The following is a 113133-nucleotide window of genomic DNA, read 5'->3' on the forward strand; positions in this document are numbered from 1 at the left end:
CCGTGACACCCGGAAACCACACCGGAACGCAAGAAAGCGAACCAAGAATTTGGTTTCCATTTGAAAGGGGGTCGGTCGCAATCTTTCCGCATCAGCGGCGGCGACTCGATCTACTTTACACACCCCCAAGACCCCACGCAAATCACCCCCACAGCACCATCCTGCGCTTCAAAACCCGCTACAACACGGCAATTCCGCGCCCAGTGCCACCTGAGTGAAAGCCTTTAGGGCCGCCAGCCAAAAACATGCCGTGCGTCACAGACAACGCGCCGCACCAGCAAACAAAGCGGACTAGTGCGCGGCTGCGCCCTCGGTTTTGCGCATCATGGTGGACAGCACTACGGCAACCACCGCAATCAAAGTGGCCGTCAGGAATGCGGCCTGCATCCCGGCAACAAAGCCGGACGCAGCCGAGACCACCGCGAAGATCGAAACCAGGAGCGCAGTCCCCGCGGCACCCGCCACCTGCTGCAGTGTGCTCATGATGGCCGAGCCGTGCGAATAGAGGTGCGGCGGAAGCGGGTTGAGGCCAGTGGTGAACGCCGGCGTGAACAGCAAAGCCAACCCCAGGCTAAGCACTGCGTAAAGGACCACGACCCACCACAGGGGGCTGCTCGCGTTGAGCATTGAGAACTGCCACAGCGTGAGCACCAGCAGGATGGAACCCGTGACAGTCAGTGGAAGCGGGCCTATCCTGTCGAACAACCTGCCGACCACCGGACCGAGCAGGCCCATCGCCAAGCCGCCCGGAAGGAGCGCCAGGCCGGTCTCCATTGGCTGCAGGTGGAGAACGTTTTGCAGGTAGAGCGGTAGCAGGATCACTCCGCCGAACAGGGCCATCATGGCAACCACCATGAGCAGGACCGAGACCGTGAACATGCGGAAGTTGAATGCCCTGAGGTCCAGCAGGGGCGCGTCGGACTTCTGCAATTTGAGCTGGCGGAAGACGAACGCCACCATGCACAGGACGCCGATCACGAGTGCAGCGATCGGAACGGCGGTTGCTCCGGAGTGGCCGCCGATCTGGCTCAGTCCATAGACCAGCCCACCGAAGGCAGGAACGGTCAGGACTACCGAGACGAAGTCCAACCTGACGTTGCCGCGTTCACCGACGTTGGTCAGGAACTTGGCGCCAATGCCCATCGCCAACAAGGCCACCGGCAGTACGAAGACGAACATGAATCGCCACGAGAAGTGGTCGAGGATGATCCCGGAAACCGTGGGACCCAAGGCCGGCGCAACCGAGATGGCAATGGTCACGTTGCCCATCACGGCACCCCGGCGGGACAGAGGCACCAAGGTCAAGATGGTCGTCATCAGCAGCGGCAGCATAATTGCCGTGCCGCCCGCTTGGACGATGCGCGCCAACAAGAGCACTCCAAAACCCGGGGCCAGTGCCGCGAGCAGGGTACCGCCGCTGAACAGTCCGATGGCCAGGAGGAACGCAGCTCGAGTGGTGAGCCTCTGGAGGATGAAGCCGGTGGTGGGGATGACCACGGCCATGGTCAGCATGAATCCAGTGGAGAGCCACTGGACAGTAGGCGCGTCGACATTGAGGTCCGTCATGAGCCGCTGCAAGGCGACGTTCATGATGGTCTCGTTGAGGATCACTACGAAGGTGGCCACAAGGAGCGTGACGATGACGGTGACAGACTCGCGCGACATCCTGTCGCTGGCTTGCTGTGTCCCTGTTTCCGGCATGGGGTTGCCGTGCGCGTCGGATGTGACGTCGGTAGACATGAGGATCCCTCAGCTTTGGGTGCGATGGTTTCCGGCGCTCGTCACCGGTGAAGATTGCAACAGTCTAAGCCTCAACGGCATTCCCGTCAGCAGCTTAATCCAAACGTTTGCGTACTGGCATCCGGAAGTTAAGAGAGTTCAGGAACCCAGCGGCAGGTTGTCGATCAACCGCACGGGCCCGACCTTCGCCGCAATGATCGCAAGCCCTTCGCCCCGGAAGGGAGTTTCCTTGCAGTTTTCGGCGAGCGGTTCCAGCGTGCGGGGATCGACGACGTCGAAATAGTCCAGCTTCACGAGGGGCTGCGATTCAACGAGCGCGACGGCGGAGTCCAGCTCGAGCGGCTCGTTCGCCAGGGCACGGGACTCGAGCAGGCGGAGGGCGCGGGACAGCACCAAGGCCGCTTCACGCTCTTGTTCGGAAAGGAAACGATTCCTGCTGGAAAGGGCCAGCCCGTCCGCGTTGCGCACCGTAGGTACGGCCACGATGTCCACCGGAAAGCTGAGATCTGCCACCATCCGCTTCACGAGCGCCAACTGCTGGGCATCTTTCTGGCCGAAGTACGCGCGGTACGCGGCAGCACCGCCGTCGGCGGCTGGACCGCCCGGCAGTCCGTAGTGCAACAGTTTGGCGACCACCGTTAGGGCGCCGTCGAAGTGGCCGGGGCGCGAGGCGCCCTCCCATTTCTCGCCCAGCGGTCCCGAAGTCACCCGGACCAGCGGCTCCCCACCGGGGTAAACCTCTTCTACGGAAGGGGCGAAGACGAGATCCACGCCCTCGGCGTCAAGGAGAGCCATGTCGGCATCAAGCGTGCGCGGGTAGCGTTCGAGGTCCGCGGCCTCGCCGAATTGCAGAGGGTTCACGAAGATGGAGGCCACCACTACGTCGTTCTGTTCGACGGCGGTGCGGGCCAGAGCCGCGTGACCCGTGTGCAGCCCTCCCATCGTCGGGACGAGGCCCTGCGAGCTCCCGCGCTTTTCCGCGAGCAACCGCGCGCTTTCTGCCCGCAATTCCGCTGCAGTGGTCACAAGTTTGATGGCCATTCTCAGTTTCCTTCCTGCGTCCCGGCAGCGTCGTTGCCTGGACGGTCTTCACCGTTGTCCGGCGTACCCGAGGCGTCCAAGGCGTTGTTGATGTCGCCAAGCTGGCCCTCTTTGAGCAGTCCGCGATTGACAGCCCGGCGGGCCGTGGCGCGGGCCATGGCCCGGTAGGCGACGAGGACATCGCCGCCGGCACCGCCGTCGTACTCCTTGAGGGCCTCCGCGTGGGCGGCGACGGTCCCCACATCCCCGCGGGCCACGGGCCCGGTCAGTGCCGATTCGCCTGAGGCCAGGGCGTTCTCCAAGGTGGCGCGGAGCAAGGGGCCGAGCATGCGTTCCGGCGCGTCGACGCCGATATCCCGGAGCAATTGGGAGGACTGGGCCACAAGGGTGACCATATGGTTCGAGCTGTGCGCGAGGGCCGCGTGGTAAAGCGTGCGATCGGCCTCGGCAATGGCCACCGGTTCAGCGCCCATCTCCACCACGAGGGCTTGGGCGATGGGCAGCATCGCGGCGTCGGCAGTGACCCCGAACGTGCAGTCCATGAGCCGGGTGAGGTCCAGGCTCATGCCCGTGAACGTCATGGCCGGGTGGAGGGCGAGCGGAATGGCGCCTGCGGCGCGGACCGGTTTCAGTATTCCGACGCCGAAGCGGCCGGACGTGTGCGCCACGAGCTGTCCTGGCTGCCATGCGCCGAGCTTGGCCAGTCCTGACACGAGTTCGCCGAGCGCATCGTCCGGAACGGCAAGGAGCACCAACTCGGACCGCTCCACGATCTCCTGGATTTCGAGGATCGGGACCCCCGGCAGCAGCGACTCGGCCCGCTCCCGGCTCGCCTCCGACACTGCGGAAACCCCGACGACGGCGTGCTCGGCCCCGCGCAGGGCCGCACCCAGTACGGCACCCACCTTGCCGGCGCCAATGATTCCTACGCCGAGTCGTCCTGGCCTAGCCATGGTCGGGTTCCTCCTGGGTTGATGCACGCCGCATGGCAGGCGTGGCGGGCGGGGCCGGCATGGCGGCGGACGGAAGTTGCGCCAACCATTGCTCGGAACTCTGCAGTTTGCGGGCTTTCCGCGCCCGGGCCGCCTGCTGGTCGAACAAGCCGACTGCTTCCTCGGTGGCTGCCTGGATGAGGCGGGGCGCTACCGGTCCCGGAGTCGTATGCAACACGAGGTCGGCGACGCCGAAGAGCCGGGCCAACGGACCTTGGTGGAGGGCGATCGACTGCGTTCGTTGATGCGGGACCATCACCAACTTCCGCCACAAGCGACCGGAGCGCAGCAGCAGGGCCGTGTCCGTTGAAAGGAAGCCGTTGCGTCGCCAGCCCAACGGGGAAAGAATCCAGGCACGCTTGGGGGTAGTGACAAAGCCGGCGCCTGAATCCAGTCCGGTCAACCCGGCGGTGAACACCCGTTCAGGATCGGCGGTACCAGGATCGGGCAAGACGAGCGAGAGCATCATCATCACTTCAGGCTTCCGGCCGACCGGAAGCAACAGGGTCCGGTGCTCGCCTTCGCTGCGGTGGTGTTCACCGTAGCCGGCAACGTTCACGTGGATCCTGTACCAGCCGAGAATCCGCCACAGCGGCGGCTGCGTGACCTTGAGGGCCTGAATGCGGCCGGGAGGCACGGTTTGGGCCCGGGTGTCCAGGAGCCCGTAGCGCACACGGATCCCGTCCGGGGAAATTGCCGCCGTAAAGTTGTAGCCCGTGTTGAACGATCGCCAGTAGGCGGTTCCCAAGCCGAGGATTGCCGGAATCAAGTAGAGGATGAAGGCCCGGGACTCGGTCAGCACTGACACCAACACGGACGCGATGGCGCTGAGCACAATGAAGAGGCTCTGCTCGCTCAGGATCAGCGAACCGACAAGCCGTCCAGGCGGCACGTAGAGCACCACCTGCTCGGGGGCCTCGGGCACCTCGACCGTTTCGCTCCCGTCAGCAATGCCGGCGGCCCGGCCCAGGATCGTGGCACGGAGCTGTTTGGCCTGGGAGAGCCTGAGGTAAGAGAGCCGCACGGCCGAATGGCCGGCGTCGGCCACCTCGAACTTCAGCTCCGCGAGCCCGAAAATACGGGCAAGCAGGGGCTGCACGATGTCGATGGCCTGGACCCGGTCAAGCCGCGCCTGGCGCTGCTGCTTGAACAGGAAGCCGGTGTTGACCCTTACGTAGCCTTCGGCAAGCTGGTACCTGGTGAAGTACCAGCTGAGGACGAAAGAACCCAAAGCCAGTAACAGCACGACGCCGCCCCCGGCCAGGAGCCAGAGCGTCCGTTCGTTGAAGTTGTCGCCTATGGTCCCGCGGCCTTGGAGGGCCCGTTCGAAGGTATCGCGGCCGAAGAAATAGACGATCGCCGCCAGTGCCACCCATCCCCGCACGAAGGGCGACGCCGGGTGGACGCGGTGCCAGTCGCCGTCGACGACGGTGTGTTCATGGGTCACAGCCCGGCCAGCCTCGCTTCGCCGCGGGCCGAAAGCTGCTCGCGCAGCCGTGCGCCTTCAGCGGCGGGAAGTCCGGGAAGGTGGGCGTTGGTTCCGGCTGAAGCGGTGTGGAGTTTGAGGGTGCACAGCCCGAGGACCCGCTCGACAGGTCCAACCGCAACGTCGACGTATTGCATCCGGCCGTAGGGAACCACCATGGTCCGCTGGAAGAAGATGCCGCGGCGGATCAGCAGGTCGTCGTCACGTTCCGCATAGCCGATGGCCCTCACTTGCCTCGGAATCAACACAAGCCGCCACAGGCCAACCAGCAGAAAGGCCGCGGGAACGGCGACGGCGAGCCACAGCGGTGGCCACTTCCACCATCCCAGTTCAACGAAAAGCAAGGGCAAGCTGAACAGGCCGATCGTGATCACGTGGCCAATGGCCCACCCGAAAATCCGCACGGTCACGTATTTCCGCGAAACGCGCAGCCACTGGATGCCAGGAGGATCAATCGCCGCGGTATGCATATTCGCCTTCGCCCTTGGCCTCGCCACGACGTGGATCCCTGACGCCGGGGCCGCCTTCCAGGTCTTCCGGAGGGATTCGGCAGAACCGCTCCACCACGAGGCCCACGATGGCCATGATGAGCCCGCCGCCGCCCATGATGAGCGCGAGCCACAAGATGCCTTGGTCGCTCCGGAAGCTCCAGAGCCGGAGTTGCTCAATCACGATTCCCACATGCCAGCCCAGCAGCACCGCGCCGGCATAGGCGCAGGCCTGGGCCAGGATCAGGGTTCGCGCCGCCAAGATGGGGTTGAGCATGGTCTTTTTCTTGCCGTTGCGCCACCGCAGGACGCGGATGCCCATGATCAAGGTCAGCACGGCGATGAAGCCCATGGTTATCAACGCGGAAGGAGGAAGAACCGGCGTCGCCATGCTGTAGCGCGTAGTGAGCACGGTGGTCAGCCAGCCGATGGCGGCAAGAACGACGGCGATGATCGCCAACAAGAGCGGTCGCATGGCCTTCATGGACTATTCCACCGCTCCCGCGGCAGCGACGCTGCCGGATCCATCGAAACCGTCGAAAGGCCGAAGCCCGGGAAAGTCCTCGGCTTTGGCGGCCAGCTCGGCGACGCTCTCACCGTTGAGCCGCGCAGCAGGGTCCAGGAGGGCCCACGGATAGAGCACGAAGGCCCGCTCCGCAGCCCGCGGATGCGGCAGGGTCAGTGTTTCGTCGTCGCTTCTGAACTCGCCATAGACGATGATGTCCACGTCCAATGTGCGGGGGCCCCAGCGGACCTCGCGGACCCGGTGGTGCATTTGTTCGACGTCGTGGCAGTGTTGCAACAGTTCCAGCGGCGTAAGCGTGGTCTCAATGGCGATCACCATGTTGAGGAAATCCGGTTGCCCCACAGGCCCGCCCACGGCTTTCGTCTGTACCACCGGGGAGACTCCGAGCAGGCGGATTTCCGGGCGGTCAACGAGGTCGGCGACCGCGGTGGAGAGGGTGTCGTTCCGCTCACCCAGGTTGCTGCCCAAGGCCAGGATGGCTTTCGTGAAACGGGAGGTCATGCACGCTCCCTGTGGACACTGACGGTGACGTCACCGAAGGGTACCTCGATGGGGGCCTTGGGTTTGTGGACCGTGACATCGACGGCGGCAACGTTGAAGCCAGCCAGGATCCCCTCGGCGATCCGTACGGCGAGAGCCTCGATCAGGTTGAGGGGTTCGCCCGTAATGAGGGATGTGATGTACTCGGCCACTTCGCCGTAGTGCGCCGTGAACTGCAGGTCATCGGTTTCCGCTGCCTTGCTGAAATCGGTGTACAGCACCGCGTCGACGACGAACGGCTGTCCGTCCCGGCGCTCGAAGTCGAAGACGCCGTGATGCCCGACGGCGGTCACGCCGGTCAGTGTGATCCTGTCCAAACCGGTTCCTCCCCCTTTGTCCACGAAGCTTAGTGTCTGATGCGTGCGGCAACCTTGACGGCGTCAAGGCTGGGGCCGACGTCGTGGACGCGCACGGCCCAGGCGCCGTTCGCGGCACTGATAGCCGTGATGGCAGCGGTTGCATGATCGCGCTCCGCCGGTGCCGCCGCCTTGCCGGCCACCGTCAGGAGCGTCCCGAGGAAACGCTTGCGGGAAGCTCCAATCAGGACCTTGTGGCCAAGTTCATCCAGCTTGCCGATGTACTTGAGGAGTTGCCAGTTCTGGTCCTCGTCCTTGGAGAAGCCCAGGCCTGGATCCACAATGATTTGCTCCGGTGTGACGCCTGCCGCGTAGAGCTTGTCGCGGACGCCCTTGAGCTCTTCGATGACTTCGTCAACCACATTGCCGTAGTCGGCAAGGCTGTTCATGGTCTCGGCGTCGCCCCGGCGATGGGTCAGGACATAGGGCACTTTGGTGCGTGCAACGAGTTCGGCCATCTCAGGTTCGAGGCTCAGCCCTGAGACATCGTTGATGATCGCGGCTCCTGCCTCCACGGCCGCGGCGGCCGTCGACGCATGTGTCGTGTCGATGCTGACGAGCGCTCCCGCCTTCACGAGTGCCTGAATCACCGGCAAGACCCGGCGCTGTTCTTCTTCCGGGGAGACGGGCTCGGCGCCCGGGCGGGTCGATTCGCCGCCGACGTCGATGATGTCCGCTCCCGCGTACAACATGCGCAATGCGTGGGCGATGGCGGTGTCCGCCGTGGGGTGCTTTCCGCCGTCGCTGAATGAATCCGGCGTGACGTTCAAAATTCCCATGACGAGCGTGCGGTCGGCCGGCAGGTCCGCGAAGCGGGCAGCTGGACGGGGTTTGCGGAGAATGGGCAGGGGGCTGGTAGCCGGGCCCGTTCCTGGTGCTGCTGCGAGGGAATCCATGGTCTTTGTTACCTTCCGAGTATGAGGCTCATGGCTTCGGCGCGGGTGGCCGGGTCATGAAGTTGCCCGCGCACTGCGCTGGTGACGGTCTTGGCGCCGGGCTTGCGGATGCCACGCATGGACATGCACATGTGTTCGCATTCGACGACGACGATCGCGCCCCTGGGCTTGAGGTGGGTCACGAGCGCTTCGACGATCTGGGTGGTCAGGCGTTCCTGCACTTGGGGGCGGCGGGCATAAATGTCGACGAGGCGGGCCAGCTTGCTCAGCCCCGTCACTTTGCCGTCGTGGGAAGGGATGTATCCAACGTGCGCGACGCCATGGAACGGCACCAAATGGTGCTCGCACGTGGAATAGAACGGGATGTCCTTGACCAGCACAAGTTCCTCATGGTCGAGGTCGAACGTGGTGGACAGGACATGTTCGGGATCCTGGTGCAGGCCCGCGAACACCTCGGCGTAAGCCTTGGCTACGCGCTTCGGCGTATCCACCAGTCCGCCACGGTCCGGGTCCTCGCCCACCGCAATGAGGATCTCGCGGACGGCCGCCTCGATGCGGGGGCGGTCGACCTTATATGAGTGGTGGCCGTGGCCGTGGCCACCTGATTTTCCCCCGGAGGCGTCGCCAAAGTCGTCACTGGCGGCACCGCTGAAGTCGTCGTCGTCGATGTGAGTCACAGCAGAAAGCTTAGCCTTGATGCGAAACGTCGGTGCCCGCGTCAGGTCCTTGACCAGTGAATGACTCCTGGCTGCCGACTCCCTGCGGGTGCGGGGGCTGGGCGTCCAAAGGCTCTTCGAGACGAGCTGCCTTGGCTTGTTCCTGGGCTTCGCGCTCGGCCTTCTCCGCACGGGATTCCACCGGAGGGATGGTCTGGACCGGACGGGACTCCTTGGAGAGCCATACCTCGCGGAAATCACGCTTGCGGATGTCGCGGAAGATGTGGGCGATCTCGGCCTGGTTCAGCGTTTCGCGCTCAAGCAGCTCAAGGGCCAACTGGTCCAGGACGTCGCGGTTCTCGGTCAGGATGGCATAGGCCTCGTCGTGGGCCTGATCGATCAGGCGGCGCACTTCCTCGTCAACGATGTACGCCACCGAGTCCGAGTAGTTGCGTTCCTGTGCCATGTCCCGGCCGAGGAACGGCTCGCCGCCGCCGGCGCCAAGCTTCACGGCGCCGATGCGCTCGCTCATGCCGAACTGGGTGACCATCTTGCGCGCAGTTCCAGTGGCCTTTTCGATATCGTTCGAGGCGCCCGTGGAGGGGTCGTGGAAGACGATTTCCTCTGCAACGCGGCCACCCATGGCATAGGCCATCTGGTCGAGGAGTTCGTTGCGCGTGATCGAATATTTGTCGTCCTCGGGAACGACCATCGTGTAGCCGAGTGCGCGGCCTCGGGGCAGGATAGTGATCTTCGTGACAGGGGCTGAATTGCGCAATGCCGCTGCCACCAGGGCGTGGCCGCCTTCGTGGTAGGCGGTGATCTTCCGCTCCATTTCCTTCATGACGCGGCTGCGCTTCTGCGGGCCGGCCATGACGCGGTCGATTGCCTCGTCCAGGGCGCGGTCGTCAATCAGGTTGGCATTGGACCTGGCCGTCAGGAGTGCGGCCTCGTTGAGCACGTTGGCAAGGTCGGCACCCGTGTAGCCCGGGGTCTTCTTCGCGACGCCTTTGAGGTCGACGCCGTGGGCCATCGGCTTGCCCTTGGCGTGGACGTTCAGGATCTGTTCACGACCAATCAGGTCCGGTGCCTCAACAGTGATCTGGCGATCGAAGCGGCCCGGACGGAGCAGGGCAGGGTCCAGGACGTCCGGACGGTTGGTTGCCGCGATCAGGATGACGTTGGTCTTGACGTCGAAGCCGTCCATTTCGACGAGGAGCTGGTTAAGGGTCTGCTCGCGCTCGTCGTTGCCGCCGCCGATACCGGCGCCACGGTGACGTCCGACGGCGTCGATCTCGTCAACGAAAATGATGGCGGGCGCATTGGACTTGGCTTGCTCGAAAAGGTCCCGGACGCGCGAAGCACCGACGCCTACGAACATTTCGACGAAGTCCGAGCCCGAGATGGAGAAGAACGGGACGCCGGCCTCGCCTGCGACGGCGCGGGCCAGGAGGGTCTTGCCGGTGCCCGGAGGGCCGTACAACAGCACGCCCTTGGGGATCTTCGCGCCGACGGCCTGGAACTTCGCCGGTTCTGCGAGGAATTCCTTGATCTCCTGGAGCTCTTCGACGGCTTCGTCCGCACCGGCAACGTCAGAGAAGGTAACCTGCGGCATGTCCTTGTTGACCAGCTTGGCCTTCGACTTCCCGAACTGCATCACCTTGGAACCGCCGCCTTGCATGCGGGAGAGCAGGAACCAGAAAAGCACACCCAGCAGGAGGACGGGGATGAGGAGGGAGAACAGTCCGGAGAACCAGTTGTTCTCGACGGGCTGGTCCGTGAAGCCACTGGACGGCTGGGCGTTGGTGACGGCCTTGACGACATCCCCGGCTCGCGCGGTGACGTAGAAGAACTGGACGTTCTTGCCTTTGTCCTGGCCATCGATGACGAGGTTGTCTTTCAGCGTCAGGTCAACGCGGTTCTCGGCATCGTAGATTTTGGCCTGGTCCACCTTGCCGCTCTGCGAGAGGATCGCGAGGCCCTTGTCGGTGTCGATACGGGTGGATCCGCCGGGGGCAAGGGTTGCAAATGCCACCAGGAGCAAGCCGACTACGACAACAATCCAGATGCCCGGGCCCTTGAAGAAACTCTTAGCTTTCATCTGTTCGGGGGCTCCGCCCCGTCCCTCCTGGTAGTGCTGCACGGCGCAGCTTCTGCGCGCGTGTGGTGCTGCGTCAGTTTCTAGCTTTACACCGTTCGGAGTGATTCACGCACAGTGAGAGGCAAAAGTTCCCTCTAGGCGTACATGAACACGGAATTCCGGAAGTTCCCGGGGGAAATCCACCGTTCTTTCAGGATCCCCGCGCAACGGGTCGAACGCAATCGTCGAACGGTTGCAACTACTGCACGGTACAGACCGGGTTGGCGCCCGCCAGTCCCATGGATGCGTTTGCCGTGGCCAAGGAGGAGACCCACCCCGAGCCGTCCTTCGTCTGCAGATAGACACCGTAGGAGCCCCCCAGCAAACCGCCGAGCACGCCCGACTTGAATTGCGTCGTGTACACGCCTCCGACAGGGCCCGTCGTGGAGAGGTTGGTTCCCAGCACCACGCCTGTCAGATTCGGGAGAAGTCCCCCGTTGGCTACGTAGTAGTTCACGTTGGCGGGCGCCGCATACGCGGTTCCCGCCGGGAATCGCCAGTTGACGGTGATCACGGGGCTGGTCCCGGCGACCCCGGGGCTGAGCGTACACGGGCCGATCATGACCGGCGGGGGAATCGTGAGCGCGTTCAATGTACCGGAGCCAACTTCGGAGGCGGACCAGCTCGCGTCCGTGGTCCCCGTTCCGCCCGGGACCACAAACAGTGCGGCCGCGACCCCGGCCACCGTGAGCAGCGATCGCAGGCGATGCGGCTTCGAAGGTGTTGCCATCAGTCCCCACCCGGATCACGGGCGGGCGCGATTCCGTCGGCAGCCGCACGGGCGCCGGCGAGCTTGGACGCGAGAGCCCCGGCCAGGACAGTCCCAAGGCCCAGAAGGGCAAAGATGCCCAGGCGGAAGCCGGTATCCGCGAGAGCGGTGCCGGGAAAGTCGTGTGGCCCGGCTGGCTCGCCGGCGGCGTCCACCCTGGCCGTAATTCTGGTTGAAAGCCCCTGCACGCTGTTACCCGCCGACGGCGAAAGCGTCACCTCAAGCAGCAGTTCGACGCCGGCCGGAATTCCGCCGTCGGGATTTGCAAGACTGGTCGCACCACCCAAGGAGGAAAGCGTCGTTGTCGGGATGACGGTGTTTTCACCGGACCGGCAGACCTCCGCCGCCCAGGCGGTGGTGCAGCTGCGGACACCTACCGTGACGACTCGTGCCGACTCATCCGATGCGGCAAGCTCCATAAGTGGGCCGTCCGCAAGCAGCCGCATCCTCAAATCGTGCAGGGTCACGGCCCTGGCAGTCACCCCGATACTCCATCGGCTCGTAGATCCGGGCGCAAGGACGGCCGGCGGATTGCTCCCCCCGTGTGTCAGGATCAGGTCCGGCCCGTCTGTCGCCGCCGACGCCGGAGCGGAGCAGAGCAGACCCAGCGATACCAAGGCGACCGTCGCCGCGTAACGCCTGAGGCTCCCGTGTCCGATCATCGCCTCGCCTTGATTCGGGCCCGCGGGGCCCTCTCGGGGCGGGGCCACAGCGCCCAGGTCACCAACGCGGACACGGCAACCGTAGTGCCGCCAAGCACCCAGGGGCTCGATGCTCCCGCAACAACGTAGGCAATACCCGGCACCGAATAGAGCACCGTGCGGACTTTGGAGACGGTGTACGGTGCGGGATCCTCCACGGGATTGGCGTCGCCTTTGAGCGTGAGGACGGCCGTGGCGCCGTCGACCATCCGGGAGGATGCGACCCGGTGGGTGACGGGCAATTGTCCCGGCCGGTCCACGGTGACAACGTCGCCTGTCCGCACTTCCGACGCCGGGACCTCGCGGACTATGGCCAAGGATCCAGCAGGGATCCCGGGAGACATCGAGCCGGTCTTGAACATGATGAGCGTGATGTGGAAAAAGACGGCGGCCAACGTCAGGAGGATGCAGATGGCGCCGCCGATCGCCGCGAGGTTAAGCAACGTCTCGCGCACGACGTCGGCGAGGCGCCTGCGGTTGTCGGCCGTCCGTCGTCGGGACCCCACCGGCTCAAGCACCGTCCTCATGAGTCGGACGTTCCCTTGATTTCCCAGGTTGCCGTCACGCTGGCCCCCTGCAGGGAGTTGTCCGCGGAGGCAAGCATCGTGACCTCGAAGCACATCTGGGTGGGGCTCAGCGAGTTCGCAGCCACCGCTGTGGCGGCACCGGCCGTGGTGAGTGGCACCGTCGACGCCGAGGTCCCGACAAGGTAGCTCGCCCCGGCCGTGAACTGGCTCGAGTCGCACGATCCGGACGAGTACCTGACCACGCGATAGGCCAGGGCAGCGGCCAGGGCGGCGTTGTTGTTGCTGGCTCCTTGGAGCGTCAAGGTTCCGGAAAGCGACCCCGCAGTAGTCCGGATCCAGATGGGAGCGTAGTTGACGGTGCTTGGTGACATTCCTGCAGCACTGAATGCCATGGTGGCAGCGGATCCCGACGTGGGATGTGCCAGCCATGCACCTCCTGAGTTGACGGAGGATTCGATCTGGAACGAGCTGGCGGTGAATGTTCCTGCCGCGAACTCGGAATCGTTCCAGGCAGCGAGGGTCAGCGTGCATCCGGCACCGAGGACAAGGCCCCCGGCCAAGATGGCGCGCACACGGAGGAAGCGCTGGCGGCCCCGCTCAGGCCGACGAGTCGCCCTGCGTCCGGTCATCGCGGCTGGTCAGGAGGTGGATGCCGCAGCGAACTGCCACGTGGCCGTGCCGTTTTGCCCTTGGACCAAGCCGGCGGCCGCAGTCACTTTGAAGCAGAGGAAGACCGCGTCACCGGGATCGCTCGCGGGGCTGCCGGGGCTGAGGGTGAACGTGACTCCGCTCAGCGCTCCATTGAGAGCGGTACCCGCCTGCACCAATTCGGTTCCCGTGGTGCTGCTGGAGCATCCGAAGGACGTGGGCTGGACAAGTTCATAACTCAGGTTCGCGACCGACCCGGTGGCGGTGGCTGTATTCACCGTGACAGTGGAGCCTGTAGTGGTGTTGGCCGCCAGCCGCACCGCGAAGGGCGCGTAGACGGTGTCCCCCGGCGCCAGATTGGTCGGGTTGAGGGTGAATGGCAAGGTGGCGCCAGGGGAGGCAGCGTGGTCCGTGTACGACGCGCCGTCTGTGCTTCCTTGAAGATTGAAAGTGCCCGCCGTGAATGTTCCGGTGGCGAACTCGGAATCGTTCCACGCGGCCAACACAACCGCCGCGCCGACCCCCAGGACCAATCCGCCGGCCAAAAGCGCCCGCATCTTTCCGCGCTTTGACATTGAAACTGAACTTGTACTCAAAATGCCCCCCACAGGTCAAGTCAAACGACTAATGAGCTGAACGCTAACACGCAAATCGCCCATTATCGGCAGCCCTCCCCTAATGAGTTAAAAAGAGAAGTCGGCCTCCCAATGGGGCGGCCGACTTCTCTGGCTTTCATTTGCGTCTAGGACGCGAAATGAAAGGCTATTCGTAAACGTGCGGGGCGAGGGTTCCCACAAAGTCCAGGTTGCGGTATTTCTCGGCGTAATCGAGACCGTATCCGACGACGAATTCGTTGGGAATGTCATAGCCGACGTACTTGACGTCGATCTCGACCTTGGCGGCCGTGGGCTTGCGGAAAGCGGTGCAGATTTCCACCGAGGCGGTGCCTCGCGATTCGAGGTTGGTCTTGAGCCAGGAGAGGGTCAGGCCGGAATCGATAATGTCTTCGACAATCAGGACATCCTTGCCCATGAGGTCGGTATCAAGGTCCTTGAGGATGCGCACGACGCCGGAGGACTGGGTACCGGAGCCGTACGAGGACACCGCCATCCAGTCCATGCTGACATGGCTGTGCAGCGCACGCGCGAGGTCTGCCATGACCATGACGGCACCCTTGAGCACGCCGACGATCAGCAGCTCGCGGCCCTCGTAGTCCTTGTCAATCTGTGCAGCAAGTTCGGCGATCCGTTGCTGGATCTGCTCCTTGGTGTAGAGAACGTGTTTGAGGTCTGCCTGGACGTCGTTTGAATCCACCAATGGCTCCTGTGTTGATGCGTGGGTGCGGCTACTGTTGGGGCGATCTTTGATGCCGGAATACTAGCTTCCCACAGCCGCCGCCTTCGCGGGGAACGGCAGTTCCTCCGGCTGCGGCCTCCCGCTCCAATTCGCTCAGGGATACGCGGTACACGCTGACGCTACCGGGAAGCTGCACGGGGCCCGCGGATCCCTGGCGACGCAGCAAGCCTTCGGCGGCCTGAAGCCGCCCGTAGCCGGGCTGTTGGCCCCCGACGTCGGCCGCCGCCTTGGCGATCACGCGGAACCTCAGCGCGGGGGACAATTCCCTCAAGCGGTCTTCCGGGAGCCAGACCCCGTCGTCGCTCCGGTTCACGAGGCCCGCATAGCTCTCAGCGGCAAGGTGCTCCAGGAAGTCGGCATCCTGTTGCAGGATCGCTGCGGTGCGGGCGAGTGATTCGGCCACGCCGGGCCCCAGCTTGTCCTCAAGCAAGGGCATCACCTCAACCCTGGTCCGCGAGCGGGCGAAGGCGGGGTCAGCGTTACTGGGATCGTGCCAGGTTTCGAGTTCCTCTACCTCGCAGATTTCGAGCGTTTCGGCGCGGCGAAGCCCGAGGAAGGGACGAAGGAGCTTGCCGCGGGCGGGCCGCATCCCGGCGAGGGAACGCGTTCCCGAGCCCCGGGCCAGGCCCAGCAGCACCTGTTCGGCTTGGTCGTCCAGCGTGTGCCCGAGCAGGATTGTCCCGCAATCAAGTTCGGTGGCGGCTGCTTCGAGGGCCGCGTGCCGGGCGTCCCGGGCTGCCGCCTCGGGACCGAACCCGGTAGCTGTCACTTCCACGGTCCGCAGCTGGACGGGCGAGAGTCCCAGCCCTTCAAGGATCGCCACGGTCCGTGCCGCGACGTCAGCCGAGCCTTCCTGCAGTTGATGGTCAACCACGACGGCGGCTACGCTCACGGGGCGTCCGTGAACGTGGCCACGCCGGGCAAAATAGGCTGCCACTGAGGCAAGCGCCAAGGAATCCGGCCCCCCGCTGCAAGCCACCAGGATTCGCTCGGGATAGCCCGCGGAGGCCAGCGCGTCCTGCAACATATTCCGTGCTTTGCCGACGACCGGCGCCAAACGCCCGGGACGCCGTCGTCCACTGCTTGGAGCGCTTCCAGTGCTTGGTGGGTTTCTACTGCTTGCGCCCTGGCCCGATGTGGTGCCTGCGGTCACAGCCCCATCCGCTCAAGCCACAGCTTGGAGTCGTGGATCTCGGTCTCCGTAGGCAGTTTGTCGGCCGATTCCCAGACCCGGTTGAGGCCCTCCATGCCCGCCACCGCAACCACTTCGCGGACAAACTTGGCTCCGTCGCTGTACTGGCGCATCTTGGCATCCAGGCCGAGGATGTTGCGGATGAACTTCTCGATCACGCCCCGGTCCTTGCCCCGTGCGTTGAAGCGCTGCCTGATGGTCTTCACTGAAGGGACAAGGGTGGAATCGACGGCGTCCATCACCACGTTGGCGTGGCCTTCAAGCAAGCTCATGACAGCAGTGAGATGCGAGAGCGAGGCCTTTTCCTCAGGGTTCTGGAGCAGGTCCAAGATGGCCCCGCGGCCGGGTGTGGCGCCGGTGGAGCGGTCGCGCAGGGAGCGCGCGGCGGCAGTGGCGCGATCCATGATGGAGTCCACATTGCCGATGAGATTGGCGCTGAGGCGCTCGATTTCCTCGAGCATGTGGGTGCGGAGCCAGGGCGCCGCGGCGAACTGCACCCGGTGGGTCTGCTCGTGAAGGCAGACCCAGAGCCGGAAATCGTCTGGATCGACGTTGAGCTCGCGCTCCACGGAGATGATGTTCGGAGCCACCAGCAGGAGCCGGCCCGCAGGTGGTGCTTTCGAGTCCGGGGCGAGCGCGGCGAAGGGATCGTATTGGCCCAGGACTTTGCTCGACAAGAAGGCAAGCACAGCCCCGAGCTGGCTGCCGGTGATGGCGCCGCTCGCGGCCGCCGCTGCCGGTGTCATCGCCGGACCCCGCCGGGAATCCAGCATTTGTTTAAGGGCCGGTTGGAGCATCACGGCAAAACTCTGGGTATTGGCCTTCGCCCACGACGCCCGGTCAACCACGAGCACATGGGAATCGCGGAGATCGCGTGCGGCTTCCAAACCGGTGATGTCATGCACATGCGGTACCGAGATGTCCGCACTGAAACGCAGGCTGTCCACGGCTTTGCCGATCTGGGCCGGACTCAGTACGGGACCGGGGGGAGCGAGCCGGGCGGCCGTGGAGGCGGCCAGCTCCCAGTTGATGAGGGACTGGGCTTGCTGCTGAGACTCCATACGAACCATCAGAACACAACAGTCTGAATCTGCACCCTTAAGTTCGCTCAGCGGCGAACGCCAGGCAGCGGCAAAGGTCAGCCGGCGCGGCAACCGCATGACGCGAGGGCCGTCGCGGACCTGTCCAGCGCCACTTTGTTCCCCGCCGCGCCCGGCGTCAGCCCGTTGCCGATAAAGGAAAAGACCAGGAGGCGGCCGTTCGCGTCCACCACGTAGCCGCTCAGAGCGATCACCGAATTCAAGGTGCCGGTCTTGGCCCGCACCAATCCAGCCCCTTGGGAGGTGGTGGCGTCTGCGTAGCGGTCGCCGAGCGTCCCGGTCAGCCCGGCAACGGGGAACCCGGCGAGGGCGGCACGGAGGCGAGTGTCCGGTCCGGAGGTAATCGCCCGCACCACATCCGCGAACTGCCGCGCGGACACCTGGTTGCCCAAGGCAAGGCCGGACACGTCCGCCAAGTGCATGGAGTCCGTGGCGATCCCCAGTTCCGCCACCTGGGCGCTCACGGCCGCCGTCGCGCCGTCGTTGGATCCCGGCTTTCCAGCGGACAGCGCGGCCATCCGGCCGAATACCTCGGCGAGGTAGTTGTCCGAGGTTTCCAGCATCAAGTCCACCTGCTCGCGGACGGTCGCAGAAGCCACGCTGGCAAGGACGTCCTGCTTCCCTGCCGGAGCGGCGGCGCGTTCCACACCGGGGACCACCGTGAATCCGGCAGCGGCGCCCGCGGCTTGGAGTTTCCCGGCGAAAGCCTCGGCGGCGGTGAGCGCGGCGTCCTGCGGACGCGGACCGGTGGTTGCTCCCGGGCTTGTCCGGGCCGAGTTCAGGGCGAGCGGAAAGATCGGCGCGGTTTCACCGGCAGCGACGTCGTCGAGGCTCCACGCCGGATTCAAAGCCGGACCGGTGAACAGTCCATCGTCCAACTGGACTGTGACCGGCCCCTTCATGCCGCGGTCCTGAAGCGCTTTCGCCGCATCCGCCGCGAGGGTCTCCAGGCCGGCATGGCCAAGCACTTCGCTTGGCTGGGACGGGCCGTCGCCGAGCAGGACGTCACCCCCGGCGCTCAAGATGATCGTCGACGGCGAAGGTCCCGTCAGGACCCGCGTGTTGAAGCGGGTCTCCGGGCCGATCGCCCGCAGCGCAGCGACTGCCGTCAGCAGCTTCATGTTGGACGCCGGCACCCGGTTCTTGGCGCCGTCGCGATCGTAAAGCGGAAGTCCGGTCAACGCATCCTCAACGACGCCGGTGAAGTCTCCCCCGCCGTCGGGCGTCAGGAGGGCGTTGAGCTGGCTGGTGACATCGGCCGGCAGCGGGACCGGGGCGGAAGCGTCCAAAGGGGCAACGATCTGGGTGCGGCTCAGTTGCTTGGGGACCTGTTGCCAGGCCAGCACCTGGGGCGCGGGCGCAGCGGCTACCCCGAAGAAGCCGGGTGCGACTCCGAGGCCCATCGGCACGGCCAAGGCCGCGATGACCGCGGCCAACAAAACAAGGGGCAGAAAGCCGACGACACCCTTCGGTTCCGGCCTCGCGGGCGTCCCGGGTCTGGGCTTCCGGGGCCTGAGAACGGGATTTTCCTGCTGTTCCGGAGACTGGTTGTCAGCCCCCGCCTCGTCAACGCCCTTCATGCAGCTTTAGTCCTCAAAGTCTTGAATGTCCCCACCGTTTCAAGAAACTTGGGCCTCTCGCTATATCCTCAATAGTAGTCGGCGGCGTCGGCTGCTCTGTTGCCGCGCCCATGCCAATACCGTCAAGGAGCATTCCATGAAGCACGACGTCACGATCGAGATCCCCAAGGGGTCGCGCGTCAAGTACGAAGTTGACCACGAGACCGGCCGCGTCCGCCTGGACCGCGTCCTGTTCACCTCCATGCAGTACCCCACGCACTACGGGTTCTTCGAGAACACCCTTGGCGAGGATGGCGACCCGCTGGACGCACTGGTCCTCCTGCAGGACTTCGACCTTTACCCCGGCGTCATCGTTGAATCCCGCCCCATCGGCGTTTTCAACATGACCGACGATGGCGGCGGAGACGCAAAGGTCCTCTGCGTTCCGGCCGACCCGCGCTTCGACCACATCCAGGAAATCTCCGATGTCAGCGAATTCCTGATCAAGGAAATCGAGCACTTCTTCACCCGTTACAAGGACCTTGAGCCGGGTAAGTGGGTCAAGGCTGAAGGCTGGGCCGACCGCGCCGCCGCCGTCGTTAATGGGTGGGTACCCGACGCGGAACGGATCGGCCCACAATCGCCGGGCACCCGCCGTCGTAACGAGAAGTTGGCTCTGGATTAACCGCTTGAAAGTCAGCTACCTGCCGGTAATGTTTGATCCACAATGTTCACCCTGACCATCAACCAACGCGACAGCCGCGGCGACGGAGACCTCGTACCGCAGCTGCTCAAAGACCTGCGCCACGTCCCGGCGTGCTTGGACTTTGACCGCTCGGTGGAGGACGAAGTCCAGGGCATCGTGGAACTCCCCCATCAGGCCGTGGATTCAGCGCTCATCGCCTTGAGGAGCGGACAGTGGTACGTGGGAATCGGCGTGGGACCGGTCAACGAACCCCTGCCGCAGCAAATCAAAGACGCCTCCGGACACGGCCTGGTCTACGCACGCCGCGCCGTGGACCGCTTGCGGAACGGCAAAGAGCGGGTCCCTGTGGCAGTCGAGGGGCCGATCGCTGCCCTCGCTGCCGAATCGGAGGCCGTGCTGCGGCTCCTGGGGCACATTGTGCAGCATCGGAGCGTTGCCGAGTGGCGCGTCCTGGACCTGCTGACGCCCGGCGTGCGTGGGCAGCAGAAGGCCGTGGCCCAGGAACTGGGGATCAGCACCCAAGCCGTGAGCAAGGCCCTGGCACGCGCCCAATGGGTGGAGGAGCACGCCGCCCGGCCGGCCGCGGCGCGCTTGCTGCAGTTGATCCTCGACGTTTACTGATTGCGTCAGCCCGCGTTCATCCATATTGTCCTCGACACGTCCGTTCTTCCCGGCCTACCTTGAGTCCATGATCTCCAAGCCAAAGCTTGGGCGGCTTCTTCCCGCTCTCAGGCAGGCCGTCACAGGCCACCGACTCCTGTTTGCCGCAAAGACGGCCGTCGCGGCGGGGGTGGCTTGGTACCTCGCGCCGCTCATGCCTGGGACAGCCGCCGCCTATCCCTATTACGCTCCCTTGGGCGTCCTGGTCAGCATGCACCCCACTGTTGCGGCTTCCGCCAAGCATGGGCTGCAAAGCCTGCTGGGACTCGGATTGGGCATTGCCATGGCCTTCGCCGTGACCACGGTCACCACCCCAAACGCACTGGCGGTGGCCGTCGTCGTCGGCCTGGGCGTGGTTATCGGCGGCCTGCCAAGGCTTGGAAGCGCCTCCGAATGGGTTCCCATGGCGGCGCTGTTCGTGCTGGTCCTGGGTTATTCGAATGCGCAGGGATTCTCTTTCGCGTACGTCCTGCAAATGGCTATGGGCGTGGCCGTCGGATTCGCGGTGAACTGGCTGGTCTTCCCTCCCCTTCATCTTGAAGGCATCGATCCCGCCATCGACGGACACCAACGGGCATTGTCCAAGCAACTCAAGGACATGGCCAGCGCCATGACGGAATCCTGGCCACCGGACCATGAGGAATGGGCGAGCCGCAGCGGCGAGCTCGCACGTACCGCGACCGACGTGCGGGCAGCTGTCCAAGCGGCGAAGTTGAGCGCAAAAGCGAACCCGCGGTCCCGCCGTCGAGCCCGCCGGCTGCCCGCCGACCTGGCCGGTTTGCGAACGCTGGAACGGCTGACCTTTCACGTCCAGGACATCACGGACGTCCTGGCAAGCGTCATCTGGGAAGAGGACGCGGGAACGGTCATTCCGGAGGGTGTCCCGCCAAACCTGGCTGAGGCGCTCGACGACGTAGCAACAGCGATCCGGCAATGGAGGCACGGAGATTCCGGAGACTTCCGGGATGCCCTGGACGAAGCCCGGGACAGTGTGGCAGCACTAAGTGACACCGTTACGGAAGCAGCCGCCGGCCAGGAGTCCGTGAACGCCACCGCATCGGTCGCCATGAGCCTCCGCCGGATCATCACTGTGGTCTCCGACGACGCCTGAGCTAGCGATGGGGTGAACTGGCGTAGCCCCGCAGCGCGGGGCTACTTCAGTTGCGCAGGTTCAGTTGAGCAGGGCTATTACAGCAGGCGACGCAGGATGAGGGCCGCACCGTCGTCGTACACCGAAGCGGTGACCTCGTCCGCGACGGCGATGACTTCCTCAGGCGCCTGGCCCATGGCGACACCGCGCCCGGCCCAGCTGAGCATTTCGATATCATTGCGGCCGTCCCCCACTGCCACCGTGTGGCGCGGGTGCGTGCCAAGCCGCCGGCGCAACTGCTCCAAAGCGCTGGCCTTGGTGACCCCGGCGGCGGCGATATCCAGCCAGGCCGTCCAGCCCACCGAATAGGTGACCCCGGACAGCCCGATCTTGCGAATGGCTGTGGAAAATTCTTCGGCCGTGTTTTCGCTGCTGAACACCACGACACGCACCGCAGTGGCATCGAGCATGGTCTGGAAATCGACGCCGATGGCCTCAACGCCGAAGCTGGCGTCCTGGAACCGCTCCGTGGAGAGGAAGTTCCCGTCCTCGTCCTCAAGCGCGTATTTGGCGGACGGAAGCTGCTCGCGAAGAGCCATCAACGCCGGGGCGGGATCGAACGTGGCCTTGTGAATGATCTCGTAGCCTGCGTCCAGCTGGGGGTCGAGCCGCAATGTGACACCGCCGTTGCAGCACACGGCATATCCCCGTTCCAGCCCTATCTGCTCAATGATGGGCAACGTGGCGTTCAACGAACGGCCCGTGGCGATCAGGACGTCGTGGCCGTGGGCTACAACCGCCCTTGCGGCGTCGCGGACACCAGGTGACATGTGGCCATCGTGATCCACGAGGGTTCCGTCGACGTCCAACGCCACCATGAGTTTGTGATTCACATTCCGCTGGTCATCGATGCCAGCGACTGAGGTACCAGTCAATATAGTCATGCCTCCAGTGAAGCAGACCCCACCGCCGCCAGCTAGGACGCAGGCCACAGCAAGGGATTAACACGCGGTGAATACTCCCACGTTGTCCACAGTGTGAATATTAACTTGAGGCCTTGCCGCGAGGCCGTAGTCCGGCGCGCAGAAGCTTCTGCCGAAGACGGCCCGGCTGTACGACTCCCCCACTGATTCGGCCTTCGTGTGGGCCAAGCTCGCGATGCGGAGTGCTCTGTGTTTGGTGGCATCAGCCACGATCCCGTCCAGTGCCCCCGGTTGTGGAGGACCGCTCCACCCCGCCCACTGAGCTACAGAACAGGCAGGACCTCAAGGCCTCCGATGTACTTCTGGAGGGCCTTGGGGACGTTGACCGAGCCATCCGGGTTCTGGTGGTGCTCCAGGATGGCCACGATCCAGCGGGTGGTGGCCAGCGTGCCGTTCAGGGTGGCCACGGCGCGCGTGCCCTTCACTACGCCGTCCTCGTTGACCGCGCGCTCACGGATGTTCAGGCGGCGGGCCTGGAAGGTGGTGCAGTTGGACGTCGACGTGAGTTCGCGGTACGCGTTCTGCGTGGGAACCCAGGCTTCGCAGTCGAACTTCCGGGCCGCGGACATGCCGAGATCGCCCGCCGCGGTGTCGATCACGCGGTACGGGAGCTCAACCTTGGCCAGCATTTCCTCTTCCCAAGCCAGGAGCCGCTCGTGCTCGGCAGCGGCCTCTTCAACCGTGGTGTAGATGAACATCTCCACTTTGTTGAACTGGTGGACGCGGATGATGCCGCGGGTGTCCTTGCCGTGCGAACCCGCTTCGCGGCGGTAGCAGGAACTCTGCCCCGCGTAGCGGATAGGCCCGGCCGACAGGTCCAGGATCTCGTCCGCGTGGTAACCCGCGAGGGCCACTTCCGAGGTTCCCACGAGGTAAAGGTCGTCTTCGGCGAGACGGTAGATCTCGGCGTCGTGCTTTACATCGAACCCGGTGCCCTGCATGGTCTCCGGACGCACCAAAGTCGGGGTGATCATCGGCACGAAGCCGGCCTCGATGGCTTGGTCCATGGCCATCTGCAGCAGGGCCATCTCCAAGCGGGCGCCGACGCCGCGGAGGAAGTAGAAGCGCGCGCCTGAGACCTTGGCGCCGCGTTCCATGTCGATCGCGCCAATGAGTTCGCCGATTTCCAGGTGGTCCTTCGGCTCGAACTCCGGGAATTCGCGCGGGGTGCCGACCGTCTTGACCACGACGAAGTCGTCCTCGCCGCCCTCAGGCACGCCGTCCACAATCAGGTTGGGAATGACCCGCAGCAGCTCTTCCTGCTTGGCCTGGGCTGCGTCGGCTTCGGCGGAGGCAGCCTTGACGGAATTGGCCAGTTCCTTGACCTCGGCCAGCAGCGCCTGTTTTTCGTCGCCCTTGGCCTGTGCCACCTTCTTGCCGAAGGCGTTCTGCTCCGCACGGAGGTTTTCGTAGCGGATCAGGGCCGCGCGGCGGTCCGAATCGGCGGAAATGATCGCGTCCACCACGGACTCGTCGGCGCCGCGGGCGCGCTGGCTGGCACGGAACTTGTCCGGGTTTTCGCTGAGGTCTTTTACGTCGATCACCAGACAAGAGTATCGAATGAGCGCGCAGCTCCGCGGCCAATGCCCGACGGCGGCCGGCACCCCCTTCCGCCGTGCACCGCCGCGCCTGCAGCGGGATAGGGTTGAAGCACCATGAGCAACTGGATCCTGTACGTGATTCTGGCTGGGGGCGTGGTCTTCGCCGTCTCCAGTTGGTGGGGCGTGCGCCGGCTCAGGGCCAGGCATACCCGCAGCGCTGTGCATGAAGACGCACACAAGCCGGAAGCCGGCCTGCAAAGGGTGGCCGTGGTCCTTAACCCGGTCAAGGCGAAAGCCGAGGACGCGCGGAGGATCATCCGGGAAGCCTGCCATCTTGCGGGCTGGGACGAACCCCGTTTCTTCGAAACCACCGCAGACGATCCCGGCCATTCGCAAACCAAGGCGGCACTCGCGTATAAGCCCGACGTCATACTCGTCGGCGGCGGCGACGGCACCGTGCGCGTCGTGGCTGAGGCCCTCGCGCACACCAACGTCGCGATGGGCTTGATTCCCCTGGGAACCGGAAACCTGCTGGCACGCAACGTGAACCTGGATGTCAACGATCTGCGGGGCAGCGTCCGCACAGCGCTCTTCGGCCACCAGCGCTACATCGACACCGCCCGAATGGCGATCCACAACGAGCTGACAGGCGCCTCTTCCGAGCATGCATTCCTGGTGATCGCCGGCATGGGACTCGATGCCGAGGTTGTGGGCGATACCAACGACGGGCTCAAGAAGGCAGTCGGCTGGCTGGCCTACACCGAGGCGGGTGTCCGCCACCTGCCCGGCCGGCGCAAAAAGGTCACCATTGCCATGGACGACGAGCCCGAGCAATCCCGGAAAATCCGAAGCGTCTTGTTCGCCAACTGCGGCCTGATTCCGGGCGGCATCGACTTCATCCCCGGTGCGATGATCGACGACGGCGTGCTGGACGTTGTGGTCATGAGCCCCCGTAGTGCCATCGGCTGGCTCGCGGTGTACGCCAAGATCCTGTTCAAGCACAACCGGAACCTGCCGGTCATGAATTACTACCGTTCGGGCAAAGTGGTCATCAGCAGCAGCGAACCGATGGCCACGCAACTTGACGGTGATCCCTCGGGCGAGGCGACGAAGGTCACCGTCAAGGTGGAGCCGCGTTCTCTCCTCGTGCGCGTCCAATAACCGGTACTCGTGCAACTACCGGTGCGCGCGCGACGGCGCAACGCGCTATTTGGCGTTCTTCGCCGCTTCCGTTGCTTTGTGTTCTGCCAAGGCTTTGGCGGCTGCGCGCGCTTCCGATTGCTCGCGAATCATCGCCTGTTCTTCCTCAAAGCGCAGCCGATCGGCCCGGTCGGCGTCGTCGCCGTCCCAGTCCTGGTTGTCCGCCTTGGGCTTGGGATTGACGATCATTCCCTGGCCGCTGGTGTCATTGCTATTTCCTGACATGGCCCGCTCCCTCCGTTAGGGGCATGCGTCCATCAATTGTGGATCAAGCAAGCATACGCACAGTTTTATCCACGCGATAGGGGTTGAAGAGTCAATTATCCAACGCTTTGCGAAGCGGATTCGGGCCGGTCAAGCGCCCGGTTCCCCACCCAAAATGGCCCGAACCCAGGCATGCGCGGATGCGAACGCGGCGTCGGAGGTATGCGGAGCCACGAAGGCTTTCTGCTCGTCCGCCCGCGCATAAGACCCCAGGAAGCGGGTGGCCGGGCTGATCCGGTGCAGGCCTGCCAAGGCGTCGGCTACCCGGGCGTCCGACGCGTGGCCGTCGGCGTCGATACTGAAGAAATAGTGACCCAAATACTGGCCTGTGGGCCGGGACTCGATACGGCTGAGGTTGACTCCGCGGGTGGCAAACTGGTCCAGGATTTCCATCAGGGCGCCCGGGCGGTCTTCGGGCAGGGGCACGACGACGGTGGTCTTGTCGGCACCCGTGCGTTCAGTCAGTGCGCCGGGACGGCTGACCAGGACGAAGCGCGTAACCGCGCCGGGGTTGTCTCCAATGTTCTCCGCAAGGATATTCAGTCCCGGCCGCTCGGCCGCGACAAGGGGTGCGCAGATGGCGGCGTCATAGTGCACATCACCCTCGAGAAGCCCGACGGCGGCCGCTGCCGTAGAGGATCCCGGCACATATTCCGCATTTGGGATATTTTCGTCGACCCACAGCCGGCACTGGGCCCAGGCATGGCCATGGGTGGAGACCCGGCGGATGTCCGAGATCTTCACTCCGGGCCGGGCAACCAGCACGAACGTGATGGGAACGAGGGCTTCGCGGATGATCCGCAGCTCGGTTCCGGTGGCAATAGCATCCAGGGTGGCGGTCACTCCACCTTCCACCGAGTTCTCGATCGGCACCATGGCCGCATCCGCCTCGCCTTGGCGAACCCTCTCCAAAGCCGTGTTCACATTGGTGCAAGGGACCCTGTTGGCATCGGCCGCTCCGGGGACCTGCAAGAGGGCAGCCTCGGTAAAGGTGCCTTCAGGACCGAGGAACGTGTAGGTGAGCACGGATCCCGACATGTATATATTCCTTAGGTGTTATGCGTTGGGGCTACAGGACGACCGGCTTGAGGCCGTTCTCAGATACCATCGGGCGGCCGGTCTCGAACCACATGTCCATGCCTCCGGCTATATTGGTGGCGGTGTAACCCTGCCCCACCAGCCACTGGACCGCCCGGTAGGACCGTCCGCCCGTACGGCAGATGACATACAAGTCATCGTCAGGATCAAGCTCGTCAAGGCGCGCCGGGATCTGGTCAAGCGGAATATGCAGCGCACCCTCGGCGTGGCCCGCTACCCATTCGTAATCCTCCCGGACATCCAGGATTTTCGCGTCGGCCGGAACATCGCCGACAGGCACGGTCTCGAAATCGCTCACGTGGGTCCCTTCCAGTTGATTCAGATCTCCAATCCAGCCTACCGTTGCAGGGACCGAGACCGCTCAAGGCAAAAGGAGGCGCCATGGCTGCCGACGGGCCCACCATCCTGGCAACCTCCGGTGGCTATAAGTCCGGGCATCGCACCAGGATGGAGTTCGACCTCCTGGTTCACCACGCCGTCGAACTCTCCGGGGTCAGCGGACGTGCGCCGCGAGTGGCGCATATTGGGACGGCCTCCGGAGACCAGCGTTGGTTCGCCGCGGAATTGGACCAGGCCGCCCGGATTTCGGGCTTCGATTTCAGCCACCTGAACCTTTTCACGATGCCCAACTACGGCGATCCCGAGGCCTACCTTTTGGAACAAGACGTGGTGTGGGTCAACGGTGGTTCCGTGGTCAATCTTCTGGCCGTATGGCGCGCCCACGGACTGGACAGCATCTTGAGGCGCGTCTGGGAACACGGTGTGGTGCTGGCAGGGGTGTCCGCGGGCTCGATTTGTTGGTTCCAGGGCGGCACTACGGATTCGTACGGCCCTGAATTGCGCGCTGTGACCAACGGACTGGACTTCCTCCCCTACGCCAACGGCGTCCATTATGACTCCGAGCCGGGCCGCCGCCCCCTGGTCCACCAGTTGGTGGCGGAGGGCGTGCTGGGCGAAACGCACTGCACCGACGACGGCGTCGGGCTGGTTTACAGGGGCACGGAACTTGTGGACGTGGTTGCCGAGGTCAGGGGCAAGGCTGCCTATCGCGTCACCGCGACTTCCAGCGAACCGGCCGATAGCGTTGCCGTGGAAGAGCGCTTGGAGGCCCGCTTCCTTGGCTGACATCCACGAGCTCGGCGCGGCCGGGTTGCGCCAAGCCTTGGCCGCCGGCGAGCTCTCGGCAACCGAGGTGGCGGAGCACTTCCTCGCGAGGATCGGACAGCTGAACCATACGCTGGGCGCCTTCGTCACGGTGACGGCGGACCAGGCCATGCTCGACGCCGGGGCCGCGGACGCAGCTTACGTCCGCCGACGCAGCGGTGGCCCCGGGCTTCCCCTCCTGCACGGCGTGCCGCTGGCTTTCAAAGACCTCACGGATGTTGCCGGAGTAGTGACCACCCATGGCAGCGGTGCCCTGGACCGGAAGCCCGCCCCGGAGGACGGAGCCCTTGCCGCAACGCTCAAAGGTGCGGGTGCCATCTCACTGGGCAAGACTCAGGTTCCGGAATTCGGACTTACGGCCTACAGCGAAAACCGCATCGCACCGCCGTCGCGCAATCCATATGCACTGAGCCGCAGCTCCGGCGGCTCTTCCGGAGGCAGTGCTGCCGCGGTTGCGGCGGGCTTGGTTCCCTTCGCGCCCGGGAGCGACGGCGGCGGCTCCATACGTATTCCCGCTGCGGCATGTGGACTGCTGGGGTTGAAGCCGGGCCGCGGCCTGGTGCCGGCCGGCGAGAGCGTCGGGGACGCGGCACGCCTTGTGGTGGCCGGCCCCTTGACTCGCTCCGCGGAGGATGCTGCTCTCATGATGGATGCCCTGGTGCCACCCGGAATCCGTCCGGAAGGTGGCTACCTTGCGGGCCTTGAGGAACCGCCCGCCGCATTGCGCATCGGCGCGAGCCTGGATAGCCCGTGGTCCACCACTTTCCCGTTCACCCCGGAGCGGGAAGCCCTTGATGCCTTCGCCAAAGGCATCGCACTGCTGACGGACGCGGGCCATTCAGTGCTGGATGCCGAGGTCCGCTATGACAATCGCTATCCGGAAGCGTTCACCACCGCCTGGACTGCCGGCGTTGGGAGCGCCCGGATCCTGCCGCAGCGCGAAGCCCTGCTGACCCCGCTGACCCGGACCTTCCGGCGTCGGGCGCAACAGCGGAGCGCAGCCAAGGTCAACGAAGCGCTCGGTTTCCTGCGGCAGTTCACGCACGACACCGTCACCCAGTACGCGCAGTGGGACCTCGTCCTGACGCCGTCGCTGGCACAGACGGCACGGCCCGTGGGCTGGTTCACCGGCACAATGCCCGGAGGCGAGCAATGGCCGGCCCCCGACTGGCCAGGCGACGCGGACGACGACTACCGCAAGCAATGCGAGTTTGCGCCCTGGTCCTCCATGGTGAACGTGTGCGGCCTGCCGGCGATCACCGTGCCCGTTCATTGGACCGGCCCGACGCCTGGAACGGGGCTTCCGATGGGCATCCAACTCATCGGAAAACCGGGATCCGAGCTGCTGCTCCTGCGGCTCGCGAGGCAGCTTGAGAGGCAGCAAAAAATGGCGCCCCACCCCGGCAAATAGTTGCTCTAGGCATCTAAATGATGTGACAAATGCGCTCAGTCAATGTCACCATGGATCAGATGAGCACAACTCTAGACACGCGGACGCCCGCCAAAAACGCGGGCGATACGTCATTTTTCGGCCACCCAAAGATGCTGGCCAGCCTCTTCTCCGTAGAAATGTGGGAACGATTCTCCTTCTACGGCATGCAGGGCATCCTGCTTTACTACATGTACTTCACCGCGGACCATGGCGGACTCTCGATCGACAAATCGCTCGCCGCCGGACTGGTTGGCGCGTACGGCGGAGGCGTGTACCTCTCCACGATCCTGGGCGCCTGGTTGGCGGACCGGCTTTTCGGCTCCGAACGGGTACTTTTCGGTTCCGCCATCATGATCATGACCGGCCACATCGCACTTGCGCTCCTGCCCGGGATCCCGGGCCTGGTGGCGGGCCTCGTGCTGGTGGGTATCGGATCCGGCGGCCTCAAGGCGAACGCAACAGCGCTGGTCGGCACCCTCTATGGGGAGAAGGACGAACGCCGTGACGCCGGCTTCTCCATCTTCTACATGGGCATCAACCTCGGCGCCCTCATCGGACCGCTCGTGACCGGCTGGCTGCAGGAAAGCAACGGCTTCCACTGGGGCTTCGGCGCAGCCGCAATCGGCATGGCGATCGGCCTGGTCATATACGCACTGGGCCGCAACAAGCTCCCGGAAGAAGCACACCGCGTTCCAAACGCCCTTCCGTCAGCACAGCGGAGCCGTTATGGGCTCATCTTCCTCGGCATCGCCGTCGTGATCGCCGTGCTGCTGATAACCGGCGTGGTGAATCCCGGCAACCTGGCCAAGAGCATGGCATACGCCGCCATTGTCGCCTCGGTCATCTATTTCACGCTGATCTTCAGAAGCAAGAAGGTCACGCCGTTTGAGCGCAAGCGTGTTGTCGCATTCATTCCGCTGTACATCGCGTCTGCGGCGTTCTGGGCACTCTTCCAGCAGCAGTTCACGTTCATTGCCGTGTACTCGGAGGAAAAACTGGACCGCAACCTCTTCGGATGGGAAATGCCGGCGGCCTGGGTACAGTCCATCAACCCTGTATTCATCATCGTCTTCGCAGGCGTCATGGCTGCCCTCTGGACAAAACTTGGTCCGAAGCAGCCGGGATCCCCCATCAAGTTCGCTGCCGGACTCTTCGTCATGGGACTGGCATTCCTGGCCTTCATCCCCTTGTCCGGCGCTGGAAAGACCCCGCTGCTTGCGCTCGTGGGAATCCTGTTCCTCTTCACCTTGGCGGAACTGTTCCTGTCCCCCATCGGCCTGTCCGTGAGCACCAAGCTGGCCCCCAAGGCCTTCCACACCCAGATGGTGGCCCTGTTCTTCCTCTCGGTGTCTCTCGGCACCGCGTTGGCGGGCATCCTGGCCGGCCTGTACAACCCTGACAACGAATTGCCGTACTTCCTGGGCGTCGGCGGCACGGCGGTTGTGATCGCTGCTGCCTTGGCGGCTGGCTCGCCCGCCATCAAGAAATTGATGGGCGGCGTCCGCTAGTCACGTGACCGAGCTGGAGCGCGACGGCGGCCGGTGCGTTCGGCGGGTTTCCCGCCWGGCGCACCGGCCGCCGTCGTTGTCGCTAGTAGTTGTAGTTGTAACGCGAAGCCGTGGCGGCAAAAATCGCGACAAAGACCCAGAAGATGGTTACGGCAACAATCCCCAGGTATCCCAGTACAAGGCCCGCGATGGCCATGCCCTTGCCGGCTGGTTCCTTCCTGAGGGCCATGTGGCCGAGGATCACCGCGGCAATCTGGGGCAGGACGAAGAAGCCAAGGCCCACGAACACCGCGATCCCGCAGCACATGCTCGCAATGCTCAGGCCCTTCGGCTCGACCGGCATGCCGTAGTAGGCGGGCTGGCCATAGGGACTGGCCGGCTGCCCGTACCCAGGCGGCCCTTGGGGAGGTTGTTGACCGTACGGCGAAGCGGGCTGGCCATAGGTGCTGGCGGGCTGCTGGCCATAGGGCGGCTGGCCGTACTGAGCCGGACCACCCTGGGGCTGTTGCGGCTGTGGCTGGCCGTAGGGGCCGGGAGCCGCCGGCGAGGCAAACGGCTGCTCGCCGTACGGGTTCTCACCGGCCTGGGGTGCGGGCGGAATGTACGACGGTGGCTCGTAGCCCTTGGGCGGTTCGTCACCCTCGGGAGCGTTCTCGGGTTTAGCTGGCTGGTCGGTCATGGAATATCCCCCTTGCGAGTCTTTGTGCCCAGCCTACCGCCGAGCGAAGGCGCACATAAGCTCGCAGAGCCCCGGCTCCGCAACGCCATGCCGCACTCCGGTAAACGGGCAGTGAATCTTCGTCGATCATGCGGAAATACGAAGTCACAGGCCCCGCAATAGTCGGTTTTCTCTTCTAGCGCACCGGGCGGTCTGGCATGCTGGGTCAATGGCTAGCCGTGCGGGCACTGTTGCCCTTCCCCAGGACCTTGTAGACATCACCGCTCTTCTTGACGCGTACTACGACGTGACGCCGGATCTTAGTGATCCCGCACAACGCGTTGCCTTCGGCACCTCCGGGCATCGGGGGTCGAGCCTCAAGGCCTCATTCAATGAAGGGCATATCCTCGCCATCACCCAGGCGATCGTGGAATACCGCGCCGGGCAAGGCATCACCGGCCCACTCTTCCTGGCCAAGGACACCCACGGGCTCAGCGAACCGGCGCAGAATTCCGCCCTTGAGGTCCTCGCCGCCAACGGTGTCAACGTACTGATCGACGCGCGCCACGGCTACACGCCCACCCCCGCCCTGAGCCACGCGATCCTGAAATACAACAACGAAGCCGGCCCCGGGCAGCCCCAGGCAGACGGCATCGTGGTCACCCCGAGCCACAACCCTCCGGCCGACGGCGGTTTCAAGTACAACCCCCCGCACGGCGGCCCTGCAGACACCGACGCCACCGGCTGGATCGCCAACCGCGCCAACGAGCTCCTGGAAAACGGGCTGCGCGGCGTCAAGCGGATTCCGTTGAACGACGCCCTCAAAGCGGATGGCACGGGCAAGTTCGATTTCCTGAGCAGCTACGTGGATGATCTCCCTTCCGTCCTGGACCTCGATGCGATCCGCACCGCCGGCGTACGCATCGGCGCGGACCCCATGGGCGGCGCATCCGTGGACTACTGGGGTGAAATCGGCGAACGCCACCAGCTCGACCTGACCGTGGTCAACCCCACCGTGGACCCGCAGTGGGCTTTCATGACCCTCGACTGGGATGAGAAGATCCGCATGGACTGCTCCTCGCCGTCGGCCATGGCCTCACTCATCAAGCGCATGTCGGATAGTGCTTCGGCCGGAACGGGCGCCTTCGACGTTGCCACCGGAAACGACGCCGACGCCGACCGCCACGGCATCGTGACGCCCGACGGCGGCTTGATGAACCCGAACCACTACCTCGCCGTCGCGATCGACTACCTATACCGCAACCGCACAGGCTGGAACCCGGAGTCCGTCGTCGGCAAGACCCTTGTCTCCTCCTCCATCATCGATCGCGTTGCCGCGGGGCTGGGCCGCAAGCTCGTGGAAGTTCCCGTGGGCTTCAAGTGGTTCGTCCCCGGCCTGCTCTCGGGCGAGGGTGCCTTCGGCGGCGAAGAATCCGCGGGCGCCTCCTTCAACAAGCGCGACGGAAGCGTCTGGACCACCGACAAGGACGGCATCCTGTTGGCCCTCTTGGCATCGGAGATCACGGCCGTCACCGGCAAGTCGCCGTCGCAGCTCTACAAGGGCCTCACGGACCAGTTCGGCGCGCCCGTCTATGCCCGGATCGACGCCGCTGCGACGCGGGAGCAGAAGGCCAAGCTCGGCAAGCTCTCCGCCGCGGATGTCACAGCCACCACGCTGGCGGGCGAGGACATCACCGCCAAGTTGACCGAGGCTCCCGGCAACGGCGCCTCGATCGGCGGCCTCAAGGTTGTCACAGAGAACGCCTGGTTCGCGGCCCGTCCGTCGGGAACCGAGGACGTCTACAAGATCTACGCCGAGTCCTTCAAGGGAGCCGAGCACCTCAAGCAGGTCCAAGAAGAGGCCAAGGCACTCGTGGACGGCGTGATCTCCTAGACCTCGCTAGTTTGGCTCCGCCGGGAGGCGCCACACTTTCAGGATCCGCCGGATCGTGTGGTTGCCTTCCGGCGCCATGTCCACCAGCGCGATCTGATCGAGCACGACGGCGTCACCCGGCTTGGGGCGCTTGCCGTCGTGATGCGAAATGTGCGGACGGTAGTTCTCCATGACGTATCGCGGGGTTGCCGCGCGCCCACCGACACTCTCCATGGCTTCGAACAGTTCCTCGTGCAGGCCCTGCAAAAGGGGATGGTGTTCCACCAGGCTGACCGGGATGGACCCTTGGTGACCGAATCCGGCGTCGGGCCCCACCGTCAATTCAGCCCCGAGGGCGCCCATCGCGGGGGCCGTCACAAGCTCGCTGAGGCGCGCGGCGACGTCGACACCATCGGAGGGCTCGACGTCGAACCCCAACAGGGTGATGTGCAGCGGCCAGTCACTGCGTGGGAAGACGAGCCCGTCAGCCACGGCTTCGACGAACGCCACGAGAATGAGGTTCCGCATAAGGAAATTTTGCCACCGCGACGCCCTCCCACAGCGACGATCAATCCCAAAGGTGAGCGAGGGTTGCTCGAAAAGGCGCTAAAGGTGAGCGAGCGTCGCTCGAGGACAAACGCCCGCTCAGATATACCGCCTTAAGCGCGAACGCTCGCTCACAAGAGTGAGCGAGCGTCGGCGGAAAAGGCCCTAAAGGTGAGCGAGGGTTAGACGGTACGGACGACGTCCTCGTACGCGAACTTCGGCTTGGCTTCGCCGAAGGCGTCCGGACCCGGCTGGCCGATGTTGACCACGAGGAAGCTCTTCTGGTCACCGACGGGGAAGAATTCGGCGTCGATCGCAGCGAAGTCGGCACCGGTCATGGGGCCGGCGGCGAAGCCGAGGGAGCGGACGGCGAGGATGAAGTAGCCGGCCTGCAGGTGGGCGTTGTTGTTGCCCGTAGTTGCGGTGAACTCGGGGTTGGCGTCGTACATGGCCTTCGGGGCAGAGTAGACCGGGAGGAACTTGTCCCACTGCTCGTGCCAGGCGGTGTCGTAGGAGAGCACGGCGACCAGCGGAGCAGAGGCGGTCTTGGCCTTGTTGCCCGGAGAGAGGGTCTCGACGAGCTTGGCGCGGGCCTCGTCCGAACGGACGTAGGTGACGCGCAGCGGCTGGGAGTTGAACGCTGTCGGGCCGAACTTGGTCAGTTCGTAGATGGCCTGTGCTTGCTCCTCCGAGACCTCACCGGCAAAGGAGTTGGCAGTGCGGGCTTCGGCAAAGATGGCGTCGACTGCTGCGGCGTCAATCACTGCTTCTTCGTGGGCGATCGTCATTCGCGTACCTTTCGCTGTGCCCGCAGCCATCGACGGCCGGGCGCTTATGCTTTCCATGGTTGCAACTTCAACTTCCCTCCGCCTCTTCCCGTGAAGCCACGTGACGTTCCACACAGCGGAATCGGCAGGCCGTACGGGCGGTAAGGTTGCACCCGGACAATCACAACTTTCAGGGAAGGCTCCCGCAGATGAGCATGCTCGGAACCAAATGGAAGCTGCACGGCAACGGCAAGACGATCCGGCCGGGACACGTGGTGGCACCCGAGGAGCGGCTGGCATGGCCGCTGACCATCGGCGTCGGCATGCAGCACGTCGTCGCGATGTTCGGAGCCACCTTCCTTGTGCCCATCATCACGGGCATGCCACCGGCCACCACACTGCTCTTTTCCGGCATCGGCACCCTGTTGTTCCTGGTCATTACCAAGGGGCGCGTACCGAGCTACCTCGGTTCGAGCTTTGCCTTCATCGCCCCCATCCTGGCGTCCCAGCAGCAGTTCGGCGTTCCCGGCGCGCTCGGCGGAGTGGTGCTTGCCGGCGTCGTACTGGCGCTCGTCGGCGCGGTGGTGCAGAAGTTCGGCGCTGAGTGGATCAACCGGACCATGCCACCTATTGTCACGGGCGCGATCGTCGCCCTGATCGGCCTCAACTTGGCGCCAGCCGCAAAAGCCAACTTCGATAAGGCCCCCGTCACCGCCCTCGTGACGCTGGTGACGATCATCCTCGTGAGCGTCCTCTTCCGCGGCATTCTGGGCCGCCTGAGCATCCTGGTGGGCGTGGTGGTGGGCTACCTCACCGCCATGACGCGCAGCGAAGTGGACTATTCCAAGATGGACGCGGCGTCGTGGATCGGCCTGCCGCACTTCCAGACTCCGGAGTTCCACCTCGGCGTCGTGGGCTTGTTCGTGCCGGTCGTCCTGGTGCTGGTGGCCGAGAACGTAGGGCACGTGAAGTCCGTGGCCGCGATGACGGGACGCAACCTCGACGACGTCTCCGGGCGAGCGTTGATGGCCGACGGCGTCGCGACGGTCCTCGCCGGGTTCGGCGGCGGCTCCGGCACCACCACCTACGCGGAGAACATCGGCGTCATGGCGGCGACGAAGGTCTATTCAACGGCGGCCTACTGGGTTGCCGGTGCCTTCGCCATCCTCTTGAGCTTCTCGCCCAAGTTCGGCGAACTCATTGCCACCGTCCCCCCCGGCGTGCTGGGCGGTGCCGCGACCATGCTCTACGGGATGATCGGCGTCCTGGGCGTGAAGATCTGGGTGCAGAACAAGGTCAACTTCTCCAACCCGATCAACCTGACCACAGCCGCCGTCGCACTGATTATCGGGATCGCGGACTATACGTGGACCATCGGCGAATTGAAGTTCACGGGCATCGCGCTGGGTTCGGCCGCTGCCCTGGCGGTCTATCACGGCATGAAGGGCCTGGCCCGTTGGCGCGGGACGGTTGCCGAGCCGGAGATGGAGACGGCGGGACTGCCGCCGGCGGCCAAAGCGGCGATGAACGCCGCCGCAAAGAGGAATGGGAAGAAGCGGTAAGGGGCCGCCCAGCGCAATTCATGCATTCGGCGGGGAGGGCAACCCTCTCCGCCGAACACAGCTCTCTAGCCGAACACCGGTAGCTATGAGAGGCGCCTACGCACAATATCGCTGACCGCCTTGCCGTCGAAGCGGCCGGCGACCTTTTCGGTGACCGGTTTCATGACATAGCCCATGTGCATCAGGGACAGCTCCACGCCTTCGGCCTTGAGTGAGGCGATGACCTCGTCAACGATGGACTCGACCTCGGCGGCGGTCAGTGGTTCCGGCAGGTAGGCCTCGATGACCTCGGCATCCGCAATCTCCGTGGCGGCCCGCTCGGACTCTCCGGCCTCCTCGTAGAGGCGGGCGACCTCGTGATATTGCGCGGCCTCTTTCTGCAACATGGCGGTGATCTGGGCGTCGTCCAAGTGGATCGGCGCCTGTCCGGCCTTCTCACGGGTATCGATCTCGCTCAGGACGTTGCGCGTGGCGTTCAGGGCTACGCGGTTGCCATCCTTCATATGGCTGACGACGTCTGCGTGCAGCCGCTCTTTCAAGGTGGACATGGTGTGCTCCTCGATTCGATGGTGCCGTGCTGGCCGGCTGCCAGCCCGGCAGGCGGTGACGGCGTCCCGGGCGGGGTCGTCGCATCGTGGATGCATGGCAGAAGTCAGAGCCATGCTTTGTAGGTTAATTATCTGCCCGGACGACGCCGAGTAACCCCGCTGGCATGTCCCTGGGTGGACGGGAGCCTAGACCCCTTCCAGCACCTGGCTCGTGGCCCACGCGAGGTACTTGGCTGCGTTCGCCACGGCGTCGGCAATATCCGGCACGCCGTCCCGACGCTGTGCGACGTCGAGCAACTGCGCCGCGGCCACCACGCCGTGGCCGGCCAGTTCTTCCGGTGTCACCAGGATCCGGCCCGCCACCACAATCACCGGAATTCCATGCCCTTGGGCGGAATCCGCGAGAGCGATGGGTGCCTTGCCGGTCAGCGACTGCGAGTCCATGGATCCTTCGCCGGTGATCACCAGGTCAGAGCCGGCGAGCTGTTCGGGAAGCCCAGTCAGGCCCGCCACCAGGGCGAACCCGCCTTCCAGCGTCGCTTGGGCGAAGGCCAGGAACGACGCCGGGAATCCTCCAGCCGCTCCGGCCCCGGGAACATTGACGTCGTGACCGCCCGCTTCCCGAAGCAGCGACGCCCAGTTGCGCAGGCCGGCGTCAAGCAGCTCCACCGCGTCCTCGTCCGCCCCCTTCTGAGGGCCGAAAACGTGCGCGGCGCCGTCGCTGCCATAGAGCGGGTTCCGGACGTCGACGGCGATCCGGAACCTCACCGCGGTCAGCCGCGGATCCAGCCCGGAGACGTCGAGGGATACGACGTCGGCGAGCGAGCCTCCGCCGAGTGGAACCACGTTCCCGGCCGCGTCCAGGGGCTTCAGCCCGAGCGCACGCAAGGCGCCGCTGCCGCCGTCGGACATCGCGGAACCACCCACGCCGAGCACGATCTCGGTGGCTCCGGCGTCAAGGGCGGCGGCGATGAGCTGGCCGCAACCGTAGCTGTGGGCGCGCAGGGCGTTTTCCGGAGTCGGCTCCATGTGTGCCAGTCCGGAGGCTTGCGCCGTTTCGATCACCGCAGTGGCTCCGCCAAAGGCATTTTGCCGGATGGCCCACGCAGCGCCTACCGGCTTGAGGATGGGACCGACGACCGCATTGATCCGCTCTTCGTAGCCCGCCGCCACGGCTGCTTCCAGTGTTCCTTCGCCACCGTCGGCGATCGGAAACTGCGTCACCACGGCGTCCGGATAGACGCGCAATGCCCCCTCGGCCATCGCTGAGGCTGCTTCGGCGGCGGTGAGGGAGCCTTTGAACTTGTCCGGGGCAATCAGGATGCGCATGTTCCCATCCTGCCAGCGGGGCTAAGCTTTTCGCAGATTCGTGCGCGGAGATGTCGAAAACAGCCGGCGCCGTTCGTATAGAGGGTGAGACGCGGGCACGGTGCCGGCGCCACATCCCAAGGAGGAACAGTCATGCCACGTTATCTGCTCAGCATCTACCAGCCCGACGGCCCAGCCCCGGAGCCCGAAGTCCTCAACAAAATCATGGCCGATCTTGACGTCCTGAACCAAGAAATGCGCGACGCCGGCGCCTGGGTTTTCACGGGTGGCCTGCACCCCGCCAGTACCTCCACAGTGGTGCGTGTGAACGACGGCGAGGTTCTCACCACGGACGGCCCCTTCGCTGAGGCCAAGGAACACGTGGGCGGCCTGTGGGTGATCGAAGCCCCGGACCTGGACGTGGCACTTGGCTGGGGACGCAAAGCCGCCCAAGCCACCACGCTGCCTATCGAGGTCCGGCCGTTCGCGGGCTACCGGGAATAGTTTCCCCGTGGTCCATATTTCGGAGATCGCACGAATATTCCGTGAAGAGTATGGAAGATCCGTGGCGGTCCTGGTCCGCGTTCTGGGCAGCATCGACGCCGCCGAGGACGCAGTCCAGGACGCCTTCACCGAGGCCGTGGCGCGCTGGCCCGACGACGGCCTGCCGCCGAGCCCAGCGGGCTGGATCATCACCACCGCCCGCAACCGGGCCATCGACCGGTTCCGCCGCGAGGCCTCCGGTAGGGAGAAACTCGTCCAGGCCGCGATCCTGCACGGTGATGAACACAGCGATGAACCCGAAGAGGTGGATACCGTGGAGGACAACCAGCTCCGGCTGATCTTCACCTGTTGCCACCCCGCCATCAACCGGGCCGCGCAGGTGGCCCTGACACTCAAGCTCCTGGGCGGGCTCACCACGGCGGAGATCGCCCACGCTTTCCTGGTCCCCGAGGCAACCATGGCCCAGCGCCTGGTGCGGGCGAAAGGGAAGATCCGCGACGCCCGCATCCCCTACCGGGTACCGAGCGGCGCCGAGCTTCCTGAGCGTTTGAAGTCGGTGCTGGCCGTGGTCTACTTGGTCTTCAATGAGGGCTACGCTGCGAGTTCAGGGGCTGGGCTGGTGCGCGAACACCTCTGCCACGAGGCTGTTCGCCTTGGCCGGCTCATCATGGAACTCATGCCTGATGAGCCCGAAGCCAAAGGCCTGTTGGCCCTCATGCTTCTGCTCAATGCCCGCAGTGAGGCCCGGACGACTCCCGACGGCGGCCTGGTGCTCCTCGCCGACCAGGACCGCAGCGTCTGGGACAAGGACCAAACTGCGGAAGGGCAATTATTGGTGCGGCAATGCCTGAAGCGGAACCAGCCCGGACCGTACCAATTGCAAGCCGCCATCAACGCGGTCCACAGCGACGCCGCACAGCCCGCAAGCACGGACTGGCGGCAGATCCTGGCATTGTACGGACAGCTCCTGGCCATGGAGCCGACGCCGGTGGTCGCCTTGAACAGGGCCGTTGCCCTCGCGGAGGTGGAGGGACCCGCCTCGGGTCTTGCCGCCGTCGACGTCCTTGAACTGGGCAACTACTATCTTTTCCACGCAGTGCGGGCGGATCTGCTCCGGCGCCTGGGACGCAACAATGAAGCTGTCTCCGCCTACCGGGAAGCGCAGGAGCGCACGGACAACGACGCCGAGCGAGACTTCCTGGCGTCACGCATCCGGGCGCTCACCACCACTGGCCCCGGACCTGCAGCACCGACTTCAGACCATCCGCTCGGTCGGTGACGATCCCGTCCACGCCCATATCAAGCAACCTGGCCATCTCGGCCGGATCATTGACCGTCCAGACGTGAACCTGCAGCCCAAGCCGATGCGCCCGCCGCAGGAAACCGGGGGTCACAACGGCCAGGGGTCCGTAGCGGACCGGCACTTGGAGGGCATCGACGTCGTGCAGGATCTTCCGCAGCCAGCGCTCGGGAAGAAGCGGTCCCAAGAGGGTGAAGGCGGCGTTGCAGGCAACGCCAGCCGAGGACGCCGTGCGACGGCGGAGCAGGCGCAGGACGGCCCGACGCCGGCGATCTGAGAAGCTCGCAATCAGCACCCGGTCGTGGGCGTCAAGTTGTTCAATGACTCCAGCGAGGGGTTTGACGGTATGCCAATCCTTGACATCAATGTTCAGCCGCGCCTCGGGAAATTCCTTCAGGACATCGGCCAAGTGGGGAATTGCTTCGCGGCCACCGATCCGGGCCTTGGCGATCTCGGCGGCACTGAGACTGGAGATGGAGCCATGGGCATCCGTGACACGGTCAAGGGTGTCGTCGTGGAAAAGGAGCACCACGCCGTCGGCAGTGGCGCGGGCATCGGTTTCAAGATGCGTGAAGCCGAGCTCAAGCGCCGCCCTGAATGCCGCGGCCGAGTTCTCAAGGCCATCCGGCGAAAATCCGCGGTGCGCGAACGCAAGCGGAGCGGATTGTCCGTCCGGGCGGCTGAAGAAAGGCAAATTCGGGCTCACACGGGTAGCGTAACCCGGCTGCGCCTCCCGCGAGCCCGTCAGGATTCCTGCCGGACGATCTCCACGCCGTCGCCGCAGTGCACCAGCGTGCGGCCGCGGCCGCCGTCGAGGTTTACCCAGACCACGCTGTGGTCACTCGACACGGCGTCCACCTGGCCGGGGTTCTCAAACCCCGGCGCAAGCTTGACGCTCACGCGGTCTCCGCGGCGCAATTGCTTCCAATGTTCAGCCGGCACTGCGCGGCGAACGGGGGCCTCGGGCCACCCTGTCGTCTTTCTCTTGGCCATCATGTCCCCTGTGATCGGCATCGAATACGACAAGAGACTACGGGGAGTAGTTGAACGGCAGTTGGACTGAAGCTGTGTAATGGGTGAGCGGTCCCAACCAACTAGCAATCGTTGTCGTTTAGAGGCCTGAAAACGACGAAAATTGCGTGGGCCCACGCCGCCAGAGTTCCCTGGCCGTGGGGCCCCACTGGCGAGGGACCCTGCCTGAGCTTGCGAAGGCTGGGAGCCGGTGGGGACTTGCGAGGCGAGGGTGGCGGTGGGGACCAGTTGGGACCGCCGGCTGGGAGGTGGGCCTAGATGATGGCGGCGCGCAGTTGCTTCGCGGCCAGTGCGGGGTCGTCGGCACCGTAGATGGAACCGCCGACGACGGCGACATCCGCTCCGGCGCGCTGGACGGCTCCGATCGTGGACAGGTTCACGCCACCGGCCACCGAGAACGGCACGCGGGCTTCCTCACCGGCGCTCAGGAGCACATCCAGGTTGTAGCCCGGCTTTGCCTGCTCGTCGAGGCCGGCGTGGAACTCGATGAACTTGGCACCGAGGGCCCTGGCTTCCTTGGCACGGGTTACTTTGTCCGCAACACCGATTAGGTCAACCACGATGCCCTTGTTGTGGGCCTTGGCGGCCTTGACTGCACCCGCGATGGTGGAGTCGTCTGCGCCGCCAAGCACGGAGACCAAGTCTGCGCCCGCCTTGAAGGCGATGTCGGCTTCAAGTTCACCGGCATCCATGGTCTTGAGGTCGGCAAACACGACCTTGTCCGGGTGGGCATCCTTGATGGCCGTCACCGCGGACAGGCCTTCGCTTTTCACGAGGGGGGTGCCGAGCTCGATGATGTCCACGTATTCGGCGACCTTGCCGGCGATCTCGAGGGCGGCTTCGGTGGTGAGGACGTCGATAGCGACTTGCAGCTTCATGGAGGGATCTCTTTCTGTCGTTTGTTGTGGTGTTGGTGCGGTGAAAATCAGGGGCTATTCGAGGTTGGCGTGGCGGAGCCAGAGTTCCTCGGCCGGGGTTGCATCGTTGTCCCACAGGGCCTGGAAGACGGCTTCGGCAGCGAGGAAGAGCACCTGCTCGAACAGGCTGCCGGAGTATTGACGCGACAGCGTGGAACCGTGGTCTGTCTTCTGCGCCGCCGGAATGATGACGACGACGTCGGCCAGTTCCGCGAGCGGGGACGCGGCATTGGTGGTGTACACGGCGATCCTGGCGCCGGCTTTGGAGGCAGTCTCGGCGGCGCGCACGACGCCGGAGGTCGTCCCGGAGCCCGAGGCGAGCAAGAGGAGGTCGCCCGAGCGGATGGCCGGTGTGGTGGTGTCCCCCGCGATGTGCACGTCAAAGCCGAGGTGCATCAGCCGCATCGCAGCCATCCGCAGGACGAGGCCGCTGCGGCCGGCTCCTGCAACGAAGATCCGGCCGGTGGCCGAGGTCCCGGCAGTCTGGACTTCCGTGGCCAGGCTGGACAATTGCCGAAGGTCCACTTCAGCTGCCGTTTCCGCGATCTCGCTGCCCACGAGGGCCAGGCTTAGCTCGACATCCGGGCTTGGGTCGACGTCCGATACGGCCTGGACGGCCTCTGCGGTGGTGGTCATGCGTTGCCTCCTGCTCAGGTGAATGCTCCGTTTGAATCAATCCTTCAGGACTGAACGGGTAGGCGTAACGCTGAACAAGTGCGGTATTAGCTACCCGTTTGGGTAGTAGGCGGACGGCGCGAAGCGCTAAGGTGGCGGGATGACCTCAAGCCGATGGACCCTTCTCGAGGCAGTCGCTGAACTGGCCAACGCACCGCTCACGAACATCGCCGAGAGGCTCCGTGAAGCGACGCTTCCGTACGTAGGCAGCAGCGCGCTGGTGATCTTCACCGAAGATTGCACCGGCCGGCCCCAGAAGAAAGCCGGGGCAGAGGGCATCATCAGCCGCGTCTCCATTCCCGAGTTGGATCAACTGCGGACCCGGGTCACGGAAGGCGAGGTGTGGCACGGGGAAGCGGCCATCGCCGGCGAGCAACGGCCTGTTCTTGCATTGACGTCCGAGAGCAATGCGCTGCTGACCCTCACTGAGCCGGCCCTGCCCGAAGAACCGTTGGAGCGCGAGTCGGCCCTGCGGATGCTTGACTACCTATGGCAGCTCACAGCGCGGCGCATCCAGGAGAAGGTGGCGGACGCGCCGCCGTCGTACCTTTTGGAATCCCGCGCGGCGTCAGCCGAGCGGCTCCGCGTCACGGCCGAACTCGTGGACAGGCATTCGACCACCCTGGAGACACTTTTGGCGGCGTTGCGATCGAGCGCCCTGGACGATGCCACTGCCAGAAAAACCGTCACCGACCTGGCCGCTACCTCGCTGGTCAGTCTCCGGACGCTCAGCGACCGCACGACAGACCTCGTCGAAGAGCCGGTGGCCAAGGCGTTCGAACGGCTGCGGGAAGACCTGCGGCCGCTCATGCACTTCAGCGGGCTCGACATCCAGTTCATCGAGCCACCGGTCAACGGCCGTGCCTTGCCCGGCGAAGTTGCCCACGCCTCCAGGGCGATCGTGCGGGGACTGGTGCTGGCCATCGTGGAGCAGCCAGCGGTCAGGCGTGTGCGGGTGCAGTGGGACTGCGACGGCGTGAACCTCCTCATCAACGTGCGCGACGACGGCCTAGGCGAACTGACGTCGGATTCGCCCAACATTGCCCGGCTCAACAACAGGGTGGCAGCGCTGGACGGCCAAATGAACATCGAGGTCATGGCCGGCTGGGGAGCCGACGTGCAGGTGGTCCTGCCGCTGGACCCTCCATCAGCCCCGGCGGGCGATATCGGCGGATGGGGCCTGGCCGAGCGAGAAATGGAAGTTCTTCAACTGTTGGCGGCCGGGCAGCGCAACCGGGCCATCTCCGCCAAGCTGCACATCAGCGAAAACACCGTTAAATTCCATGTCAGGAATATCTTCAGGAAACTCGGCGTGGGTTCACGAACAGAGGCGATTGCCTTGGCGCACAGCCACGGACTGCGGGCGCCGAACTAGCCGTGCACGGCGGTCCGGTGCGGGGCCGACTAAACCCGCAGGGAAGCGAGCTTTGCCTCGAGGATCTGGGCCACGCCGTCGTCGTCGAAATGGGGCGCCTGCTGGCCGGCTGCGCTGATCGCCTCCGGATGGCCGCTGGCCATCGCGTACCCGTCGCCCGCCCAGCGCAGCATCTCGACGTCGTTGGGCATGTCACCGAATGCCACCACCTCGGCGGCCTCGATGCCTCGGGATGCCGCATATACGGCGAGTGTGACGGCTTTGTTGATACCGGGCGCCGACATTTCCAGGAGTGCGGTCCGCGGCGCCGAGTGGGTGGTCTCCACGAGATGCGCGACGGCGGGCTGCACCCTTGCGAGGAAATCATCCGGAGTGCCGCTGCGCGTTACGGCAAGGAACTTCACGACGGCGTCGTCCGCGGTCAGCGTTTCGTCCAGCCACGCGGGCGTGAACTCGGCCAGGAGCTCGCTGGTCTCGTTCTCGATGAACCCGGGCTCCAGGTGGAATCCCGTGAGTGTTTCGGCAGCGAACAAGACGTCGGGCCGGAGCTGCTTGATGATCCGGCGGGCCTCCAGTACAGAGGCGATGCTCAAGGCATTGGCCGAAATCAGCTTGTCAGCTTCAAGGTCCCACACCACTGCCCCGTTGGAGCAAATAACGATGCCGCTATGGCCGATCTGTTCGCGGAGGGGGTAGAGCCAGCGCGGTGGCCGACCCGTCACGAACACCACCTCGATGCCCGCGTCGCGGCAGGCATGGAATGCGCGGATGGTGCGGCTGCTGATCTTGCCGTCATGCCCAAGGATGGTGCCGTCAATGTCACTTGCTACGAGCCGCATTATGTCAGTCTACGTGGGCGGCGGTCGCCATCGACTTAGACCCTGGGGCTAGCTCCGCTCGAAATGGCCCGTGATGACGGCCCGAGCCAGCGTGTGAGAAGCCAGTGTGCGGACGAGCGCTTCCGTGGAGGCACCGGCATCGAGCCCCAGTTCAGCGGCGTCGACCGCGTGCACGGCCACGATGTACCGGTGCGGACCGTGCCCAGGCGGCGGCGCGGCACCCAGGTAACCGGGGAACCCGGCGTCGTTCTTGAGTTGAACCGCTCCGGCCGGCAAGTGCGCACCACCCGGACCGCCGGCACCGGCAGGCAACGAGTTCGTAGTGGCGGGGATGTTGACCACTGCCCAGTGCCAGTAGCCGCCCGCCCTCGGAGCATCGGGGTCGAAGACGGTGACGACGTAACCCTTGGTGCCCTCAGGGGCTCCGCTCCAGCCCAGCTGCGGGGATTCGTCCTTGCCGCCCGTCACGCCGAAGCGCTTGCTGGTCTGGGCCGGGCTGAGAGCGTCGCCGTCCTTCAGCGAGCCGCTGGTGACATCGAACGATGGGACTTGTGGAAGGTCGGCGTAGCTCATGGCTGCCTCTCGACGCTTGCGCCGGCTTCCGGGAGGCCCAAGGCGTTGAGTTCGGCACGCGTCGGCGGATTCGCGCCCGGCCGGGAGACCGTGATTGCCGCTGCGCGCGCGGCATGGCTGAGGAGTCCTTCGAGCACTTCGGCGGGCATGGCGTGCAGTTCGTCGCGGTTTTGGGCCCCTGCCAGCCCGTGGTCAACGATCCCGGAGAGCAGTGCGGCCATGAAGGAATCGCCCGCACCCACGGTATCCGCCACCTCTACCTTTGGGGCGTCCACCTGGGCCTCGCCCGCGGCTGTGACACCCCAGGGTCCGTCCGCGCCTCGCGTGACCACCACGACGGCGGGCCCCCCGCTGCCGCCGAGGCCCAGCCAGCGCCGGGCCGATTCCAAGACATCGACGCCCGGATAGAGCCACTCAAGGTCCTCGTCGGATGCCTTGACCACGTCGGCAAGCGCCACGAAACGCTCCACCTGGGCCCGCGCAAATTCTCGATCCTTGATGATGCTGGGCCGGCAGTTCGGATCGAAGCTAACAGTCGCATTCGGATGGGCATGCTCGACGGCGGCAAGGACATCCGCTGCGCCCGGCTCCAACATCGTGGCAATCGAGCCGGTATGCAGGAGCGAGGTCCCCTGAAGCATGAACGGCAAGCGCGCGGCGAGGCCGGGAAGCTCCCAGGCGAGGTCGAAGGTGTAGCTTGCAGCGCCGTCGTCGTCGATCAAGGCGGTGGCCACGCTGGTAGGGCTCTCGTCCGGCGGCAGCGGAACCATGACGGAACTGGAGCGCAAGTGGGCTGCGATCGAGTCGCCGTAAGCATCCTTGCCGAAGCGGCCGATGAACTGGACTGCGTGGTCCAGCCTGGCCAGGCCCACGGCAACGTTGAGCGGACTTCCGCCCACGTGGGCATCGATTCCCGAGGAACGCTGGACGACATCAACCAGCGCTTCACCTATGACTGTCAGCATGGGACAACTCTGCCACGCGGATGTGGTGTGCGTCTCTCGATGACAGCCGGTGACTTTGCCGGCAAACCGTCACGCGAGCAGCCGCTGCACCAACTCCCGGCACTTCTTGTACGCAACGGCCCTGGGATCGATCAGGTCGAAATGGTCGCCAGGCACCTTGAGGAACTGGGCCGCGCCCCCGGAAGCGGTGGCTGCGGCAACATAAGCCTCGGACTGGCTGCACGGGACATCCTCGTCCGATGCAGCATGGACCGCGAAGACCGGTACGGGGATGGGCAGCGACCTCATGGGGTCCGCATAGATATGCCGTTTGGGGTATCTTACCGAGTCGCCACCCATGAGGTTGTCGACGGCGCCGTTGCTCAGGTTGAGCCGCTCGGCGTCGGCAAGGTTCAGCAGGCCAGACTGGCTCACAACGCCGGTGAGCCGCACTGCCGCACCGTTGTCATGGCGATGGAGCTGGCGGTCGGCGTCCGGGGCGCCGATTTTGGAGAGTTTTTCCCGCCCGGCCGCCCAAACCGCGAGATGGCCGCCTGCGGAGTGTCCCAGTGCCACCACTTTGTTCAGATTAAGTTCATGTTTGCCGGCAATCTCGCCCAAGTGGTCGATCCCATCGAGGACATCTTCGAACGTATGCGGCCAGCCGCCACCGTTTCCGGCCCTCCGGTATTCAAGGTTCCAGGCGGCAATTCCATGTGCAGCGAGATCCCGGGCAATCGGCTCACCGAGTTCGGCGCCGTATTGGGAGCGCCAATAGCCTCCGTGGATCACCACCACCACTCCATCGGGTTTGTTGCGGTGTGGTTGTAGCGAATCGGGTACGAACAGCTCGCCCCATTGGCTGGAGTGCTGGCCGTAGTAGTACTTGTGCCGCTTCATCGTGTCCTCCTTTGTGCCGAGCCTATCGCGGAGGAGCGCCGCGGAGCGGGAACGATGGCCTGAGGATCCACGCGGAGCCTTCCTGTAGCCACTGCCCGAGCGTACCCTCAGGGGTGAAGCGCTACCCTCGCTTCACTCCCGCGTTTTTGCGGGAAATGCTTCTTTACCCGGACGTGATTTCAATGATCCGTCGTATCTCCGCGTCGGTTCTTGTGGCTTTGACCTTGAGCGTGCTGGCTGTGGCTGCGCCGGCTTCGGCGGCAAACCCGCCTGGAACTGGAAAGCCTAACCAGTCCTGCCAATCCCTCGAACCGAACACACCCGGCAATGCCGCCAACAGCCCAGGATCGCCATTCAACGAGCCGGGCATCAACAGCATCAACGGCGGAGTGGGTGGACAGAACTACTCCCCCACCTCCCAATACGATGTTGCATGCTTCCAGGTGGCGCACCGGTAGCGCCAGAGGGCCCGGCTCAGCTCCACTGTCGGACCTCCCCCGTAAGCTGGAGGCATGGCTAGCAATTGGGACAGCTTGGATCCTCAGCTGCGCGAATCAGTACAGGCGAACGTGGAGCTTTACGAACGCGTCCGGCCTGCCCTGAAACTTGTCACCCGCGATGTCCTGTTGACCTTGCGGGACATGCTCAAGAACAGCGAGTCCGTGCCCCTCTTCGTCACGGGACGCACCAAGACGGTCGAATCTTTCCGGGAGAAGATTTCCCGCACCGAGGTGCCCCTGGAGGGGGGTCCGCGGGTGCTGAAGTTCCCGGATCCCTTCCGGACCTTGAACGACATGGTGGGGCTGCGCGTCATCACCAAGCTCCCGGCCGAGAACGCCGCGGTTGCCAACTTGATCAAGCGCCAGCGCCAGCTTTTCGATTGCCGCGGAGACCTTGAGAAGGACATCGGCTCCATCGAGTCCGGCACCTACGGATATTCCAGCCGCCACCTCATCCTCCGCACCATCCAAAACGAGTCCGTGAAGGCCTACCAACAGGTCTTCAATCCGGACATTCCGCCCAATGGCAGCTACTTCTTCGAATGCCAGATACGTACGGTTTTTGCGCATGCCTGGAGCGAGATCGAACACGACATCCGCTTCAAGGCCGAGGATCCGCGCGCTTGGACACCGCATTTCGACCGCCAGTTCACTGCTACAGCCGCAATGCTGGAAACCGTGGAAAGCGCCTTCGCCGACCTCCACGAACGCTACGAGGAAGTCCGCGGCTACTGGGATCTCGACGGCGAAGGCTCCATGCCCCTCACGCCCAACCGGGTGCGTGACGTCTGGCGGACGCTGCTTCCCCACGTTGACCGTAAAGTTGATGACGACTGGGGTTGGGCTGCGGAGCTTCTCGCGGCCCACGGACTGAACAAGACCGTGGAACTCGCCGGTCTCCTCAGCGCCAACCGGATCACCGAGGTCCGCAAAGCCCTGGATCACCGTTACTCCCCTGGACCGGACCGCCTCCTGGATGACCTCCTGCTCTGGCAGTACGGCACTGAACACATCGACCTCACCGCCGAGGCGCCCGACGTCGTCCCCCACCCCCGGCGGGACAGCCTCCAGCGGCGTCTCAAGCAGATTGAGCGGTACCGCCTGACCAACAGCTAAGGACCCATGACACCCGAGCAGCTCCAGTCCCTCCGTTTCACACTGCGCTCTCCCCGCAGGCTCAAGACGGAAGCATTGGCCGGGTTGGTGGTGGCGCTTGCGCTCATTCCGGAGGCCATTGCGTTCTCCGTGATCGCCGGCGTGGATCCGCGCATCGGCCTCTTCGCGTCCTTCACGATGGGGGTCACCACGGCGATCGTGGGTGGCCGGCCGGCTATGATCTCGGCAGCCACCGGCGCCGTCGCCCTCGTGATCGCCCCCGTCATGAAGGATCACGGGCTGAACTACCTGATTGCCACGGTCATCCTGGCCGGGGTCTTCCAAATCGTCCTGGCGGTCCTGGGGGTCACGCGGCTCATGCGCTTCATTCCGCGCTCGGTGATGATCGGATTCGTGAATGCCTTGGCCATTCTGGTGTTCATGGCGCAGCTGCCTGAACTCATCGGCGTCCCCTGGATGGTGTACCCGATTGTGGCCGTCGGGCTGCTGATAGTGTTCGGCCTGCCCAAAATAACGACAGCGGTGCCCGCGCCTTTGGTGGCCGTCGTCGCCCTCACGATCGTCACGACGCTGGCCGGCGTCCGCGTCCCCACGGTGCACGACAAGGGCGAACTTCCCAATAGCCTTCCCGGTTTCTTTCTGCCCAACGTGCCTTTGACCTGGGAAACCTTCCAGACCATTGCCCCGTTCGCTTTGTCCATGGCGCTGGTTGGCCTCCTGGAGTCCCTCTTGACGGCCAAGCTCGTGGATGACATCACGGATACCCGCTCCAACAAGGCCCGGGTGTCCTGGGGCCAAGGCATCGCCAACATCGTCACCGGATTCCTGGGTGGCTTGGGCGGCTGCGCCGTGATTGGGCAGACCATGATCAACGTGAAGGGTTCGGGCGCCCGCAGCCGGCTCTCGACCTTCCTGGCCGGAGGGTTCCTGCTGGTCCTCGTGGTGGCGCTCGGGGACGTGGTGGGCATGATTCCCATGGCCGCTTTGGTGGCTGTGATGATCTTCGTTTCCCTCATCACCTTTGACTGGCATTCGATCCGGCCGGCGACCCTCAAGCGACTCCCGAAGTCCGAGACCGGCGTCATGCTCGTGACGGTGGCCGTGGTGGTGGCGACGCACAACCTGGCTATTGGGGTGGGAGCCGGTGTCGTCACGGCCATGGTGCTGTTTGCCCGCCGAGTGGCCCATTTCGCCACGCTGGAGCGGAGTGAACTTGAGCTCAACGGCCGGACCGTGGCGAGCTACACGGTGGATGGCGAGTTGTTCTTCGCTTCCTCCAACGATCTCTACACGCAGTTCGACTATGCGAAGGATTCCTCGGAGGGAATCGACCACGTGGTCATCGATCTTCACGCCTCGCACATCTGGGACGCTTCCACCGTTGCCGTATTGGATTCCGTGACCGAGAAATACCGCAGGCACGGCCGCGAGGTGGAGCTGGTTGGCCTCAACGCGGCGAGCGTCCGGATGCGCGAACGGCTTGCAGGCAAGCTCAACGCAGGCTAACGTCCACCGGCACACCCAACGATCGCGCCCCCAACTGATCCCCACCGCCACCCTAGCCTCGCAAGCTCGGCCAGGGAACCCTGGCGGCGTGGGCCCACGCATTTGTTGTCGTTACGAGCCCTCAAAACGACAACAAATGCGAGCTAGTTGGGCTGGGAAACGACGGTCATCTGACATATTGGCCCGATCCGGGTCACGGATTGGGCGCACGTTCAACCACAGTGCCACGATAGAACGATGCTTGAGGCAACAACCAACCCCGCAGAAGCCCCCGTCCTGAATCCGGCACTGGCCGCGGAAGCCAAAATCGCCAGGATCGCGGTCACGGTCTTTCCCGTCCTCGTGGTTCTCGCCGGAGTGGCCGGTTTCCTGCTTCCCGACGCCTTCAAACCACTGGCACCAAGCGTTCCGTTCTTGCTGGGCATCATCATGTTCTGCATGGGCCTGACCCTTACCCCTCCGGACTTCGCATCGGTGGCGAAGCGCCCTTGGGCTGTGGTTCTGGGCATCGTCGCCCACTACATCATCATGCCGGGTGCTGGTTGGCTGATCGCGGTCGCGCTCAACCTGGAACCCCAGCTGGCAGTGGGCTTGATCCTGGTGGGCTGCGCGCCGTCGGGCACGGCCTCCAACGTGATGGCTTTCCTGGCGAAGGGTGACGTTGCGCTGTCGGTGGCCGTCGCCTCCGTTTCCACCCTCATTGCCCCGATCGTGACCCCTTTGTTGGTGTTTTTCCTCGCGGGTTCCTTCCTGAACATCGATGCCGGCTCCATGGTCCTGGACATCGTCAAGACGGTCCTCCTCCCGGTCATCGGAGGGCTGGCGGCCCGACTCTTCCTCAAGAAGCTCGTGCGCAAGGTGCTGCCGGCACTTCCCTGGGCATCCGCCGTCGTGATCTCACTGATCGTCGCCGTGGTGGTGGCGGGTAGCGCCGGCAAGATCGTTGCCGCGGGCGGCATCGTCTTCCTCGCGGTGGTTCTCCACAATGGCTTCGGCCTCGGCCTGGGCTACCTGGCGGGCAAGCTGGGCCGCCTCGATGGCAAGGCACGCCGGGCCCTCGCATTCGAGGTGGGCATGCAGAATTCCGGTCTTGCCGCCACTCTTGCGACCGCGCACTTCACGCCCCTGGCAGCGTTGCCGTCGGCCGTATTCTCCCTGTGGCACAACGTTTCCGGTGCCATCGTCGCGGCCTGGCTGGCCCGGAAGCCGCTCAAGGAGGGCTGACAGCTACGGCGTCTTGAACTCCCAAGGCGCCGCCTTGGTGGTTCCCGCGCCGATGGTGCGTCCTGCGAGCCGGTCAAGGAGCAGTGTGATGGCTCCTTCGAGCGCTTCCGGTTCCGGAGTCCCGCCCGCGGATCCGGGGGCCAGGACATCGAACCCGGCAGGCTGCATCGTGTCCGAAATGATGACCTGGGCTACTCCGCGCCTGGCCAACTCCCCCACCGTGAGGTCAAGAAGGGTGCCGGGCGGGAGAGCCCCGATGATGGCGCCGTCGGCACCGCCGGAGAGCATGAACCGCCGCCACCCTTCGCCGATGAGGATCACGGGCAAGTAGCCGTGCTGAGGCAAAATGCGTGCGGCGGCCGTTGCCAAGGCCCGGTCCCACGGCCATTCCAAGTCTCCGATGGCGATCGCCACGAGGTCGGTCTTGCCGCGGCGCATTCCGCGGGCCGCTTGGTTTGGTACGTAACCCAGTTCCTTGGCCGCGGCCTGGACGCGCTCTTGTGTTGCTTCGCTGATGCGGGTGGTGCCACCGAGGCGCCCGGACAAGACGTAGGACACGGTGGTGAGGGAAACGCCGGCGCTCTTGGCGACGTCCCGGATGGTCGGCTTCGCTCCAAGTCCCATGGCCTAGCGCTTTCCTTTCTTGCGGGAGCCCTTGCCCCGGCCCTTGTCCGGGTTCGGGGCATAGCGCTGAGCGACTGCCGGCTTTTTCGCGCCGGTGCCGCGGCGGTCCGGCTTGGGTGCCTTCTTGGGCTTCTCCTGCTGCGCCGAAGGCTGCCTCGAGCTCTGGGCGGTTCGCCCCCGGACGATGCCAATGAATTCCTCGATGACCTCGCTTGAGGAGTCGCTCGGCCAGGCCAGGGCGATCTGCGTCCCTTCGGCCCCGGTCAGGCGCCGCGCTACCGTGTCCTTGACGTTGAAATGCCGGGCCACCGACATCGGTAGGATCACGAGACCGGCGCCCGAGGCCACCACCTGCATGGCCATCTCCGGCCCGCCCATCGCGGCGACATCCAGGAAGTTCTCCTCCGCGAGGTCCTCCAACGCCACCTCTTCGAACACCGAGATTTCGTGGCCCTTCGGGGCCACCACCACAGCCTGCTCTTCGTAGAGCGGGATGACGTGGAGTCCGTCGCGATCCACCGGCAGGCGGACAAAGCTGAGCTCCGCGGAACCGTCGCGCAGGACCTCTAGCTGCGCACCGTCGTCGGACATGAACGAGTGCAGCGGAACGTCGGGCATGCGCTCTTCCCAGCGCCGGATCCATTTCCCGGGCGTCACGCCGGCGACGTAGGCGAAAGTCAGCCCCTGGGGGCCGCTTGTTTCGGCGTCGGAGGCGTCGGGGACGCCGACGGCGGGCAGGGATTCTTGATCGGATGGCACCAGTTCACAGTACCGCGCGGGCGGCAGCCAACGCAGCGCCCGCGCAAGCTACGCCGCGTACACCTGGACCGCCGTGGCCTTCACCACGAAGAAGACGCGCGAGCCAGGCTCCAGTCCCAGCTCGGCGGACGCAGAGGGCGTGATGTCCGCCGCCAGATCGCCGGCCCGGACCCTGATATGGTCCCCATGCGGTTCAAGATCAGTGATCGCAACCGGGAACGAGTTGCGCGGGCTGCCGTGGGCGGCGTCCAGGAAGATGGAAACGGCCGACGGCGGGAAAGCGGCGACGCCGGGCTCGCCCGGTTCCGCTTCGTCGTCGAGGTGTCCCGCGACATGAAGATCGGGAAGCTCCGCGGTGGCGAGCGTCCTGAGTCCGTCCTCCGTGACGGTGCCGGACATGAGGTTCACTCCGGCCAGACCAGCGGCGAACTGGCTTCGTGGACGTCGGAAGACCTCGCGGGTGGCGCCTTCTTCCACAATCCTGCCCTTGTCCATGACGATTACGCGGTCCGCGAGCATGAGCGCATCCAGGACGTCGTGGGTAATGATCAGGGCCCGACGCCCGGACAGGACGCGTTTCAGGAGCCGGCGCAAGTGCGGAGCGGCGTGGATGTCCAGGGCGGACATGGGTTCGTCAAGGAGCAGCAATTCGGGACTGGCCGCCAACGCGCGGGCCACCGCAACACGCTGGGCTTGTCCCCCGGACAGCTGCCCGGGCTTCCTCCCGGCGAACTCCATGACGTCGACTTCGGCAAGCCAGTACCGCGCGGTTTCGCGTGATTCCGCCCGGGAAGCGCCTGCAATGCGCGGGCCGAAAGCCACGTTGTCGAGGACGCTCAGGTGCGGGAAAAGCAACGGTTCCTGGGCCAACAGTGCCGTACCGCGAAGGTGTGGAGGGGTCCATACCCTGCTGCCGCCGTCGAGGTCGAAAAGAACCTGGTCGCCTAGGCGGGCACAGCCGGCATCCGGCCGCACGAGTCCCGCCGCGACGGACAGAAGCGTCGACTTTCCGGCCCCGTTGGGGCCGAGGATCGCCACGGTTTCCGCTTGCCCAACGCTCAATGACACGTCGAGGTTTCGGGCCCGAACGGTGGCGTCGATGTGGAAACTCACGCGGCGGCCTCCGCGGGAATGTCTGCGCGGTGGGGACGCCGGTAAGACAGTCCGACGACGATCACCGCCACGGCGACAAGCACGAGTGAAAGGGCGACGGCGGCGTCCGCGTCGGTCTCGCGCTGCAGGTAGATTTCGAGAGGCAATGTCCGAGTGACACCTTGCAGGCTCCCCGCGAAAGTCAGCGTGGCCCCGAACTCGCCCAGGCTGCGGGCAAAGGACAATACCGCCCCCGACGCAAGACCGGGAAGGACCATGGGTACGGTCACCCGGCGCAGGATGGTGGTGGGGCGGGCGCCGAGCGTCGCGGCAACGGCTTCGTATCGGTTGCCGGCCGTCCGCAAGGCACCCTCGAGGCTCACCACCAGGAACGGCAAGGCGACGAACGTCTGGGCCAGGACCACCGCCGTCGTCGAAAAGGCGATCTGGATGCCCGCGAGCTCAAGGCTCTTGCCCAAGAGACCCTGCCGCCCGAACGTGTAGAGCAGCGCAATACCGCCCACTACCGGCGGCAACACCAGGGGCAGGAGGACGAAGGCACGGAGGAGCCGCTGCCCGCGGAAGGGCCGGCGGGCAAGGACAAGTGCCAAGGGGATTCCGAAAACGACGCAGAGCGCGGTGCTCGCTGCTGAAGTGCGGAGGCTGAGGCCCAACGCCGTGAGCGAGGATTCGGAGGTCACTAGCGGGATGAATTGCGCCCAATTGACCTTTGCGACCATGGCGGCCAGCGGCAACAGGACGAACAAGCCGCCCACTACCGCAAGGCCATACACCCACCGTGGAATCCCGCTGAAGTTCATCTGCGCCTACGGTACGCCGGGGCTTGCGTCACCAGGACTTTCCGGGCGCCCCCGGCGACTCGTATGTGCGGCATGGATTCATCCTAGAACAGCGGCTGTGCCACTTCGCTGCGGGGGCGGATACCCTTGAACCATGACCTCTGCAAACTCCCAGTCCATGAAGCCGGCCACCGTTGCCAAGAAACTTGGCATCTACCTGCCTGCAACACCCCAGGAGTTCCAGGATTCGGAAATCACCCGCGCCGATTTCGCCGAGCTCCAGGCCAACGCCCCGGAGTGGCTCGCCGAGCTCCGCCGGACGGGTCCGCACCCGCGTCCCGTGGTGGCACAGAAGCTGAATGTCTCCATCAGCGGCCTCGCCCGCGGCGGAATCACCGAGCCCCTGACGACGGCGGAAATCACCGAACTGCTGGCAGCTCCCCCGCAGTGGCTCGTCGTCGAGCGCGCCACGCACGCAGCCGTGCGCTCCGAGGCAAAGCGCATCAAGGAAGAAGCTGCCAAAAAAGAAGCCACGAAGGACGCCAAGACGAACGCCGCTGCCAAGCGGGACGCGCCCAAGGCATCCAAGCGGGACCACGCTTAAGCTCCAGCCCACTTCAGCAGCAAGGCAGGGCACCCGGGCCAGGGTGCCCTGCCTTGCTGCCCTTAAGCCCGATTCGGGCTCTCGCCTCCGGGCCTTCCTCGGCGCATACTGATTTCAAAGGGGTGCGCATTCGCGTGGAGGTGGTCCGATTGCCCGCCACAACTGGAATCCAGCTGACGGTCTGGGAGATCGGGCTGTGGGCGGTCTTGCTCACGTGCGCGGTGGCCTTCACCGTCAACACCGTCCGGAAAGCGGTCATCCACGCAGCCCCCGACGGCGGCCGCCTCGCCTTGCAGGCGCCCCTCGGCCAACGCGATCGGGAACCCGTCAAAGAGCCGGACGCCACCTTCTGGAACATCTTCGCCGGACTCGTGGTGATTGTCCCCGCAGTCGTCATCCCCGCGTTGGGCTCGCCCGCCGTCGGGCTCTTGATGCTCTTCCTCGCCATGGGTGCCGCTGCCACCGCCTTTGCTGTCGGCCGGAAACTGGAGCAGAAGCGTCAAAATCGGAGCGGTTTCACGGAAGCGGCAGCCCGTCACGACGCCCTCTTGGCCCGCTGGCAACGGTATGAGCTGGATCCCGCCAAGGGCATCGACTTCCCCGGCATGAGCGATGTCAACGTTCCGCAAACCGCCGCGTTGGTCCGTGCGCTGCAGGAAGCCCAACGCTGCCGCCTCACCGCGGGGACGGACTATGCCCGCGCCGTCGAGCGGTTGGATGTGGCGATGGCCGAAGCCGAAGCGGCGGCGGGCGTTTCCGCACCGTAACTGGCTGGCGTCGAGTGCCCGCTGCCTACGGAATTGCCCCGATGTGCACCAGGAGTTCGTGCTCGGCACCGTCGAGGTAGCGGCGCAACTCGGCTGCGGCCTCTTCCCGCTGTCCGTTGCGGATCTGGGCAACCAAGGCGGCGTTCCGTTCCACATAATGCCCGTGGAAGTCGGGAGTGGTGGCCATTGCGTGGAAGACCAATCGCATCTCGGCCAGCACTTTCTCCATCAATGCGTCCAGGGAGGCGCTTCCGGACAGCGACACCAAGGCCTTGTGCAACTCCTGGTTGGCGTCCGCCATGCCGGCCACCGATCCCTCGGCAAGGGCGGCCCGGGCCTTGTCCACGATCACGTCCATAGCGTCGAGGGCTCCGGCCGGGACATCGCCCCACAACACGGCCGCCGGCTCAATCAGGCGGCGCACCCGGTAGATTTCGCGGACGTCGTCGGCTCCCGGGGCGGCTACGAACACGCCGCGGTTGGGGATGCGCTGGACCACGGATTCACCGGCCAGCACCGTAAAGGCCTCCCGCAGGGTGTTCCGGGAAACGCCGAGCGCCTCGGACAGGGCTTGCTCGGAGAGCTTCGTGCCGGGCGGCAACAGGCCGTCGGAGATGCGCTGGCGAAGCTGGGCGGCAACCCAAGCCCCGGTATGGGCGTGGGTGGCGTGGCCGGCGTCGGCGATTCCTTGAAGCGCAGCGTTCATGGGCATGCCCCAAATCTACCGAACGGCGACCGTGCGAACCTCAGCCGATGCTCGCGAGCACTTCTCCGCGCCCGACGGCGGTGCCCGGCTCGTGCGGACCGCGCGCCACGGTGCCGGAACGGTGGGCCGGGACGGTGGTTTCCATCTTCATGGCTTCCAACACTGCCACGGGCTGTCCGACTTCCACTGCCGCACCGTCCTCAACCAGCCACTTCACCAGCGAGCCGGACATCGGCGAGGCGAGCCCGGCGTCGTCGGCCGCAACAGGCGCAGCGGTAGCAGCCGCCGAACCGCCACCGCCGCTCATCAGCGCTTCGAACAAGCGGAGGGGGAGCCCAAGCTGCATCGCCTTGCCGTCCAGCTCCACCGTGAACGTGCTGCGTTCGGAGCCGGGGACCACGCGGGCGATTTCCGGGGAGGCGGCCAGCTCCTCGGCGAACTCGGTCTCGATCCACGTGGTGTACACGCCGAGCTTGTCCTCCGAGGTGAAGGCCTCGTGGCGGACCACGGCCCGATGGAAGGGAAGCACGGTGGGCAAACCCTTGATCTGCATCTCATCCAGGGCAACCCGGGCGCGGCGCAGGGCCTGCTGCCGGTCCTCGCCCCGGACAATCAGCTTGGCCAGGAGGGAGTCATATTCCCCGGGAACCACCGAGCCGGAGCGAACTCCCGAGTCCACGCGGATGCCCGGACCGGTGGGCGCTTCGAAGACTTCCACGGTACCGGGGCCGGGAAGGAAGCCGCGTGCCGGATCTTCGGCGTTGAGGCGGAACTCGAAGGCGTGTCCTGTGGGCTCAGGGTCCTCGGTCAGGGAGAGGATGCCGCCTGCGGCGATCCGAAACTGTTCGCGGACCAGGTCCACCCCGGAGGTTTCTTCGGTGACGGGATGCTCTACCTGCAGGCGCGTGTTGACCTCGAGGAAGGAGATGGTGCCATCCACGGCCACGAGGTATTCCACGGTTCCGGCGCCGTAGTATCCCGCCTCACGGCAAATGGCTTTGGCCGATTCGTGGATAAGCGTGCGCTGTTCAGGGCTCAGGAAGGGTGCGGGCGCCTCTTCCACGAGCTTCTGGTTGCGACGCTGCAGGGAGCAATCACGGGTTCCGAGGACCACCACGTTGCCGTGCATATCGGCCAGGATCTGCGCCTCAACGTGCCGCGGTTGGTCCAGGAAGCGTTCCACGAAGCATTCGTCACGTCCGAAGGCCGCCTTGGATTCACGCACGGCGGATTCGAAGGAGTCCTCGATGTCTTCCAGGCGCCGCGCAATCTTGAGCCCGCGGCCTCCCCCGCCAAAAGCAGCTTTGATGGCCACGGGCATGCCGTGTTCCAAGGCGAAGGCAAGTACTTCAGCGGCGTTGGCCACAGGACCGTCGCTGCCCGGCACAAGCGGAGCCCCTGCGCGGACGGCGATCTCGCGGGCCGTCACTTTATTGCCCAACTCCCGGATCGACTGCGGCGCGGGGCCGATCCACGTGAGGCCGGCGTCAATGACGGCCTGCGCGAAGTCGGCGTTCTCGGACAAGAATCCATATCCGGGATGCACGGCGTCGGCACCGGCACGGCGGGCGACGTCGATCAGCTTGGCGATGTCCAAGTACGTCTCGGCGCCGGTGGAACCGCGCAGCGCGTAGGCCTCGTCGGCGAACCGCACGTGGAGGGCATCGGCGTCGGGGTCCGAGTACACGGCAACAGACTGCAAGCCCTCGTCTGAGCAGGCGCGGGCAATCCGCACGGCGATCTCGCCGCGGTTGGCGATCAGGACCTTTTTCATGGCTGGGTTCCTTCGGAGACAGCGCCGGCAACGGCAGGTTCAAGTGGTTCAAGGGTTGCGGGGTCCACGATCGTGAACCGCACGGTATGGCCGGGCGGCAATTGCGCCGCCGTCGGCAGGTCTTCGGGTACGACGACGGCAATCACCGGATACCCGCCGGTCACCGGGTGGTCGGCCAGGAAGAGGACCGGGTGTCCGCTGGGGGGAACTTGGAGGGCGCCGGCAACCGTACCTTCACTCGGGAGCTCGCCGGCGCCGCGGTCGGGGTTCCGTTCGAGCGGACGGTTGCTTCCCGGCCTGAGCCGGACACCGATCCTGTTGGACTGTTCGGTGGTGAGCCAGTCCTCCTGCGTGAGCGCCTCCAGGGCCCGGGAATCAAACCAGTCGTCCCGCGGGCCCAAGGTGATCCGCAGCTCCGAAGAGACCGCTCCTAGCCGGAGCGTGGATTCCTCGGAGGCGCCGACCATCTGGAAAAGCGGCGCTCTTCCCACGGGGAGGCTGGTCCCGGCCGACAGTGGCGCGGGACCGATTCCGGACATCGAGTCGCTTGAGCGGCTGCCGAGCACCGGATCAACATCAATCCCGCCGCGGACGGCAAGGTAGCTGCGGGCCCCGAGGGTCGGATCGCCCAGGCTGAGGGATTCGCCGTCCAGGAGAGCGAAGGGCGCGCACATCGCGGCGCGGCGGGCCGGCGCCCCGGAGGCATCGCGGATTTCCATGGGGACCACCGCCCCGGCAACCGCGAGTACCTGGTCGCCGGCGGCCCGGACCGTGAGTCCGCCAAGCACCGTTTCCACAACCGCGGTACCGGGTTCGTTGCCCACCAGGCGATTGGCCTGACGCATCGATTGCTGGTCCACGGCGCCCGCCGCTGAGACTCCCAAGTCCCCCAGTCCAGGGCGGCCGAGGTCCTGGACCAGCGATTGCGGTCCGGGTGAGTCCACCACGAGGGCGGGTCCGGTGAATTCGCGGGCGGCATGTGGTGCCGGAGTCAACGCGATGGCCTCGCGGACAGCGACATACCGGACCCTATCTCCTGGGCGGACAAGCGCCGGCGACTCCCGCTCGAGATCCCAGAGGACCGCCGTCGTACGTCCGATCAGCTGCCAGCCGCCCGGGGATTGCCGCGGGTAGACGGCGGAGAACGTTCCGCCGAGCGCCACGGAACCGGCGGGAACGGAGGTCCGGGGCGAGTTGCGACGCGGAACATCGAGGCTGCGGTTCTCGCCGAGCAAGTACGTGAAGCCCGGGGCGAAGCCGCCGAAAGCCGCGGTCCAGAGCTGGCCCGTGTGCGCGGCCACCACGCCGTCCCGGCCCAGACCGGTGAGCACGCCCACCTCGGTGAGGTCCTCGCCGTCGTACACCACTTCGATAGTGACGTCGCGGGAACTGTCGAGCGGCACCGCGCCTCGATCAACATGCCCGACGGCGGCGCGCGCCGCGAGTGCCTCGGCATGCGTGCCGAACTTAATCAGTACGGTGGCTGCCGCGGCGACCGCATCGAGCTGGCCGGGCAGGGGCTCGGCAAGCAGCCGGGAATGAAACGCCAGCACGGAAGGGAGATCGGAAAGCTCCACCAGGAGGGCACGCGAGCCGGACCAGCGTAGTCCCGTGAGGCTCACGCGAAGCTCCGCACGGTCACGCCGGCGGCTTCGAGCCCCGCGCGGACGGCGGCTGCCATGGCCACGGCGCCGGGAGTGTCTCCGTGGACGCAGATGCTTTCTGCATGGACGTCCAGGATGGAACCGTCGCGGGCCACGATTTTGCCCTCCGTTGCCAGGCGGACCATGTTTTCCGTGATGGCGGCGTGATCGTGGAGCACGGCACCTTCTTCGCGGCGCGATACGAGGGTGCCGTCCGCGTTATAGGCGCGGTCGGCGAACGCCTCGGCTACTCCCCGGAGCCCCCTCGCTTCCGCCTTGGCGAGAGCGACGGAGCCCGGCAGGAGAAGGAGCGGGAGTCCGGGACTGAAGGCATGGACGGCGTCGGCCACTGCCTGGGCGTGGACCTCGTGGTGGACGATCGTGTTGTAGAGGGCACCGTGCGGCTTGACGTACTTGATCTCGGAACCGGCAGCACGGGCCAGGGCTTGGAGTGCGCCGAGTTGGTAGAGAACGTCGTCGGCGAGTTCCGATGCGGAGCAGTCGAGGAACCGGCGGCCGAAACCCGCGAGGTCCCGATAGCCCACGTGGGCGCCAATGGTCACTCCGGCGGCTGCGGCGTCCCGGCAGGTGCGGGCGATGGTGCTGGGATCTCCGGCGTGGAATCCGCAGGCCACGTTGGCACTCGACACGTAGCGGAAGACTGCGGCGTCGTCCCCCATGGTCCAGTTGCCGAACGATTCTCCGACGTCGCTGTTGAGGTCAATAAAAGGCATTGTGATCCCCGTCTCAGGTTGAATACCTCACCATCATGCCTGAAATGCCAAGATTGTTCAACAATCTTGGTTGCGGGGCCAACTGCCCGGGTTCCACACGTGAGGTCTCGACCCTTTCAGCGAGCGAAAGGGACGAGACCTCACTTTTGGATTAGTACCTGTTCCTAGGCCACCGGTACCGCAGCGACGCGGCTGTTGGCGGCGACGATCCTGGCAGCAGTTGCCTGGCCCATCCGGACCGCTCCGTCCACGTGCTGGTAGCCTTCAGCGGCCAGATCGGAGGAGGACCAGAAGATGGGTCCAACGTTGGCGTGCTGGTCCTTGCCGTAGCGGTGTAAACCACCCAGGTCGTAGCTGGCCGCGTAGGCTCCGCGGGTCCATTCCTCGGAACCCCAGTCGGATTCGTAGTAGACCTCGGCATCCAGGGCCTTGTCGCCCAGGAAGCTCGCGATGGACTCAAGGACCTTCTTCTTGCGGTCCTCGGCGCTGAGCTCGAAGACGGCGTCTGCTTTTTCGTCCGAGATGAAGCCCACCAGGGTTCCGCGGGTGTCTCCGTGGTTGGTGTTGTCGTAGACCTCCTGGACCAGGGCGTCGGCGCCGAAGCCCGTGCCGGACAGGCCGTCTTCGCGCCAGAACGGCGTGCTGTAGACAGCGTGGACCTTGATGACCAGGCCCAGGGACTGGTGCTGGTGCATCTGGTGTTGGCGGCGCGGCAGCGGCGGGTTGTAGGAAACGCGGGAGTACAGGTTCGGCGGGACTGCCATGATCACGAATCGCGCATTGACGCTTGCGCGCTCGGACTCAACAGTGACGCGGTGGCCTTCACCCGCCGGCTCCCAATTGATGGTGCGGACCGGGCTGTTAAGTACGACGTCGTCGCCCAGTTCCGCGGCGATCAGCAGGGAGACCTGCTGCATGCCGCCGATAACCCGCTTGTCCAGGATGAAGTCTTCGTCCGTCAGGTTGGAGAACGAACCTGCGGAAGCCGCCATCAGGACCGCTTGCAGCGCGGAGAAGGCATGGGCCGGCTTGGTGAGCATGCCTCCGGCGATGAAGAGGCCGATATTATTGCAGGCTTCCTCGTCCGTGGAGTTCTGGCGCAGCCAGTGGTGGAAGGAAATGGTGTCCAGTTCGCGGGCTTTGGGGTGGGCCCAGGGTTCCTCAGGGCCGATCTCGGCGGCGAGGCCATCCAGGATGGCGGTGAGCTTGTCCATCTCGGCTGCGGTGGTTTCGCTCACCGGGAAGGAAGCCCCGGTGTAACGGGTGCGGCTGCCGTCCGGCGCCAGGTAGACAGACTCGCCGTCGCGGTAGCGCGCGTACATCTTCAAGCCCAGTTCGTCCAGGAGCCCCATCAGGGCGGTCTGGTCAGGGGACACCCATTGTCCGCCGATTTCCAGCATGGCCCCGTCAATGGTGTCGGTCCACGTACGGCCACCGACGCGGTCGCGCGCTTCGAGCACGGCAACGCTGAGTCCGGCCTTCTTCAATTCGCGGGCGGCCGTCAACCCCGACGGACCGGCACCGACAATTACGACGTCGCGATCAAGATTCAACATGATGTCCTTTCTGTGGCCGTCCCCGTTGGCTGACCAATAAATGAATGACGTTCATTTATCTCAACTGTAGCTGCCTTGGCCCCGGCTGTGAAGACCCAAATGGAATAATGCTGAGGACACAGCCTCCAGAAAGGTCAGCGATGCCTGAACCCACCCCCGCTCCCGGCGAGACCAAAGCGCGCCGCAGGGCAGGCCGGCCGATGGCGGCGGTCCTGGACCAGGACGGCATCACTGCGGCGGCGCTGGAACTGATCAGCAAGAAGGGCTACGACGGCCTCACCATGGCGGCCCTCGCCCGCTCCCTGGGTGTCGCGCCGTCGGCCCTTTACAACCACGTGTCCTCCAAGGACGAAGTCCTCAAGCTCGTGGAAGAGGACCTGATGTCCAAGGTCGACTTCGGCGGTTTCAGCACGCTTCCCTGGGAGGAAGCCGTCCGGCAATGGGCATATTCCTACCGCGGTATCTTCGCGAGGCACACCCCGCTGATCTCGGTGATCGCGGTCCTGCCCGTGACGGACGCCCCGCAGACGCTCGCCATGTACGAAGCTGTGACGGAGGGATTCCTCCGCGCGGGTTTCCCGGAGAAGCAGATCATCCCGAGCATCGTGGCCCTCGAGGCCTATATCTTCGGCGCCGCTTTCGACGCTAACGCGCCGGCGGACATTTTCGATTCCGGCCGCTTGGCCGACTCCACGCCGCACTTCACCTCAGCTGTCCGCAGCCTGGGACCCGAGCGGAACAACTACCCGTCCGACCTCGCGTTCAGCATGGGCCTGGATGCGCTGATCACCGGGCTTGGGGCGCTCCGGGCGTAGCCCAACTAGCTCGCAGTTGTTGTCGTTATGGGCCCCCAAAACGACAACAACTGCGAGTCAGTTGGGAGTTCGGTGAGTTAAACAAAGGAACCCCGGTCAGAGACCGGGGTTCCTTTGAATTGCGTGCGCGAGGGGGGATTTGAACCCCCACACCCTTTCGGATACTGGCACCTGAAGCCAGCGCGTCTGCCGTTCCGCCACTCGCGCGCAACTTTCTTTCGCCCGGGCCGTACCAGGTTTCCCCGGCCTCACCCCTGCGAAAGCAGCGAGATCAAGCATAACGGACAACCTGTTGAAAACGCCAATCGACCCGGGACGGGGCCGTAAAACCCTGGGACGCCACGGATTGCCGGTCCCCCACATGATGCGGAAATCACGCGAGAAGCATCCCGGAATGATGCAGCCCGGCGAACTTTTCCGGCGTTCCGGCCGTTGTGGAATAAGGCCATTCACAGTCTTGCCCAGTAGTATCGGGGTTGAAGACAGGCTTCCTGCGTGCGCTCCGGCCACTGCGGGGATTCGTCTTGGCTACTGATACTGCCGGGTCAACGAAGCGGAAGGAGAAGGACCATGGGCTTGCTTGACAGGGTTGAGCGTGGCATCGAAAAGGCCGTCCGAGGCGTCTTCTCCACCGGGTCGCGGGCGCGGGTGGAGCCGGTGGAAATCGCCAGCAAGCTTCGCCGTGAACTGGACAACAAGTCCATCACCATTTCAGCCGGCCGAACATTGGCACCCAACGTTTTCGACGTTCTCTTGAGCGATGAAGACTTCGCGCGCGCCCAGGACTGGGGAACTCCCCTGGCCGAAGAATTGTGCGACGTCGTCATCCAGCACGTGCGCAGCCAAGGTTACATTCTGCAGGGTCCCGTACGGATCTCCTTCCGTCACGACGATGCCCAGCGCGAAGGCCATTTCGAGATCACGTCCCGCACCGAGAAATCCGGCGGGGCTGCCGCGCCCGTTGCTCCCCGGCCCGTTGTGCCCGCCGCTCCGAGCCGCGAGCCCACACGGCTCCAGCCTGTCCTGGACATCGGCGGACAACGCTATTCCCTCAACGCGCCTTCCATCGTGCTGGGCAGGTCATCCGAAGCCGACATCCTGGTGGACGATACCGGCGTCTCCCGCAAGCACTTGGAAATCCAGACGGCAGACGGAGTCATCCGCGCCGTCGACCTCGGTTCCACCAACGGAAGTTACGTCAACGGCCATAAAGTGGACGGCAGTGTAGAACTTACTGACGGATCCACCATCACCATGGGACGGACCAAGATCATCTTCAGACTTCTCCCCCAGCCCTCTGGTGGGCGCCCGTGAGCGACATCAGCGAACTGACCATCACCGCACTCCGCTTCGGCTTCCTGCTGTTGCTCTGGATACTGATCTTCAGCATCGTCTCGACCATGCGTCGCGATCTCGTGATCGGCCGCAAGGCAGCCATGGGAACTCCGACGGCGCGCGAAGTACGCAAGCATCCGGAGCTCGCCCCGGCGCCGCCCCAGCCCGTGAAGCAGCAGGCGCACCAGCTCGTCGTCGTCGAGGGCCCGCTCAAGGGCACCACGCTTCCTTTGGCCGCGAGCCCCATTCTGCTGGGCCGCGCACAAGAGGCCACCTTGGTCCTCGAGGATGATTATGCTTCGGGCAGGCACGCGCGCTTGTTCCCCCAGGGCAGCCGATGGTTCATCGAAGATCTTGGCTCCACCAACGGCACCTACCTCGCCGATCAGCAACTGACCCGAGCCCTGCCGGTGGAGCTTGGCGTCCCCGTGAGGATCGGCAAGACGGTCATCGAATTGAGGGCGTAGCCCATGGCTTCCCCCCAGCCTTCCGAAGGCAAGGCGCTGCCTCCGGAGCTCCCCCTCATCATGCGTTACGCGGCGCGGTCCGACGTCGGGCGTGTCCGCTCGAAGAATGACGACTCCGCATATGCCGGCCGGCATCTTGCCGTCGTCGCGGACGGCATGGGCGGGCACGCGGGCGGGGACGTCGCCTCGGCATCCACCGTGCTGGACATGATCCACCTCGATCACGATTCCTACCCGGACGGCGCGGAAACAGTCCTCGCGGACGAAATCCAGACTGCCAATTCCCTCCTCTCCGAACTCGTCCACGTAGACCCGAAGCTCGCGGGCATGGGCACCACGGTCACCGCCCTGCTGCTCGAAGGCAGGCGGCTGCACTTCGCGCACATCGGCGATTCCCGCGCCTACCGCCTGCGCAATGGCAAATTCGAGCAAATCAGCGTGGACCACACTTTCGTGCAGAGGCTGATCGACGAAGGCCGGCTGCGCCCCGAGGAAGCCGAAACCCACCCGCACAAGAACGTCCTCATGCGCGTCCTGGGCGACGTGGACGCCAGCCCCGAGCTGGACCTCGACGAGCTCGACGTCGAACCGGGCGAACGCTGGCTCCTCTGCTCCGACGGCCTGAACTACGTCCAAGGCGCAGTCGTGGAGCAAGTAGTCCGCGAAACCAAGGACCTCGCCGAATGCGCCGAGCTCCTTATTGAGCTCACGCTCGCCAACGGGGCTCCGGACAATGTCACCGTGGTGCTGTTGGAAATCGTGGAAGAGACCGGCGATAACCTCAGCACGGCCGCCGTCGACGTCGTCCCGGAAGCTCAGACGCCGCCGAAAGCGGCCGATCCCGCGAAGTCCGCACCGAGCAAGGACAGCGCGCACGGCAGCGATGCGGCGGCCCCGGCCAAAAAGTCCGGAGCCAACAGCCCCGCGGCCGACGGGGTCACGCCGGCCGTAGCCCCGCCGGAAACAACGTCCGACGCCGGGCCATCCGCCGCCGCGGAGCCCGCAGCGCCGGGTCCTGTAGCGGGTTCCGCAAAACCTGCCGGGACCACCGAGCCTCCGACGGCGACAGACCCGCACCTAGGCGAGCACCTGTCGGCGGAGATCCTCCGCGAAGAGCTCGCAAGCCGTCCGCACGAGCTGGTCGGGGCTGCCGCGACCGCGGCCGATACGGGTTCGATCCCGACCATAGCCGGACGCAGCGTTGCACGCCGGGCTGCCACGGTGCTGACCCACAAGGCCGAACAGGACCGCCAGGATCCGCAACCGCTTGTCGCCCGGAAGCGGCGCTGGTTGACGCCGGCCATTGCCGCCGTCTTGGCCATCTTCGTGGTCGCCGGGCTGTGGCTCGGCTATGCGTGGACGCAGACTCGCTACTACGTCGGTGAATTCAATCAGCACGTCGCAATATTCAACGGCATTTCGCAGAGCCTGGGCCCGTTCCAGCTCTCGAAAGTCGAGGCCACGACGAACATCCGCATGGATTCCTTGCCTGAATTCACGCAACAAGTCGTTCGCCAGACCGTTCCGGCGCGGGATCTGGCCGATGCCCAGCAGATTGTGAAAAACCTTCAGGAAAAGGGCACCACCGGGCTTCCAGTCACATGCCCCACAGGCACGGCCAAACCGACGGCGAGTCCCTCGCCCACAACAGGCCCCACGCCGGCGAGCCCGAGTCCCTCGAACCGGCCAACATCGTCGCCGACGTCCACGGCGGTCCCTACGTGCGCGGTGTCCCCATGATCCTGGCCACCACCACACCCAGGCCGCGCCGCAACGTCGAGCTCGTCCTGCTGGTCCTTGCCCTTGCTGTGGGAATCGGCGCCAGCGCCATGGTCGGGCTCAACAGTCCGGCCGCGTTCGACGCCGATTTCTGGTTCCAGTCGAGTCTCTTGATCGTGGCGGCATTCGCTTTCCACATGATCCTCAGGTTCCGCGCGAAATATGCCGATCCGATCATCCTTCCGATCGTGGTTGCACTCAACGGCTTGGGACTGGCCCTGATCCATCGCATGGACCAGCCTGGCGAGGACACGGGAAACAACCAGTTGCGCTGGACCCTCCTGGCCATGGCCGTGTCAATCGTTGTGATCTGGTTCCTCAAGGACCACCGCATCCTTCGCCGCTTCACCTTCATCTCGCTGGCGGCCAGCGCGGTTCTCCTTGTATTGCCGCTGGTTCCCGGAATCTCCGCCGGCGAGGTGCTGGGCGCGAGCGTCTGGATCCGGATCGGTCCCATGACTTTCCAGCCAGGCGAAATCGCCAAGATTACCCTGGCTATATTCTTCGCAGGCTATCTTTCCTCCAACCGGGACCTCATCCTGCTTGCCGGCCGCAAAATCGGCCCCATGCAATTGCCGCGCTTCAAGGATCTTGGCCCCATGATCACGGCTTGGCTCGTGAGCATCGGCATCCTCGTGTTCCAGCGGGACCTCGGCACCTCGATCCTTTTCTTCGGCTTGTTCATCGTCATCATCTATGTGGCAACAAGCCGGATCAGCTGGGTAGTCATCGGCGTCGCACTGATCCTGGGTGGCGGATTCCTGGCGTCCAGGTTCTTCTCGCACGTCGCGTTCCGCCTGGACAGCTGGTGGAACGCCTTCACCCCGGAAGTCTTCGACCGGTCCCCGGGCGGCAGCGGACAGATCGTCCAGGGCCTCTTCGGCATGGCCGACGGCGGCCTCGGAGGCACAGGGCTCGGACAAGGCCGGCCGGATCTGGTGCCGTTCGCCAACAGCGACATGATCGTGGCCCTCATCGGTGAGGAACTGGGACTGATCGGTCTTTTTGCCGTCGTGATGCTCTACATGCTGCTCTTCACCCGGGGGTTCCGCGCTGCTCTTGGCGCGCGGGACGCGTTCGGCAAACTCTTGGCTTGTGGCCTGTCCTTTGCCATAGCGCTGCAGTGCTTCGTGGTGATCGGCGGCGTCACCCGGCTGATCCCGCTGACGGGACTCACCACTCCATTCCTTGCGGCAGGCGGTTCCTCCTTGCTTGCCAACTGGATCATCGTGGGCTTGCTGCTCATGATTTCGAACACCGCGCGCGGCCCGGTGGACACTACGCCCATTACCCATGCCCCCACAGAGGCGGTGCAGACCTCATGAACCATTCCATACGCAATGCGTGGATGGCAGCAGTTGCCATGTTCGCCCTCCTCTTTGGCGCGATCAGTTATGTCCAGGTCATCGGCGCCGGCGACCTCAACGACAATCCGTGGAACCAGCGCGCTGTCCTGGCGAACTACTGCAACGACCGCGGTGCCATCATCGTGGGCGGCAAGCCAATCGCCGAATCCGTTGCCGGAGACGAAACCTGCAAGTACCAGCGCAGTTACGCCCAGCCGGAGCTTTATGCGGGGATCACGGGATACTTCTCCAGGACCTATGGGTCCACCGGGCTTGAGCAACAGCTCCGGGATGAACTGGCTGGCAGCTCCGACCAACTCTTCCTGGACCGTGTGAGCCAGATTTTCCTTGGGAGCCAGCCGAAGGGCGCCTCGGTGGAATTGACCCTTGATCCCGTGATCCAGAAGCTCGCCTACGACCTCATTCCTGACGGCCAGCGCGGCTCGATCGTCGTCACCAATCCGAAGACGGGCGCCATCATCGCGATGGTCTCCAAGCCGTCCTATAACCCCAACCTGATCGCCACGCACGATCCTGCCAAGGAGAAGGCCGGTTACGACCAAATCAACCAGGTCCCCGGCATCAACCTGAACCAGTCCGTGAGCGGACCCACCGGCGAGCTGTTGGCGCCCGGTTCCGTGTTCAAGCTCGTCGATACGGCGGCAGCATTGAGCTCCGGGAAGTACAACAAGGACAGTGTCCTGCCGAACCCGGACAGTCTGCCGTTGCCCGGTTCCAGCGCCTCGCTGCCCAACTATGCCGGGGGCAACTGCTCCACCCGCAACACCGCCGATTTCGCTTTCGCCCTGGAACAGTCATGCAACACGCCCTTCGCCAGCATTGCCCTGGACCTGGGCCAAAACGCGATCGCGGACCAGGCCAGCAAGTTCGGCTTCGGACAGGATTTCGGGGACCAGCTCAAGCTGCAGTCCGCGGTCAGCGTCTTCCCCAAGAACCTGGACCAAGCAGCGCTGGCCCAGTCCGCCGTCGGGCAGCGTGACGTCAGGGCCACTCCGCTGCAAATCGCCATGATGACCGCCGCTATTGCCAATAAGGGCGTCCAGATGAAGCCGAACCTCATCAAGACTGTGCGGGCACCTGACCTGCGTGTCATCAGCGAGCCCAAGGCCGAGGCGCTGCGTACTTCCACCACGCCCGATATCGCCAACCAGATCACGCAGTGGATGACCGACGTCGTGTCCCAGGGCATTGCGAGCGGCGCCGCAGTGCCGGGAGTCCAGGTGGCCGGCAAGACCGGTACCGCGCAACTCGGCGATTCAGGCTTGAACAACTCATGGTTTACCGGGTTCGCCCCGGCCAACGACCCGCAGGTAGCCGTCACCATTGTCATGGAAGGCGTTGATGTGTCTACCGGCGCAAAGCTAACCAGTCCGAACGCGAAGAAGATTTTTGAGGCGGTGTTGAACAAGTGAGGCCTACGTCAGGAATCACCCTCGGCGGCAGGTTCCAGCTGACCAGTCGCATAGCGATTGGCGGCATGGGAGAGGTCTGGAGGGCCAAGGACCAGATCCTTGGCCGGATCGTCGCCATCAAGGTACTCAAAGAGGAATACACGGGCGACCCCGGGTTCCTCCAGCGGTTCCGCGCCGAGGCCCGCCACACCGCGTTGCTCAATCACGTGGGGATCGCCAACGTCTTCGATTACGGAGAGGAAGACGGCTCCGCCTACCTGGTCATGGAATTGGTGCCGGGTCAGCCGCTGAGCAGCATCCTGGAGCACGAGCAGGTCCTTTCACCGGACCGCACCCTGTCCATCATTTCCCAAACCGCCCGGGCGCTGGCCCCTGCACATGCCCAAGGGCTGGTACACCGGGACATCAAACCGGGCAACCTCCTGATCACGCCGGATTTCCGTGTCAAGATCACCGACTTCGGTATCGCCCGCCTTGCCGACCAGGTTCCGCTCACGCAGACCGGCCAGGTCATGGGTACGGCGCAATACCTGGCTCCGGAGCAGGCCACGGGACAAACAGCCACAGGCGCCTCGGACATCTACTCCCTGGGGATCATCGGCTACGAGTGCCTTACAGGGCACCGTCCTTTCTCGGGCGAATCCCAGATCGCGATTGCGCTGGCCCAGGTCAACGACGCCCCGCCGCCGCTGCCTGAGAGCCTGCCCACCCCCATACGCGCCCTGCTGATGTCCATGCTCGCCAAGGATCCGAAGAACCGTCCCGCGGATGCCATCAAGCTGGCCGAAGCCGCGGAAGCGATCCGCGCTGGCGATATCGCAACGGCACACGCGGCCGTCCCGGGGATGTTGCTGTTCGAATCCGCCACGGGCCCTATCACTGCTCCTACGGACATTGCCACCGCGCCCACCGGCATCGTCACCTCGCCCTACGGCAGGGAAGCACGGTCGACGTCGACGTCCGCGCTCCCGGTGATTGGCGCCGCCGCTGCGGGAGCCGCTGCGGTGGGGGCTGCCGCCGAAGGTGGAAATCCGCTGGCCCGTGCCAATGCCCTGGCCGCCGAACGCAGCTTGGATCAGGCCGACGAGCACAACGCGTACATCCATGAAGAAGAGGAGTACCAGGAGCAAGAGCCGCCGCGGAAGAAACGCAGCCCGTGGACGTGGCCGCTCATCGCGCTGATCGTGCTCGTGTTGCTCGCCCTGGTGGGGGCGCTCCTGACCCAGTCAGGGTTGTTCTCGCCGAGCAGTCCAGCACCGGCTAGCACCACTCCTCCGTCCCAGGTCTCGAGCGCACCGCCAACCTCGGCAAGTCCGAGCCCCACGGAAACCTCGGCCACCCCGACGCCCACTACGTCCACCCCGGATACCATCAACCTGATCCCGGAGCAGTACAAGGGACAGCCGTACGACAAGGTGCGCTCGGACCTCAATGCACTCGGCCTCGCGGTCAACGGAGTCCAGGTCTTCGATCCATCCACGCCCGGCACTGTCATCGACATCAATCCTTCCGGCCCGGTGGCCAAGGGATCGACCATCACCGTCAGCTACTCCAAGGGACCGCAGATGGTCACCGTGCCGACCATCGGCAAGGGAGCCACTGAATCACAAGTACAGGCCGCTATCGAAGGTGCGGGCCTGCGCTGGGTTACTGGAGCCACTGTTGATGGAGCAACCGGCCAGGCGCCGGGAACTTTCGTCAGTTCCGATCCCGCGGCCGGGCAGAAAGTACCCGCCGGGTCCGTCGTGACCTATCACTTGTCCAAGCCGAACTCGAACCCGTCTCCTTCCACTAAGACCACCCCGTAGGACACCATGCCAACCGGACGCTCTACACCTGCCCACAGAGAGGACAGCACCCCAATGACATCCCAGCGCGTCCTCAACGGGCGGTACGAACTCGGTGAATTGCTCGGCCGTGGTGGCATGGCCGATGTCTACAAGGGCGTCGACACTGTCCTTGGACGAACCGTGGCGGTGAAACTGCTCCGCGCAGATCTTGCCCGTGATCCGCAGTTCCACGCCCGCTTCAAGCGCGAGGCGCAGGCGGTGGCGGCCTTGAACCATTCCTCGATCGTCGCTATCTACGACACGGGCGAGTACACGGTGTCCGGCGGGCCGGGCGAGGACGTCCGGGTCCCATACATCGTCATGGAATACGTGTCCGGCCGGACTGTCCGCGACCTGATCCGTGCCAAGGAACTGGACATCGATCAGGCCATCGAGTTCATCCTTGGGGTCCTTGCCGCCCTGGAGTACAGCCACAAGGCCGGGATCGTCCATCGCGATATCAAGCCGGCCAACGTCATGGTGACCGGAGAGTCAAACGACGTGAAGGTCATGGACTTCGGAATCGCACGGGCGATGGCCGATTCCGCGGCAACCATGACCCAGACGCAGGCCGTGGTTGGTACTGCCCAGTACCTGTCGCCCGAGCAGGCCCTCGGCGAGACCGTGGACGCCCGCAGTGATCTGTATTCCGCGGCGTGCCTCCTGTTTGAAATGCTGACGTCCCGTCCTCCGTTCACGGGAGACAGCCCTGTCTCGGTGGCCTACCAGCATGTCCGCGAGATCCCGGAGCCCGCCAGCACCTTCAATCCAGCCGTTTCAGAGGCACTCGACAGTGTCCTGGCCAAGGGCCTGCAGAAGAATCGCGCCGATCGTTTCCAGGATGCGGCTGCCTTCCGGCGGGCCTTGCGTGCGGCCAAGAACGGCGTTGCGGTCCCGGCCCTGGCCGCCGGCACCCCAACGGACGTCACGGAGGCGGTGCCGTTGACGCAGCCGATTCCGGAAGGCGGCTTGGCGCGCGGCCTGGTGGGCGCCGAATTCCTGGACAGCACCCTGAGCGGAGGGCCGGAAAACGGCCTGGCCGCCGGCGGCCAGGACATGCTGGCCCGGGAGGCGGCGGAGACTGAGGCAGAGCACGACGGCGCCATGCCGCTTGGGTTCGCCCCTGAACGCGAGCGGACCGCCCGGCAGAAGTCCCGCCGTCGTGCGTGGACCGCAGTGGTTGTTATTTTGGTGCTACTGGTCTTGGCCGGCGGCGGATTCTGGGTGTACAGCACGGTGAACCAGAAGCCGACCCCGCCCCCGTTGATCGCGGTACCGGCGGTGGCCGGCATGAGCGAGGCCACGGCGTTGCAGACGCTGTACGGCGCCAATCTCAGCCCGGAGTCGCACCATGTCCCGGATGACAAGGTCCCCAAGGGGACTGTGATCAGCACCGACCCTGGCGTGGGGTCCCAAGTGGCGCCGAAATCGCACGTCATGCTGAACGTTTCTGACGGGCCGGTCTCGGCGACTGTCCCTGCAGGCCTGAGCGGGCTCACCGAGGCCGCTGCACGCGACCTCCTGCGCCAGGCCGGACTCGTGGGTGGGTCGAGTACTTTGGCCAATAGTGCCACCGTTCCCGCGGGCTCCGTCATCAGCACCAAGCCCGCTTCGGGAGCTGTAGTGGGCGTGGGCAGCACCGTCGACCTGGTGGTGTCCACGGGCAAGGTAGCCGTGCCTCAACTCGTCGGATTGAGCGAGGCCGATGCAGAAGCGCTGCTCAAGGCGAACGGCCTGGCCATCGCGGTCACCGAACAGGAGAACTCGCAAGTAACCCCTGGAAAGGTGACGGGCCAGGGCGATGCCTTCAATTCCCTGGTAGAGCAGGGCAAGACCATCAGCGTGATTGTCGCTAAGGCTCCCGCCCCGCCCCCGAGTCCCACCCCGACCCCCACGCCGTCGCCTAGCGACACCAAGGGCGGCGGAGGCCTGGGCGGACTAGGCGGCTAGCGCTGGATCAGCGGGCTCAGGGTGGCAGCACGGGCGGCCGCCCCGGACATTCCGAGTGATTCAAGCCAGTTGCCCAGCATGAGGTAGCCGCCTTCGGTGAGCACCGATTCCGGGTGGAACTGCACCCCGCACAACGGCGCCGAACGATGCTGCAGGCCCATGACAACCCCGCTGGCGGTTTCGGCCGTGATTTCCAGGACGTCGGGGATGCTTTCCCGGACAGCCGCGAGGGAGTGGTACCGGGTGGCCGTCACCGGCGAGGGCAGACCGGCGAAAACGCTCTTGCCGTCGTGCTGCACAGGTGAGGTCTTGCCGTGCATCAGCTCCGGGGCATGCGTGACAGTCCCGCCGTAGGCCTCGGCCAGCGCCTGGTGCCCAAGGCACACCCCGAACATCGGCTTGTTGTTGTCTCCGCACCATTTGATCAATTCAATGCAGACGCCGGCTTCGGCGGGAGTCCCGGGGCCGGGGGAGATCAGCACGCCGTCGCGCGCGTCCGCCAGCTCGATCGCTTCGGCGAGGGTGACGTCGTCGTTCCGGACCACTGTGGTTTCCGCGCCGAGCTCCTGCAGGTAGCCGACCAGGGTGTAGACGAAGCTGTCGTAGTTGTCCACGACGAGGATTTTTGTTGTGCTCATGGCTGCTGTGCTGAACCAATCGTTGAGTCGGTGAAGGTAGTGAATTGTGACATCCAGGGGAAGAGGAACTGGACCATCAGGACAAGCGCGCATGCCACGAGTGCCGCTGATGTCAGGATACGCACCCAGAGGGGTCCCGGGAGGTGGCGGAAGATCCATCCGTACATGGCTTAGCCCTTTCCGGCCGTCTGGGCGACTTGCTTGGCGATGTCCTGCGGCGGCCCGGCTGATGCCGGCTGCCAGCTTTCCAACAAGGAGTAGGCGATGATGCGTTCTTGCGCACCGAAGCGCGGATTGCAGCTCGTCATGGTCAGGTAGCTTTCGGTGGGCGTCGCACCTGGTTGTGTGGGGACCGGCAGAAGGACGTCCGTCCGCGAGGGCAACACGATCTGGTTGTTGCGGAAGACATACGTGTAATAGCCGTCTTTGGTCTGCACGTAGATTTTGTCGCCCGGAACCAGAAGGTGGATGTTGTCCAGCACTGCGCCGTGGGTCTGGCGGTGGCCGGCGACGGCGAAGTTGCCCGGGGCTCCGGGCATGCTCGTGGTTCCGTAGTGGCCGAGGCCCAGCGTATCCAGGATGTCGGAACCGGTGCCCTCGATGATGGGCCGCGAATAATCCGCGCCGAATCGAGGGATGTACATGATGCCGATCATGCCGCCGTGTTCGGGAGCCTCGGCAACCACGGGCTTCCCGTAGTCGGGCCGTGCAGCAGGGTTGGCAGGGACAACGGGTGCCACCGGTCCCGCGAAACTCTTGGCAAAACCCTGGACGGCCTGGCTTTGCTTGGCATCGGCTTCGACGTTGGTCCACCACAGTTCCCACGCCACAAAGAGCAGCAGGATAAGTCCGGCGGTGACGAGCAACTCGCCCACGACCTGGACGATCTTGCGCACGACGTCCCCCGTGCTTGGCCGTCCCTTGCGCCTCGCCGGGCGCGGCTTGTGTCCCGCGGGGCCGGAACCCTCCGCGCCGGTTCCTGTGCCGTCGTCCGGCACGGCAGCGGCTTGCTGCGTCTGCTGCTGCGCCACTGGATCTCCTCTTTGCAGGCGCGGATGCCCGACGACGAGCAGCCCCCGAAATCCGGCTAGACTTGACTGCTAGAACGAACCCCGGAATTGCCGCGTGCGCGTTGACCGCTGGAATTTTCCTTCCTGCAGGATATCAAGCCGGCGCGCGGCCTTTCATTCAGCCGGCCAAGGAGGAACCGTGCCCGAGTCCAAGCCCCGCAAGAGGGCCGCCCGCCCCACCGAAGCGGCCACCACGCAGCAGTACAAACCGAACCCCATCTGGTACAAGCCAGTCATGTTCGGTCTCATGATCATCGGCCTGCTGTGGATCATCACGTTCTACATCACCAGCGGCCAGCTTCCCGTACCTGCATGGGCGTCCTGGAACATCGTGGCGGGCTTCGGCATCGCGATCGTCGGCTTCCTCATGACCACGCGCTGGCGCTCCTGAGCGGCGACCTCACATTTCGGCCGCCTGCAGCGTCTACCAGACATGACCACCAGGCACACAACCATTGATTCCCCGCTGGGCCGGCTCACGCTGACTGCCCAGGACGATCTGCTGACCGGCATTTTCTTCGAGGGTCATTGGCATATGCCGCCATCGGAGTTCTTCGGTGAGGCCGTACCGGCTGAGGATCCCTTGTTCCAGCAAACCGCTCTTGAACTGGGGGAGTACCTGGCTGGCGAGCGGACCGTGTTCGATGTCCCGTTCAAGGCTTCAGGGAATCCTTTCCAGGAGCGGGTCTGGGCAAGACTCGAAGAAATTCCGTACGGGGAAACCGTCAGCTACGGGGAATTGGCCACTGAACTGGGCGATCGCAACCTTTCCCAGGCCGTCGGCTCGGCAGTCGGCCGCAATCCGCTGAGCATCATCATCCCGTGCCATCGGGTTGTGGGGCGCGACGGGAAGCTCACCGGTTACGCCGGCGGCCTCGACAACAAACGGTTCCTCCTGGAACTGGAAGAACCAGCGGCGGCAAAGGAAAGCAAGCTCTTCTAATGGAGCCCAAGAAGCCGTTCGAGCTGGTGGTCCGCGAGCACGGACCCACGGTCCTGCGCGTGTGCCGCGCGGTCCTCGGCGACCATGACGCGGAAGACGGCTGGTCCGAGACTTTCCTCTCCGCTTTGAAGGCCTACCCCGAACTACCGGCGGGTGCCAATGTCCAGGCCTGGCTCGTCACCATCGCCCACCGCAAGTCCATCGACATCGTCCGCTCCAGGAACCGCCGGCCGGTTCCCGTGGACGAACTGCCTGTGCGACCGTCCGGACTCGGCATCCCCGGCGACGGTCGCCGGGAGGTGCTCGACGCCGTCGGGCAGCTTCCGCCGAAACAGCGCCAAGCTGTGGCGTACCACTACCTCGCCGGGCTCCCGTACAAAGAAGTCGCCGGGCTCCTCGGCGGAACTCCCGACGCCGCGCGCCGCGCGGGAGCCGACGGCGTCAAGGCGTTGCGCACCATTCTCCTCGACAGCTCCTTGAGCTACGTGAAAGAAGAAACCCCATGACCATCCACCACGACGATCCGGACGTCTCCGAGCTGCTCGCTCCCCTCGAATCCGCAGAACCGGCCATCATGCAGCGGCTCCACGACCGCCTCGCAGCGGCTGCGGCGGAGCAGCACACGCTCGATATTGCCTACCGCACAGTGGATTCCCCGATCGGCAAACTGCTCCTCGCCGCCACGGAACGCGGCATGGTGCGCGTGGCGTTCGAAGTGGAAGACCACGATGCCGTACTGCAGCTGCTCGCGGAAAAGCTCAGTCCGCGGATCCTTTTCTCGGCGAGCCGCCTGGATCCGGCTGCCCGCGAACTGGACGAGTATTTTGCCGGGACCCGGCACCAATTCGACGTCCCCTTGGATTTCAGCCTTTCGCGCGGGTTCCGGCTCAGCGTCCTGGAACATTTGCCGCAGATCGCCTACGGCCATACGGAAAGCTACGCGCAAGTGGCCTTGGCCGCCGGAAGTCCGCGGGCCGTGCGCGCCGTCGGCACCGCTTGCGCCACCAACCCGCTGCCGGTGATTGTGCCTTGCCACCGGGTGGTGAAATCCGATGGATCGTTCGGCAACTACCTCGGCGGCACGGAAGCCAAGCGCGCCTTGTTGGCTCTTGAGGCAGCATGAGTTCCGGGTGGACGGAACCGCTGTTTCCCCTTGAGTTGCCGGACGCGCCCGACGCCGGTCCCCGGGTGATCGCGCCCGGCGCGGTGCACGTTCCGGGCTGGCTGAGCCTTGAGCAGCAACGGTGGATAGTGGCCCGCTTCGAAGAGTGGACGCGGGGTCCCGTCCCCTTGCGTGCCGCCGTCCTTCCCGGCGGCCACCCGATGTCCGTACGGACAGTCTGCCTCGGCTGGCACTGGCAGCCCTATCGATACACACGCGAGGCCTTTGACGTCAACGGGCGGCGGGTCCTCGACTTTCCTGACTGGATGGTGCGCCTGGGCCGCAAAGCAATGTTGGAGGCGTACGGCGACGCCGCCGAAGCCGCCAGGTATACGCCGGACACCGCGCTGGTGAATTTCTACGACGAGACCGCCAAGATGGGGATGCACCAGGACAAGGACGAAAAGTCCCGGGCCCCCGTGGTGTCCCTCAGCATGGGAGACAGTTGCCTCTTCCGCTTCGGAAACACGGAGACGCGCACCAAGCCGTATACCGACGTCGGGCTCTCCTCTGGGGACCTCTTCGTGTTCGGAGGCGCTTCCCGTTTTGCGTACCACGGAGTCACCAAAGTCCTCCCCGGAACGGCTCCTGAAGGTTGCGGGCTGCCGAGGGGGCGGATCAACATCACCATGCGCGTCACGGGAATGTCGTAGGACCGGGGCACAATGGCAACAACAGCTTCTGCCCGGCTTCCTGTGGAGGAACAGCTATGAACCCGCCCGAGAACGGCACCATCATTGGCGACGACGGCCTTGCGCGTCCGCCGTGGGCATCCGTTGACCCGCTCATGCGGGAGTACTACGACCACGAGTGGGGCATGCCTGTAAGGGACGAACGGGGCTTGTATGAGCGCATCAGCCTCGAGGGCTTTCAGGCGGGCCTGTCCTGGGCCACCATTTTGCGCAAGCGGGAGGCATTCCGGTCCGCTTTCCTGGACTTCCACCCTGAAAGCGTCGCGGCTTTCACGGAGGCGGACGTGGAGCGGTTGATGCAGGATTCGGGAATCGTCCGCAACCGCCTCAAGATCCGTGCGGCCATCACCAACGCCAAGGCGACGATCGCCTTGCGGAGCGAGGGCGGGTTGGTGGACTTCGTGTGGTCGTTCCAACCGGAGTCGACGCCGGAACCGCGAACCTTTGCCGACGTCGCTACCCAATCGCCGGAATCGATTGCCCTGTCCAAGGCGCTGCGGAAGAAGGGCTTCGCGTTCGTGGGCCCCACCACCATGTACGCGCTGATGGAGGCGATCGGGATGATCGATACCCACCTTCTGGACAGCCATCGTCGGGGCAGCTCGGGAGTTTGGCTCTGATACCCACCCTCTTTCCACAGAAGTGCGTAACTTTATCCACAGCTGTGGACAATTCATGTGGACATCCATGTACATGAAGCCGGGATCCCCGACATTCAGGCGATAGCCGAGCACCCATGCCTTGGTCCCGTGGTTTTACCCAGTGTGTACAAGGCTGTGGATAGTGTCCGCGGGTTCACGGAGAGTTCACTCCCGAGGTATTGAGAACTTCATTCTGGCCCCGCTCATCACGGACCCATCAGCTTCCGGTTCGCTATCCCGGGTCCGCGATATCGGTTTAGTCGGGATGTGTGAAAGAATCTGCGTATGAATGCAGATAAGAGTGCTTGCTCGCTGGGGGTCGATAGCCAATACGTTGAATTGGCTGTGGAAGTATTCGCGATGCTGGCTGACGCCACGAGGGTCCGGATCGTCCTGGCGCTCCGGAACGGCGAAATGGCCGTCGGAGCTCTGGCGGAACTCCTAGGGAAGTCTCCGGCCGCAGTGTCGCAGCACCTTGCCAAAATGCGCTTGGCGAGAATGGTTTCCACGCGACAGGACGGAACCAGGGTCATGTACCGCCTCGAGAACGAGCATGCACGCCAGCTAGTCGCGGATGCAATATTCCAGGCGGAGCACGCCTTGGGCGGTACCCCGGCACACCACCGCGCAGAACAGGAATCGGCATGAGCGGTCACCCGCAAATTGGTCATCACGTGCACGACCACGACCACGACCACGACCACGACCACGACCACGACGGACACTCCCATACGCACCACAAGGGTCTCAAGGGGTGGCTGTATGAGCTCTTTGTCCCGCACACCCACGATTCCGCCGATTCAATCGATGATGCCCTCGAGTCGAGTACGCAGGGCGTCCGGGCACTGAAGATCAGCCTTTTCATACTCCTGGGCACCACGGTCCTGCAGTTTCTTGTGGTCCTCATCAGCGGCTCCGTCGCATTGCTGGCCGACACAATCCACAACTTCTCGGACGCGCTCACCGCAGTGCCATTGTGGATCGCGTTCATACTGGGACGTCGTGCAGCTACCCGTCGCTACACCTATGGATACGGGCGGGCGGAGGATCTTGCCGGGCTGTTCATTGTCGGCGTCGTAGCGCTTTCAGCAGTGGTCGCCGCATGGCAATCCATCGATCGCCTTTTCCATCCCCAACCCCTGCACAATCTGTGGTGGGTTCTTGCGGCCGGAATCATAGGCTTTGCGGGCAATGAAATTGTGGCCGTCTACAGGATCAGGGTCGGCCGGCAGATCGGGTCAGCTGCGCTGGTTGCCGACGGCGTGCATGCGCGCATTGACGGATTCACCTCCCTCGCAGTGGTGCTTGGAGCAGGCGGCGTTCTGCTCGGTTTCCCTCTGGCGGACCCGATTGTCGGCCTGCTGATTTCGGCCGCCATCATCGTCCTGCTTTGGGGAACGGTTCGCAGCATCGGACGACGCCTGATGGACGGCATAGAACCCGAGGTGCTGGACAGCGCCCAGGCGGCGTTGGAAATGACACCCGGTGTATTCTCGGTGCCAAAACTGCAACTGCGTTGGGTCGGCCATCGCCTGCAGGGCGCCACGACAATCGTCGTCGCCGACGCGCCGCTGTCAGCGATTGAAGAAACTGTCGGCGAGGCCAGGCACCGGCTTGAACACGCGCTCCCCAAGCTCGACGACATGGTGATACAGGCCGTTACGGACGCTTGCCGCTGATCGACCGGATCCAGTTCCCAACCGCTCCCCAGCCGCTGCGGTTATGATGGCCCACTGAACCTTATGTTGAGCCACTGACCCGATCTTGAGCCAACGAACCGGACCCGCCGGCCGCCCGAGATCCACGAAAGAAGATGCCCATGAGCCAGCAAGCGATTCTGGCGAAGCCTCGCCGAAACGTGGAGATGGTGCTGCTGGTGTTGGCACTTGGCGTCGGCATTGGGGCCCTTGCAATGACCAGTGTCGACAAGAAGGAAGCCCTCGACGTTGGATTCTGGCTTCAGGCCGGTACCTTGACGGCGCTGGCGGGGATCTTCCACGTCGTCCTGCGGTTCAAGGCAAGGTATGCGGATCCCGTGATCCTCCCGATTGTGGTGGCTTTGAACGGCCTCGGCATCGCCATGATCCGACGCTTGGATGCCTCAAACGGTACGACTGCCGGGGCTAATCAGCTCACTTGGACGATCGTTTCGGTCCTGGTCGCGGCCGCCGTTTTGTGGCTATTGAAGGACCACCGGCTTTTGCGCCGTTACACCTTCATTGCACTTGCGGTCAGCGCCGCCCTCCTTATCCTTCCCCTCGTGCCCGGCATTTCGGCCGGCGACATCAACGGCGCGAATGTCTGGATACGCCTCGGTTCACTGCAGTTCCAGCCCGGCGAGATCGTGAAGATTACGCTGGCCGTCTTCTTCGCGGGCTACTTGTCCTCCAACCGGGACTTGATCCTGCTGGCCGGCAGGAAATTCGGGCGCCTGCAGTTCCCCAGGATCAAGGACACCGGGCCCATGATCACCGCGTGGGCCGCGAGCGTGGGCGTACTGGTTTTCCAGCACGACCTCGGCATGTCCATACTGCTGTTCGGCCTATTTATCGTGATGATCTACGTTGCCACAAGCCGGGCCAGCTGGCTGGTCCTCGGCGTCGTGCTCATGCTTTTGGGCGGATACGCCGCGGCAAAGATTTTTTCCCATGTCGGCTTGCGCATTGACGCGTGGATCAACGCTTTCGACCCCCAGGTCTTCACCCGATTCCCCGGAGGCAGCGCCCAGATTGTCCAGGGCCTCTTCGGGATGGCCGACGGCGGTCTGATCGGCAAGGGCCTCGGGCTCGGGAGCCCTGACCTGGTGCCTTTCGCGAACAGCGACATGATCATCGCTTCCCTTGGTGAAGAACTCGGCCTGATCGGGCTGTTCGCGATCGTTCTCCTCTATTTGCTCCTTTTCACGAGAGGGTTCCGGGCCGCCCTGGGCATCCGGGATGCTTTCGGGAAGCTCCTTGCCTGCGGGCTGGCCTTCTCCATGGCCCTTCAGTGCTTCATCATTATCGGCGGCGTCACCCGCCTTATTCCCCTCACGGGGCTCACGACGCCGTTCCTCTCCGCTGGCGGGTCCTCCCTCCTCGCCAACTGGATCATCGTCGCCCTGCTGTTGCGGATCAGCGACGCTGCGCGCAGGCCCCAAACAGTTGCGTCCCAGACCGAACACGTTCCGGTCTGACACCCTTACGGACACCGGTCAGCTACCACGTGGCGAGCGGCCCAGCTAGTCCCACCGCCACCCTCGCCTCGCAAGGCCCCGCGGCCAGGGAACCCTCCCGGCGTGGGCCCAGCTAGTCCCCACCGCCACCCTCGCCTCGCAAGCTCGGCCAGGGAACCCTGGCGGCGTGGGCCCCGCAGTTGTTGTCGTTTTGGAGCCTCATAACGACAACAACTGCGAGCTAGTTGGGTTAGCCGCGCGCCGGCACCTTAAGTCGAAGTTACGCACTTAACAACAGGCAGCTACCCACAAGTTATCCACAGTTGGGGAAAAACCGTGCCTGCATAGTGGAAAACTCCCGGAACGGCGGGCCTCAAGGGGCAGCAAAGACAACGAACTACAGCGATGTGAGTTATTAACAATGTTGATAACTCTGTTGATACCGCGCTCTTTTGGCTGCGAACACTGAGGTTGTCCACACACGCCCGGATAACCCACTTCTTATCCACATACCCACAGGCGTGTGGGCAAAAGTTATCCACAGGTGTGGACGTTAATCGCCGGAGAAAAGCGCAGCCCCTGCCATCTCGCCCTACAGTGTCCATTCACCATCGAACTACAAGCTTGTAAGTTACGCACACTGTGGATAAGGCCTGTGGAAAACATATCCAAAAGTCTTGACGGACCTGAAAGCGCAGTTCTAAGCTGGTGTTATTCAATGAACTAGTTGATAAACCATCTGCTTGAGTACGGCGGAGGACCCCGAAATCCGCGATCCTCAGGCCCGACCCACCAGGGGAGAAGCATGCCGGGCACGATTGCTGCAGCGGTGCTGGACCCGGAAGACCAGCTCAACAGGGCGTTCATGGCCCTCGCCGATCCTGTCCGCCGCAAGATACTCGCGCGGTTGGCCTTGGGCGATGCCACCGTCAACGAGATCGCCCAGCCCTTCACCGTCACCCTCCAAGCCATCTCCAAGCACCTTCAAGTGCTCGAGGGCGCGGGCCTCATCACAAGGAGCAGGGAAGCGCAGCGCCGTCCCTGCCATTTGAACACCACAGCGCTGGGTCCCTTGGCTGAGTGGATCGAGAACTACCGTCTTCAGGCCGAGGAACGTTTCGCCCGGCTGGACGAACTATTGGCCAGCACAACCGACAAAGACAGTCCCGAAAAGGAGAAGAACAATGAGCACCAACACAACAACCATTGACGTCGCCGCGGGCACGCCGTTCATCGATACGAGCCGCGACTTCGACGCCGCACCCTCGCGTGTGTTCCAGGCTTTCACGGACCCCGAACTCGTCGTCAAATGGCTGGGTCCGCGTCGCCTGGAAATGCGCCTGGAGTCATACGACGCGCGCACGGGCGGCAGCTACCGCTACACGCATGTGGACGAACAAGGCAGCGAGTTCGGTTTCCGCGGGGTCTTCCACGAGGTCCAGGAGCCATTGCGGATCATCCAGACCTTTGAGTTCGACGGCGCCCCGGGGCAAGTCACGCTGGATACCACCAGGTTTGAAGACCTCGGAGGCCGCACGCGCGTAGTGCAGCACTCCGTGTTTCCCTCGGTGGAAGCCCGGGACATGGCAGTAGCCAGCGGCATGGATGCGGGCATCAAAGAGTCGATGGACCGCTTGGAGGAACTCCTGGGGTAAAGCCAGGGAGCTGTTAGCCCGCTGTGGCCCGAAGGACGGTAGCGAGGACCAGAATCCCGGCCACCAGGGCCATGCCTGCGGTCTGCAACAGCGCCTGGCGGGGTCCACGCGGAGCAAAGGCAATCACGGCGGCGCACAGGCCACCCGTGATCAGGCCGCCCAAATGGGCCTGCCAGGCAATGCCGGGGACAACGAAGCCAATCACGCCGTTGATGGCAATGAGGATCCACAGCTGCCGGGTGTCTCCGCCGCGCCGGCTTTGAACTACCAACAGTGCGCCAAAGAGGCCGAAGATGGCGCCGGACGCACCTTCCACTCCAGTGGGAGGCAAAACAGGTGTCAGAAGTAGGAAACCGACAGAGCCGCCAATGGCGGACAACAGGTAGACGGCCAGGAAGCGGATGCGCCCCAAGACCGGCTCCAGCACCTGGCCGAAAATCCAGAGCATGTACATGTTGAGCACGATGTGCAGGACAAAGCCCTGGGAATGGACAAAAGCGCTGGTCAGCATCCGCCAGGGTTCGAAGGCCCCGTATTGCGGAGCGGCGTAGACGGACGCAAAAGCGAGTTGATTCTCCACGACACCGCCGGGAATCAACCATTGCAGCACGTACACCAGGGCACACAGCCCGATAAGTATGTACGTCGCCAAAGGACGTCCTGTCGCAATGGCGCCGCCATAGGCGGAACGCACTGCCGGCGTCGAACGCTTCATTTCATTGACGCAGTCAATGCATTGGAACCCGACGGCGGCCGCCCGCTGGCACTCGGGGCATGCGGGACGCCCGCAACGCTGGCACCGCACATAGGAGGGCCTGTCCGGGTGCCTGGGGCACACCGGAATGTCTGCTGACGGCTCTGCCGCCGGGATTCCGTAACTCATATGCTGTTCAGGCTCCGGGGATCAGAGCTGGACAATGTCGATGCTGTTGATGACGACGTCTTCGACGGGGCGATCGCCCATGCCGGTGCGGACAGCCTCGATGGCGTCTACAACTTTCTTGGACTCTTCGTCTGCAACCTCACCGAAGATGGAGTGCTTGCCGAAAAGCCAGTCGGTGTTGACCGTGGTGATGAAGAACTGGGAACCGTTGGTGCCCTTGCCCATCTGGATGCCGGCGTTGGCCATGGCCAGCTTGTAAGGGGCGTTGAAGTTGAGTTCCGGGTGGATCTCGTCGTCGAACTTGTAGCCCGGACCGCCGATACCGCGACCGAGGGGATCGCCGCCCTGGATCATGAAGTCTTTGATGATGCGGTGGAAAATCGTGCCGTTGTACAGCGGGGTACCAGTCTTGTCTTCACCGGTCTCCGGGTGCGTCCAGGACTTTTCGCCGGTGGCCAGGCCAACGAAGTTGGCTACCGTCTTGGGCGCGTGGTTGCCGAAGAGGTCAACCACGATGTCACCGAGGCTCGTGTGGAAAGTTGCTTTTGCGGTTGCGATGGTCATATCGCCATTGTTTCACGCAGGGTCAACGCCGGGGCGGCCAGGAGGGCGGTTCCGCGCTCGGTGAAATCTTCCATGAATCCGCTGGATGAATAGCCGGTGCCGAACAAGCGACGTAGGCTAACAACAAACGAGCATGTTGATCGGGAGGTAGTTGTGAAGAAATCGGACCGGATTGCCCGCGAACTTGAACACACCGTTGTGAATGGTGTCGAAAATGCCAAGGACTGGGCGACACCGCGCGTCGAAGCAGCTGTGAACTGGGCTGTTCCCCGCATCCAGCACGGAATCGACACCGCGTCGCCGAAGCTCCAGGAAGGCCTGAAATCGGCTGCCTACAACCTCGCCGACGGCGTTGCAACCGTCACGCCGAAGCTCCAGGAAGGCCTGGCGAACCTCGCGCCGAAGATCCACGACGTCGTCGAGGACGCCTCACCCAAGATCCAGGAAGCCCTTAACAAAGCCACCCCGGCGCTCAGCCACGCGCGGGACAAAGTTGTTGAGGAGTACTTGCCCAAGCTTTCCGAGCAGCTCGGGCAAGCCTCCGTGGTTGTCCACCAGGCCCTCGAGAATGCACCCGCGCAGGTGGACGCAGTCGCCCAGAAGCTGGTGGACTCGGGAGTGGTTCACAATCTGCAGGAGCAAGCACAAGCCACAGGGGCCCAGCTGAAAGCCGCGGCCGAGGAAGCGTCCAAAACAGTCTCGAAAGAACTGGCCAAGACCCGGAAGCCCAAAAAGCGCGGTCTCCTGATCTTCACGGTCATTGCAGCAGCTGCCGCGGCCGGCGTCGCCGCATGGAAGGCCAGCCGTCCGGTGGAGGACCCGTGGAAGACCCCGGCCCCGGTAACGCCGTCGCCGGTGCCCGCCGCGGCAGCAGCCGAGAAGGTCGCTGACAAGGCGAACGAGGCCGCCACCAAGGTAGCTGACACGATTGACGACGTAAAACTCAACGTTGCTGAGAAAGCCGAAGCCGTAGCCGAGAAGGCAAAGCACGCAGTCGAGGACGCTACGGACACTGCAGCAAAAGTGGCAACCGACGCCAAGACCGCGGTAAAGAACATCGCCGCCAGCCTCCACAAGGACGAAGCGGCCAAGGACCAGCCGGCCACAGACGAAGCCGGCAAGCACGAGGCCTAGGCAAATAGCCATATTCGCTCCACGTTGAAGGGATCCCGGTTCGCCGGGGTCCCTTCAATTGTTTGGCCACTTGTCACCGGAGGCTTCCTCACGTGACACCGCCCTGATGTTAGATTTATGGGGATGCCAGCCGATAGATCTTTCGTAGATGCAGCCACCAATGCAGCCGTCGCACCCGTGAAGCCGAGCGTTTCAATCATCATCCCGGCGTACAACGAGGAAAGCGTCATACGGCAATGCCTGATCGCGGCCATCTACCAGTCAGTACCTGCGGACGAGATCATCGTCGTTGACAACAAGTCCACGGACCGCACCGCCCAGATCGTCACGCAGATGCAGCAGGAATACCCGGAAAGCCCCATCATGCTGCTGAGCCAGGACAAAGCGCAGGGACTCATCCCCACCCGCAACTTTGGCCTCAATCGAGCCACGTCGGACATCCTCGGCCGGATCGATGCCGACTCCGTCGTTGAACCCGACTGGGTTGAGCAGGTCCAAAAGGCTTTCGCCGATCCCTCGGTGCAGGCGGCCACGGGTCCGGTGGTCTACTACGACATGCCGATGCGTCGATTCGGACTCAAGGCCGACGACAAAATGCGCCAGCTCATGCTTCGGCTTGCGAAGCATCAGTACCACTTCCTTTTTGGATCCAACATGGCGCTTCGCCGCTCCGCATGGGAAACCATCCGGGACGAAACCTGCCTGGATGAAAGGGACGAGATGCACGAGGACATCGATCTCTCCCTGCACCTTGCCGACCACGATCTCAGGGTGCAGTATTGGCCGCAGATGGTCTCTGGCATGTCTGCCCGCCGGCTCGAAGATTCACCGCGCGACTACCGCTATTACGTGACCCGCTTCGACCGCACCTACAAGGCACACAACGTCAAGAAGATGGCCCTGAAGGCTCCCATGGTGGTGTTCTTCTCGGTCTACTTCCCGGCCAAGCTTCTGCGGGCCATCCACACGGCCAATGCCGGCCAAGGCGTCCGCCGAGGCGGCCTCTAGCCACTCAGTCAGTGCCGAGTTCGGCGATCTTGCCCTCGGCGTCGCCCTTGCCGCTCCGCTGACCGGCGACGACGACGGCGAGTCCAACCAGGATCAAGGCGAGTCCCGCATAGGTACCGGCCGGCAGGGTCTCGTGCAAGAAGACGGCAGCGAGAATGGCTGCGCCCGGAATCTCCAGCAGGATGATCATGGACACCAGGAGCGGGCTCATGGTCGCCAGGAGATGGTTGAATGCGGTGTGGCCCACCAGTTGTGCACACACGGTGATGGCCACGATCCCCAGCCAGCCGCCGGCGTCGAACCCTACAAGCGGCTGGCCGCCCGTGATGGCGAGCACAGCGACGATGGCCGCACAGATCCCGTAGCAAAGCGTCGTATATGTTCCAATGCCCATGCTCTGGCGGGCTTTGCCTCCGGCCAAGGTATATAGGCCGGCCAGGGCGCCTCCGGCGAGAGCCAGGATGTCACCAAGAAAGGCTTTCGGGGAGGATCCCATATCGAAGCCCGTGATGGCGGCTACGCCGCCCAGCGCGATACCCAGGCCCACGAGGACCGGCCAGCGGTGCTTTGTGCCGCGGAGGAGCTGGAAAACGGCGATCCAGGCGGACTGCAGGCACACCAGGGCGGTAGCGGCCGCGACAGAGGTGAGTTGGAGCGCGGTGATGAAGCACGCGAAGTGGAAGGCCAGTGCCACTGCTGCCACAGCGGACGAGGTGAACTCGTTCCGGGTGATCTTGCGGAACTGGCGCGGCTCGCGGATCAGGACCGGCGAGGCCATGACGACCGCGGCGATCGCGTTGCGCCAAAAGGCGATAGCGAGTGCCGTGACGGAAGTAGCTCCAAGCGTTCCCGCGATGAGGGGTCCGGATGACGCGACGCCGAGCACACCCAAAGCAGCAACAATGAAGTTCACATTTCAACCTTAGTGGGGCGGTTAACGCAAAGAGTCCCGGTCATTTCTGACCGGGACTCTTTCCTATGGTGGAGGCACGGGGACTCGAACCCCGAACCCCCTGCTTGCAAAGCAGGTGCGCTACCAATTGCGCCATGCCCCCATAAGAAGCAACCCGTCCATACTACCCTAGTTCCTTCGATGGTTTTCGCCATCTCCAGGCGGGGCGCCTTTCGCTAGTCAACCGTGTCGGTTGCCTTGCTCCAGACTGTCTTCTGGGCTTCGGATTCCTGCACTTTTTTGTAGAGCAGGACGCCTGCGATCGCAGCTGCAACTACGAGCAACTTCTTCACATGCACCCCGTTCCGGTTCAGTTTCCTGAACCTTTAACAAAACCTGTGCAGGTTCCGTGGGCGTACCAGGACTTGAACCTGGGACCTCTTCGTTATCAGCGAAGCGCTCTAACCGCCTGAGCTATACGCCCCGATACCTCTTCGGGCCGAGACATGACTTTACAGCACATCCCGGCCCGATCTCAAATCGAGGTATTTTCACCACTGTTTTCCAGCAGTTTCCCCCAATTTCCGACCGACTGGGTCAGTCGTCGGTGAGGGTCACGCCAATGCCGCCCACGAGTGTTGCGGCAATGTTATAAAGCACGGCGCTCAGCATGGACAAAGCAGTCAGTAGAACAACATTCACCACGGCAATGATGGTTGCGAAGGAGGCAACCTGTCCGAGGGATGCGACCTTCTTGAGTTCGAAGCCGCCGCTTTCCGAGCCCGCCAGGGTGCCGAGAAGGCTGTCCACCTGGTTGAAAATGCCGGTGAGGTCCAGAACGGTCCAAAGCACGATTGCCGCAATCACAGTCACGATGCCCAAGGCAACGGACAACAGGAATGCCATCTTCAGGACAGACCACGGATCAACCTTGCTGACGAGCAGGCGCGCGCGGCGAACTTTCGCCTTGGGTGCCGGCTTCACGAGTCCGGGGGTCCCGGCGGCGGGCCGCTGCTGGCCCTGCACGGGGCGCTGGCCGGGCGCGGCGGGACGCTGACCCGCCGGGCGCTGGGTTCCCGCGGTTCCCGCGGGACGCTGGCCAGGAACGGCGGGACGCTGACCGGGAACCGCCGGGCGCTGGCCTGGGACCCTTTCCGCGCCAGTTCCTGCCGCACCCGAGGCGGATGCCGCAGGGCGCTGCTGGGGACGGGCCGGTGCGTCTACCCGTGGAGTAGCCGACGGCTGCCGCAATCCTCCAGGGACACCCGTGCTTGGCTTGGGATATGAGTCCGAATTGCTCACTCGTTACCTCCGGTATTGTCTTCGTTCAGCTCGACGCCGGACCCATTACCGGATCCTGCGGCCGATCCCGATTCGGCCGTCGCGGTCGCCTGATCGGCGCCGCCGTTTGCAGCCAACGTTACGTCATCGTCCGCCTCGGACGTTCCTCCGGCTGGATTTTCGACGCTATTGACGCTTGAGGCGTCGTCGGTGCCCTCGCCCTGATCGTCGTCGGAGTCCTCGAGGCCGCGTTCGCTGTTGCGGGCCACCTCGATGATGCGGTCGTTCTTGTCAGGCTTCGCGAAGATGACGCCCATCGTGTCACGGCCCTTGGCAGGCACACCGGCCACGGCGGAGCGGACAATCTTTCCACCCTCCATGACCACCAGGACTTCGTCTTCTTCGTTGACGATCAACGCACCAACAAGGTCGCCTCGCTCTTCCTGAAGCTTGGCCACCTTGATGCCCAGGCCGCCACGTCCCTGGAGCCGGTATTCCTCGACGGCGGTGCGCTTGGCGTACCCGCCTTCGGTCACCACGAACACGAACGAGCCGTCCTGGACCACGTCGGCCGCGAGGAGTTCGTCGTCTTCGCGGAACTTCATGCCGGTCACACCCGAGGTAGCACGACCCATGGGGCGCAATGCCTCGTCGGTGGCCGTGAAGCGGATCGACTGGCCCTTGCGGGATACCAGGAGGAGATCGTCCGTTTCGGACACAAGCTGCGCCGAGACAAGCTCGTCCTCGTCCCGAAGGTTGATGGCGATGACGCCGGCCGTGCGGTTGGTGTCGTAGTCTTCCAGGCGCGTCTTCTTCACAAGGCCGTTCTTGGTGGCGAGCACCAGGTACGGGGCTTGCTCGTAGTCGCGCAAGTCGAGGACCTGGGCGATGTGCTCGTCCGGCTGGAAGGCCAACAGGTTTGCCACGTGCTGTCCCTTGGCGTCGCGGCCGGCCTCGGCAAGCTCGTATGCCTTGGCCCGGTACACGCGGCCTAGGTTGGTGAAGAACAGCAACCAGTGGTGCGTCGTTGTGACGAAGAAGTGCTCCACGACGTCGTCGCCGCGAAGCTGGGCACCCTTGACGCCCTTGCCGCCCCGCTGCTGCGAACGATAGTTGTCGCTGCGCGTGCGCTTGACGTATCCGCCGCGGGTGATGGTGACCACCACTTCTTCCTCGGGGATGAGGTCTTCCATGGACATGTCGCCGTCGAAGCCCATGAGGATGTGGGTCCGGCGGTCATCACCGTGCTTCGCCACGATCTCGGCCAGTTCCTGGCTGATGATGTCGCGTTGGCGCTGTTCGGAGGCCAGGATCGAGTTGAATTCCGTGATCATGGCTTCAAGCTCGGCGTGCCTGTCCTGGATCTTCTGCCGTTCCAATGCGGCGAGCCGGCGGAGCTGCATGTCGAGGATGGCGCGGGCCTGGAGCTCGTCGATCTCCAGCAGACCCATCAGGCCGTCGCGGGCAGCCTCCGTGGTGTTGGAGGCCCGGATGAGTGCAATGACCTCATCCAGCATGTCCAGCGCCTTGAGCAGGGCGCGCAGGATGTGCGCCTCTTCCTCGGCCTTGCGCAGGCGGTAGCGGGTCCGGCGGACAATGACGCTCATCTGGTGGGCCACCCAGTGCCGGATGAAGGCGTCCAGGCTCAGCGTGCGGGGTACGCCGTCGACAATTGCCAGCATGTTGGCGCCGAAATTGTCCTGAAGCTGGGTGTGCTTGTAGAGGTTGTTGAGCACAACCTTCGCCACGGCGTCGCGCTTGAGCACGATTACGAGCCGCTGGCCTGTGCGGCCGGACGTCTCGTCGCGGAGGTCCGCGATGCCCTGGATCTTGCCGTCCTTGACCAGTTCGGCGATCTTGATGGCCAGGTTGTCCGGGTTTGCCTGGTACGGAAGTTCGGTGACCACGAGGCATGTGCGGCCCTGGAGTTCCTCGACGTTTACCACCGCGCGCATGGTGATGGAGCCGCGGCCAGTCCGGTACGCGTCCTCGATGCCCTTGTGGCCGAGGATAGTGGCGCCGGTCGGGAAGTCCGGGCCCTTGATGCGTACAAGCAACGCCTCGAGCAGCTCTTCGCGGCTGGCTGTCGGGTTGGCCAGGTACCATTGCACGCCATCGGCAACTTCGCGGAGGTTGTGCGGCGGGATGTTAGTGGCCATGCCGACGGCGATGCCGGAGGAACCGTTGACCAGCAGGTTCGGGAAACGCGCCGGCAGGATGGTGGGTTCCTGGTTCTTGCCGTCGTAGTTGTCCTGGAAGTCGACGGTTTCTTCGTCGATGTCGCGCACCATCTCCATGGCCAGCTGGGCCATCTTGGTTTCGGTGTAACGCGGAGCCGCGGCGCCGTCGTTGCCCGGGGAGCCGAAGTTACCCTGCCCAAGAGCGAGCGGATAGCGCATCGTCCAGTCCTGGATGAGGCGGACCAAGGCATCGTAGATCGCGGTGTCACCGTGCGGGTGGTATTGGCCCATGACCTCGCCCACCACGCGGGCGCATTTGTTGAACGAGCGGTCCGGGCGGTAACCGCCGTCGAACATCGCGTAGAGCACTCGGCGGTGGACAGGCTTCAGGCCGTCGCGGACGTCCGGAAGCGCACGGCCAACGATCACGGCCATGGCATAGTCCAGGTAGGAACGCTGCATTTCCGTCTGCAGGTCCACCTGGTCCACGCGGTCAGTCAGCACGTCGCCCTCAAGTACGGGTTCCGGAATGCCGGCCGACTCGGCGGGAACCTCAGGTGTTTCTTCACTCATGGTTTATGATTTCCGTTTCAGGTATATGTCAGTACTGGAATATTCCTAGGGGCTTTTGAAGTCTCTAGATATCCAGGAACCTGACGTCCTTGGCGTTCTGCTGAATGAAGTTCCGGCGCGACTCCACGTCCTCACCCATCAGCACGGAGAAGGTCTGGTCCGCCGCCAGGGCATCGTCCATGGTGACCTGCAGGAGCGTGCGGTGGTCCGGGTCCATGGTGGTGTCCCAGAGTTCGGTGTAGTCCATTTCGCCGAGGCCCTTGTAGCGCTGGATGCCGTTGTCCTTCGGGATCCGGCGGCCGGCGGCCTGGCCGGAGACCAGCTTGGCGTCTCGTTCACGGTCGCTGTAGACGTAGTCGTGAGGGGCGTTCGACCATTTGATGCGGTACAGCGGCGGCTGGGCCAGATAGACATAGCCGTTCTCGATCAGCGGACGCATGTAGCGGAACAGCAACGTCATCAGCAGCGTCGTGATGTGCTGGCCGTCCACGTCGGCATCGGCCATCAGGACGATCTTGTGGTACCGCAGCTTGGAGATGTCGAAGTCCTCGCCGATGCCCGTGCCGAAGGCCGTGATCATGGACTGGACTTCATTGTTGCCGAGCGCCTTGTCCAGGCGGGCGCGCTCGACGTTCAGGATCTTTCCGCGCAACGGCAGGATGGCCTGGGTCTCGGGGTTGCGTCCACGCTTGGCCGAACCCCCGGCGGAGTCACCCTCCACGAGGTAGACCTCGCAGCGCGCGGGATCCTTCGAGGAGCAGTCGGACAGCTTGCCCGGCATACCGAAGGATTCTAACGGGCTCTTGCGACGTGCGTTGTCGCGGGCTTTGCGCGCGGCCATACGGGCCTGTGCCGCCTGGACAGCTTTGCGGATGACGTCTCGCGCCGGGCCCGGGTTTCGTTCCAGCCAGTCGCCAAGCTGGTCGGTGACCACCCGTTGGACGAAGCCCTTGACCTCGGAGTTACCCAGTTTGGTCTTGGTCTGGCCCTCGAACTGCGGTTCCGACAATTTCACGGAGATGACGGCTGTGAGGCCCTCCCGGATGTCGTCACCGGTCAGGTTGTCATCCTTTTCCTTGATGATGGTCTTCTCGCGCGCGTAGCGGTTGATGAGTGAGGTCATCGCGGCACGGAAACCTTCTTCGTGGGTGCCGCCCTCGTGGGTGTTGATGGTGTTGGCGTACGTGTGGACGCTCTCGGAATAGGCCGTGGTCCACTGCATCGCGACCTCGACGGCGATGTGCCGCTCAGTGTCCTCGGTTTCGAAGGCGATGACGTCCTCGTGGACGACGTCCACCTTCTTGTTCGAGTTGAGATGCTTCACGTAGTCGAGCAGGCCGTCGTCGTATTGATAAACGACGGTGCGGTGTTCGGCCGCCACTTCGCCTTCAGTCGCCACCGCGTCAAGATCCAGGTCGTCGTCGCCTGCTCCTGCGACGGGACGCTCGTCCGTGAGGGTGATGCGCAGGCCCTTGTTGAGGAAGGCCATCTGCTGGAACCGGGCGCGGAGGGTTTCGAAATCGAAATCGGTGCTCTCGAAGATGGTGCCGTCCGGGTAGAACGTCTGGGACGTTCCGGTCTGGTCCGTTGCTTCGCCCTGGACGAGTCCACCCTGCGGCTTGCCGCCGTCGGCGAAGCTCATCCGCCAAACGTGGCCCTGGCGACGCACCTCGGTGTCAACCCTGCGCGAAAGCGCGTTGACAACGGAAATACCGACGCCGTGAAGGCCACCGGATACGGCATAGCCGCTGCCGCCGAACTTGCCGCCCGCGTGCAGGATGGTCATGACAACTTCGACCGTTGGCTTCTTCTCCGTGGGGTGCATGTCTACCGGGATRCCGCGGCCATCGTCCACGACCTTCACGCCGCCATCGGCCTGCAGAGTCACCTCGATGTGGCTGCAGTATCCGGCAAGCGCCTCGTCCACCGAGTTGTCCACCACTTCGTACACCAAGTGGTGGAGGCCGCGCGGGCCTGTGGATCCGATGTACATACCCGGGCGCTTACGCACCGCTTCGAGACCTTCAAGAACGGTAATGTCGCTCGCACCGTACTCCTTGGACCCCGAGGGGGTGTCAGGCTTATGGGCGTTCTCCTTCGCGGGATCTACTGCCAAGGTCTCTGCATTGTCGTTAGCCACAGGCGCTTTCGACTCCTCCGTGTTCGATGGTCGCCGGCCGTCACCGCACCAAGGAAGCACGTCCGTCAGGACACACCACAGGGATACGGCAGCCGCCAACAGGGACGTCACTGCTAACGCCGGCTACTTCGTCAATGGCGGATCCGCTTATACAAGTGCTGTTCAGCAGAGCCAATCAACGTTCACCGGCGCCCAGTTGTCTATGCCGATTCTATCGTGACTGGGCGCAGTTCCTTGCAAAACCCGGCCCTTATGCTCAGGAAAGTAGCTCTGGGAGGCCGCTGGCCCCATCTGCAAGCCGCCAAAAGAGCACCCTCTAGGGAGCTGTACGGTCCGGGGAGGTTTCTCGCCCCTGTGCGCCGTTCAAGCAAATGCGCCAATATGGGCGCGGGGGAAGTTACCCGTAGGTATCCCGAGGGCCCCGCCCATTGACGCTTCGGCCGCCCTTCCGCCAACTCGGTGCAGTGGGGGCGAGCACCTGAATGGAGGTCACCACTCCGTCTCCGAGTTCCTTTCGGAACATGTCCAGGAGGCTTGTACTCAGGAGCCTGAGCTGCGTTGCCCACGCCGTGGAATCGCAGCGGACATGGAGCGTGGTGTCGGTGAAGCTCTCCGGAGTGCAATGCGCGGAGATCTCCGGTCCTACCAAGGCATCCCATTCGGCCATCACGGAACCGACGGCTACTGGAGACGTCCAGCCGCGTTCGGCTACGAGCCTCCCGACGACTTTCCCCAAGCCAAGCGGATCCCGGCCGCTACCGTGGAATTGGCTGAATCCGCGGGTGTCGCGGACGCCCTTGCGTTTGGGAGCGGCGCCCGTCCGCGGGGCAGCGCGGCGGATTTCGCCACGTGCTGCGGCCGCTTCGCGCATCCGGTTCAACGCTGATTGGGCAGCGTCGATCTCGTCAGGGTCCCTGCCCGGCTGGCGTCCGCCGGGGCTATCCTTCTCCATCAATGCCTCCGGGCACAACCTTCACGCGCCGCCCCGCCAGTTCCTCGGGAATGTCGGCGTCGACGGCGGCCGTCACCAGCACCTGTTCGGCACCGGCCACTATTGCAGCCAGTTTACGCCTGCGCTGCACGTCCAGTTCAGCGAACACATCGTCGAGGATGAGGATCGGAGCAGAACCGCCGGTTCGGGTGTCATCGAGCATGACGTAGTAGGAGGCCAAGCGCAGGGAGAGGCACATGGACCATGTTTCGCCATGGGAGGCATAGCCCTTGGCCGGAGCTTGGCCCAGAACCAGCTCGAGTTCGTCGCGGTGGGGTCCGACCAGGGAGATTCCGCGCTCCAACTCCTTCCGGCGCGAGGCAGCGAAAGCCTGGACATAGCGCTCGGTGAGTTGTTCCACGGACAATGTGCGGAGGTCCTCAACCCCTTCCGAACCTTCCGCGAGACCCTCGGCGGGACCGCCGTCGTCGTCCAACACGCCCTGGATGGTAGATCGATAGACCGCGCCCGCTTCCTTCGATCCGTCCGTCAGCTGGGCGTATGCGCTCTTGAGGTGGGGTCGAAGCAGTTCCACGAGTTCCAGCCGTGCATGCAGGAGCTCGGCACCGGCCCGCGCCATGTGCTGGTCCCACACATCGAGCGTTGCTTCGTGGCCTGAGGTGAATTTGCCGGTGCGGGCAGATTTCAACAAAGCGTTGCGCTGTTTGAGCACGCGGTCGTAGTCGCTGCGGGTGGCCGCGTGTACCGGCATGAGGCTGACCAGCAGTTCGTCCATGAAGCGCCTGCGGTTCGACGGATCACCCTTGACCAAGGCAAGGTCTTCCGGGGCAAAAAGCACCGTCTGGCAAATGCCCAGGATGTCGCGGGCGCGCACAGGATTTCCGCGGTTGATCCGGCCGCGGTTGGCACGGCCGGCGTTGATCTCAAGTTCGACCACGGTCGATTGTTCACCGCGAACAAGCTTCGCCCGGATCAAGGCGCGCTCCGTGCCGAAGCGCAGGAGGGGCGCATCCGTACTCACGCGGTGCGAACTCAAGGTCGCCAGGTATCCGATGGCCTCCATGAGGTTCGTCTTGCCGATGCCGTTGGACCCCACCAGGACCGTCACACCGGGGCCGAGCTTGAGGTCAACCTGCGCGTAGCTGCGGAAATCGGTCAGCGAAAGATGTTCGAGGTACACGCGTACTGCTGGTGGGCCGGGGCCTAGTTGGCCGGACGGGTGGCGTGTCCGCCGAATTGGTTGCGCAGCGCAGACACCATCTTCATGGCCGGGGAGTTGTCTTCACGCGAGGAGAAACGGGCGAAGAGCGCAGCGGTGATTGCCGGCGCAGGGATCGCGTTGGCAATGGCTTCTTCAACGGTCCAGCGGCCTTCACCGGAGTCCTCGACGTAGTCTCCGATGGAGGCCAGTCCCGGATCTTCGTCCAAGGCTTTGACCATGAGGTCCAGTAGCCAAGAACGGACAACGGTGCCTTTTTGCCACGCACGGAAGGTGCCGGGAAGGTCTTTGATGATGTCCTTGGCGGCGAGCAGTTCGTAGCCCTCGGCGTAGGCCTGCATCAGGCCGTATTCGATCCCGTTGTGGACCATCTTGGCGTAGTGGCCTGCTCCGACGCCGCCGACGTGGACGAAGCTGTCGGCGCGATCGCCTTCGGGACGGAGTGCGTCGAATACCGGCATGGCGAGTTCGATGTCTTCATCCGCGCCGCCTGCCATGAGTCCGTAGCCGTTCTGCAAGCCCCAGACGCCTCCTGAAACACCGCAATCGGCGAAGCGAATGTCCTTGGAGGCCAGGAAAGTGGCGTGTTTTTGGTCTTCAGTGAAGCGTGAGTTGCCGCCGTCGATCACCATGTCCCCGGCGGAAAGCTTCTCGCCGAGTTCGCTGATCACGGCATCGGTGATCTCGCCGGAGGGAACCATGACCCACACCAGGCGCGGCGCCGGAAGGGCAGCGATCAGTTCGTCAACGGACGCGACGTCGGCGATGTCCTGATTGCGGTCGAAGCCAGTGACCTCGATTCCGCCCTTCCGCATGCGTTCGCGCATGTTGAAACCCATTTTTCCAAGGCCGATCAGTCCGATGTGCACGGGGTGAACTCTTTCCTGCGTTGGTGGTTTTGGTCTTGACCCGACTGACTCGCATTTGTTGTCGTTTTGGGCGCCCAGAACGACAACTAATGCGAGCTAGTTGGGGAGGCGGACAGGCATCACGAGGTAGCGGTAGTCGCCTTTGTCATCGCCGTCGGCGTCAACTTGGGCGGTGATCATGGCTGGCTTCGGTGCCGTGGTGAAGGAGAAGCGCACGAACTTGGTCTCGATCACGCTCAGGCCTTCCACCAGGTAGTGCGGGTTGAACGCTACCGTGATGTCTTCGCCGCTGAGCTGGGCTTCCAGTTCCTCGGAGGCCTGCGCATCTTCGCCGGTACCGGCGTCCAGACTCAGCTGGCCCTGCGTGAACGCCAGGCGAACCGGGGTGTTCCGTTCGGCCACCAAGGACACGCGGCGAACGGCTTCAACGAGTTCCTGCGTTTGGACCGTTGCGTGGATCGGCGTGGAATCCGGGAACAAGGACCGAATCTTGGGGTAGTCGCCGTCAACGAGCAATGAAGTGGTGGTGCGCCCGCCGCTTTCGAAGCCAATCAGGCGGCTGTCGTCGTCGGCGAGGGCGAGATGGATGTCACCGCTGCCGCCGAGAGTCTTGGCTACCTCGTTGAGGGTCTTGGATTTCACCAAGGCACTCGTGGAAATTCCCGGGGTGACGGGCTTCCACGGTACTTCCCTCATGGCGAGGCGGTACCGGTCCGTGGCGAGGAGGGTGATCATGTCATCCTCGATCTCCATCCGGACACCGGTGAGGATCGGCAGGGTGTCATCCCTGCTGGCGGCGATGATGACCTGCGAAACGGCCTGGGCGAAGGCGTCGCCGGGCAGGGTTCCGCTGATGGCGGGAAGCGCCGGAAGCGGCGGATATTCGGATTCCGGCATCGTGGCGAGATGGAAGCTGCTTCGACGGCATGTGAGGGTGACCTTGCTGCCATCGGTTTCGATGTCGACGGGAGCCGAGGGCAGGCTGCGGCAGATATCGGCCAGGAGCCGTCCGGAAACCAGGATGGTTCCTTCGGTGGTGATGTCAGCTGGAATCTCGAGACGGGCGGAGGTCTCGTAATCGAAGCTCGAGAGGCTCACTGTTCCGGCTTCCGCCTTGAGCAGGAGACCTGAGAGTACCGGGACGGGCGGCCGCGGAGACAAGGACCGGGCTGTCCATGTGACGGCTTCTGCCAGGACATCCCGCTCGACTCTGAACTTCACGGAAGGGTGCCGCCTTTCATTGCTGCTGCCAGTGTTCCACCGGAAACTCCCCCAGGAGCCCCGAAAACCAGCGCCCGGAACCCGAACGCTGCATGGTCCGCACTGAGCGAACTACAAAGCAGCGCCAAGGATGGACGCGATGCAGACAGCTTAGCCGGAACTTCGGGCATTAACCCATCCCCGGCCTGCTGGCTTGTGGTTCGAAGCAGCCGCGGGCTGCGTCGGTGGGTGGGCGGAAGGAGATTGTTATTTGAGGGAATTCATTTTTTTGGGATTAGTAGTGTTAATAACCCCTGTGGAAACTGTGGATAACCGTCCCTGGACCCGCAGTTCCGCGGTTAAGGCCTGTTCACGATATGTGGGTGACAGGGGTTTTAAACAGGGTGTGGACGTGGATAACCCCCAGGGCCGTTTTTAACGATCCACAGACGGCTTAAGGGTTTTAAGCCCATTAACCGCGCTTGTCCCCTTAAGTATCCACAGGCTTATCCACATGTGCCTGTTAATAAGGTATGTAGTACCTCGAGCGAGCCGACTCAGGAATCGCGTTGCTGCTGCTTGATGCGGTTGGTCAGCTCAGTCACCTGGTTGTAGATCACACGGCGCTCGGCCATCAGTTCGCGAATCTTGCGATCTGCGTGGATCACTGTGGTGTGGTCGCGGCCGCCAAGCTCCTGGCCGATCTTCGGCAGGGACATGTCGGTGAGCTCGCGGCACAAGTACATGGCGATCTGCCGTGCGGTCACCAAGGTGCGCGTCCGGGACTTGCTGCAAAGCTCTTCCATGCTGAGCTTGAAGTACTCGGCCGTCTGCTTCAGGATCTGGTCGGCCGTGATCTCCTGGGCGCCATCGTCGGTGATCAGGTCCTTCAGCACCATTTCGGCGAGGGCCACATCCACGGGCTGGCGGTTGAGGCTGGCGAAGGCAGTGACGCGGATCAGTGCGCCTTCGAGCTCGCGGATGTTGCTGGAGATCTTGGAAGCGATGTACTCCAAGGCGTCGTCAGGTGCGGACAGTCCCTCGCTCTGGGCCTTCTTGCGGAGGATCGCAATACGGGTTTCGAGTTCCGGCGGCTGGATATCGGTCAGCAGGCCCCACTCGAAGCGGGACTTCATGCGGTCCTCGAAGCCGGCAAGCTGCTTGGGCGGGAGGTCCGAGGTGATGACCACTTGCTTGTTGTTGTTGTGCAGTGCGTTGAAGGTGTGGAAGAACTCTTCGAGCGTCCGGTCCTTGCCAGCCAGGAACTGGATGTCATCGATCAGGAGCACGTCGACGTTGCGGTACGTGGTCTTGAAGCTGGCGCCTTCGTCGTCCCGGATGGAGTTGATGAAGTCGTTGGTGAACTCTTCGGAATTCACGTAGCGCACCCGGATGCCGCTGTAGAGCCGGCGGGCGTAGTGGCCGATCGCGTGCAGCAAGTGCGTCTTGCCGAGTCCGGAGTCACCGTAGATGAACAGCGGGTTGTAGGCCTTTGCCGGTGCTTCCGCGACCGCGACGGCGGCAGCATGGGCGAAGCGGTTGGAAGAGCCGATGACGAAGGTGTCAAAGACGTACTTCGGGTTCAGCCGGCCGAATTCGTGCGAAGTACTCGGCGGGGTGGGCTGTGGCTTGGATTCCACGGCCAGGTCGTTCACGGAGGAGAGTTCGACGGCGGGGGCCGGCTCTTCGTGGATGGGCACTAGATCCGTGTCGACGTCGATCGCGCACCGGATGTCGTCGGAAAAGACGCTGCGGAGGGCGTCATCGAGGGCGTCCTTGACTTGCGTCTGGAGAACCTCGCGGGTCAACTCGTTGGGTACGGCCACCAGGAGCGTGGAGCCGATCAGGCCCTGTGCCTGGGCAAGGATAACGAAACCACGCTGCCGGGGTGTGACGCGATCGTCTTGTTCCAGCAGGCTCAGCACCCGCCGCCAGGAACTTCCGACCGTGTTGGCGTGGTTGGCTTCGTCTACCGTCATCAATTGGTTCCCTCGAGTGCTTGCTTGCCTGGATTGCGGCAGCCGAAGGTCCAAACCATGAGTGGATTCCGAACCGAATCCACAGGGTTATGCACAGTCCGTGGATAATCGGCTACTGAGACACTCTAGGGGATGGAAACTCCAGAAGATAGCTGGGAAGAGGCTTGTGGATAATTACACGGTTGTGGTTCTGAAACGGGGTCTGTGACCGGCTTCATCCACAGGCTGGGGGTGTACTTAGCCACAGCTGGGGATAGCGGGCACCGAGGCTCCCAGTTTGACCTTGGGGGTCTTTTTGCCCTAACGTTGTGAAGTCCTATGTGTCCGCTTTTTGACCACCCGCACTTCCGGTAAATCCGGCGTTGGGCGGCGGCGGATACTCAATAAACTTAGCGTCGGCCAGTTCTTCCCCTTTTGATCGGGTGGGCGCACCTTTGATCCACTGGAGTAACTAACGTGAGCAAGCGGACTTTTCAGCCGAATAACCGCCGTCGGGCCAAGAAGCATGGCTTCCGCCTTCGTATGCGCACCCGTGCCGGCCGCGCCATCCTGGCCGCCCGTCGTGGCAAGGGCCGCGTCGAACTGTCGGCCTAAATAACTGACTCGTCGGTCAGCCTTCCAAGCGAGTCAATAGGTGCTAGCCACCCGTAACCGTCTGCGGACTTCTACCGACTTTTCAACAACTGTACGTTCCGGCGTCCGCAATGGACGCCGGAACTTAGTGTTATATACGGCACCTATCGGTGCCGGAGAACCGAGCCGCATCGGCTTCATCGTTTCCAAAGCTGTCGGGAACGCTGTGACCAGGAACCTCGTTAAGAGGAGACTGAGAGAAGCAGGTGCTTTGTCCTTGAAAAGGCATGGCACGGGTCTTGCTGTTGTGGTCCGGGCGTTGCCGGCGGCTGCGACGGCGAGCTGGGACCAGCTGCTGACGGATTACAACGCCGCCTTGGCGGCAACCACGAAACGGCTCGGCGGATCCTCTCCGCGGGTTGTTTCGCCCACCCAGGGCACCACAACGGAAGGGACACCGCGTGCATGAGCTGAGCTCCGCCGTCGTCCGCTTCTTTAGAGTCGCTCCGAGGATCCTCGGAACATTTCTGTGGGAGCTGCCGCGCAACGTCCTCATCATCTTGTTGAAGACGTACCGCAAGATCATCTCTCCCTTATACGGCCAGGTATGCCGGTTCTTCCCATCCTGCTCGGCATATGCCCTCGAAGCGGTGACGGTACATGGTGCCGTCAAGGGAAGTTGGCTCGCAGTGCGGCGCCTTGCGCGGTGCCACCCCTGGAACGCCGGCGGCGTGGACCACGTCCCCGCCGGACATCGTCACTGGCCCGAAGGCCAGACGCCCACAATTGTTGTACTGAACAACCCGGACCAGTTCCTGGCTGTGTGGTCTGATGAAGACGGTCGCCGCACAGCGGCCTGAGGAAATAGGGAAAACGTATGGACATCTTTGGAACAATTCTGGCCCCGTTCAAGTGGCTAGTGTCCGCGATCATGCTGGGGTTCCACGACGGGCTGAGTTTCATCGGCCTGCCGCCGGAAAACGGCTGGACCTGGACACTGTCCATCATCGGCCTGGTGCTGGTGATCCGTGCCGCCCTGATCCCTGTCTTCGTCAAGCAAATCAAGGCACAGCGCGGTATGCAGCTGCTTCAGCCCGATCTGAAGAAGATGCAGGCGAAGTACAAGGGGAAGACGGACCAGCTCTCCCGCCAGGCGATGGCGCAGGAACAGATGGCGCTGTACAAGAAGCACGGCACCAACCCGTTCTCCGCTTGTTTGCCCATGCTGATCCAGATGCCGTTCTTCTTCGCGCTGTTCCAGGTGCTTTCCGGTATTACCCAGGCCCGCCAGGCCGGCCAGGGTATTGGAGCCTTGAGCCATGAGCAGGTGGTGCAGTTCGACGAATCCAGCATCTTCGGCGCTCCCCTGTCCGCGTCCCTGCTTCACGGCGGCCCTGCGGGTACCGACCAGACGGTTGTGTGGATACTCTCCATCGTGATGATCCTGGCCATGACGGCGTCCCAGTTCATCACGCAGAAGCAGATCATGGCCAAGAACATGTCCGAAGAGGCCATGGCCAGCCCGTTCATGCGCCAGCAGAAGATGATGCTGTACATCCTGCCGCTCGTCTTCGGCGTCGGTGGCATCAACTTCCCGATCGGTGTGCTCATCTACTGGACCACTACCAACCTGTGGACCATGGGCCAGCAGTTCTTTGTCATCCGCCGCATGCCGACGCCGGGATCCCCCGCAGCCAAGGCACTCGCTGAGCGTCGCGCCGCCAAGGGCCTGCCGTCCATCCCGCTCCTGGGTGGCAAGAAGGACGCAGACGTCGCTGCCGAGGTGGCCGCCGTCGAGGTCAAGGCACAGCAGCGCATCCAGCCACAACGTAAGAACAGGAAGAAGAAGTAATGTCTGTTGAAAGCACCGAAGAGGCAACGGCCGCTGCCGCCGAGGAATTGGCAGAAGCCACAGAAGAAACTTCCGAAGAGGGCGCTGCTGCCGGTAAGGGCACTTCCGTGAGCCGCCTCGAGGAAGAGGGCGACGTCGCCGCAGACTACCTTGAGGAACTTCTCGACATTGCCGACATCGACGGCGACATCGACATTGAGATCCGCAATGGCCGCACCTACATCTCGATCGCAGCCGAAGACGACTCCGAGGGCCTTGAGAGCCTGGTAGGACGCGACGGTGAAGTGCTCGAAGCCCTTCAGGAACTCGCGCGCTTGTCCGTGCTGTCCGCGACCGAAAACCGGTCCCGCCTGGTGCTCGACATCAATGGCTACCGCAAGGAACGCGCCGGCGATCTGCAGCAGATTGCCGAAGACGCCGTGGCGAAGGTCAAGGAAACCGGCGCCCCTGTGGCACTCGAACCCATGAGCGCCTACGAACGCAAGATTGTGCACGACGCTGTTGCGGACCTCGGTTTCGTCTCCGAGTCCGAGGGCGAAGGCGTCGGCCGCCACATCGTGGTTTCGGCCGACTAACGGATCATGGTTGAAATCACGGCAGCCGAACTGCAGGCGGCAGAGAAGATTTTCGGTGACCGGCTTGGCCTCGCCCAGCGGTACGTAGAACATTTGGCGACATCGGGAACCGAGCGCGGGCTGATTGGCCCGCGCGAGGTTCCCCGCCTATGGAGCCGGCACGTTCTCAATTGCGCCGTCATCGAGTCCGCGATTGCCCACGGAAGCCATGTTGCGGACGTCGGTTCCGGTGCGGGGCTTCCCGGCTTGTGCTTGGCGATTGCACGTCCCGATCTTGAACTCACGCTGATCGAGCCGCTGGAGCGGCGCGTCATTTGGCTTCAGGAAGTGGTGGACGACCTCGGGCTGGGCAACGTCACGGTCATGCGCACCCGCGCCGAGCTCGCAGTGGGCATGGTCGACGCGGACGTTGTCACGGCGAGGGCTGTCTCTGCCCTGTCCAAGCTTGCCGGCTTGACCATTCCTTTGCTTAACGGCAAGGGTGAAGTGGTTGCGATCAAGGGCCGCAGTGCTGCCGAGGAGATTGAGCAAGCAGCAAAAGTGATCCGCAGGCTCGGCGGCGTGGAAACGTCCGTTGTGGTTTGTGGGCAGGAGCTCCTGGAAGAACCCACCACAGTGGTGAGGATCGTCGTTAACAAACAGCGGAAGATCGCTTAGCTTCGGCGCTGTGTCCCGCGTGTCCGCAACTGAGCGGTTAAGCTAGAGAACGGCAGCTAGAGCCGAATGAGAGTGAGAGTGTGACAGTGGGCAGTAGCGAAACCTCCACCCAGCGGATCCCGCCATTTATTTCCTTGGGGTCGGCTCGGGCCATGGCTGCACCCTCGGCGTCTTTTGAATCTGCGCTGATGCGTACGAATTCGGTTGCGAACGCCGCTGTTTCACGTGAAACGCTGATCGTCGGACACGACAACGTCATGGACTCCATCGACGACTCCAGCCCTATCGCGCGGCAGCTCGCCAACGAAACCCGACGGCGCGAGCGCCTGGTGGGACGCGAGCTTCCCAAGCCGGAGAAGACCCGCATTTTCACCGTCTCCAATCAAAAAGGCGGCGTCGGAAAGACCACGACGACGGTCAATATTGCGGCTGCCCTCGCTTCCGCTGGGCTCAACGTCCTGGTGATCGACATCGATCCTCAGGGAAATGCGTCCACCGCGCTGGGTATTGAACACCACGCAGACGTCGACAGCATTTACGATGTGCTGATCAACGACCTTCCGCTGCGTGACGTTGTGGCTCCTTGCCCTGATATTCCGAATCTCATCTGTGCGCCGGCGACCATTCACTTGGCGGGCGCCGAAATCGAACTGGTCTCCCTCGTGGCACGCGAGCAGCGCCTGCGCCGGGCAATCGATGTCTATTCGAAGGAGCGCGCGAAGAACGGTGAAGGTCGCCTGGACTTCATCTTCATCGACTGCCCGCCCAGCCTGGGCCTGCTGACCGTCAACGCCTTCTGCGCGGCCAGCGAGGTACTCATCCCGATCCAGTGTGAGTACTACGCCTTGGAGGGCCTGAGCCAGCTCCTCAAGAACATCGAAATGATCCAGAAGCACCTCAATGCTGATCTGGTCGTTTCCACCATTCTCCTCACCATGTACGACGGCCGCACCAATCTGGCCGCGCAGGTGGCTTCCGAAGTCCGTCAACATTTCCCGAACCAGGTTCTTGGCGCAGTGGTTCCCCGCTCCGTGCGTATCTCGGAGGCTCCGAGCTACCAACAGACGGTAATGACCTACGATCCGTCTTCCAGCGGCGCGTTGTCCTACATGGAAGCCGCCGCGGAAATCGCCGAGCGCTAGACTTCCTTAATCACTGCAATATCCTTGGCGGGCTCTATTCTTGCCATTCCACCGGAGGGACATACTAATGAGCGAAAAGCGACGAGGCCTGGGTAGGGGTCTTGGGGCTCTCATTCCCAGCTCCGCTTCGGCCGGTGCATCGGGCAATGGCGTTCCGGCGTCCCGCCCCGTGGACCTCTTCTTCCCTGAGGCGCGCAAAGCCCCGGAGACGCTGGATACGCCTGCGGTGCCTGAAACCGAAGTAGCGAAGAGTTCCCCCTCTCGAGGCTCTTCGGCCAAGAGTACGACGGCGGCAAAGACGCCTGCTGCGAAGTCGCCATCCGCGAAGGTCACCACTGATGAAGACCCGTCCGCGTCCGAACCGTCCGCGGCTCCTGCCGCTGCTGCTGGGAAAGCAGTTTCTGAATTCGCTCTGACGGAAGCGTCCGAGGTCCAGCTGGTCGAGGTTCCCGGCGCGCGCTTTGCCGAAATCCCGGTCGGGGACATTCATCCCAACCGCAAGCAGCCCCGCAGCGTCTTCGATGAGGACGACATGGCGGAGCTGGTTCACTCCGTCAAAGAAATAGGCGTTCTCCAGCCAATTGTTGTACGTACTTCAACCGAAAAGGGTGGAGAACCGTATGAGCTGGTGATGGGTGAGCGTCGATGGAGGGCTGTACAGGCCGCCGGGCTCGAAACTATCCCGGCGATTGTCCGCGATACCAACGATGACGACCTCCTCCGTGATGCTTTGCTGGAGAACCTCCACCGGAGCCAACTGAACCCCTTGGAAGAAGCAGCTGCTTACCAGCAGCTCCTGGAAGACTTCGGCACCACACACGAGCAGCTGGCTGATCGAATCGGACGTTCGCGTCCCCAGGTGTCCAACACGCTCCGTCTCCTCAAGCTTCCTCCCTTGGTGCAACGGCGCGTTGCAGCCAGCGTGCTCTCGGCCGGCCACGCTCGTGCGCTGCTCGCTCTCCCGGACGCAGCCGCGATGGAGCGTCTCGCTCAGAAGATTGTCTCCGAGGGTATGTCCGTACGGGCTACCGAGGAAGCAGTCGCGTTGTACCAGGATCCTACGGTGCCGCCCAAGAACAGCATCCCGCGCCCCAATGCACGCCATGAGCGTCTCGACTACCTTGCTTCCTCCCTTTCGGATCGACTCGACACAAACGTCAAGATCACCTTGGGTGCGCGTAAGGGCCGGGTCAGTATTGAGTTCGCGAGCGTTGAAGATCTGAACCGCATCATGGATGTATTGTCGCCCGGGGACGAAGGCTAGTCGCTGGATCTCTACGGAATCGGGGTTTGCTTCTAAAGAGGCAAGCCCCCTTTTTCGTTTAACGGTCGATCGAGGCGGGAATCGACATTCGGAGGATATCCGGCCACGTTTATCGCGCTGACTGGCGACAATTCGCTCCGCGGATGCCCTCGATGTGCATCCGGGGGCTGTGGATGGCTTTTGCAGCAAACTGGGATCCGTTGCCCTTTCTGCAAACGGGGTCAGGTGACGGCTGCCCTTGCCTGGAATGGAGCGAGCCGCCACCCGCGCTTCTCAACGATGCTTCGCTGTAAGACTTTCCGCTGCGTCTTATCCCTCGTATGTGGCGCGCCTTCGCGCCCGCGGGGTCGGCGGCAAGCGATCTTCCCGTTTGGAACGATCGGGGCTGCTGCGGATCTAGTCGGGTGTTTCACGCGAAACGAACAGACTTTAGTGCACAGGAGGGCAGGAGTCCGCTTATCGTTGACCGGATGAGCTGCAATTCGAGTCTCTAGTAGGCGATTGAATACTTGGGTGCCTTCTTCGCTGCATCCCTTTCGCACTGATTGAGAGTTCGCCTCCGCTCCTGGCGTGTTCGAGATATGCTCCTTCATGCCTGGCCGGCAGGTTCCTTATGGGCCCATACCCCGGCGTTTCACGTGAAACAACACAGCTTGCCGGCCTTCAGATCGACCGTCACCCGGATCTCCCTCGGCTAGAGCGCAGGGGCTTCGCCAACACTTCGCTGCGGACTCAGGTATCTGCTGTCCTGGATCGATTTGTTCTCTGGCGTTCGGTTCGGCTTCGTCCCCTTCTCTCGTGTTGTACCCGCGCGAGGCGGACTTGTGGACAAGAGCTGAACAACGTCCAGCTGACATGTCGTGCGCGCAGAGATCGCGACCATGCCGATCAACGGCACCCGGGATTCAGGGATGGTTCAGAATGCGGGAGCAGCCAGTTAGGGACTCCTTCCCCGCACAGCAGTGGCCACTGTTTCACGTGGAACAGGAAGAGCACCAGACGGGGCCTCGCATAGCTGGAGTTCGGCTAATCCCCGTGAGCTTGGTTGGTTAGGACACTAGTCTGTCAGTGGGCCTGTAGGCAGTGCTTCTGTAAGTGGATAGCGACTTGCTCTGTTTCACGTGAAACGAAGCGGCGCAGTCTGGGCTGTGGTGTTCAGGGCGAGACACCCAAGGTAATTGGTAGTCAACTCGCAGAACGACGTGAATCCCCAAGACGCGGCTTCGTAGCGTGTCTCACCGGCTGGTGGTTTTCCGCTTTGGTTCTTTCAATTCACCGTCCATAAGGTGATGCTTCGGCATTTCGGCGCCGGCATCTGGCCTGTCAAAGGAGCTGGCGCTCTGGCCTAAAGCCACTGAGCGAAACCTCCAGATGGTGGCGATGGCCCGATGATTCCTTCGCATCCGCCATTCTCGAGCGCCGAACTGACTCTTCTCGGCGCTAGCCTCCCCCTGCGGTGGACTACGATCACACTCAGCGCCAGGCCAGTTGGCTGCGCGCGGAAGGCCAAGAAGTAGTTCTGTTGGGCGCTTGATGCCGGCAATCGCGCGTCCGTTCAGCTTCCTCCTCCAATTCCCCTCCAGCGTGAGGTGGGCTTCAATAGCGCTCTGCTCGCGTCAGGTGCAGGCGGGTGCGCGGCTCACTGTGGCGGTTGGGCACCAATAGATGCAATGCAGAAAGGTGCTCTGCGAGTCTTGAACGCCGAAGGATCAGGGGCCGGTCACGGTGTGTGGGAAGGTCGCGGCGGAGTTGCCTCCGACAGCGCAGCGTCACGTGAGGGGTTGTAGTTCTCTTGCCGGAGGTGTCTGTCGCATGCGTCGACGACCGATGACGGCAAGCGTAAGGTTCGGATCGAGCCCATGCTGAACCCTCGTGAACTCCGACACATGCGACGCGCGGTCGAGGTCGGCGCTCGGATACCGCTTCCCTGTTTGGATACAAGGTGAGATCGATACAAGCAAAGTGCCCTCTGGGTAGATTGCATCTCGCTCCGGAACAATAGGCCGGTCCGGTCTGGGTAGACATCAACGTTGTTCCATGCCCGATGCAGGTAAGCAGGCAAGACTGCTCACAAACGTCCCGGCCCGTGGGATGGAAGTCGTCCAATTTGTGCCGCCGGCTCGGGCCGTGACTCAAGGACCGGTAGGGTCAGCGGATCCAGACGTAGCCTCACCGCATTCCCTCTGTACGCCTGAACTCGCCGGCTTCGTGGGTAGGAGTGTTCTCGTTGGAGCTGAGACCAGCTTCCATGCCGGGAGTCGGACTGGTGATTCGTGCCCTTGTACTAGTCGCGTGATCGCCGGGAAGGAGTTGAAGGAGCGTCTGCTCCCCCAGGCTCGTAACCAGAGTGCGCCCTCGTGCCTTGAATGTGGTCTTACTGCCTCCGGGCCCAACTCTTGCGTCGCAGCGCTTTCGCTGTGACGGTTCTTTCGTTGGCTCACGCGTTCGCGTTATGTGAGTGACGCGAGGCAAGGTGGATGGTCGTCAACCCATGCGGAGGAACAAGTATGTTGTTGAAAGCACTGGAAGCGGTGACGCGCTTGAACCTGGACCCGACACGGCATCCTCGTGCTCGCGCGAATCAGGTGGGTGTGGCTTTGAGCACTGGTTAGTGATGCGCAGTGTTTGCGTCCGCTGGTTCACATGACCATCCGAATTCTGGGGTAGTACGCGGACCGGTCTCTCAGCGCGTCATCGAAGGAACACTGAGTCTGCCCCGGCCACTTCATTCGGAAGATCGGCTGGAAATATTGACGGTTCTAAGGGCTGACGATGACGCAAGATGGAAGCGTCGTGTGGAGCTGGCTCCGTGTACGAAAGTGAAGATTTGCTCCGCCCGCAGGATGTGTACACGTCCTGCGCCACAAGAAGCCGCTGTTGAAAAGTCTGAGAGCAGCGGTGGATATCTCTGTGGATAACTTTGTTGATAAGTCTGCCAGGTTTAAGTGTAGACAGCGAGCATCGTCTGGGTCTGTATCTGGCTGGCGGTCATAGTCCTTTGAAGCTCGTGTTCTTCGATCGCTCTGTTTCACGTGAAACAGAGCCATGGTCTTGAAGCTGGCCATTTTCATCCGAATTTGGCCTGATTTTGGGCGGTTGATCGCCCTTTGCGAGCATTTCGGGCCCGCGTTCGATCTGATTTGACCTGCGGAGCTGGATGTCGCCTTGATTCGCACTGGTCGCGCCCAATACGCGGGTAGGAGGAGTTGTTCGAACTGACCCATTCATGCGGTGGATATCGCTGTGGATAACTTTGTGCATAACTTCTGACTGAACGGTGGATATCCGGCGCAGCCTCGACGCAGCCGCTGCGGAAGGCCGTCCCATGTTGGGGACTAGTATCGCCACTTTGATCGCCTATCGACGGGACCCCACGGGCTCCCAAGCCTAACGTGACCGGCGTTTTGAGCGGCCGGACATAGTCATGTTTCACGTGAAACGACGTCAGCCGACGGAGAAATTCTCGACCCTCAAGGCGGTACCGAGACGTCTCGGATGCAGGTCTGGGAGTACATCAACATGGGCCTTGGACGAAGGCTGGTCCGCCGAGTTAGTGTCCGTCCACGGGACCAGCGAGTAGTCGCGCCCGCCTTCGATCTAGATCGAAGGCACGGACGCTTGTCCTGGGTCCAGCTTGAGTCCCACTTTCACGGGCGAAAGATCGGTGGACGATCGCCATGTACGCGCGACGAGCGAATCCTCAGCCATGGGATCTGTGGTCCGATCTTCAGCCTGTACAACCGGGCGCACCTTACGCTCCAGGATGTGCACCGGTCCTTCAATACGCGCTAGACGTTTCGCGCCCCGCAAGTACCGAATGCCCTTCATCGCCCCCACGTTCCGCGCTCCCCGCGGTCGAATCGGACCGTTCCCACTCCTGTCTGTGCCGGCTGTTTAAGCTCATGGAAGCGGTGTCAGGGCGGCCTGCCCAAAACCTATGCGGTGTCCGCGGTTGCTGCGTGTCTGGATGATCACCCCCACGAGCCCGCAGTTGGTGTCTGAGTGCCTCCGCGCTGTGAGGCCGCCAGGTCGGAAGGAGGGGCAAATTCAGCCGAAGTCCAGGCAATAGTTCGCCCAGCGGAGGTCCGTCGTCGGTTCTGGGCTCGGGGTTTATGAACAAGCACCACTGTTCCCGGTTCGATGCAGAGTTGCCTACGGTGCGGTACTGAGTTGCCTCGGACGACTGTCCGACGTTGGAATTGCGCGTGGAAACTGCCGGACGAGCTTAGTGAGCGGGAGCGTGGCTTCAGCCAGACCGGACCCCATGCCAATTCGAAACACGATCTGTCCATCGGGCCTAGCCTTGGAGAGGCAGCCCGCCACGCTCGGGCATGGTTCGGTCGCCTGGTCAGGATTCAACCCCCACAATGACGTGAAGGGGGCAAATGGACGTCTGTTATGGCGTGCCGTTTTCCCGGCCGCCGCCCCCGCAGGAGGTGGATGCAATGCTGTTCTTCTTACCCTGTGCGAATGATGGCTACTCGAGAAGATCCGGGCGGCTGGCCTGAAGGCGCAATCTTCAATGTCGCCCTTGTGGGTTCACCATGCAAGCTGCCCTCGAAGGCAGGCGCGCGGCCGGCGACAGGCGCGCGCGCATCTGAACCCGCGGCACGCGCTACGGTCAATTCACGGTCCAAGAAGCCAACGTCACGCTGCGAGATGCCAAACATCAGTCCTGGCGCCATTGAGAGAGATGTCTCTGCACAATGCCTTCCCGCACGCCTCACGGTGTATCCAGCCCAAGTGCACCGGTGGATCATCTTCTCTCAGTCCCTTGTCAGCAGCCTTCTTTAAAGTCTCCGATCGGAAAGCTACTGCGGACGCTGCACAGGAAGGGACTGAGTCCTTAGGCGCGGAAGCCCGCATATATGCAGACAGACACCCTAAATTGATTGGTCGCGGTTCTAAACACCGGTTTACGCAGAAACTAGGCGCCTCGATGCATCATCGCGTCACCGAAGGCGCCGTCTGGACACACCGGGCAGTGCGTGCGACGAGGGCGCCGTCTGGATACGCCGGGCAGTGCGTGCGACGAACCCAAGACCCAGGCTAATTGCCTTGGCATCCGCAAGATGAAGCGGAGACTACCAAGGACCAGTCATCCCGCGAGTGGGAACTGAAGCTTCTCTCGGCCATGCGTGAGTCGCCGTGTTGACGCATGTCGCGGTGGGACCTTACGCGCGAATCGTCCGCCCGCCCGCACCCAGTCAGCCCGAGTGATGTGCGGGATGCTCTCCGGACAGATCGCCGTTTCACGTGAAACATGAAGCACGGAAGGGCGCGCTGGTGATACGCATATGTACCGGTGTCGAATGGCCCGGAGCGTGCACGTGCACTCAACAAGTGGTGATTCCAAGTGGCGAGCAGGAAGCGGCGTTCAATGGTTCCGAGGAAACGGGAACCTAGCCCAACTTGAGTGCGGCAGCGCTTGAGCCCGCCAGCCCGGAACGTGCCCGCAGCTCTCGTATCGATCAGCAATTGCGTTTCACGTGAAACCGCGTCAGTTTCTGATTTCATGCATTTCTGGCCACTCGGAATTGGAAACCGACGCGCAGTTCGAGGACAAGAGTCGGTAGCTACGTTTCACGTGAAACGGTGGGTGTACCGAGTGCAAAAAGGTACCTGTCTGGAATTGATTCAATTTGGGAGCTTTCCTAGATCGTATGAGTGGACAACGCGGTTTCACGTGAAACAGTGGAATGAAGGACTTCGTCGTTGACCGATCCCGCGGGCCACGCAGGTGTGTGGACCCCTCGGCATCGGTCCTACCTTAGGAGACTCGACAGTAGTCCCCCTGTCCCCTTGCTCTTTGCCGTACTTTCCCGGCAATTGCCCCACCACTGCCCGGTTCCAGCTCAGCAACGGACCCCACGACTATCTATGCCGTCTCCCAAAAGAACTGCCTGTTTTGAAATTGAAATAGGTCACAAACGGCGGAGCCAAACTTAGGACAGCCGCCGCGCGTACCAGTGACCACCAATACCCCAGCAATCACCACCGGCGGCGAGGCTTTGGACCCAGGACCGTGTGCCCGAAGGCACGAAAAAGCCGGTGGCCTTCGCTCAAGAGCGAAAACCACCGGCCGAATCAGAGGCGCCCGCTAAGGGACGCCAGACGTCCTAGGACAGGACGGATTCAAATTCCTTTTCGAAGAACTGCTTCGGCTTGGCGCCGATCACCGTGCTCTTCACTTCTCCCCCACTGAAGAGGTAAACCGCCGGAATAGACGTGATGCCGTATTCAGCGGCGATGGCTGGGTTGTCGTCGACATTCAGTTTGACGACATCGACCTTGTCTCCGTACTGGACAGAGATCTCGTCGAGGATGGGACCCAGCTTGCGGCACGGGCCGCACCACTCTGCCCAGAAGTCCACAATGACCGGCTTTTCAGCGGCCAGGACGTCGGTGCTGAAACTGGCGTCGGTAACGTTTTTAGCGTTGCTCATAATTCTTTCCCTTCGAATGGATGGCTGCTGTGCCGATTAGGCGTGCAGGTCTGCAAGATAGTGCTCGACGTCCAGGGCCGCGACACAACCGGAACCAGCGGCTGTGATGGCCTGCCGGTAAGTGGGGTCCACTACGTCGCCGGCGGCGAAGACGCCCTTGATGCTGGTCTTGGAGCTGCGGCCGTCGACGGCGATGGTGCCTTCAGGAGCGAGCTCCAGCTTTCCCTTGACGAGCTCCGTGCGGGGATCGTTGCCGATGGCCACGAAAACGCCTGTGACGGCGAGTTCGGACTCGGTGCCGTCGACGAGGTTCTTCAGCTTCAAGCCGGTCACCTTGTCCCCACCGATGACGTCCTCGACGGCGGTGTTCCACACGAAGTTGATCTTCTCGTGGGCCTGGGCGCGGTCACCCATGATCTTGGAAGCCTTGAGGGTGTCGCGGCGGTGCACCACCGTGACGGACTTGGCGAACTTGGTGAGGAAGAGCGCTTCCTCCATGGCAGAGTCGCCACCGCCGATCACTGCGATGTCCTGGTCCTTGAAGAAGAAACCGTCACAGGTTGCACACCAGCTCACGCCGTGCCCGGAAAGACGCTTTTCATTCTCGAGGCCGAGCTCACGGTATGCGGAACCCGTGGAGAGGATGATGGCACGTGCCTTGAAGGTCTCCCCCGTGGCGATGGTCACGGACTTGATGTCGCCGTCGAGGTCCAGTTCGGTGACGTCCTCGAACTGGATTTCAGTCCCAAAGCGTGC

Annotated in this window: 110 protein-coding genes and 3 tRNA genes (1 of these 113 only partly in view); 47 read left to right on the forward strand and 66 right to left on the reverse strand. The window is 63.8% G+C overall.

Annotation, left to right across the window (positions count from 1 at the left end; all coding sequences use genetic code 11):
• Positions 1-291 precede the first annotated feature (291 nt).
• The 20 genes from AC1DJB_RS07640 to dacB form a co-directional block, all read right to left on the reverse strand.
• Complete coding sequence (locus AC1DJB_RS07640) at positions 292-1740, reverse strand: DHA2 family efflux MFS transporter permease subunit (RefSeq protein WP_476910126.1); 1449 nt, start codon at positions 1738-1740, stop codon at positions 292-294.
• 138 nt (positions 1741-1878) lie between these two features.
• The gene (gene panC, locus AC1DJB_RS07645) at positions 1879-2781 is read right to left on the reverse strand and encodes a pantoate--beta-alanine ligase (RefSeq protein ID WP_441432787.1); all 903 of its coding nucleotides are present in this window, start codon (positions 2779-2781) and stop codon (positions 1879-1881) included.
• Between the two features lie 2 nt (positions 2782-2783).
• Entirely contained in the window at positions 2784-3734 is a 951-nt protein-coding gene (locus tag AC1DJB_RS07650) for a Rossmann-like and DUF2520 domain-containing protein (protein ID WP_441432788.1), read from the reverse strand.
• Entirely contained in the window at positions 3727-5220 is a 1494-nt protein-coding gene (locus AC1DJB_RS07655) for a PH domain-containing protein (RefSeq protein WP_441432789.1), read from the reverse strand. Before AC1DJB_RS07655 ends, AC1DJB_RS07650 begins: the two co-directional genes overlap by 8 nt.
• Positions 5217-5729 carry a PH domain-containing protein gene (locus tag AC1DJB_RS07660; RefSeq protein WP_441432790.1) on the reverse strand — a complete coding sequence of 171 codons (513 nt, stop codon included), beginning with the start codon at positions 5727-5729 and terminating at the stop codon, positions 5217-5219. The genes AC1DJB_RS07655 and AC1DJB_RS07660 overlap by 4 nt, the downstream gene beginning before the upstream one ends.
• Positions 5710-6231 (reverse strand): DUF3180 domain-containing protein, encoded by a 522-nt coding sequence (locus tag AC1DJB_RS07665; protein ID WP_059388929.1) that lies wholly within the window; start codon positions 6229-6231, stop codon positions 5710-5712. Before AC1DJB_RS07665 ends, AC1DJB_RS07660 begins: the two co-directional genes overlap by 20 nt.
• A 3-nt stretch (positions 6232-6234) precedes the next feature.
• Entirely contained in the window at positions 6235-6774 is a 540-nt protein-coding gene (folK, locus tag AC1DJB_RS07670) for a 2-amino-4-hydroxy-6-hydroxymethyldihydropteridine diphosphokinase (RefSeq protein ID WP_284990225.1), read from the reverse strand.
• The gene (gene folB, locus AC1DJB_RS07675) at positions 6771-7130 is read right to left on the reverse strand and encodes a dihydroneopterin aldolase (protein ID WP_059388928.1); all 360 of its coding nucleotides are present in this window, start codon (positions 7128-7130) and stop codon (positions 6771-6773) included. The genes folK and folB overlap by 4 nt, the downstream gene beginning before the upstream one ends.
• Positions 7131-7159: 29 nt before the next feature.
• Positions 7160-8065 carry a dihydropteroate synthase gene (gene folP / locus AC1DJB_RS07680; RefSeq protein WP_441432791.1) on the reverse strand — a complete coding sequence of 302 codons (906 nt, stop codon included), beginning with the start codon at positions 8063-8065 and terminating at the stop codon, positions 7160-7162.
• Between the two features lie 8 nt (positions 8066-8073).
• Positions 8074-8742, reverse strand: coding sequence for a GTP cyclohydrolase I FolE (folE, locus tag AC1DJB_RS07685; protein WP_284990223.1), 669 nt, complete (start codon positions 8740-8742; stop codon positions 8074-8076).
• 10 nt (positions 8743-8752) lie between these two features.
• Positions 8753-10822 carry an ATP-dependent zinc metalloprotease FtsH gene (gene ftsH, locus AC1DJB_RS07690; RefSeq protein ID WP_441432792.1) on the reverse strand — a complete coding sequence of 690 codons (2070 nt, stop codon included), beginning with the start codon at positions 10820-10822 and terminating at the stop codon, positions 8753-8755.
• A gap of 238 nt (positions 10823-11060) precedes the next feature.
• The gene (locus AC1DJB_RS07695; protein ID WP_307054118.1) at positions 11061-11591 is read right to left on the reverse strand and encodes a hypothetical protein; all 531 of its coding nucleotides are present in this window, start codon (positions 11589-11591) and stop codon (positions 11061-11063) included.
• Positions 11591-12292, reverse strand: coding sequence for a hypothetical protein (locus AC1DJB_RS07700; RefSeq protein ID WP_284990220.1), 702 nt, complete (start codon positions 12290-12292; stop codon positions 11591-11593). Before AC1DJB_RS07700 ends, AC1DJB_RS07695 begins: the two co-directional genes overlap by 1 nt.
• Entirely contained in the window at positions 12289-12858 is a 570-nt protein-coding gene (locus AC1DJB_RS07705; protein ID WP_441432794.1) for a signal peptidase I, read from the reverse strand. The genes AC1DJB_RS07700 and AC1DJB_RS07705 overlap by 4 nt, the downstream gene beginning before the upstream one ends.
• Positions 12855-13487 carry a SipW-dependent-type signal peptide-containing protein gene (locus AC1DJB_RS07710; RefSeq protein WP_059388926.1) on the reverse strand — a complete coding sequence of 211 codons (633 nt, stop codon included), beginning with the start codon at positions 13485-13487 and terminating at the stop codon, positions 12855-12857. Before AC1DJB_RS07710 ends, AC1DJB_RS07705 begins: the two co-directional genes overlap by 4 nt.
• Positions 13488-13496: 9 nt before the next feature.
• Positions 13497-14081 (reverse strand): SipW-dependent-type signal peptide-containing protein, encoded by a 585-nt coding sequence (locus AC1DJB_RS07715; RefSeq protein WP_059388925.1) that lies wholly within the window; start codon positions 14079-14081, stop codon positions 13497-13499.
• Between the two features lie 187 nt (positions 14082-14268).
• On the reverse strand, positions 14269-14820 hold the full coding sequence (hpt, locus tag AC1DJB_RS07720) for a hypoxanthine phosphoribosyltransferase (protein ID WP_059388924.1): 552 nt from the start codon (positions 14818-14820) through the stop codon (positions 14269-14271).
• A gap of 31 nt (positions 14821-14851) precedes the next feature.
• On the reverse strand, positions 14852-15889 hold the full coding sequence (gene tilS / locus AC1DJB_RS07725) for a tRNA lysidine(34) synthetase TilS (protein ID WP_441432795.1): 1038 nt from the start codon (positions 15887-15889) through the stop codon (positions 14852-14854).
• Positions 15890-16011: 122 nt separating this feature from the next.
• Positions 16012-17124, reverse strand: a complete 1113-nt coding sequence (locus AC1DJB_RS07730; RefSeq protein ID WP_059388923.1) for a zinc-dependent metalloprotease — start codon at positions 17122-17124, stop codon at positions 16012-16014.
• Positions 17125-17192: 68 nt separating this feature from the next.
• A complete protein-coding gene (dacB, locus tag AC1DJB_RS07735; protein WP_476910137.1) occupies positions 17193-18557 on the reverse strand; it encodes a D-alanyl-D-alanine carboxypeptidase/D-alanyl-D-alanine endopeptidase in 1365 nt (454 codons plus the stop codon).
• A 313-nt stretch (positions 18558-18870) separates the two neighbouring features.
• On the opposite strand from dacB, the gene AC1DJB_RS07740 reads away from it, so the two are divergent.
• From AC1DJB_RS07740 to AC1DJB_RS07750, 3 genes are all read left to right on the forward strand, one after another.
• Positions 18871-19398 (forward strand): inorganic diphosphatase, encoded by a 528-nt coding sequence (locus tag AC1DJB_RS07740; protein WP_476910127.1) that lies wholly within the window; start codon positions 18871-18873, stop codon positions 19396-19398.
• Positions 19399-19440: 42 nt separating this feature from the next.
• Positions 19441-20040, forward strand: a complete 600-nt coding sequence (locus AC1DJB_RS07745; protein WP_441432797.1) for a hypothetical protein — start codon at positions 19441-19443, stop codon at positions 20038-20040.
• A gap of 67 nt (positions 20041-20107) precedes the next feature.
• On the forward strand, positions 20108-21190 hold the full coding sequence (locus tag AC1DJB_RS07750; RefSeq protein WP_284990217.1) for an FUSC family protein: 1083 nt from the start codon (positions 20108-20110) through the stop codon (positions 21188-21190).
• Between the two features lie 77 nt (positions 21191-21267).
• On the opposite strand, the gene AC1DJB_RS07755 is transcribed toward AC1DJB_RS07750, so the two are convergent.
• Both AC1DJB_RS07755 and serS read right to left on the reverse strand, forming a co-directional pair.
• Positions 21268-22113: an HAD family hydrolase gene (locus tag AC1DJB_RS07755; protein ID WP_059388920.1), complete on the reverse strand. Its 846-nt coding sequence runs from the start codon at positions 22111-22113 to the stop codon at positions 21268-21270.
• Between the two features lie 302 nt (positions 22114-22415).
• Entirely contained in the window at positions 22416-23696 is a 1281-nt protein-coding gene (gene serS, locus AC1DJB_RS07760; RefSeq protein ID WP_441432798.1) for a serine--tRNA ligase, read from the reverse strand.
• A 111-nt stretch (positions 23697-23807) separates the two neighbouring features.
• Between serS and AC1DJB_RS07765 the strand changes: the two genes are divergently transcribed.
• Positions 23808-24854: a diacylglycerol/lipid kinase family protein gene (locus AC1DJB_RS07765; protein ID WP_307054123.1), complete on the forward strand. Its 1047-nt coding sequence runs from the start codon at positions 23808-23810 to the stop codon at positions 24852-24854.
• A 45-nt stretch (positions 24855-24899) separates the two neighbouring features.
• Here the strand turns inward: AC1DJB_RS07765 and AC1DJB_RS07770 are convergent, their stop codons facing one another.
• The 3 genes from AC1DJB_RS07770 to AC1DJB_RS07780 form a co-directional block, all read right to left on the reverse strand.
• Positions 24900-25118 carry a hypothetical protein gene (locus AC1DJB_RS07770; protein WP_078107002.1) on the reverse strand — a complete coding sequence of 73 codons (219 nt, stop codon included), beginning with the start codon at positions 25116-25118 and terminating at the stop codon, positions 24900-24902.
• Between the two features lie 129 nt (positions 25119-25247).
• Positions 25248-26195 carry a prephenate dehydratase gene (pheA, locus tag AC1DJB_RS07775; protein ID WP_306964385.1) on the reverse strand — a complete coding sequence of 316 codons (948 nt, stop codon included), beginning with the start codon at positions 26193-26195 and terminating at the stop codon, positions 25248-25250.
• Positions 26196-26226: 31 nt separating this feature from the next.
• Positions 26227-26553, reverse strand: a complete 327-nt coding sequence (locus AC1DJB_RS07780) for a rhodanese-like domain-containing protein (protein ID WP_059388916.1) — start codon at positions 26551-26553, stop codon at positions 26227-26229.
• 83 nt (positions 26554-26636) lie between these two features.
• Here AC1DJB_RS07780 and AC1DJB_RS07785 point away from each other — a divergent pair, with 83 nt between their 5' ends.
• The 3 genes from AC1DJB_RS07785 to AC1DJB_RS07795 are packed head-to-tail and all read left to right on the forward strand — an operon-like array spanning position 26637 to position 30359.
• Positions 26637-27380: a Type 1 glutamine amidotransferase-like domain-containing protein gene (locus tag AC1DJB_RS07785; protein ID WP_441432799.1), complete on the forward strand. Its 744-nt coding sequence runs from the start codon at positions 26637-26639 to the stop codon at positions 27378-27380.
• On the forward strand, positions 27373-28830 hold the full coding sequence (locus tag AC1DJB_RS07790) for an amidase (protein ID WP_441432800.1): 1458 nt from the start codon (positions 27373-27375) through the stop codon (positions 28828-28830). The genes AC1DJB_RS07785 and AC1DJB_RS07790 overlap by 8 nt, the downstream gene beginning before the upstream one ends.
• A 50-nt stretch (positions 28831-28880) precedes the next feature.
• Positions 28881-30359, forward strand: a complete 1479-nt coding sequence (locus AC1DJB_RS07795; RefSeq protein ID WP_370872292.1) for a peptide MFS transporter — start codon at positions 28881-28883, stop codon at positions 30357-30359.
• Positions 30360-30441: 82 nt separating this feature from the next.
• Here AC1DJB_RS07795 and AC1DJB_RS07800 read toward each other — a convergent pair whose 3' ends face one another.
• Entirely contained in the window at positions 30442-31038 is a 597-nt protein-coding gene (locus AC1DJB_RS07800; protein WP_441432801.1) for a DUF4190 domain-containing protein, read from the reverse strand.
• A gap of 208 nt (positions 31039-31246) precedes the next feature.
• Between AC1DJB_RS07800 and pgm the strand changes: the two genes are divergently transcribed.
• Positions 31247-32911, forward strand: a complete 1665-nt coding sequence (pgm, locus tag AC1DJB_RS07805; protein ID WP_332603473.1) for a phosphoglucomutase (alpha-D-glucose-1,6-bisphosphate-dependent) — start codon at positions 31247-31249, stop codon at positions 32909-32911.
• 6 nt (positions 32912-32917) lie between these two features.
• On the opposite strand, the gene AC1DJB_RS07810 is transcribed toward pgm, so the two are convergent.
• Together AC1DJB_RS07810 and AC1DJB_RS07815 are read right to left on the reverse strand one after the other, a co-directional pair.
• Positions 32918-33418: a 2'-5' RNA ligase family protein gene (locus AC1DJB_RS07810; protein WP_441432802.1), complete on the reverse strand. Its 501-nt coding sequence runs from the start codon at positions 33416-33418 to the stop codon at positions 32918-32920.
• 200 nt (positions 33419-33618) lie between these two features.
• The gene (locus AC1DJB_RS07815; protein WP_441432803.1) at positions 33619-34224 is read right to left on the reverse strand and encodes a malonic semialdehyde reductase; all 606 of its coding nucleotides are present in this window, start codon (positions 34222-34224) and stop codon (positions 33619-33621) included.
• Positions 34225-34412: 188 nt separating this feature from the next.
• On the opposite strand from AC1DJB_RS07815, the gene AC1DJB_RS07820 reads away from it, so the two are divergent.
• Positions 34413-35765, forward strand: coding sequence for a uracil-xanthine permease family protein (locus AC1DJB_RS07820; RefSeq protein WP_441432804.1), 1353 nt, complete (start codon positions 34413-34415; stop codon positions 35763-35765).
• A gap of 83 nt (positions 35766-35848) precedes the next feature.
• Here AC1DJB_RS07820 and AC1DJB_RS07825 read toward each other — a convergent pair whose 3' ends face one another.
• Complete coding sequence (locus AC1DJB_RS07825) at positions 35849-36313, reverse strand: GatB/YqeY domain-containing protein (protein WP_284990207.1); 465 nt, start codon at positions 36311-36313, stop codon at positions 35849-35851.
• Positions 36314-36499: 186 nt separating this feature from the next.
• Positions 36500-37642: a glycerate kinase gene (locus AC1DJB_RS07830; RefSeq protein WP_441432805.1), complete on the reverse strand. Its 1143-nt coding sequence runs from the start codon at positions 37640-37642 to the stop codon at positions 36500-36502.
• A gap of 132 nt (positions 37643-37774) precedes the next feature.
• On the opposite strand from AC1DJB_RS07830, the gene AC1DJB_RS07835 reads away from it, so the two are divergent.
• Both AC1DJB_RS07835 and AC1DJB_RS07840 read left to right on the forward strand, forming a co-directional pair.
• Positions 37775-38125 carry a YciI family protein gene (locus AC1DJB_RS07835; protein WP_284750952.1) on the forward strand — a complete coding sequence of 117 codons (351 nt, stop codon included), beginning with the start codon at positions 37775-37777 and terminating at the stop codon, positions 38123-38125.
• A 7-nt stretch (positions 38126-38132) separates the two neighbouring features.
• Positions 38133-39404 carry an RNA polymerase sigma factor gene (locus tag AC1DJB_RS07840; protein ID WP_441432806.1) on the forward strand — a complete coding sequence of 424 codons (1272 nt, stop codon included), beginning with the start codon at positions 38133-38135 and terminating at the stop codon, positions 39402-39404.
• Here the strand turns inward: AC1DJB_RS07840 and AC1DJB_RS07845 are convergent.
• The 4 genes from AC1DJB_RS07845 to hxlB form a co-directional block, all read right to left on the reverse strand.
• Positions 39346-40131 carry a glycerophosphodiester phosphodiesterase family protein gene (locus AC1DJB_RS07845; RefSeq protein WP_441432807.1) on the reverse strand — a complete coding sequence of 262 codons (786 nt, stop codon included), beginning with the start codon at positions 40129-40131 and terminating at the stop codon, positions 39346-39348. The two genes, AC1DJB_RS07840 and AC1DJB_RS07845, sit on opposite strands and share 59 nt — an antisense overlap.
• Before the next feature lie 38 nt (positions 40132-40169).
• Complete coding sequence (locus tag AC1DJB_RS07850) at positions 40170-40418, reverse strand: hypothetical protein (RefSeq protein ID WP_284990232.1); 249 nt, start codon at positions 40416-40418, stop codon at positions 40170-40172.
• 293 nt (positions 40419-40711) lie between these two features.
• Positions 40712-41335 carry a 3-hexulose-6-phosphate synthase gene (gene hxlA / locus AC1DJB_RS07855; protein ID WP_059388908.1) on the reverse strand — a complete coding sequence of 208 codons (624 nt, stop codon included), beginning with the start codon at positions 41333-41335 and terminating at the stop codon, positions 40712-40714.
• Between the two features lie 54 nt (positions 41336-41389).
• The gene (hxlB, locus tag AC1DJB_RS07860) at positions 41390-42010 is read right to left on the reverse strand and encodes a 6-phospho-3-hexuloisomerase (protein WP_441438280.1); all 621 of its coding nucleotides are present in this window, start codon (positions 42008-42010) and stop codon (positions 41390-41392) included.
• 139 nt (positions 42011-42149) lie between these two features.
• Here hxlB and AC1DJB_RS07865 point away from each other — a divergent pair, with 139 nt between their 5' ends.
• Positions 42150-43424, forward strand: a complete 1275-nt coding sequence (locus tag AC1DJB_RS07865; RefSeq protein WP_441438279.1) for a helix-turn-helix transcriptional regulator — start codon at positions 42150-42152, stop codon at positions 43422-43424.
• 29 nt (positions 43425-43453) lie between these two features.
• On the opposite strand, the gene AC1DJB_RS07870 is transcribed toward AC1DJB_RS07865, so the two are convergent.
• From AC1DJB_RS07870 to AC1DJB_RS07885, 4 genes are all read right to left on the reverse strand, one after another.
• Entirely contained in the window at positions 43454-44263 is an 810-nt protein-coding gene (locus AC1DJB_RS07870; RefSeq protein ID WP_476910128.1) for an HAD family hydrolase, read from the reverse strand.
• Between the two features lie 48 nt (positions 44264-44311).
• Positions 44312-44836 (reverse strand): YbhB/YbcL family Raf kinase inhibitor-like protein, encoded by a 525-nt coding sequence (locus tag AC1DJB_RS07875; protein WP_441438278.1) that lies wholly within the window; start codon positions 44834-44836, stop codon positions 44312-44314.
• Entirely contained in the window at positions 44833-45801 is a 969-nt protein-coding gene (locus AC1DJB_RS07880; protein ID WP_306964363.1) for a carbohydrate kinase family protein, read from the reverse strand. Before AC1DJB_RS07880 ends, AC1DJB_RS07875 begins: the two co-directional genes overlap by 4 nt.
• A 69-nt stretch (positions 45802-45870) precedes the next feature.
• Complete coding sequence (locus AC1DJB_RS07885; RefSeq protein WP_059388903.1) at positions 45871-46680, reverse strand: alpha/beta hydrolase; 810 nt, start codon at positions 46678-46680, stop codon at positions 45871-45873.
• 113 nt (positions 46681-46793) lie between these two features.
• Here AC1DJB_RS07885 and AC1DJB_RS07890 point away from each other — a divergent pair, with 113 nt between their 5' ends.
• From AC1DJB_RS07890 to AC1DJB_RS07905, 4 genes are all read left to right on the forward strand, one after another.
• Entirely contained in the window at positions 46794-47138 is a 345-nt protein-coding gene (locus AC1DJB_RS07890; RefSeq protein ID WP_441432811.1) for a hypothetical protein, read from the forward strand.
• 54 nt (positions 47139-47192) lie between these two features.
• Positions 47193-48296 (forward strand): GTP pyrophosphokinase, encoded by a 1104-nt coding sequence (locus tag AC1DJB_RS07895; RefSeq protein ID WP_059388901.1) that lies wholly within the window; start codon positions 47193-47195, stop codon positions 48294-48296.
• 6 nt (positions 48297-48302) lie between these two features.
• Positions 48303-49802: a SulP family inorganic anion transporter gene (locus AC1DJB_RS07900; RefSeq protein WP_441432812.1), complete on the forward strand. Its 1500-nt coding sequence runs from the start codon at positions 48303-48305 to the stop codon at positions 49800-49802.
• Between the two features lie 237 nt (positions 49803-50039).
• Positions 50040-51026: a bile acid:sodium symporter family protein gene (locus tag AC1DJB_RS07905; protein ID WP_441432813.1), complete on the forward strand. Its 987-nt coding sequence runs from the start codon at positions 50040-50042 to the stop codon at positions 51024-51026.
• 3 nt (positions 51027-51029) lie between these two features.
• Here the strand turns inward: AC1DJB_RS07905 and AC1DJB_RS07910 are convergent, their stop codons facing one another.
• The 4 genes from AC1DJB_RS07910 to AC1DJB_RS07925 form a co-directional block, all read right to left on the reverse strand.
• Positions 51030-51650: a LacI family DNA-binding transcriptional regulator gene (locus tag AC1DJB_RS07910; RefSeq protein ID WP_059388898.1), complete on the reverse strand. Its 621-nt coding sequence runs from the start codon at positions 51648-51650 to the stop codon at positions 51030-51032.
• Positions 51651-51653: 3 nt separating this feature from the next.
• Positions 51654-52388 carry a LysR family transcriptional regulator substrate-binding protein gene (locus AC1DJB_RS07915; protein WP_441432858.1) on the reverse strand — a complete coding sequence of 245 codons (735 nt, stop codon included), beginning with the start codon at positions 52386-52388 and terminating at the stop codon, positions 51654-51656.
• 69 nt (positions 52389-52457) lie between these two features.
• Complete coding sequence (locus AC1DJB_RS07920) at positions 52458-53522, reverse strand: sulfate/molybdate ABC transporter ATP-binding protein (RefSeq protein ID WP_476910129.1); 1065 nt, start codon at positions 53520-53522, stop codon at positions 52458-52460.
• Positions 53519-54322 (reverse strand): ABC transporter permease, encoded by an 804-nt coding sequence (locus AC1DJB_RS07925; RefSeq protein ID WP_476910130.1) that lies wholly within the window; start codon positions 54320-54322, stop codon positions 53519-53521. The genes AC1DJB_RS07920 and AC1DJB_RS07925 overlap by 4 nt, the downstream gene beginning before the upstream one ends.
• 133 nt (positions 54323-54455) lie before the next feature.
• Between AC1DJB_RS07925 and AC1DJB_RS07930 the strand changes: the two genes are divergently transcribed.
• Together AC1DJB_RS07930 and AC1DJB_RS07935 are read left to right on the forward strand one after the other, a co-directional pair.
• A complete protein-coding gene (locus AC1DJB_RS07930) occupies positions 54456-54905 on the forward strand; it encodes a DUF5997 family protein (protein WP_059388896.1) in 450 nt (149 codons plus the stop codon).
• Positions 54906-55054: 149 nt separating this feature from the next.
• Entirely contained in the window at positions 55055-55672 is a 618-nt protein-coding gene (locus AC1DJB_RS07935) for a hypothetical protein (RefSeq protein WP_284988590.1), read from the forward strand.
• Positions 55673-55697: 25 nt separating this feature from the next.
• On the opposite strand, the gene AC1DJB_RS07940 is transcribed toward AC1DJB_RS07935, so the two are convergent.
• The 5 genes from AC1DJB_RS07940 to AC1DJB_RS07960 form a co-directional block, all read right to left on the reverse strand.
• Complete coding sequence (locus tag AC1DJB_RS07940) at positions 55698-56384, reverse strand: GntR family transcriptional regulator (RefSeq protein WP_306964347.1); 687 nt, start codon at positions 56382-56384, stop codon at positions 55698-55700.
• 34 nt (positions 56385-56418) lie between these two features.
• Positions 56419-58152, reverse strand: a complete 1734-nt coding sequence (locus AC1DJB_RS07945) for an acetyl/propionyl/methylcrotonyl-CoA carboxylase subunit alpha (RefSeq protein WP_306964346.1) — start codon at positions 58150-58152, stop codon at positions 56419-56421.
• Positions 58149-59774 (reverse strand): 5-oxoprolinase subunit B/C family protein, encoded by a 1626-nt coding sequence (locus AC1DJB_RS07950; RefSeq protein WP_476910131.1) that lies wholly within the window; start codon positions 59772-59774, stop codon positions 58149-58151. Before AC1DJB_RS07950 ends, AC1DJB_RS07945 begins: the two co-directional genes overlap by 4 nt.
• Entirely contained in the window at positions 59771-60529 is a 759-nt protein-coding gene (locus AC1DJB_RS07955) for a LamB/YcsF family protein (RefSeq protein WP_306964343.1), read from the reverse strand. The genes AC1DJB_RS07950 and AC1DJB_RS07955 overlap by 4 nt, the downstream gene beginning before the upstream one ends.
• Positions 60530-60693: 164 nt before the next feature.
• On the reverse strand, positions 60694-62085 hold the full coding sequence (locus AC1DJB_RS07960) for a flavin monoamine oxidase family protein (protein WP_476910132.1): 1392 nt from the start codon (positions 62083-62085) through the stop codon (positions 60694-60696).
• A 107-nt stretch (positions 62086-62192) separates the two neighbouring features.
• Here AC1DJB_RS07960 and AC1DJB_RS07965 point away from each other — a divergent pair, with 107 nt between their 5' ends.
• A complete protein-coding gene (locus AC1DJB_RS07965) occupies positions 62193-62900 on the forward strand; it encodes a TetR/AcrR family transcriptional regulator (RefSeq protein ID WP_441432818.1) in 708 nt (235 codons plus the stop codon).
• 124 nt (positions 62901-63024) lie between these two features.
• Here the strand turns inward: AC1DJB_RS07965 and AC1DJB_RS07970 are convergent.
• Positions 63025-63107: transfer RNA gene (locus AC1DJB_RS07970), tRNA-Leu, on the reverse strand.
• A gap of 363 nt (positions 63108-63470) precedes the next feature.
• Between AC1DJB_RS07970 and AC1DJB_RS07975 the strand changes: the two genes are divergently transcribed.
• The 7 genes from AC1DJB_RS07975 to pknB are packed head-to-tail and all read left to right on the forward strand — an operon-like array spanning position 63471 to position 73039.
• Positions 63471-64214, forward strand: a complete 744-nt coding sequence (locus AC1DJB_RS07975; RefSeq protein ID WP_284988580.1) for an FhaA domain-containing protein — start codon at positions 63471-63473, stop codon at positions 64212-64214.
• 5 nt (positions 64215-64219) lie between these two features.
• Positions 64220-64702: an FHA domain-containing protein FhaB/FipA gene (locus AC1DJB_RS07980; RefSeq protein WP_059390255.1), complete on the forward strand. Its 483-nt coding sequence runs from the start codon at positions 64220-64222 to the stop codon at positions 64700-64702.
• Positions 64703-64705: 3 nt separating this feature from the next.
• Entirely contained in the window at positions 64706-66442 is a 1737-nt protein-coding gene (locus tag AC1DJB_RS07985) for a PP2C family protein-serine/threonine phosphatase (protein WP_441432819.1), read from the forward strand.
• Complete coding sequence (locus AC1DJB_RS07990; protein ID WP_059388888.1) at positions 66439-67806, forward strand: FtsW/RodA/SpoVE family cell cycle protein; 1368 nt, start codon at positions 66439-66441, stop codon at positions 67804-67806. The genes AC1DJB_RS07985 and AC1DJB_RS07990 overlap by 4 nt, the downstream gene beginning before the upstream one ends.
• Entirely contained in the window at positions 67803-69260 is a 1458-nt protein-coding gene (locus AC1DJB_RS07995; protein WP_059388886.1) for a penicillin-binding transpeptidase domain-containing protein, read from the forward strand. Before AC1DJB_RS07990 ends, AC1DJB_RS07995 begins: the two co-directional genes overlap by 4 nt.
• Positions 69257-71068, forward strand: a complete 1812-nt coding sequence (locus tag AC1DJB_RS08000; RefSeq protein WP_441432820.1) for a protein kinase domain-containing protein — start codon at positions 69257-69259, stop codon at positions 71066-71068. Before AC1DJB_RS07995 ends, AC1DJB_RS08000 begins: the two co-directional genes overlap by 4 nt.
• A 6-nt stretch (positions 71069-71074) precedes the next feature.
• Complete coding sequence (gene pknB / locus AC1DJB_RS08005) at positions 71075-73039, forward strand: Stk1 family PASTA domain-containing Ser/Thr kinase (RefSeq protein WP_441432821.1); 1965 nt, start codon at positions 71075-71077, stop codon at positions 73037-73039.
• On the opposite strand, the gene AC1DJB_RS08010 is transcribed toward pknB, so the two are convergent.
• Complete coding sequence (locus AC1DJB_RS08010; RefSeq protein ID WP_059388885.1) at positions 73036-73677, reverse strand: aminodeoxychorismate/anthranilate synthase component II; 642 nt, start codon at positions 73675-73677, stop codon at positions 73036-73038. The two genes, pknB and AC1DJB_RS08010, sit on opposite strands and share 4 nt — an antisense overlap.
• A 170-nt stretch (positions 73678-73847) precedes the next feature.
• Positions 73848-74708, reverse strand: a complete 861-nt coding sequence (locus AC1DJB_RS08015; protein WP_370872250.1) for a class E sortase — start codon at positions 74706-74708, stop codon at positions 73848-73850.
• A gap of 178 nt (positions 74709-74886) precedes the next feature.
• Here AC1DJB_RS08015 and AC1DJB_RS08020 point away from each other — a divergent pair, with 178 nt between their 5' ends.
• From AC1DJB_RS08020 to AC1DJB_RS08070, 11 genes are all read left to right on the forward strand, one after another.
• The gene (locus AC1DJB_RS08020) at positions 74887-75138 is read left to right on the forward strand and encodes a cell division protein CrgA (protein ID WP_059388883.1); all 252 of its coding nucleotides are present in this window, start codon (positions 74887-74889) and stop codon (positions 75136-75138) included.
• Positions 75139-75180: 42 nt separating this feature from the next.
• Positions 75181-75690 (forward strand): methylated-DNA--[protein]-cysteine S-methyltransferase, encoded by a 510-nt coding sequence (locus AC1DJB_RS08025; protein WP_441432822.1) that lies wholly within the window; start codon positions 75181-75183, stop codon positions 75688-75690.
• Complete coding sequence (locus AC1DJB_RS08030) at positions 75690-76196, forward strand: RNA polymerase sigma factor (protein WP_307054150.1); 507 nt, start codon at positions 75690-75692, stop codon at positions 76194-76196. The genes AC1DJB_RS08025 and AC1DJB_RS08030 overlap by 1 nt, the downstream gene beginning before the upstream one ends.
• The gene (locus AC1DJB_RS08035; protein ID WP_332603072.1) at positions 76193-76813 is read left to right on the forward strand and encodes a methylated-DNA--[protein]-cysteine S-methyltransferase; all 621 of its coding nucleotides are present in this window, start codon (positions 76193-76195) and stop codon (positions 76811-76813) included. Before AC1DJB_RS08030 ends, AC1DJB_RS08035 begins: the two co-directional genes overlap by 4 nt.
• A complete protein-coding gene (locus AC1DJB_RS08040; protein WP_306963395.1) occupies positions 76810-77505 on the forward strand; it encodes an alpha-ketoglutarate-dependent dioxygenase AlkB family protein in 696 nt (231 codons plus the stop codon). Before AC1DJB_RS08035 ends, AC1DJB_RS08040 begins: the two co-directional genes overlap by 4 nt.
• 56 nt (positions 77506-77561) lie before the next feature.
• Complete coding sequence (locus AC1DJB_RS08045; protein WP_059388881.1) at positions 77562-78164, forward strand: DNA-3-methyladenine glycosylase I; 603 nt, start codon at positions 77562-77564, stop codon at positions 78162-78164.
• Between the two features lie 306 nt (positions 78165-78470).
• The gene (locus AC1DJB_RS08050; protein WP_059388880.1) at positions 78471-78833 is read left to right on the forward strand and encodes an ArsR/SmtB family transcription factor; all 363 of its coding nucleotides are present in this window, start codon (positions 78471-78473) and stop codon (positions 78831-78833) included.
• Positions 78830-79864, forward strand: coding sequence for a cation diffusion facilitator family transporter (locus tag AC1DJB_RS08055; protein WP_476910133.1), 1035 nt, complete (start codon positions 78830-78832; stop codon positions 79862-79864). Before AC1DJB_RS08050 ends, AC1DJB_RS08055 begins: the two co-directional genes overlap by 4 nt.
• A 140-nt stretch (positions 79865-80004) precedes the next feature.
• Positions 80005-81360, forward strand: a complete 1356-nt coding sequence (locus AC1DJB_RS08060; RefSeq protein WP_284988568.1) for an FtsW/RodA/SpoVE family cell cycle protein — start codon at positions 80005-80007, stop codon at positions 81358-81360.
• Positions 81361-82144: 784 nt separating this feature from the next.
• A complete protein-coding gene (locus AC1DJB_RS08065; RefSeq protein WP_059388877.1) occupies positions 82145-82549 on the forward strand; it encodes an ArsR/SmtB family transcription factor in 405 nt (134 codons plus the stop codon).
• Positions 82524-82994 (forward strand): SRPBCC family protein, encoded by a 471-nt coding sequence (locus AC1DJB_RS08070; protein WP_059388876.1) that lies wholly within the window; start codon positions 82524-82526, stop codon positions 82992-82994. The genes AC1DJB_RS08065 and AC1DJB_RS08070 overlap by 26 nt, the downstream gene beginning before the upstream one ends.
• A gap of 13 nt (positions 82995-83007) precedes the next feature.
• On the opposite strand, the gene AC1DJB_RS08075 is transcribed toward AC1DJB_RS08070, so the two are convergent.
• Both AC1DJB_RS08075 and AC1DJB_RS08080 read right to left on the reverse strand, forming a co-directional pair.
• Positions 83008-83877 (reverse strand): rhomboid family intramembrane serine protease, encoded by an 870-nt coding sequence (locus tag AC1DJB_RS08075; RefSeq protein ID WP_059388875.1) that lies wholly within the window; start codon positions 83875-83877, stop codon positions 83008-83010.
• A gap of 21 nt (positions 83878-83898) precedes the next feature.
• Complete coding sequence (locus tag AC1DJB_RS08080) at positions 83899-84441, reverse strand: peptidylprolyl isomerase (RefSeq protein WP_059388874.1); 543 nt, start codon at positions 84439-84441, stop codon at positions 83899-83901.
• Between the two features lie 153 nt (positions 84442-84594).
• Here AC1DJB_RS08080 and AC1DJB_RS08085 point away from each other — a divergent pair, with 153 nt between their 5' ends.
• Positions 84595-85575, forward strand: a complete 981-nt coding sequence (locus AC1DJB_RS08085; RefSeq protein WP_307054154.1) for a hypothetical protein — start codon at positions 84595-84597, stop codon at positions 85573-85575.
• 123 nt (positions 85576-85698) lie between these two features.
• On the forward strand, positions 85699-86583 hold the full coding sequence (locus AC1DJB_RS08090; RefSeq protein ID WP_059388873.1) for a glycosyltransferase family 2 protein: 885 nt from the start codon (positions 85699-85701) through the stop codon (positions 86581-86583).
• A 4-nt stretch (positions 86584-86587) separates the two neighbouring features.
• On the opposite strand, the gene AC1DJB_RS08095 is transcribed toward AC1DJB_RS08090, so the two are convergent.
• The 12 genes from AC1DJB_RS08095 to dnaA form a co-directional block, all read right to left on the reverse strand.
• Complete coding sequence (locus AC1DJB_RS08095) at positions 86588-87496, reverse strand: DMT family transporter (RefSeq protein WP_441432826.1); 909 nt, start codon at positions 87494-87496, stop codon at positions 86588-86590.
• 66 nt (positions 87497-87562) lie between these two features.
• Positions 87563-87638: transfer RNA gene (locus tag AC1DJB_RS08100), tRNA-Ala, on the reverse strand.
• A gap of 73 nt (positions 87639-87711) precedes the next feature.
• Positions 87712-87828, reverse strand: coding sequence for a DLW-39 family protein (locus AC1DJB_RS08105; RefSeq protein WP_216363197.1), 117 nt, complete (start codon positions 87826-87828; stop codon positions 87712-87714).
• Between the two features lie 57 nt (positions 87829-87885).
• A tRNA-Ile gene (locus tag AC1DJB_RS08110) sits at positions 87886-87959 on the reverse strand.
• Between the two features lie 113 nt (positions 87960-88072).
• Positions 88073-88777, reverse strand: coding sequence for a DUF3566 domain-containing protein (locus AC1DJB_RS08115; protein WP_306963404.1), 705 nt, complete (start codon positions 88775-88777; stop codon positions 88073-88075).
• The gene (gene gyrA / locus AC1DJB_RS08120; protein WP_306963406.1) at positions 88774-91509 is read right to left on the reverse strand and encodes a DNA gyrase subunit A; all 2736 of its coding nucleotides are present in this window, start codon (positions 91507-91509) and stop codon (positions 88774-88776) included. The genes AC1DJB_RS08115 and gyrA overlap by 4 nt, the downstream gene beginning before the upstream one ends.
• A 64-nt stretch (positions 91510-91573) precedes the next feature.
• Positions 91574-93649 (reverse strand): DNA topoisomerase (ATP-hydrolyzing) subunit B, encoded by a 2076-nt coding sequence (gyrB, locus tag AC1DJB_RS08125; protein ID WP_306963408.1) that lies wholly within the window; start codon positions 93647-93649, stop codon positions 91574-91576.
• Positions 93650-94046: 397 nt separating this feature from the next.
• The gene (locus tag AC1DJB_RS08130) at positions 94047-94601 is read right to left on the reverse strand and encodes a DciA family protein (RefSeq protein WP_306963410.1); all 555 of its coding nucleotides are present in this window, start codon (positions 94599-94601) and stop codon (positions 94047-94049) included.
• Complete coding sequence (gene recF / locus AC1DJB_RS08135) at positions 94588-95781, reverse strand: DNA replication/repair protein RecF (RefSeq protein WP_284988560.1); 1194 nt, start codon at positions 95779-95781, stop codon at positions 94588-94590. Before recF ends, AC1DJB_RS08130 begins: the two co-directional genes overlap by 14 nt.
• A 23-nt stretch (positions 95782-95804) precedes the next feature.
• Complete coding sequence (gnd, locus tag AC1DJB_RS08140) at positions 95805-96689, reverse strand: phosphogluconate dehydrogenase (NAD(+)-dependent, decarboxylating) (RefSeq protein WP_059388866.1); 885 nt, start codon at positions 96687-96689, stop codon at positions 95805-95807.
• A gap of 96 nt (positions 96690-96785) precedes the next feature.
• A complete protein-coding gene (dnaN, locus tag AC1DJB_RS08145) occupies positions 96786-97910 on the reverse strand; it encodes a DNA polymerase III subunit beta (RefSeq protein WP_059388865.1) in 1125 nt (374 codons plus the stop codon).
• A gap of 536 nt (positions 97911-98446) precedes the next feature.
• Complete coding sequence (gene dnaA, locus AC1DJB_RS08150; RefSeq protein ID WP_059388864.1) at positions 98447-99868, reverse strand: chromosomal replication initiator protein DnaA; 1422 nt, start codon at positions 99866-99868, stop codon at positions 98447-98449.
• Between the two features lie 456 nt (positions 99869-100324).
• On the opposite strand from dnaA, the gene rpmH reads away from it, so the two are divergent.
• From rpmH to AC1DJB_RS08190, 8 genes are all read left to right on the forward strand, one after another.
• Complete coding sequence (rpmH, locus tag AC1DJB_RS08155) at positions 100325-100462, forward strand: 50S ribosomal protein L34 (protein ID WP_011776797.1); 138 nt, start codon at positions 100325-100327, stop codon at positions 100460-100462.
• Positions 100463-100502: 40 nt separating this feature from the next.
• Entirely contained in the window at positions 100503-100910 is a 408-nt protein-coding gene (gene rnpA, locus AC1DJB_RS08160; RefSeq protein WP_084784496.1) for a ribonuclease P protein component, read from the forward strand.
• A gap of 1 nt (position 100911) precedes the next feature.
• Positions 100912-101301, forward strand: coding sequence for a membrane protein insertion efficiency factor YidD (yidD, locus tag AC1DJB_RS08165; protein ID WP_306963491.1), 390 nt, complete (start codon positions 100912-100914; stop codon positions 101299-101301).
• 17 nt (positions 101302-101318) lie between these two features.
• Entirely contained in the window at positions 101319-102293 is a 975-nt protein-coding gene (yidC, locus tag AC1DJB_RS08170; protein ID WP_059388863.1) for a membrane protein insertase YidC, read from the forward strand.
• Positions 102293-102868 carry a Jag family protein gene (locus AC1DJB_RS08175; protein ID WP_441432827.1) on the forward strand — a complete coding sequence of 192 codons (576 nt, stop codon included), beginning with the start codon at positions 102293-102295 and terminating at the stop codon, positions 102866-102868. The genes yidC and AC1DJB_RS08175 overlap by 1 nt, the downstream gene beginning before the upstream one ends.
• A gap of 6 nt (positions 102869-102874) precedes the next feature.
• Positions 102875-103525, forward strand: coding sequence for a 16S rRNA (guanine(527)-N(7))-methyltransferase RsmG (gene rsmG, locus AC1DJB_RS08180; protein ID WP_059388861.1), 651 nt, complete (start codon positions 102875-102877; stop codon positions 103523-103525).
• Between the two features lie 86 nt (positions 103526-103611).
• Positions 103612-104667, forward strand: a complete 1056-nt coding sequence (locus tag AC1DJB_RS08185; protein ID WP_253257323.1) for a ParA family protein — start codon at positions 103612-103614, stop codon at positions 104665-104667.
• Between the two features lie 67 nt (positions 104668-104734).
• Entirely contained in the window at positions 104735-105931 is a 1197-nt protein-coding gene (locus AC1DJB_RS08190; protein ID WP_441432828.1) for a ParB/RepB/Spo0J family partition protein, read from the forward strand.
• 6119 nt (positions 105932-112050) lie between these two features.
• Here the strand turns inward: AC1DJB_RS08190 and trxA are convergent.
• Positions 112051-112377 (reverse strand): thioredoxin, encoded by a 327-nt coding sequence (trxA, locus tag AC1DJB_RS08195; RefSeq protein WP_059388860.1) that lies wholly within the window; start codon positions 112375-112377, stop codon positions 112051-112053.
• 36 nt (positions 112378-112413) lie between these two features.
• Positions 112414-113133, reverse strand: partial view of a thioredoxin-disulfide reductase gene (gene trxB / locus AC1DJB_RS08200; protein WP_306963420.1) — the 3' portion only. The gene runs 237 nt beyond the window's last position; 720 of the gene's 957 nt are visible here — the last part of the coding sequence; the start codon falls outside the window, past its right edge; the stop codon is at positions 112414-112416.

It is taken from the genome of Arthrobacter sp. 01T428, assembly GCF_056398685.1.

Excerpts from the sequence above, each read along its gene's own strand:
- AC1DJB_RS07875 (WP_441438278.1), bottom strand. The coding sequence starts at position 44,836 with ATGAGCTACGCCGACCTTCCACAAGTCCCATCGTTCGATGTCACCAGC.
- dnaA (WP_059388864.1), bottom strand. The coding sequence starts at position 99,868 with ATGACGGTAGACGAAGCCAACCACGCCAACACGGTCGGAAGTTCCTGG.
- AC1DJB_RS07850 (WP_284990232.1), bottom strand. The coding sequence starts at position 40,418 with ATGGCCAAGAGAAAGACGACAGGGTGGCCCGAGGCCCCCGTTCGCCGC.
- AC1DJB_RS07930 (WP_059388896.1), top strand. The coding sequence starts at position 54,456 with ATGACCTCTGCAAACTCCCAGTCCATGAAGCCGGCCACCGTTGCCAAG.
- AC1DJB_RS07650 (WP_441432788.1), bottom strand. The coding sequence starts at position 3,734 with ATGGCTAGGCCAGGACGACTCGGCGTAGGAATCATTGGCGCCGGCAAG.
- AC1DJB_RS07755 (WP_059388920.1), bottom strand. The coding sequence starts at position 22,113 with ATGACTATATTGACTGGTACCTCAGTCGCTGGCATCGATGACCAGCGG.
- dacB (WP_476910137.1), bottom strand. The coding sequence starts at position 18,557 with ATGGGCCTCGGAGTCGCACCCGGCTTCTTCGGGGTAGCCGCTGCGCCC.
- AC1DJB_RS07700 (WP_284990220.1), bottom strand. The coding sequence starts at position 12,292 with ATGATCGGACACGGGAGCCTCAGGCGTTACGCGGCGACGGTCGCCTTG.
- AC1DJB_RS08050 (WP_059388880.1), top strand. The coding sequence starts at position 78,471 with ATGAATGCAGATAAGAGTGCTTGCTCGCTGGGGGTCGATAGCCAATAC.
- AC1DJB_RS07880 (WP_306964363.1), bottom strand. The coding sequence starts at position 45,801 with ATGCTGACAGTCATAGGTGAAGCGCTGGTTGATGTCGTCCAGCGTTCC.
- AC1DJB_RS08080 (WP_059388874.1), bottom strand. The coding sequence starts at position 84,441 with ATGACCATCGCAACCGCAAAAGCAACTTTCCACACGAGCCTCGGTGAC.
- AC1DJB_RS07740 (WP_476910127.1), top strand. The coding sequence starts at position 18,871 with ATGAAGCACGACGTCACGATCGAGATCCCCAAGGGGTCGCGCGTCAAG.
- AC1DJB_RS07835 (WP_284750952.1), top strand. The coding sequence starts at position 37,775 with ATGCCACGTTATCTGCTCAGCATCTACCAGCCCGACGGCCCAGCCCCG.
- AC1DJB_RS07955 (WP_306964343.1), bottom strand. The coding sequence starts at position 60,529 with ATGCCTTTTATTGACCTCAACAGCGACGTCGGAGAATCGTTCGGCAAC.
- AC1DJB_RS07870 (WP_476910128.1), bottom strand. The coding sequence starts at position 44,263 with ATGCGGCTCGTAGCAAGTGACATTGACGGCACCATCCTTGGGCATGAC.
- folK (WP_284990225.1), bottom strand. The coding sequence starts at position 6,774 with ATGACCTCCCGTTTCACGAAAGCCATCCTGGCCTTGGGCAGCAACCTG.
- AC1DJB_RS07885 (WP_059388903.1), bottom strand. The coding sequence starts at position 46,680 with ATGAAGCGGCACAAGTACTACTACGGCCAGCACTCCAGCCAATGGGGC.
- AC1DJB_RS07730 (WP_059388923.1), bottom strand. The coding sequence starts at position 17,124 with ATGGTTCGTATGGAGTCTCAGCAGCAAGCCCAGTCCCTCATCAACTGG.
- AC1DJB_RS07895 (WP_059388901.1), top strand. The coding sequence starts at position 47,193 with ATGGCTAGCAATTGGGACAGCTTGGATCCTCAGCTGCGCGAATCAGTA.
- AC1DJB_RS07830 (WP_441432805.1), bottom strand. The coding sequence starts at position 37,642 with ATGCGCATCCTGATTGCCCCGGACAAGTTCAAAGGCTCCCTCACCGCC.
- AC1DJB_RS08055 (WP_476910133.1), top strand. The coding sequence starts at position 78,830 with ATGAGCGGTCACCCGCAAATTGGTCATCACGTGCACGACCACGACCAC.
- AC1DJB_RS08070 (WP_059388876.1), top strand. The coding sequence starts at position 82,524 with ATGAGCACCAACACAACAACCATTGACGTCGCCGCGGGCACGCCGTTC.
- AC1DJB_RS07665 (WP_059388929.1), bottom strand. The coding sequence starts at position 6,231 with ATGAAGGCCATGCGACCGCTCTTGTTGGCGATCATCGCCGTCGTTCTT.
- AC1DJB_RS07925 (WP_476910130.1), bottom strand. The coding sequence starts at position 54,322 with ATGAACTTCAGCGGGATTCCACGGTGGGTGTATGGCCTTGCGGTAGTG.
- AC1DJB_RS07865 (WP_441438279.1), top strand. The coding sequence starts at position 42,150 with ATGACCTCAAGCCGATGGACCCTTCTCGAGGCAGTCGCTGAACTGGCC.
- pheA (WP_306964385.1), bottom strand. The coding sequence starts at position 26,195 with ATGTCGGGATCCGTGCTCACCTACACGTTCCTCGGTCCTGAAGGCACC.
- ftsH (WP_441432792.1), bottom strand. The coding sequence starts at position 10,822 with ATGAAAGCTAAGAGTTTCTTCAAGGGCCCGGGCATCTGGATTGTTGTC.
- AC1DJB_RS08025 (WP_441432822.1), top strand. The coding sequence starts at position 75,181 with ATGACCACCAGGCACACAACCATTGATTCCCCGCTGGGCCGGCTCACG.
- hxlB (WP_441438280.1), bottom strand. The coding sequence starts at position 42,010 with ATGACCACCACCGCAGAGGCCGTCCAGGCCGTATCGGACGTCGACCCA.
- AC1DJB_RS07995 (WP_059388886.1), top strand. The coding sequence starts at position 67,803 with ATGAACCATTCCATACGCAATGCGTGGATGGCAGCAGTTGCCATGTTC.
- AC1DJB_RS07765 (WP_307054123.1), top strand. The coding sequence starts at position 23,808 with ATGAGCAACTGGATCCTGTACGTGATTCTGGCTGGGGGCGTGGTCTTC.
- AC1DJB_RS07660 (WP_441432790.1), bottom strand. The coding sequence starts at position 5,729 with ATGCATACCGCGGCGATTGATCCTCCTGGCATCCAGTGGCTGCGCGTT.
- AC1DJB_RS07800 (WP_441432801.1), bottom strand. The coding sequence starts at position 31,038 with ATGACCGACCAGCCAGCTAAACCCGAGAACGCTCCCGAGGGTGACGAA.
- AC1DJB_RS08065 (WP_059388877.1), top strand. The coding sequence starts at position 82,145 with ATGCCGGGCACGATTGCTGCAGCGGTGCTGGACCCGGAAGACCAGCTC.
- AC1DJB_RS07960 (WP_476910132.1), bottom strand. The coding sequence starts at position 62,085 with ATGTTGAATCTTGATCGCGACGTCGTAATTGTCGGTGCCGGTCCGTCG.
- hxlA (WP_059388908.1), bottom strand. The coding sequence starts at position 41,335 with ATGAAGCTGCAAGTCGCTATCGACGTCCTCACCACCGAAGCCGCCCTC.
- AC1DJB_RS07945 (WP_306964346.1), bottom strand. The coding sequence starts at position 58,152 with ATGAAAAAGGTCCTGATCGCCAACCGCGGCGAGATCGCCGTGCGGATT.
- rsmG (WP_059388861.1), top strand. The coding sequence starts at position 102,875 with ATGGTTGAAATCACGGCAGCCGAACTGCAGGCGGCAGAGAAGATTTTC.
- AC1DJB_RS07815 (WP_441432803.1), bottom strand. The coding sequence starts at position 34,224 with ATGACGATCGCCCACGAAGAAGCAGTGATTGACGCCGCAGCAGTCGAC.
- AC1DJB_RS07990 (WP_059388888.1), top strand. The coding sequence starts at position 66,439 with ATGATCCTGGCCACCACCACACCCAGGCCGCGCCGCAACGTCGAGCTC.
- AC1DJB_RS08190 (WP_441432828.1), top strand. The coding sequence starts at position 104,735 with ATGAGCGAAAAGCGACGAGGCCTGGGTAGGGGTCTTGGGGCTCTCATT.
- AC1DJB_RS07905 (WP_441432813.1), top strand. The coding sequence starts at position 50,040 with ATGCTTGAGGCAACAACCAACCCCGCAGAAGCCCCCGTCCTGAATCCG.
- AC1DJB_RS08090 (WP_059388873.1), top strand. The coding sequence starts at position 85,699 with ATGCCAGCCGATAGATCTTTCGTAGATGCAGCCACCAATGCAGCCGTC.
- AC1DJB_RS08040 (WP_306963395.1), top strand. The coding sequence starts at position 76,810 with ATGAGTTCCGGGTGGACGGAACCGCTGTTTCCCCTTGAGTTGCCGGAC.
- AC1DJB_RS08060 (WP_284988568.1), top strand. The coding sequence starts at position 80,005 with ATGAGCCAGCAAGCGATTCTGGCGAAGCCTCGCCGAAACGTGGAGATG.
- AC1DJB_RS08030 (WP_307054150.1), top strand. The coding sequence starts at position 75,690 with ATGGAGCCCAAGAAGCCGTTCGAGCTGGTGGTCCGCGAGCACGGACCC.
- AC1DJB_RS07825 (WP_284990207.1), bottom strand. The coding sequence starts at position 36,313 with ATGTCCACCTTGAAAGAGCGGCTGCACGCAGACGTCGTCAGCCATATG.
- AC1DJB_RS07715 (WP_059388925.1), bottom strand. The coding sequence starts at position 14,081 with ATGTCAAAGCGCGGAAAGATGCGGGCGCTTTTGGCCGGCGGATTGGTC.
- AC1DJB_RS07705 (WP_441432794.1), bottom strand. The coding sequence starts at position 12,858 with ATGAGGACGGTGCTTGAGCCGGTGGGGTCCCGACGACGGACGGCCGAC.
- AC1DJB_RS07820 (WP_441432804.1), top strand. The coding sequence starts at position 34,413 with ATGAGCATGCTCGGAACCAAATGGAAGCTGCACGGCAACGGCAAGACG.
- AC1DJB_RS07910 (WP_059388898.1), bottom strand. The coding sequence starts at position 51,650 with ATGGGACTTGGAGCGAAGCCGACCATCCGGGACGTCGCCAAGAGCGCC.
- AC1DJB_RS07745 (WP_441432797.1), top strand. The coding sequence starts at position 19,441 with ATGTTCACCCTGACCATCAACCAACGCGACAGCCGCGGCGACGGAGAC.
- AC1DJB_RS07900 (WP_441432812.1), top strand. The coding sequence starts at position 48,303 with ATGACACCCGAGCAGCTCCAGTCCCTCCGTTTCACACTGCGCTCTCCC.
- AC1DJB_RS07785 (WP_441432799.1), top strand. The coding sequence starts at position 26,637 with ATGGCTGCCGACGGGCCCACCATCCTGGCAACCTCCGGTGGCTATAAG.
- AC1DJB_RS07750 (WP_284990217.1), top strand. The coding sequence starts at position 20,108 with ATGATCTCCAAGCCAAAGCTTGGGCGGCTTCTTCCCGCTCTCAGGCAG.
- panC (WP_441432787.1), bottom strand. The coding sequence starts at position 2,781 with ATGGCCATCAAACTTGTGACCACTGCAGCGGAATTGCGGGCAGAAAGC.
- tilS (WP_441432795.1), bottom strand. The coding sequence starts at position 15,889 with ATGTTGCAGGACGCGCTGGCCTCCGCGGGCTATCCCGAGCGAATCCTG.
- AC1DJB_RS07795 (WP_370872292.1), top strand. The coding sequence starts at position 28,881 with ATGGATCAGATGAGCACAACTCTAGACACGCGGACGCCCGCCAAAAAC.
- AC1DJB_RS07710 (WP_059388926.1), bottom strand. The coding sequence starts at position 13,487 with ATGACCGGACGCAGGGCGACTCGTCGGCCTGAGCGGGGCCGCCAGCGC.
- AC1DJB_RS08010 (WP_059388885.1), bottom strand. The coding sequence starts at position 73,677 with ATGAGCACAACAAAAATCCTCGTCGTGGACAACTACGACAGCTTCGTC.
- AC1DJB_RS07770 (WP_078107002.1), bottom strand. The coding sequence starts at position 25,118 with ATGTCAGGAAATAGCAATGACACCAGCGGCCAGGGAATGATCGTCAAT.
- AC1DJB_RS07985 (WP_441432819.1), top strand. The coding sequence starts at position 64,706 with ATGGCTTCCCCCCAGCCTTCCGAAGGCAAGGCGCTGCCTCCGGAGCTC.
- AC1DJB_RS07965 (WP_441432818.1), top strand. The coding sequence starts at position 62,193 with ATGCTGAGGACACAGCCTCCAGAAAGGTCAGCGATGCCTGAACCCACC.
- AC1DJB_RS07640 (WP_476910126.1), bottom strand. The coding sequence starts at position 1,740 with ATGTCTACCGACGTCACATCCGACGCGCACGGCAACCCCATGCCGGAA.
- trxA (WP_059388860.1), bottom strand. The coding sequence starts at position 112,377 with ATGAGCAACGCTAAAAACGTTACCGACGCCAGTTTCAGCACCGACGTC.
- AC1DJB_RS08045 (WP_059388881.1), top strand. The coding sequence starts at position 77,562 with ATGAACCCGCCCGAGAACGGCACCATCATTGGCGACGACGGCCTTGCG.
- AC1DJB_RS08035 (WP_332603072.1), top strand. The coding sequence starts at position 76,193 with ATGACCATCCACCACGACGATCCGGACGTCTCCGAGCTGCTCGCTCCC.
- AC1DJB_RS08075 (WP_059388875.1), bottom strand. The coding sequence starts at position 83,877 with ATGAGTTACGGAATCCCGGCGGCAGAGCCGTCAGCAGACATTCCGGTG.
- folP (WP_441432791.1), bottom strand. The coding sequence starts at position 8,065 with ATGGATTCCCTCGCAGCAGCACCAGGAACGGGCCCGGCTACCAGCCCC.
- pknB (WP_441432821.1), top strand. The coding sequence starts at position 71,075 with ATGCCAACCGGACGCTCTACACCTGCCCACAGAGAGGACAGCACCCCA.
- AC1DJB_RS07975 (WP_284988580.1), top strand. The coding sequence starts at position 63,471 with ATGGGCTTGCTTGACAGGGTTGAGCGTGGCATCGAAAAGGCCGTCCGA.
- AC1DJB_RS07695 (WP_307054118.1), bottom strand. The coding sequence starts at position 11,591 with ATGGCAACACCTTCGAAGCCGCATCGCCTGCGATCGCTGCTCACGGTG.
- AC1DJB_RS08175 (WP_441432827.1), top strand. The coding sequence starts at position 102,293 with ATGTCTGTTGAAAGCACCGAAGAGGCAACGGCCGCTGCCGCCGAGGAA.
- AC1DJB_RS07810 (WP_441432802.1), bottom strand. The coding sequence starts at position 33,418 with ATGCGGAACCTCATTCTCGTGGCGTTCGTCGAAGCCGTGGCTGACGGG.
- AC1DJB_RS08130 (WP_306963410.1), bottom strand. The coding sequence starts at position 94,601 with ATGGAGAAGGATAGCCCCGGCGGACGCCAGCCGGGCAGGGACCCTGAC.
- yidC (WP_059388863.1), top strand. The coding sequence starts at position 101,319 with ATGGACATCTTTGGAACAATTCTGGCCCCGTTCAAGTGGCTAGTGTCC.
- pgm (WP_332603473.1), top strand. The coding sequence starts at position 31,247 with ATGGCTAGCCGTGCGGGCACTGTTGCCCTTCCCCAGGACCTTGTAGAC.
- AC1DJB_RS07940 (WP_306964347.1), bottom strand. The coding sequence starts at position 56,384 with ATGCCCATGAACGCTGCGCTTCAAGGAATCGCCGACGCCGGCCACGCC.
- gyrA (WP_306963406.1), bottom strand. The coding sequence starts at position 91,509 with ATGAGTGAAGAAACACCTGAGGTTCCCGCCGAGTCGGCCGGCATTCCG.